We start from the raw sequence: 115343 nt of genomic DNA, 5'->3' as shown, positions 1-115343 counted from the left end.
AAGTCGATGACATTGGCCTAAACTTTCTGGCAATTGCTCAATGTGATTGTCGGTTAAAATTAACCAGCGGGTTTGTTTGGGAATCGATGCTTCTGATACGGTCCGAATTTGGTTAGCTTTAAAGCCAATCATGTCTAAATTAGAGCATTGGCCAAGTACATCAGGCAGGTGGTCAAAAAGATTATTCGACAAAAATAAGATTTTTAACTGATGTAAATCGGCAAAATTATCAGGTAACGATGTTAACTGGTTGTCAGTTAAATCGAGCACTTCGAGCGTGTCTGCTAACTCAAATAGTTTGCCGGGAAACTCTGTTAACCCTTGTGCTATTTTGACTCGTTTAGCACCCAATAGCAGGCCATCGTTTAGTTGTTGTAATGTTTGCATGACGTGACTCTTTACCAAAATTGTCGACATAGTAATAGACAGAACTAACAGAGACAAATTTAAGGCAAAAAAAAGACCACAGCCAAAAGCTGTGGTCAAGACGGATGCTAAAATACACAAATTGGGGTTGATTATTTAGCGCCACCTCAAGCCTCAAAGAGACCCGAAGTAGATTCCTACAAAATACGCTTATCTAATCCTAAGGGACTAGCCACGTAAACAACAAAAACTTAAATTAATTCAGTCAACATAGTATCTGCATAAGGCACAAGTTCGACGCCATCACGCACTTTTGCCACGTAATCAGGGTTGGCAATAAACGGGCGACCAATTGCTAACAAATCAAACTTATTATCGCTAATCGCGGCACTGCCAGTTTCAGCAGTGTAACTGCCTACGCCGACTAACGTACCCGAGTAAACACTGCGTAAGTAGGCAGAAATGCGGCCACCTAAGTAATCAAACTCCATTGAGTCGTCAAAAATACCACCATGTAAAAACGCTAAATTACGTTTAGCTAACTCAGGTAATAAATAGTCAAATACATCACGGTCGCGTGCATCGCCAGCCATGTTGAAATATGCACCTGGCGATACGCGAAGCGCTGTACGGTCTGCGCCAATGCGAGCAATAACGGCATCAACCACTTCTAACGCAAAACGTGACATGTTTTCAGGTGTTTGACCGTACTCATCTTCACGGCGGTTATTGTCGTGATGTAAAAACTGGTCTATTAGATACCCATTAGCGCCATGAATTTCTACGCCATCAAAACCTGCATCAATAGCGTTTGCAGCGGCTTGAGCATAATCAATCACCAGCTGTTTAATGTCTTCTAAGGTTGCTGCTTTTGGTGTTTGGTATACCAATTCGCGCATTCTAGGCACAGTGCCTTCAACAGCCTGTGCAGATGCAGACAATACATCCCCACCACCAAAAAAATGTGGATGAGCGACACGACCGGTGTGCCATAACTGAGCAAATATTTTGCCACCATTTTTATGCACTGCATCAGTCACTACACGCCACCCCTCTATTTGAGCTGGGGTAAATAAACCTGGGGTATTTGGATAACCTTGGCCGTCTGGACGAATGATCGTTGCTTCGCTGATGATTAATCCAGCCTCTGCGCGGCGAGCATAGTAATCAGCAATCTGCTGTGTCGGCACTAAGTCATCATCCGCCATACAACGCGTTAATGGTGCCATTAAAATCTTGTTTGATAATGTTAGGGTGTCATTGAGCTTGTAAGGTGTAAATAAACTGGCCGTCATGGGACGATCTCCTTTCTTGAATATGCATTCAAGAATATTCTTAATTGAACATACATTCAAGTATTTTTTGAATAGTCGATCAAATTTAGTTAGACTCAAGACATATGAGTTATCACGCTTTGTTATAGACCAAAAGTGGCTGAACATGAGACATGCTGAATTTGATAAAGAAAAAGTGTTACGCGCTGCGATGTGTACCTTTATGCTCAATGGATACGCTAAAACAAGCATGCAGGATCTCACCAAAGCAACTGGATTACATCCAGGGTCAATTTATTGCGCATTTGATAATAAAAAAGGTTTATTTATTGCGGCTATTGAGCAATATCAACAAGACCGCAACGAGCAGTTTCAACAACTTTTTACCAATGAGCGTTCTGCCATAGACAACCTCGGTGATTACCTAGGATTAATTGTCAAAGAGGGGCTGAGCTGTGATGCTACTCAATCGTGTTTACTGACTAAATCGTTAAGCGAAATGGGCGATCAAGATGAGCAAATTAAACAAATAACCTGTAATTTTTTAAAATCTTGGCATCAAGCTTTAGCACAAGTTTTTGATAAAGCTAAACAGCAGCAACTCATCTCGCAACATAGCGACAGTGAGTTTTTAGCGCAATATTTGGTCATGGGGATTTACGGTTTACGTACAATTGCCAACACTCAACCTTATCTAGAAGTATTACTACCTCTCGCTGACAAGCTATTACGGGATTTGGTTAACGACTAAAATGATGTTTTGAAATTGCAAATGGATTGATAGTGACAAAAAAAGACACTCTCGTGTCTTTTTTATGCTTAGGATGACTCTGTTAGATTAGCCAACTGTACGCTGCGAATACACACGTTCGCCTAATGCGTTCAATATTGTGCATTCCCCTTCTAGTACCGCAATAATTGATTTACCGCGTCTAAACGATTCAGGGATCATCACTCGACCCGTTTTGCTAACCTCGAGATCAGTTAACACAGCGTTATACATTTCAAGGCCAGCAGGTGCTTCGTAAAACAGCACGGTTACTGTTGCGCTTGATACTTGACCTGCATCTGAAGATTCAGATTTCATATTAGGACTCTCATTTCTAGCATACTTAGTAAGTGTAGAAATGATATTGATACTTGTAAAATACCAACATCAACTCAGAATAAATGGCGATGATCTCAGATGAAAAACCCATGAGCATTATCGCAGAGAAGTCCTTTCTCTTATAATATTATCTTGTAGGTAATCGATACCATGTAGTTAAATTGTATTATCGATTGGCCTCACTTGATACATAAACTTAACACATCTGATGTGTAAATAATGGTATTTCGAACAAACTCACACTCTTTGCTGCTGCCCTAATAATGATATTTATCGTATTATCAATCCTATATACCCAATCAACTTGAAGATACGTGTTTCAGAGCTTCACCGTGTTTTCAATACTAGGCGCGTTATTGCAGTAATTTAGGCACCTTATAAATTAGCGCAACAACGAAGTGGGAACACGGTGAAACTCCCAAGGGGCAAGTTTTACACGCGTTTATGCTGCGTTATTGATTTTGGAAAGGGGACAACTATTACCCCAATCAATGCCTTGCCTAAACGCGTGTAAATTCTTGCTGAAATCGAGCATCTTCAGGTTGTTTGGGTATATTATACAAAATTTAGAACCTGCACCTAAACAGCATCACATATTCCTGCTAGAATCGATGACAATTTTTAGCCTTAAACATTTATTAAAACGAGATTAAGATGGGCAGAGCATATCAAAATAAAAAAGAGTCCATGGCGAAAACCGCTGGCCAAAAGACACGAATTTACTCACGTTACGGCAAAGAGATTTACATTTGTGCTAAAGGCGGTGTTGACCCTGATGGTAACCTAGCATTACGTAGCTTGATTACCCGCGCAAAGAAAGACCAAGTACCAGCACACGTAATTGAACGCGCCATTGAAAAAGCACGCGGCGGCGGTGGTGAAGATTATGATACTGCCCGTTACGAAGGTTTTGGCCCTGGTGGCTGTATGGTAATTGTTGACTGCTTAACCGACAACGGTAACCGCACCTTTACCCAGGTTCGTCAGGCCTTTGTTAAAAACGATGCCAAATTAGGTAGCCCTGGTACTGTTGGCCATATGTTCGAGCATCAAGCTGTATTTGTGTTTGAAGGCGAAGACGATGAAGCAATTCTTGAGTTGCTTATGATGGCTGACGTAGATGTGACCGACGTTGAGCTAGAAGATGGCATTATCAGCGTATTTGCGCCAGTGTCAGAGTTTAACAATGTACGCACAGCCTTAACAGAAGCCTTTCCTGAGATTGACTTTAAGGTAGAGAACTTAGCATTTGTGCCACAAACGATGACAGAATTAACTGGCGAAGATGTTGAAAACTTTGAAAAGTTCTTAGCTGCTCTTGATGATTGTGATGACGTACAAAACGTTTACCATAATGCAGAGTTTAGCGACGAAGAATAATTCATTTAGCTGTTAAAGCGCTCTTTTAAGGGTGCTTTACAGCTTAACGCGACAACCTCGATCACCTCTACAATTTACACATCAAATACTCTCCACACATCTAAAAAACATCTCCTTTGCAGTAAAAGCTTAATATTCTCGATACGATTTTCTATATTGTGATAAGAAATTTAGCCCTTCGAATAAACGCTCTTTTCTGCCTGTACTTTAATTGTTAAACAATAAAAAACGCAGCCAGTAAGCTGCGTTTTTTGGGGAATAAACCAAGTTAATCAAAGACTAACGTAGGTCCATCTCTTGTACTTTTTCGTAAGCGATTTCAGGCGCCGTTACATCCGGCTTTTCATGTAAATCTGCTTTAAGTTGGCCTTTACGGTGTTTCAGTGCAGCATCTAATTTTTTAGCCGCGCTAGTGATGGCTGGATACATTACTGCGTTGTTACCTTTTGCAGCAATTCGAGTTCCTTCATAGTTGGTGCGAATTTCTACATCATATTCACCATGCTCTTTAGCGATGATGATATCTAGCGAAATAAGAGTTGGGAAATGGCTAGCTATTTTAGCGAATTTTTCTTCTACGTGTTGTTTGACAGTATCAGTAACATCAACATGGTGACCAGAAAGATTTATTTTCATAGATTGTCCTTAACAGAATTTTACTTGCCAAATATATCGCGTGGTACAAATGCATGCTGACATAAATAACTTCGTTGTACAAATGCATGCTTACATTATTAGACATGGGGCATGTGGGTTGAATCACAAGTGGTTAACTTGAACGTGTGACATATGCATCAACATCAATATTGTTAAAACCAACTCGCATGGGCTATATCAAATAGACCTAACCCCTACATTGATTAAACATCAGATTACTGTTTAAGTATAGACACATTTTTAGCCCTATTGGTTGCAACTTTTGTGTTGTTTATACAAATGGTGATAAACCAATCAATTTACCGCTAAAAGCAGTTAATTTATAAACAAATATAGCAATTTTATTTTTTTAGGTTTAGCTAAATTAAGCCGAATTAATCATTAATAGGAACCACAATGGCAACAAAATCACTCCAAATTGACATTATTTCAGACGTAATGTGTCCATGGTGCATTGTTGGATATCGCCGTCTTGAGCAAGCATTGAGTCAATTTGAAGACATCGATGTCTCATTGCAATGGCACCCATTTGAACTAAATCCAGCAATGGGGCCAGACGGTCAACATTTAGGCGAACATATTGCAGAAAAATACGGTTCAACACCGGAGCAAAGTGCACAAAATAGACAACGACTCACTCAAATGGGTGCTGATTTAGGTTTTGAGTTTAACTTTTCAGACTCATCGCGTATTTATAACACCCTACTGGCCCACCAGCTTTTGTATTGGGCTGCTGAGTCTGGCAAACAAACTGAGTTAAAACTGGCACTGTTTACTAGCTACTTTACCGAGCAGAAAAACCCAGATGATATTGAAGTACTCATTGAAGCTGCCATTAAGGTCGGTTTAGATGCCGTTGAAGCACGTGCAGTGCTCACGGATAAACGCTTTGAAACAGCGGTAAAAGAGGAAGAGCAATTGTGGATTAGTCGCGGTATTCAGGCCGTCCCTGCAATTGTGTTTAATCAGCAATATTTAATCTCTGGCGCGCAAGAGCCCGCAACAATTGCAGAGTTAATTACTAAGCTCACCACAGATGAAGAATAATCTAGCCAAGATAACTTAAACCGAATAAGAAGCAGAAGATTGACCGCGTTTTTTTCGATCTGCTTCATAGACTTTCACACGTAATTGGTGTTGAATCTAGCATAATAAGTTATCGTTTTACTCACCTCTACTCTGGCAGTAAACGGTACATTGAGTCGTGATAAATACCACTATAAAAGTGGTTTTGGAGTACAAAATGGGCTTTAAAACAACGGTAAATTGGCAATCGTCACCCAGCGAAGAAGGTGAGTTTAATCGCGACCATGAGGTTAAGTTTGGTACTGGGCAAACGATTCAAGCGTCATCAGCACCAGAATATAAAGGCAATGCTGATAAAGTGAATCCTGAGGAAAGCTTATTAGCGGCGTTGTCGTCGTGCCACATGCTGACTTTTTTAGCGATTGCCCATTTAAAGCGACTGCCCGTATTGAGCTATGTTGACCATGCAACTGCCGATTTAGGCAAAAATGAAGCGGGTAAAGTGGCGGTAGTAAAAATGACCCTTGAACCCACTGTGACCTTTGCAGAAGGCATTGAAGTAGACCAAGAAACCTTAGACAAAATACATGAGAAGGCGCACGCTAATTGCTTCATTGCTAATTCGATTGCTTGTGAAGTTGAGATTGTAAGCCAGTAATCTACAGTGTTATTTTGAGTTTAAGTTAGCTCGCAACCTCCATAATAACGCTATAAATTTAACCCTTTCAAATCGAATTTGAAAGGGTTAAATTTTATTGCCTGTTTATCGCTAACAATATACCTATTTGGCTTTTATATCGTTCGCTTTACCTGTTTTTGGCATAGGTAAACCTTGTAGTGGTGCAATAGGTTGCTGCACTAACTCATCCTTTAAGTAGCTGATTGCGGCCTCAAGCTGCGCATCTTTACCACTAAACGTCGCATAAGGTAGGTTATCAACTTCAATGTCTGGCTCGACCCCATGCCCTTCAACAATCCAGCGACCATCAATTGCATACTGTGGATATTCAGCCACACGAGCCATGCCATTGTCGGTGACAGAGTTTCGCCCCGATAACCACACACCCGCGCCTGCGGTTTGTTTACCGATAATTGGCGCAATATTAAGAGCACGAATACCTGCAGAGAATGTCTCACCATCTGAATACGTCATTTGGTCGACCAGTACCACTAAATGGCCTCTAAACGTTTGTTGCATGTTGGCATTGGTGCTGCCATGTGTTGGCTGCCAAAATGCCCATGCTCGGCGAAGGAGCTTCTCAATAATCCAACTGTCGATATTGCCGCCACGATTACGGCGTACATCTATGATTAAACCATCTTTATCATAGTTGGTGTAAAACTCACGGGCAAAGCTTTCTACATCGCCTGAGCCCATGGCATATAAATGTAAGTAACCAATATTGCCTTTAGAGGCTTTGGCCACTTTGGCGCCATTGTGCTCTACCCAATCAAGATAACGTAACTTGGCATCCGTCGCGCTATCGTGTGGAGTGACCACGGTATTAATCGTGGTTTTACCACGTTGTAGCCCTAATAAAACCTGCTTATTGCCTTGGTTACGCAGCAGCTGAGTAACATCGGCAATAGAAGCAATATTTTTACCATTAATGGCGCGGATCACGTCGCCTTCTTGGGCATCGACTTCAATACGAGCAAGTGGTGATGCTGATAACGGCAATTCACTGTCGGTTTGATAAATATGGCTAATTACCACACCTTTATCGGTTTGCGTTAGACGGGCGCCTAACGCTGCGGCTTTGGCAGCATCTTTATCTTGAGCAATGTCGCCACCACGCACTTGCGAGTGCAATGAGTTAAGTTCACCCATCATTTGCATAAAGATATCATTAAGCTCGTTACGGTCGGTGAGCCTGTCAACGAGTGGCTGATACTTAGCTTTTGTTGCTTGCCAATCTAGGCCGCGCATTTTCGGATCAAAAAACGAGTCGCGATGCATAAGCCAAGCATCTTCAAAAATTTGTTGCCATTCTTGTTGCGGTGAAATGCTTAACTGCCATTGATCGGTACTGACTTTAGCCTTTGACACATCAGTCGGTAACTTATCGCCTGCATCAACAATCATGATGTTTTTTGGATCAGATTTTTTACGCAGCATGAGTTTACTGCCATCTTTTGCCAATGCATATTGGCCAACGTCGTCGCTAAAGGTCTCTACTTTTGGCTGTTGCGCATCAAACTTAACCAGCTTTAGCTCGCTGTTATCTTGGTTTGCATCAAGCAAATACAGCTTGTCTTTGGTAGCCGCTAAACTGCTGTAGTTGCCAGCATCGACTGGCACTTGCCATAAACGTTGATTTAATCCATCCCAATCTACTTTAGTTTTAGCGGGACTATCTTGATCTGTTTTATCGGCTTTTTTCGCACCATTGTTAACGGTAAGTTCGGTTGGTTTAGCAAAAGGGAACGTCGCTTTAGCATCTAACGCTATAGCAAAGATTTGGGTGCGTTTGTCAAAAATAGGCCCCATATTTCGGTCGCCCCAAGGCGAACCTGGATTGGCTTTAAACTCGCGGTTAGACAAGAAATATAACCATTTCCCGTCATGGCTAAAGCTGGGTGAAAACGACTCGTATTTGTCTGTGGTTAAGGTTTGTGCTTTAGACTCATTAATAGAATACAGCACAATTTGTGGCCGTTGTTTACCGATCTCAGATTTGGTTAGTGCGATAAATTGGCTGTCGCCAGACCATTTAATGTCTTGATAAGGACCAAGGCCTTCACCATTTTCGATGATTTTTTGATTGTTGTTACGAGTTAAATCCAGTAACCACACATTACCCATGTAATCGTCGTGCACTAAATAGCGGCCATTTGGCGATAACGATAAACTAGTGCGTAAGGTGTTGCCGTCTTTAGTCAGTTGTTTTGCCCCTGCTGAACCGTCTGCTGGGTATTGCCAAATTTCTTGTTCGCCTGAAGTATCGCTAATGCCATACACCCATTTGCCGTCATCACTTAATAATGCATCACGGACGCGACTGTTTGCTGGTGAGTCAATTTGCACCAAACGGCGACCGTCGTTGCTGGCTACCGCTACATGGCTACGAGCCGTAATCACCACGTTGTCACCTTGATGCCCAAATACGGTCGAAGTCGCGTAATCCATTGGGTCATTTACCCATTGTTCACGGCGGTGAGCAAAGTCACTGGTGAGTTCGATGTTAAGCGTACTCTCGGCCATGTCGGCTAAATTAAGCAGCTTAATGTCAGCACCTTGTTGAAACACAATGCGGCCATTATCGAGTTGGGCATCTCGTACTTGCCAGTCGCTGTATTGAGTGTGTTGCTTGATGTCTTTGCCATCAATACTCATTGACCAAATATTATCGTTACCCGATTGGTCGCTGACAAAATAAACCCGTTGTTGCCATACCATTGGCTGCTTGACAGAGCCTTCATGAGCCGTGGTTAATGGTTGTGCTTCTTGCTTACTGCCTATCTTGTAACGCCAAATTTCGCCTTTTGCGCCACCACGATACACTTTGGCATTGTCGCCACTCACTTGCAGGCCAAACTGAGTAAAATACACATACTCGCCTTTGTCATCAATGGCACCTTCAACGGCATCGGCTAATGGCAAATCGGTTAACGTTAATGTTTGTGGATTAACGGTTTTAAGCACCCAAAAGTTTGCTGGACCAAAAGCATTGTCGGTAGAATATAAAACCTCGCCAGTAGCGGTCCAACCTTGCAGACGCACTCGACTGTTTTCAAAACTCACGCGTTTAGCTACGCCGCCGGCAATTGGCATCACATACACTTCGCTTGCGCCTTCATAATTTGCAGTATAAGCCACCCATTTGCCATCTTTAGAAATAGTGGCATCGAGCTCTTCTGCAGGCAAACTGGTTAAGCGACTGGCTTTGGTTTGATTAAGCTGCGTGGTCCACAAGTCGCCCTCTGCGGTAAAGACTACCGTTTGATCATGTAGCGCTGGCGCGCGGTAGTAACCTTGATTTGAGGCGTTGGCGAATATCATTGATGAACAGGCGAATGTACCTAAAGCTAACATGCAATGTGTTACAGAGCGGCGAAGTTTCATGGCGAAGTATTTCCTTTATTCTGTCTAAGGCCTTTTTAACTATCTTTTCACATTATCAGACTTAAGCCATTTATTGCAGCACAAAAATGTAACCAAAAACGGCTAAGCAATGATTGCTTAGCCGTTGGTATTTTATCGTCTTGGTATTCGGGTATTATGCTTACTGTGAAGTCAGTTGCAGTACAATCTTATGGTATTGATCATACAGTGGATGCGACGGGTCTGATAGTTCAGGGAAGCGTTGATCGACGGTGATCATATAACGCTCTGCCTGCATCATTTTATTGTCGGCCACTAACACTTTTAAGCGGTCTAAGGCGGCATCTGCAGTATCTAACTCAATGTCACCTTTTAACGACCCATTAAATGATTGTTTCACTTGTTGCACCTCTTTGGCATGGCGACTAGATTGCAGTTCTAGTGCTTTCTTTTGTGCTTGTGCTTTGATGTTAGCGGGCGCAGCACTCATTAACGTAGACGATTTGTCTGCCATTTGAGGTTCAACAGATCCATTGCTATCTGACTGATTACTATCAGACACTTCACTAATTACATCACGATTAATGCGTTCGTTATTCATTGGCGCTGAACTCATCGACAATCCCTGTACCGCAATCGATTCTGCTGCTGTAGCATCTTCAACAGGTGTCTCGAAGACTTGAGGGGAATCTGTTGTCGATTTAAGTTGCTTAAATGATGCAGGCGGTTCAGATAAGTTTTGCTCTAGATCTGTGCCAAGGTGCTTTTGCAAACTTGGAGATAATATAAATAATCCCGCCACCAGCAATACCGATGCAGCGCTTGATAACCCCCATGCATTGCGTTGCCAGATTGATTTTTTAGCTAAACTGGCAGTTTGGGTGACATACACACCTGAACGCGCTCTGGCTAGTATGGCTTCATCGAGTTCTGCGGAGGGTTGCTCTAATGGTTGTTGATGATATGTATCATTTATTTCGGTTTGTAATGCAGTGAACTCTGCATCATGATCTTGTGGCTTATTCATCATGTTGTCTCCTGCAATTGATTAGAAATACATTGCTTAATACTTTGATAAGCATAGCGAATACGACTTTTAGTTGCCTCTAAAGTCACATTAGCAATGTCGCTAATCATCGCGGCGGTCATGCCCATTTCGATATTGAGTAAAAACGCTTCTTTTTGCATTGCAGGTAACTTGGCAATGCACCCTTTCATCATATCGGCTTGTTGCTGTTGCTCAATTTGCGGTTCGGGCGAAGCTTGAGCATCTGCTTGAAGGCTGTCCATCGTTGCATCTTCGCCCAATGGGACCACCTTATCGAGGGGCTTAACAGCCCGCACATGGTCAATCAGTAAATTGTGAGCAATTTTATACAGCCAAGTTGTAAATTTAGCACTGACTTGATATTGCGATGATGCATTAATGACTTTACCCCAGGTGTCTTGATACAAATCTTCAGCTAATTGCTGGTCATGTAATTGACGAACAAAATAACGATACAAAGGGCCTTTGTGTTTGCGATATAGCACCTCAAATGCACTAATATCGCCCGCCTGGTAGTCGAGCATCAGTTGCTCATCACTACCGGCTTGAGGCACTAAAATATCATCCTTGGGCAGCGCATCTTTTGACTGTGCATCTTTTGACTGTATGAGTGTTGGCACCATTTTATCCTTAGTATGGGTTAGTTTGCTTAACTGCCAATGCAGTTTGCTCAGACAATACTTTGGCCGTTTTCAATAACTGTACAAACTCATGACGATAACCAAAATTATCTTGGCCCATTGCAGATTCGGCAAGTGCAATTAACTTAGCATAATCAGTATCGTGGACATAATGATTATGGTTAAGTAATTGGCCAAATCCGGCGACTGCGGCTGCAAAGCGCAAGTCTTCACTAGCGTGTTGTAACTGACTTAATTGTTGTTGCTTACTAATTGGATATGTTAATAATTGGCTTGCTTGGCCGCCAATGGCTTTATAACGTAACTTGAGAAAAGCCACTTCATCGCTTACCACATGCTTATTGCCATCAACCGCTGCTGATACTTGATAACGCAGTGGATCAACGAGCTTATTGTGGCTGTCGTTATAGCGTAATTCGTATAATGCTGTAACAGTGTGGCCGGCTCCAATTTCGCCAGCGTCGACAGCATCATTGTTAAAGTCACTGCGGTTAAGTAAACGGTTTTCGTAACCGATTAAACGATATTCTGATACCAATGCAGGATTAAATTCTATTTGCACTTTGACATCGTGAGCAATAGTTAACAATGTTACACTTAGCTGATCAACCAACACTTTGCGAGCTTCATTTAAGGTATCGATATAGGCATATTGACCATTGGCTTTATTCGATAACTGCTCCAGTAAATGGTCGTTATAACCGCCATTACCAGAACCTAAACCGAAACCTAGCGTCGATAACCCAATCCCATTGTTACTGTGAATCGCCACATAATCCACCAACTGTTGGTGGTCGGTCATGCCTAGATTAAAATCGCCATCGGTGGCTAAAATAACGCGATTACTGCCGTTTTTAATAAAATGTTTTTGCGCTAATTGATACGCCAGTTGTATCCCTTGGCTACCATTGGTGCCACCTTGAGCCGTTAACTGATTAAGCGCATGGCTGATGGCCGTAAAGTCATTACCGGAAACGCCATCTAACACAACGCCACTGGCACCGGCGTAAACAACAATCGAAACCTTATCTTGTGCTGACAGTTGCTGGCTTAGCATTAATAATGCTTGTTTTAATAATGGTAGTTTATCATTCGATGACATTGAGCCAGACACATCTAACAACAAAACAAGATTACTGGCACCGCGTTGTTCGGCGGCAATATCAAAACCTTTAATACCAATGCGTAATAAATGCGCATCTTGATTGTAGGGCGATGGGGCTAACTCTGTGGTGACATTAAAAGGTGCATCGGCATCGGTTGGCACGGGATAGTTGTAGCTAAAATAATTGATCAGCTCCTCTACTCTCACACTGTCTTTTGCCGGTAATTGGCCTTGATTAATCATTCTGCGGGTGGTGCTGTAACTGCCTGTATCGACATCGATTGAAAACGTTGAAACCGGTGTTTCCGCGGCAACTATATTGCCGTTTTGCATCACAGTGGCAAATTTATCATTATTAATCGTTGCAGAGCTGAGACGATTACCATTGTGCATTGGCATTGCACTGGCCATAACCTTGGCTTCACTCAATTGTTGATGCTGTTTAACCAGCCTATGAGCTTGTCCCTGTACAGAAATCATCATTTCAGCTTGTTGCGGTTTTAGCTGATAATCGCTCACTGGTAAGTCTTTTTTGGCGGTTATCGATCCAGGATCGCTCACTGTAGAGCGAGTCTGATCTTCCTTAGGTACATGGCTTGACTCTTTTGCGCAGCCGCCAATAAGGATGCCACTGATTAATAATGCCAAAATACTTCGGTTAAGTACGTGCTTATCATTCATCATCATTGTGTCCTTTTTATCATTTGTGATTAATAGTGTGAGGTGCCATTACTCACTATTAACGAGAACAAATTAAAAAAGGGTTATTGAGATGACATTTTTAGCGACTTAAATGCCACAAAACAGTTTTCGTATTTAGAAACTGAGTGTTAGCCTCAAGAAACACTGAAGTGCAGCCAATAGCGCACGGCTTATGCTATTATCTAGCCCCTTTTTTATCGCCTTAATATTGAGGTTAATCGCTCAGGTTATTTACCCAGTGAATTAACAAAATATACTAATAGAATAAGTACATTAAGGAGTTAACATGCAAGCCCTAGTTGCTGTTGTAATGGGTTCGAAAAGTGATTGGCCGACAATGGAAGCCGCCGCTGAAATAATGGATAAGCTTCAAGTGCCTTATCATGTTGAAGTTGTTTCAGCTCACCGAACACCTGACAAGCTAATGGAATTTGCAAGTTCTGCTGCAGATAAAGGCTATAAAGTCATTATTGGTGGCGCAGGCGGAGCAGCCCATTTGCCAGGCATGATCGCCTCTAAAACTCGCTTACCTGTATTGGGTGTGCCAGTGCAAAGCAAGGCGTTATCAGGCATGGACAGCTTATTGTCTATTGTTCAAATGCCCAAAGGGATTGCCGTTGGTACCTTAGCCATCGGTACAGCTGGCGCATTTAACGCAGGCTTACTTGCCAGCCAAATACTCGCTATTACCGACGCTGATTTAGCCGCGCGTTTAGACGCTTTTCGCGATGAGCAGACTCGCTCTATTCTTGATAATCCCGATCCGAGAGAAGACTAATGACATTGCCAAAAAATCTTTGGGTATTAGGCGATGGTCAATTAGGCGCTATGCTCAGCCATGCTGGGCAGCCACTGGGCATTAATGTACGTCCAGTTGATATTATGACCCCGTCTGATGTGCAATTACCGCTATTGGCTGACGACATTATTACCGCTGAACGTGAGCAGTGGCCAGAGTCACAGCTCAGCCTGCAATTAAGTCAGCATGCGCATTTTATTAATGGCCCTGTGTTTGGCCGTTTAGCTGATCGTTTTACTCAAAAAAGTCTACTAGATGAACTGTCGGTAGCAACCTCACCATGGCAATTAGTCGATGATAATACCAGTACCGAAGCACTTCACAGCGCTTATGGTGAACGAGTATTGTTAAAGCGTCGCACTGGCGGTTATGACGGTAAAGGTCAACATTGGTTAAAACAGAACGAAGCAACCACTATTCCTGATGATTGGCGCAATGAAGCCATTGCTGAGCAAGCAATTAACTTTGATGAAGAAGTGTCTTTAGTTGGCGTGCGTACCCAAGATGGCCGTTGTTTGTTTTATCCACTAACACTCAACTTACATCAAGACGGTATTTTAATGGCGTCTATTGCACCATTAAGCCGTTTAGCTACGTTGCAAGCAGAAGCTGAAACCATGTTAAGCAAGGTTATGAATGGCCTTAATTATGTTGGCGTAATGGCAATGGAGTGTTTTAGAGTTGGGGAACACTTAATGGTTAATGAGCTTGCTCCAAGAGTACACAACTCAGGCCATTGGACTCAGGCTGGTTGTCACATTAACCAGTTTGAATTACATTTGCGCGCGCTGTGTAATCTACCGCTGCATCAGCCCCAGGTAAATTTTCAATGTGTGATGGTGAACTTAATTGGCGTTGATAAAGACGACCGTTGGCTAAGCCTACCTAATGCAGAGTTATTTTGGTACAACAAAGAAGTACGAGTTGGCCGTAAAGTAGGCCACTTAAACTTATCTGTACACAATAAAACTATGTTAGAAGACAGCATTAACCAACTAAAAATCTGGATGCCACAGCAATATCAAGCACCATTAGATTGGATTTTGGCTGAGTTTGCTTAAACCATCTTGATTAACAAAAAAGGAGCCTAGGCTCCTTTTTTGTTATGACTGACTTAATCGCGCTCAAGTAGGTTGTTGGTATTACCACCACCAAGATGAATCTAAATCGTCTTTGCATTGCCCATATTGGGCAGCGTAACGCCTGGCGCGTTGGTCGACTTTGTTGGCGACAGGGATCAACCACTTTTTCGCTTTGTAAGAGCCACGTTTATAACCGCCCCAACCTTCGTGATAATTTAAATATTGATTTTTAGCATCCCATTTAGACACGCCATTAACTTTGTTGGTTTTATAGATATACCAGCCCATAAAATCCATCGCATCGTCAAAATCACTGCGACTTGACCAACTGTTGCCGGTTTCTCTTACGTAGTCATCCCAGGTCATATTTTTAGCCTGAGCATAACCATAGGCATCACTCGCTCGACCGGTTGGAATGAATCCTAAAAAGTATTCCATTGGCGGTGCTGCATTGTGTCTAAAACCACTTTCTTGATACATCATAGCGAGTGGAACATGTACTGGCACGCCCCACTTTTCTCGGGTATCAACTGCGGCATCATACCAAGAGCTGTGTTCTTTAAAGATGGAACAAATGTTGTCTGGTTCTTGCGGAGGAGAGGTGGCACAACCCGATAGTTGTAGTAATACAACTGAGCTAATAATAGCTAAAAAACGCTTCATAACACCTCTATTTGCACTTAATGAACAGCTCACGCTAGCGAAATGATATCCAAGGTAAAAATCTAAGCCTATGATCATCCTGTGACTTTTACATCAATAAATCATTAATGCAATTCGGACTAACGCTTCATTTCACACTCATGTGATTCTGTTTGCCAGACAATTGGCTGCCAATAACCTTGATTTGCACCAATATAAATTCGGTCGGTATTGAACTGAGCGGCAATGTGATAGCGTTGATCCGCACTCACATCAATGCTGAGCACTTTCACTTTGCGTGCAGCTAATGACACTTTGAGTTCTGGTGCGTTAATAAGTTCAGCCACAGTAAACTCATGTTTACCGACAGAAAGTGGGTAGTTGGGTCTGGATATTACCGGCACACCGTCGAGATGGGTAACCACTACTCGATAAAGCTGGGCACTGTTGTCAGGCGCTATGTAGCTCGACACTGTGCCGCAGGCGGCGATGTCATCTGGCGACGATGCACATCCTTGCAATATCACTATCGATAAGCATAATGCAAAGGGTGATACTAAGCGGCGCCAAGATAACGTTTTCTGCATGTTTACTTAGCCTCAAAAGTGCCCTCTGGCACCACATCTTTAAAATACTGCTTTAAAAACTCACTAAAGGTATCTTGCGGTTGCTCTTCAATGTGTTGCTGTTCAACTAACGATGCTTTGGCCTCGTCTATATAACTCTTTTCGGTCGCTTCACTTAACGGGTAATGCGTTAAAAACTCATGATAGTCTTCGGCAAGTTGCTTCACCCATACGCTGTGATCTGTGCCTTTTACTACCACTTCATTCATCACTCGGCCCGATAAAGTTTTATCTGGGTCGTCAATAGCTTCTTTCCATGTGCTCAACGCGGTTTGATAGGCATGGCTATCATCGCCATCTAGTAATACCGCTAGAGTAGATAATTGAGCAAACAATTCATGCATCCACGTCTTTAAGCCTATAGCTTGACCATTACGTTGTAACATTAGCCCTGGCTTGCGCCCTTCTAATACCACCGCTTTTAAGTTAGCTGCGATTTCTGCTTCGCCGACATCATCAGTATCTTCAGAAGGTGACAATAAACAGTATAATAAAAATAAGTCGAGGAAGCGCACTTGTGTGGCATCGATACCGACTGGACTAAACGGGTTAACATCTAGTGCGCGCACTTCGATGTATTCAACCCCTGCACGAGCCAATGCTTGCGAAGGCTTTTCGCCTTTTTTGGTCACACGTTTTGCACGAATTGGCGCATAAAATTCGTTTTCGATTTGCAAAATATTACTGTTTAGTTGACGAAACTCACCATCAACGTTAACACCAATTTGGGCAAACTTTTTCGATGGCATCTTAATCGCGGCGCCAACACCCTCGAGATATTCTGGTAAAGAGTTATAGCTGATGTTAAGCGTGTCTTGCTCTTTGTTTGTATAACCTAAATCACTCATACGCAACGAGGTTGCATATGGCAAATATAATGTCCCTTTTCCTGTTTTTTCAAACTCAAAGTCGACATCTTGATCTTTAATAAACGAACTACACAGCGCAGGCGATGAACCAAATAAATACGGCAACACCCACACCAGGCGGCGGTAATTACGGATCATTCCAAAATAAGACTCTGAAACAAAATCATCAAAAGTGATGCTTTTACTGCAACACGCGGCGCCATTACCGTTAGCAATCTTGTCGTCATACAAACGTTGCCATAAGTCATTTGATACCGAAAAGTTGAAATGCACTCCTGCAATAATTTGCATTAGTGCACCATAACGGTGAGTTAATCCTTTACGGTATAAGGTTTTCATCTTGCCGGTATTTGAAGTGCCATAACGCGCAACCGGAATAGTAGATACGTCACCGACAAAACAAGGCATGCTTACAGGCCATAATTTTTGACCATTAAGATTACGCACGCTGTATGCATGTGTTTGGGTTAAGCCTTCAAGTAAATCATCGATACTTTTGCTAACTGGAGTAATAAATTCAAGTAATGCTTCACTATAATCTGTGGTGATCCGCGAGTTGGTTAATGCCGAACCAAGCCCTTGTGGGTGTTCGTCTTGAGCTAAGTGACCGTTTTCATCAATACGCAATGCTTCACGCTCAATACCACGTAACATGCCCAATAATGCCTCTCGGCCTTGAGTGTCGCTTAAGTGTTCGACTTTTTCATTGAAAGACTTCAATTTATTACTCTCTTTTATGGATTCGCATTGCGAGTAAACAGCTAGACCTGATAATAAAGGATATTGTTACTAAATTCGCAAAAAATGTATCTCTACGTGAGCTAGGCATCGTGCTAACTACGCTAAATAAAATAAAAACGGCAACACACTGCGGTTACCGTTAATAAGGCCTAAGCCGTTCAAATTATTTAATGACCGACGTTGATGAGCTAATACGAACGATAGTTATTAGTTTGGTCAATGACATTAAAAAAAGCCAGCAAGCATAGCCACTGGCTTAATAATATGAGGTTAACACTGGCGTGTTTCAAGTGCCAGTGTTAACTCGGAGCGTATCAAGTGTGTAACTAGTCAGCAAGTGTTAGTGTTTCAACCTGATATCCCAGTGAACGTAAACTCGGCTCTACGCTGGCTTTATCGCCGACAATTAGCATAATCATATCTTCAATATTCAATAACTTACTCGCAAGTTGGTTTAACTCTTTTGTCGAGGTAGTGTTGACGATTTCATCTTGCTTTTGGGTAAAGTTTTTATCGAGCTGATAACGTTGAATCATCCGCAAAAATCCCGCTTTTTGATACGGTGTTTCGTATTCAAGTGCCTGGCTTTGTGCAATAGAGCTGCGCATAAAGTTTAACTCATCGTCAGTCATGCCATTTGCTTGATATGCTTTGATCTCGTTGACAAACTCGACTAACGCATTGGCTGTAACATCACTACGCACACTGGCATAAGCCATAAACTCACCCGAATCCTCGGCGCCATTAAACTGGGTTCTTGCGCCGTAGGTGTAGCCTTTGTCTTCACGCAAGTTCAAGTTAATCCGGCTATTAAAAGCACCACCTAATGGATAATTCATTAGGTAAGCCTTAAAGTAATCGCCTGTTGCATCGTAGATTAATGATGTTTTGCCAATGGTAATGACCGATTGTGCAGCACCTGGTTTATCGATTAAATAAATGGTGTTTTTTGGGTGCACAGGAACAGCAGGTAACGTAGCCACTTTTGTTGCATCACCTTGCCATTGTGAAAATACTGACAGTTTAGGCAATACTTGCTGTTGGTTTAAATCTGACACCACGACCATTTGCGCATTACCTGCACGATATTGCTGCTGATAATACTGCTTTACATCATCCAAAGTTATTGCCGATAACGATGTTAACGTACCGTTACTGCTAATACCCATTGGGCTTTGACGACCGTAAAGTAACGCATTAAATCCACTACTGGCAACATAGTTGGGATCTGATAACTGATGTTGTAAGCCTTGTATTGCTTGCTGCTTTACACGGTCAAAATCTGCTTGTAAAAAACCTGGGCTAAATAAACGCTCTTCAACCAATGCTAAGGTTGCATCTAGATTTTCAGTTAAGCTAGACACTTTTATGTAGCTTTGTTCACGACTCGCACCAAAGCTAATGGTTGAGCCTAGCATGTCTAATGCACCGGCAAGCTCTTCGCTGCTGCGCTTAAGGCTTGACTCATTTAACATTGAAGCGGTTAAATCTGCCACTCCAGCTTTGTCGAGCGTGGCTAAGCGATGGCCTCCGTTTAGGTAAACTAATAGCTCTACCGTTGGAGTTTCATTACTTTCGGTCCCCATCACATTAATGCCATTTTCAAGTTTGGCTTGCCAAAGTTGTGGCACGGTAAGTGAAGGCGCAGCCGAAGATGTTGGCATGTTATTGCGGTCAAAAGATGACTTAGCAAATGCGGTGTCTGTTAATCCCGTTACCGCATCTTGTGCAATCGGCAACACCGGCGGCTCAAAGTTATCAGCATGAGCAATTAATTGCGTTTGCCCTTCTGGCACTATGCTCATGACCACCATAGGTTTGTTTTTGATGTAAGTCTTAAACACTCGCATGACATCAGCTTTAGTCACATTCGCATATCGAGCCAAATCAGAGGCAACCATATCAGGTTGGCCAAAAAAAGTTTGGTTGGCAGCTAATGTCGACACTTTACCTTGCACGCTTTGCATGCCAAAAATGGTATCCGCTTCAAATTGTACTTTGACTTTTTGTAAATCGTCATCGGTAACGCCACGTTGTTCAAACTCAGCAATCGTTTGGTTAACCTTGGTTTCAATATCAGCGAGATTTCCGCCTTTAGCTGGGTTAGCAACAGCATACAAGGACAACTGGCATGCAAGCTCTTGGCAAGGATGGCTGACACCTGCTTGTACAGCAAAACCTTCTTTAACTAAATTTTTATAAATCAACGAGGTTTTACCGCCTCCTAAGATATTGGCCAACAAGTCGAGCGCGGCTTCATCTGGATGTTGGGCATACACGGTTGGAAAACCAATATAAAGTAACGGTAAATGGACTTTATCTTCCATTGAAATATAACGAGTTTTATCTAATGTCACTGACGTTTTTTCGTCTGGTTTGACTTCAGGTCCGCGCGGGATCTCACCAAAGTATTGGTTAATCCAGGCTAAGGTTTGCGCTTCATCAAAGTCACCGCCAATCGTCAATGTGGCATTGTTAGGCCCATACCAACGCTGGAAGAAATGCTTAACATCGTTTGCTGTAGCACGATCTAAATCTTCTGGCCAACCAATAACAGGCCAAGAATAGGGATGACCCGCGGGATAAAGCGCTTGGTTGAAGCGTTCATTTAAACGGCCATAAGGGCGGTTATCGATGCGTTGGGCACGTTCGTTCTTAACGGTTTCGCGTTGTACTTCAAATTTTTTGTCGGTTAATGCGGGCAATAAAAAACCCATACGGTCTGACTCTAGCCAGAGCATTTTTTCGAGTTGATTACTCGGCACAGTTTCAAAATAGTTAGTGCGGTCAGTATTGGTGGTGCCGTTAAGTGTGCCACCAGACTCAGTCACTACTTTGAAATGCTGCTCGTCTGCAACATGCTCAGAGCCTTGGAACATCATGTGTTCAAATAAATGGGCAAATCCACTGCGACCAGCAAGTTCACGGGCTGAACCTACATGATAAGTCACGTCAACATGCACTAAAGGGTCTGACTTGTCTTGATGCAAAATCACTGTTAAGCCATTCGCAAGTTGGTACTTTTTATAGGGGATACTGACTTGATTTTCTGTCTGGGTAACGGCTTCAATTAAGCTGACACCTTGAGGTAATGATAATGTTTGTTGTCCGTCATATGCGCAACCTGCAAGAGCAGCACTGATGGCACTAGCCAATAACCATTTTTTTAAATGTAATTTCAAAATCGAGTCCTTCCTTTTAGCAAAGCGTCTAACGCACAACGGACTTGTTATGCATTAGCCTATTAATTCGATAATTATATTGTCATACCGACATAAAGATGAAAACAATCACACTGTAACGTAATATTTTTCCAATAAATATCAGTAATGTTGATGCCATCAGCGGCCACTTTAACCAGCCCGCGAGAACACATAACACATCACCTATAATTGGTAACCAGGATAGTAGCAAAGCCCAAATACCGTAACGCTCAACCCACATTAAGGCGGTCTGATGAGACTTGCTATGAAGGTCTTGCGGATTTTTAGCCAATCGGCCAACACGTCCTAAGCCATAACTGGTTATGGCTCCTAAGGTATTGCCTAACGTTGCCACCACTAACAACTCTGGCCACATTACTGGCACATCATTGAGTAATGCCACCAGCAACACTTCGGAGCCGCCCGGTAATAAGGTGGCTGCTAAAAAAGCACCTGAGAACATTATCCACAAACTTGTCATGATTTATATTATTGTCTCGTACAAAGAGGTTATGAGTTAGCGAGCCATATTTTCGACCCACAAAAATCGTTTTTGTTATTCAAATAGGTTAAAAAACAGTAAAAAAATTAAAGTTATAATAACAAACCCACTTATTCTTATAAGTTATAACAAAATAACGTTGTCTGCCATGAGTTCAGTTCATACAATGCAATTAATAATTATTAACCTTATGCGGGATTACTGGACGTTTTAAAACGCCTAGCCCCTATATAACCCATCTGAATGCTAACCGTTTGGTATAACATTATGGGGTTACACTTGGAATTTACATGATACTGCAAACGCTCAATCGTATTCCTTTTTGGCAAAAAGTTATTGCTGGTTTTGTATTGGGTACCCTCACTGGTGTTGGTTTAGGTGAATCGGCGATCATCCTTAAACCACTTGGTGATTTATTTATTAGTGCCATCAAAATGTTGGTCGCACCACTGGTGTTTTGTGCCATTGTGGTCAGTATTACCTCTTTAGGTTCGCAAGGAAATTTAAAACGTTTAAGCTTTAAAACCTTAGCGATGTTTATGTTTACCGGCACAATTGCCTCGTTTATTGGCCTCACCATTGGTAGCCTAATAGATATGGGCGGTAACCTCGCACTGGCAACTTCAGAAGTGCGTGAGCGCGATATTCCTGGGTTTGCGCAAGTATTGTTAAACATGATCCCAGTTAATCCATTTGCTTCATTGGCTGACGGTAATGTATTACAAATTATTGTATTTGCCGCTTTAGTGGGTATTGCGATTAATGCTGTGGGCGAAAAAGCGGTTCCTCTTAAAAATATCATGGAAGCGGGTGCTGAAGTGATGTTCCAGTTGACTCGCATGGTACTTAAATTAACCCCTATCGGCGTATTTGGTTTGATGGCTTGGGTTGTTGGTGAATATGGCTTAAGCACGCTCTTACCATTAGGTAAGTTCATTATGGCGATTTATATTGCTGCGCTTATCCACATTATTTTTGTTTACGGTGGCCTCGTTAAGTTTGTGGCAGGGTTAAGTCCTATTCAGTTTTTCCGCAAAGCCATGCCAGCCCAAGTGGTGGCATTTAGTACAGCATCAAGTTTTGGGACTCTACCAGCTAGCACACGCTGCACTGAAGCAATGGGAGTCTCTAAACGCTATAGCGCGTTTGTACTACCACTAGGTGCAACCATGAACATGGACGGGTGTGGCGGAATTTACCCTGCAATTGCAGCGATTTTTATTGCGCAAATTTATGGCATTCCACTTGATATGACCGATTACATGCTCATTGCTGTGACTGCAACGGTTGCTTCAGTTGGTACTGCAGGGGTTCCTGGAAGCGCAATGGTGATGTTAACAGTGACATTAGGCGTAATTGGTTTACCACTTGAAGGTATTGCCTTTATCGCAGCCATTGACCGTATTATTGATATGATCCGCACTGCCACTAATGTCACGGGTGACATGATGACGGCGGTAGTTATTGGTAAAAGTGAAGGTCAGTTGGATATTGAGCAGTTTTATGCAGACGAACAACCTCAGCAGCAAGTCGCGTCATAACAATGACTGAACAATAAAGCGAAAAATGCAATAAAAAAGCGAGTATCAGTTGATACTCGCTTTTTTATTGTTAAACCAAATTAAAATTTAGCATTTGCCCAAAGCCATACTTTGTCAGTATCAACTTTGCCCGATCCATTATCGCCAGCTGAATAGACGGCGTATTTCACACCTATGGTGTAGTTTTTATCAATAGGTAGCGTAAATACTGCATCAATTTCATCACCTAAATCATCTACTGCTGTACTAGACTCATCAGCGGTAAAGTCGTGATACATCAATGCCCAGCTTCCGCCAACGACACTGCCACCGATAGACACGTAAGTATCAACTAAGCCTTGCGCAGGTGTTGCTAAAAATTGATCAGACCAACCATTAAATGCATGTAACGTGGCTAATGGTGTAGCAAAACCGTAAGCGCCGTCATCAGACCCTAGCACTTCGTAGCCTAGCTTGACGGTTAAGCCACTAAATCCGACTCCAATTTCGCCTAGCATATAATCTGCTGAATAAGATGTTGTGGCGGTATCTGCATCTTGAGTGGCATATTCTAAAGCATAAAGTAGTTTAATTTTGTCGATATCTTTAGCACCAGCAAAACGAATACCATAAGTATCAACACCATTATCTACGTTAGTGTCTTCTTCGAGTAAATAACCGTAGGCACTTAATTTACCTAAACCTAGATTATAAGAAGCATTAATAATGTGGTCTTTCGCATCGATGTCTTTGACTTCAGCAAAAATACGATTACGTTTATATAAATAGCCATAATCTAATGTTAAATCATCTACTGCATATTGCATGGTCACAGCATCAAATGTTTGGCGATCTTGACGCCAGCCAACATGACCAATGAAACGTTGATTATCAATCGCAATCACTTGACGTCCGGCTTTAGCAGTAAAACCATCATACTTATACTGTAAAAAAGCCTGATCTAACTCAGTCGTTTCAGGGTCTGCAATAACTGAGTAGTCAGCATTGTTACCAATTGCGTCATTGTAATCATTGACACCGGCAACACTGCGTGAATCTTCAAACTCAACCAACGCAGTAAATCCGTTATATTCTGCAGTAGCTAAGGTTAAACGAGTGCGTAAAGTCAGCGCATCAGCATCTTTTAATGCATTTTCTTGATCAACTGATTCGTAGCGTAAATTTAAATCAACATTCGCGCTACCTTGAGTAACCGCATCAGCGATTGACGAGACCGAAGTGTCTGCTGCCGTTGCGTTTCCCATCGCTAATAATAACGAACAGGTTAACGTCGATAAGACCATTTTTTTAGTCTTGGCAGAATTTAGGCAAAGCTTACCCGCAACTTGATTAACAAGCAGTTTTTTATTCATCTTACATCCCTTATTTTTTGAGTTATTTACACGCGTTAAAGCGTAAAAGCACGACCAGCACGTTAACTGTTGCTAAATTTAACAGCTTCGTTGCTTTCTTGTTGTGACATATCCTGCATTTTAGATGCTTGTTTATTTTGTGTTAAAGATTCAACTTTACGTTGTTTTTCATACAAAAATTTAAGTACTTCAGAACGAAGCCTGTTGTACTCTGCATCTTGAGCTAAGGCTAAACGATTTCTGGGGCGTTCAAGACCGACTTGCAAAATGTCACCTACAGTCGCTTCTGGCCCATTGGTCATCATGACAATCTTGTCTGACAACAACACAGCTTCGTCAACATCGTGGGTAATCATAATCACTGTGTTATTTAATTGGCTTTGAATTTCCATTAATGAGTCTTGCATGTGCGCGCGAGTAAGCGCATCCAGAGCACCAAAGGGTTCATCCATTAACAAGACTTCGGGTTGCATGGCCAGAGCCCGCGCAATACCGACTCGTTGTTTCATTCCACCTGAAATTTCTCCAGGACGTTTATGCATGGCGTGATCCATATGAACTAATTGCAGGTTGTGTTCAATCCACTGTTTCATTTCTGTCTTATTCATTTTGCCGGAAAATACTTGTTTTACAGCAAGCTCTACATTTTGATAGGCGCTTAACCAAGGCAGTAATGAATGATTTTGAAACACTACAGCCCTTTCAGGCCCAGGCTCCTTAACCTCGGCACTTTTCAAAATGACCCCACCAGAGCTCGCTTGATACAAACCTGCGACAATGTTTAACACAGTTGATTTACCACAACCAGAGTGGCCAATTAATGATATAAACTCGCCTTTATTAATCTTTAAATTGACATCTTTTAGGGCAGTAAATGACCCTTTAGGCGTTGGGAAAACCATATCAACGCCACTGATCTCTAAAAATGAACTCATGCTGCTACCCTCACTTATCCCAAGATACCCAATGCTGTAAAGCAAGAATGCCCCGGTCTAATAAAAAGCCAATAAAACCAATTACTACGACTGCAGCCATTATGCGAGCAAGTGAATCGGAACTGCCATTTTGAAACTCATCCCAGACAAATTTACCCAAACCTGGATTTTGCGCTAGCATTTCAGCAGCGATTAACACCATCCACGCAACCCCTAGCGATAACCGCATTCCGGTAAAAATCATGGGGATTGATGCCGGCAGCACAATTTTTTGTACATGTGTTATGGCTGATAATCGTAAAACCTTACTGACATTAATTAAGTCACTGTCGATACTCGACACCCCTATCGCGGTATTAATAATCATTGGCCAAACACTACAAAGCGTGACGGTTAACATTGAATTAATAAACGATTTTGACACTATAGGGTCCGGTGATACATACACTGCACTAACGACCATGGTGACCAACGGCAACCACGCTAAAGGTGATACCGGCTTAAATATCTGAATAATGGGATTAATGGCCGCCTGTAAACTGCGACTCAGCCCCATCCAAATCCCCAATGGAATCGCGATAATTGCTGCCAATAAAAAACCACTCATCACAGTGATCAAACTGGTTATAATTTGGTCCCAAAACGTTTCTTTTCCCGTGTAACCACGGATCTTAGCGACATAGTTAGGATCGTTGGCGGTACGCGCTGCATTACGCTCATCTTGTCGCTGATAAAAAGCTTGTGCTTTCTCACGCTCTGCCACGTGTTCTGAGTACAAATTTTCAAATTGTTCAACCACAGCCACAGGGCCAGGAAACTTACCTAGCGACGTTTCAATACTATTAGCAGTGACCGTCCACATAACTAAAAATATAGCAATACCTATAAACGGTAATAAAATCAATTTACTAAGTTCAGTTATTTTTAGCATTACGGCAGCCTTTCGACCTTGTTCAATCAGACGGTTAGAGGCAATCGATGTAAGACTATTCATCTTAGACTCCTTTTAGAGGTTACAATTTGTCGCCTTGCTTTAAGCCAATTACAAATGAATTGATATAAGCATTAGGCTGATTACCGTCATAGGTTAAATTATCGATAAAGTGAGTTTGTGGAGCCTTGAAGCCAGTTTCTTTACTGAAGTCTGGAAACGCAGTGGCAGGAATTAATTTATCGTCAATTAACGATTGTGCAGCTTTAGCATAAATATCTGGGCGGTATACTTTAGCAGCAACATCTTTGTACCATTCATCAGACTGATCTTGTTCAATTTGTCCCCAACGACGCATCTGCGTTAAGTACCAAATGGCATCTGAGTAGTATGGGTAAGTTGCATTGTGTCTAAAAAACACATTGAAATCTGGCACGGCACGTTTATCACCTTTTTCATATTCAAAGGTGCCTGTCATACTGTTAGCTATAACTTCGTAATCTGCACCAACGTAATTAGATTGCGACAATATTTTAACCGCTTCAGGTCGATTACCATTATTGTTGTCATCTAACCATTTAGCCGCACGGATGAGCGCACGAGTAAGGCGTATGGTGGTATTGGGATATTTTTCGGCAAACTCAGCTGTGATACCAAATACTTTTTCAGGGTTATCTTTCCAAATTTCATAATCGGTGACGACAGGTACACCAATACCTTTAAATACCGCTTGTTGATTCCAAGGTTCTCCAACGCAATAACCATTAATTGTGCCCGCTTCAAGTGTTGAAGGCATTTGCGGTGGAGGTGTTACCGACAGTAATGCTTGTGCATCAATCTGCCCTGAAGTATCACCTTTATGCGGTGCGTAAAATCCAGGATGGATACCACCAGCGGCTAACCAATAACGCAGTTCATAATTATGAGTCGAAACCGGAAATACCATCCCCATATTAAAAGGTTTACCTGCTGCTTTAAACTCATCTACTACCGGTTTAAGTGAGTCGGCTTTAATGGGATGAACAGGAAAACCATCTGCCTGTTTAGCAATATGTGGTTTCATTTTGGCCCAAACGTCATTTGATACCGTAATCGCATTGCCATTAAGGTCCATTGAAAAAGGAGTAATAATATGCGCTTTGGTACCGTAACCTATCGTTGCTGCAATGGGTTGTCCCGCGAGCATATGCGCACCGTCAAGACGGCCATCAATTACGCCATCAAGTAATACTTTCCAGTTCGCTTGTGCTTCAATGCTGACATACAAACCTTCTTCTTCGAAATAGCCTTTTTCGTACGCAATCGCGATGGGAGCCATATCAGTTAATTTAATAAAGCCAAATTTAAGTTCTTCTTTCTCTGGATAGCCGACTTCAGCTAAAGCAGGGGAAATGCATATGCTTGCCCCAATACTCATCCCAAGTAATAACGGTCTAATAATTTGCTGCGCTAACGTTGCTGTCCAATTCATGTTAATTCCCCATTGAATGAAAATGGCCCATAAAAAAAGCGCCTCGGATATCCATAAAGGAATATCTCGATAGCGCCTTTGCTAAAATTAAATTTAGTACACTATATATTTCAGTTAGTTAAGTACCATTTGTTAACTTAACGACTAAAAAATAGTTGATTAATAGTGTAAGAAATAATATTCATCATTCGTGCCAACTGTTTAAGTTGCTGATAAATAAGTAATTGCTATTTCCGGAGTGATAAGCGTAATGCCATAGCAGTGCAACAATACAAATCTAATGCACCAATATGTTCCAAAAGAGGTAGGAATAAAAAAGCCAGCGCAATTGCACTGGCTTGTATCTGATAAAACTGACAGTCAATGTTTAACCTAATACAGCCAATAGTACACCGGCAGCAACAGCACTACCGAGCACACCAGCAACGTTTGGTCCCATTGCATGCATGAGTAAGAAGTTTTGGTCATTAGACTCTAAGCCCACTTTATTCACAACACGAGCAGCCATTGGTACAGCAGATACGCCAGCGGCACCAATCAACGGGTTAACTTTACCACCTGACAGCTTGCACATTAACTTAGCCATTAATACGCCGGTTGCGGTTCCAATACTAAAGGCTACTGCGCCAAGAATTAAAATACCTAAGGTTTCGATACGTAAAAACTGATCGGCTGATAACTTTGACCCCACTGCAAGCCCTAAAAAAATGGTCACTATGTTAATCAATTCGTTTTGCGCCGTTTTAGACAAACGATCAACCACGCCAGATTCACGCATCAAATTACCCAAACAGAACATACCAACTAGTGGTGTCGCCGCAGGTAAAAACAGAATGGTCATCCCAAGTACCATCAATGGGAAGATAATTTTTTCCTTTTTGCTGACTTCGCGCAACTGCTCCATTTTGATTGCACGCTCTGCTTTGGTCGTCAGCAACCTCATGATAGGAGGCTGAATAAGTGGTACCAATGCCATGTAAGAGTAAGCTGCAACAGCAATAGCACCTAACAGCTCAGGAGCTAACTTCGAAGCCAAGAAAATCGCGGTAGGGCCATCAGCCCCGCCTATAATTGCTATGGCGGCAGCATCTTGCATCGTAAATGAAAAACCAGGAACGGCATTAAGTGCAATTGCGCCTAGCAGAGTGGCAAAAATACCAAACTGAGCTGCAGCGCCGAGTAACAAGGTTTTTGGATTCGCTATTAGCGCACCAAAATCTGTTAATGCCCCTACGCCCATAAAAATCAGCAGCGGAAATACTCCCGTCTCAATCCCGACATGATAAGCAAAGTACAGTAACCCGCCTTCGTCAGTAAATCCTGCATTAGGGATGTTGGCCAAAATAGCACCAAAACCGATAGGCAATAGTAAAAGCGGTTCAAAACCTTTAGCAATAGCTAAAAATAATAATAAACACCCTACTGCCATCATCAATAATTGGCCGCCAGAAAAATTGGCTACACCCGTTTCAGCCCAAAAGGCCATTAATCCTTCCATTTTGACCTCTTATGCTAATGCAAGTAATGCTGAACCGACTGTCACACTGTCACCTTGCTTTACAGCAAGGTTAGCAATTACACCGTCTTGTGGTGCACGAATTTCGGTTTCCATTTTCATGGCCTCTAAAATAATTAACACTTCGCCGGCTTTAACCGCTTGGCCAGTACTTACAAGCACTTTAAAGATATTGCCTGAGAGAGGCGCAGACATAGTGCATTTAACGTCACCAGCAGGTGCTGGGGCAGCTTGAGCGGGTGCGCTAACAGCAGGAGCCGCTGATGTTGGCGCAATATGACTAATATCACCGCCTTCGCTGACTTCAACGACAAAGCTTTGACCATCAACATTAACGGTGTAAGTTTGCGGGCCTTTATCAGCACTAACCTGTAAATCATCTGCACTGGGTACGGGTTCAAATGCATCAGGATTGCCACGATTTTTAAGAAACTTAAGACCAATTTGATTAAACAGCGCGTAAGTCATTACATCGTCATCTAACTCAGCCGCTAAACTAAAACCTTGTTCTTCTGCAGCTTGTGCAAGTTCTACACGTAATTTATCAAGTTCTGGTTCAATCAAATCTGCCGGACGGCAAGTAATCGGTTGTTCGCCTTTTAAAACACGAGCTTGTAATTTGGCATTAACTGGCGCAGGAGTAGCACCGTATTCGCCTTTTAGTACGCCTTCAGTCTCTTTAGTCATGGATTTGTAGCGCTCGCCCATCAATACATTAATCACTGATTGTGAGCCAACAATTTGCGAGGTCGGTGTCACTAATGGCAAGAAGCCTAGATCTTCACGTACCCGAGGTATCTCCTCAAGCACTGCATCCATTTTGTCTGCTGCGCCCTGCTCTTTTAATTGGTTTTCCATATTGGTTAGCATGCCGCCAGGAACTTGAGCACGTAAAATACGTGAATCAATGCCTTTTAACGCGCCTTCAAAACGCACATATTTTTTACGTACTTCACGAAAATATGCTGCAATTTCTTCTAACAGCACCATGTCGTAACCAGTGGCTCTGTCGGTGTCTTCTACCATAGCAACAAGTGTTTCTGTAGCACTGTGACCATAAGTTTGGCTCATTGAAGAGATCGCGGTATCAAGTACATCAACTCCTGCTTCAATAGCCTTTTGATAGGTTGCTGTACTTAAGCCTGTGGTCGCATGGCAATGCATTGAGATCATTAAGTCTGTTTGAGATTTTAAACGACTAATAAGCTCATAAGCCTGCATTGGCTTAAGCAAACCCGCCATATCTTTAATACATAAAGAATCTGCGCCCATGTCTTCTAAACGCTTAGCCATGTCAACCCAGGTGTCAATGGTGTGTACAGGGCTTGTGGTAAATGAAATTGTACCTTGCGCATGCCCACCAACGTTTTTAACCGCCTTAACTGCAGTTTCAAGGTTACGCACATCATTCATCGCATCAAAAATACGAAACACATCAACACCATTGGTATGAGCACGCTCTACAAAGCGCGTCACGACATCGTCGGCATAATGACGGTAACCGAGTAAGTTTTGCCCACGCAATAGCATTTGCTGCGGCGTATTAGGCATGGCTTTCTTTAATTCACGGATACGGTCCCACGGATCTTCGCCAAGATAGCGAATACAAGAGTCAAATGTGGCTCCGCCCCATGACTCAAGAGACCAAAATCCGACTTTGTCTAATAACGGTGCAATGGGCAGCATATCGTCGATACGTAACCGCGTTGCAAGTATTGATTGATGGGCGTCACGTAGGACAACATCGGTTAGTGCTAATGGCTTGCTCATATTGACTCCAAATTTATTTCGCGCGGTATTGATGTATCGCAGAGGTAATAGCGCTTACCAGCTTAGGATCTAGGGTTACCTGAGCCGATGCACTTGGTGCTATCGGTACAGGTATTGGTGTTACCACTGGCGCAGGAAATAGCTTTGCAACAATCCCGATACCCACTATCAATATACTTAAAAATATAAACACTAAGCCCATGCCCATTATCATGATGCCCAGCGCATCCGATAACTGCTCAGATATCGATGTCATGTTTCCTCGCTTATTTCTCGAACCATTAAATCTTATGTCGTGAATTGTTGAGACTGTCGATGCGCCATATCAGTGCACTATGGGCAAGTCGATTTACAGCCAATATTTTTAGCCAATGATTAACAAGTGCTAATTCAGAAAGCATAAATATTCAGTTCAATATAGATGTAATGCTGTGTTTCATTGAGTAAACATCACTATTAAAGCGACAGAAACTCAAAATCCTGTCACAAAATATAAACAATATACGTCAACATTACTATCTTTTTGTAAATTGGTCTTACCAAAAACAATGTTCCACGATAGTGCAACCTAGGAATATTCAAAATAAAGTAGCAATAAATAATGATTCTATAATTATTTAACGAATTTCGACCTATAAATAGCAAAATCGTCAATATTAACTATCAAGCAATATGCAAAAATAGTGAAACATGTTTAAGCTAGCGAATAAAATTGATGAATTTAAGCAACTAAAATGAATAAAAATGTAATTCGACAAGCAATATATCATCGAATAAAACTAAATCACTAAGTTGATAGTTCAAATGGGTAGAAGAAAGGGGTAAAGATAATTACTGTTACTGGAAATTAGGCATAAAAAAACGCTCTGTATCAATACAGAGCGTTTTTAATATGGTGCGCGTGGGAGGATTCGAACCTCCGACCGCCTGGTTCGTAGCCAGGTACTCTATCCAGCTGAGCTACACGCGCAAAATGGGTACTACATGCCACTTATTATTAATACAGCAATTATAGCCGCTAAACAATAAATGGCGGAGAAGGAGGGATTCGAACCCTCGATGGGATTTAAAGCCCATACTCCCTTAGCAGGGGAGCGCCTTCGGCCACTCGGCCACCTCTCCGCAAAAATGGTGCGCGTGGGAGGATTCGAACCTCCGACCGCCTGGTTCGTAGCCAGGTACTCTATCCAGCTGAGCTACACGCGCGAAATTTGGGTTTTATTACATCATGAATGGTGCGCGTGGGAGGATTCGAACCTCCGACCGCCTGGTTCGTAGCCAGGTACTCTATCCAGCTGAGCTACACGCGCATTCATGGTTTACAGTTAAATAGTAAATGGTGCGGATGGGAGGATTCGAACCTCCGACCGCCTGGTTCGTAGCCAGGTACTCTATCCAGCTGAGCTACATCCGCATCGATTTTACTATTTTAAGAAATGGCGGAGAAGGAGGGATTCGAACCCTCGATGGGATTTAAAGCCCATACTCCCTTAGCAGGGGAGCGCCTTCGGCCACTCGGCCACCTCTCCGTTTTCTTGGCGCACATATTACTGTTTGACGAAAATAAGTCAAACCCTTTTTAGGAATCCTATCTTCATTTGGACTGTTTTTAATCACATTGGGGATAATAGCTTCAAATAGTCATGAAAACAGTATTCATTTTTACGAATATTACTTTAAAAAATGATTTTCAAAGACTTTTTTATGCTACTCAAAAATGCTCATTTACTCAGAAAACAAAAAAGCCAGCATACTGCTGACTTAATTTTTTATCGGACAAAACAGCCGAAATTAGTAATTACCACCTTCTGGTGGCGTACCCGATTTCTCAGATTGAATACGTTGGTAGATCTCTTCACGGTGAACAGAGACTTCTTTCGGTGCATTTACACCAATACGTACCTGATTACCTTTAACACCTAAAACAGTAACGGTGACTTCATCACCAATCATTAATGTTTCGCCTACACGACGAGTCAAAATTAGCATTCGATTGCTCCTTTAGTTCAAGCTGCATAACACGCTTTGTCCGTAATATGCGTTTATTATAAGGTTTGCTTTACATAAAATCATAGTATCTATTTATAAATACGTCGGTTTATAAAGCATTATCTATTCGGAAATTTTAAAGTCTGACGAAAATATCAACTATCTATACGTAACAAGCCCAAATTCATCATATTTGTACTCACCACGGTGTTAAATAAATCTAAACAGCAAAACCAATAACAAAACGACAGGATTAAAACCATTAATGACCTTGTGCACGCGCACTTGTTACAATCACAAATTATTACCCTAGCAATCCATTTAAACGCTTTCTACTGTTAGCGAGTTACTTCACTATGCCAAATCTACTGATGGCACTCAAGTTATAAAGTTGAATATCTTAGACTTTATGTCTTAAGTGCCAATTAATGCACTATTTTGACTAAATGTTAGCTCAAACGCTCAGTAATCCAAGGTTCAACAGATGCTAATGCAGCTGCTAAATTTTCAGGTTGTGTGCCACCGGCTTGAGCCATATCAGGGCGTCCACCGCCTTTGCCACCAACTTGTTGAGCGACCATAGCGACCAACTCGCCTGCTTTAACTTGCTTAGTTAAGTCATTGCTGACACCAGCAATTAGGTTAACTTTGCCATCTTTTGCGGTGCCAAGAACAATAATGGCTGATTTAAGCTTTTGCTTTAATTCATCCTGTAAACCACGCAATGAACCAGGATCAACACCGTCCATCATCTTAACAAGTACTTTAACGCCATTAATATCTTTAGCATCGCCCGCCATATCAGCGCTTGCTGCTGCAGCTAACTTATCTTTAAGTTGCGATAACTCTTTTTCAAGTTGCTTCACTTTATCTAATTGTGCTTTAAGTTTAGCCACAACAGATGCATTGTCGGATTTTAGTAACTGCGCTGCTTCATCTAGCATCGCCTGCTGCTCTGCCACATAGCTCATAGCAGCTGTGCCTGTTACCGCTTCAATACGACGTACACCCGCCGCAATACCACCTTCTGAAGTGATTTTAAATAAACCAATATCACCAGTACGCCCTACGTGAGTTCCGCCACACAGCTCGATAGAGAAGTCGCCCATAGTCACTACGCGCACTTGGTCATCGTACTTTTCACCAAATAACGCCATAGCGCCTTTTTCTTTGGCTTCATCAATGGCCATTTCAGCCGTTTTTAGTTGATGATTACGACGAATTTGGGTATTAACCAACTCTTCAACAGCTTTTAATTCTGACGGTTTCACGGCCTCAAAATGTGAAAAGTCGAAACGTAAACGTTCTGGATTAACTAACGAACCTTTCTGTGTAACATGCGTGCCTAATACTTGACGTAATGCAGCATGCAACAAGTGAGTCACAGAGTGATTTAATTGAGTGCGGTGACGTAATTTTTTGTCTACTTGTGCAGATAACGTTTGCCCTACGACTAATTGACCTTGAGCTAATTGCCCTTGATGACCTGTCGCTGGACCAAATTTCTGAGTATCGGTAACCGTAAACTCAATACCTTGTGCAGTCAGCTGACCTTTGTCACCCACCTGCCCGCCCGATTCAGCATAAAATGGTGTATTAGCCAATACAATAATAGCGTCTTGACCAGCAACTACTTGTTCAACGGCTTTACCATCAACATATAAACCCGTAACCGTTGACTCACCCGTTAACTCGGTGTAACCACAGAAAGCAGTTTCAGCATCAATGATTAAATTACTATTGTAGTCCGCACCAAAGTTACCCGCAGCCTGAGCACGACTTCTTTGCTCTGACATTGCCACTTCAAAGCCGGCTTCATCTACGTTTATGTCACGTTCACGGCATACATCAGCAGTTAAGTCGACAGGGAAGCCGTAGGTGTCATAAAGTTTAAAGACAGTTTCACCATCTAAAGTGTCACCTTTGAGGGCATTTAACGCGCTATCTAAAATCACTAAGCCACGCTCAAGGGTACGTGCAAACTGCTCTTCTTCAGCTTTTAATGCTTTTTCAACTATCGCCTGCATGGCTTTTAAGCCATTTGCCGCCTCGCCCATAACGCTAATCAATGTCGGCACTAATTTGTAGAAAAAGGCTTCATTTGCCCCTAACTTGTTACCATGACGAACCGCGCGACGAATAATACGGCGCAGCACGTAACCACGGCCTTCATTTGATGGCATGACGCCATCTGCAACTAAAAATGCGCACGAACGAATATGGTCAGCAATAACACGTAGTGATTTATTTTCTAAATCAGATACACCAATAATCTCAGCAGCTTTAGCTATTAATTGTTTAAAGATGTCGATTTCGTAGTTTGAATGAACACCTTGCATAATGGCAGCAATACGCTCAATCCCCATCCCGGTATCAACCGAAGGTTTAGGTAATGGCAACATCTCACCGTCTGCTTGACGGTTATATTGCATAAATACAATGTTCCATATTTCGATAAAGCGATCGCCATCTTCTTCTGGTGAACCAGGACGACCACCCCAGATATGATCGCCATGATCATAGAAAATCTCGCTGCATGGACCACAAGGACCTGTATCACCCATTTGCCAGAAGTTATCTGAAGCAAAAGCTGCGCCTTTGTTGTCACCGATACGGATCATACTTTCAGCTGGTACACCAATTTTTTGCGTCCATATGTCATAAGCTTCATCGTCGGTTTCATAAATCGTGACGCACAAACGCTCTTTAGGCAGCTTTAAGGTTTCTGTTAAAAATGTCCAAGCAAAACGAATTGCCTCTTCTTTAAAGTAATCACCAAAACTAAAATTACCAAGCATCTCAAAAAAAGTGTGATGACGTGCGGTATAGCCTACGTTGTCTAAATCGTTGTGTTTACCGCCTGCACGGACACAACGTTGTGAAGATGTAGCACGTGTATAGCTGCGCTTGTCCATGCCTAGGAACACATCTTTAAACTGATTCATACCCGCATTGGTAAATAACAGTGTTGGGTCGTTTGTGGGAACGAGTGAGCTGCTATCAACAACCTGATGTCCGTTATCTTCAAAATACTTTAAAAAAGCACTTCTTAACTCTGCTGTAGTCTGAAACATGAAATGGCCCTGAAATAGAAGAATACAAAAGAAACCAGCTTGACATGCAAGCCAGTAAATGTAGGCATTATATACTGAATTTAACGCAAGAAGCGAGACGAGTGAACCGATTATCATCTGAGCAAAAAACGATGAATGAACGACACTTTTAACACCCATTCTCAACAGATGAAATGTGTATCACAATTAAGTGCTTTATTAGATTTTTTTATTTAAGCCCAAGATTAACTAAGATTAAATATAACGCTTAAGAGTGTTTAGATGAGTCACGCCAAGAGCGCGTAAAAATTTGAATGAGAAACCATTTAAATAGGATTTTAAGACACAAAGGCATTAGATAAATAAGCTTTAAATAGAGATAACGGAGCAGGTGTATATTTAACACGTTATTCATAAAAAATCGCGATGCACAATATAATGTGCATCGCGATGATGATTTAACTTGTACAAATATACAATATTACAAAGACTTAATTAAAATACTTCGCCAGTTTCTAAATCAATGTTTTCATCACCGTCGTCAGCACTTGATGCACTACCTGTACCGCTTGCAAGTAACATTGAGCGTAAAGTAGTATCAATCTCGGCAGCAATAGCTGGGTTTTCTGTTAAGAATTTACCCGCGTTTGCACGGCCTTGACCAATCTTTTCACCTTTGTAGCTATACCAAGCACCAGCTTTGTCGACTATTTTGTGAAGTACACCTAAATCAACTAATTCGCCAGTGCGGTTAATACCTTGACCATAAAGGATTTGGAATTCAGCTTGTTTAAAAGGAGCTGCAATTTTGTTTTTAACGACTTTAACGCGCGTTTCGTTACCGACAACTTCATCACCGTCTTTTACAGCACCAGTACGACGAATATCTAAAATTTCAGCTTTTGGTGTTAGTGCAGCTACCGAGTCAACAATAATTACATCAACAGCACCAGAGCGAGTTAAGGCATCACAAATCTCAAGTGCTTGTTCACCAGTATCGGGCTGAGAACACAATAAGTTATCAATATCTACGCCAAGTTTTTTAGCATAAATAGGGTCTAACGCGTGCTCTGCATCAATAAACGCACAGGTTTTACCTTGACGTTGAGCCGCTGCAATGACTTCAAGCGTTAATGTTGTTTTACCTGATGACTCAGGTCCGTAAATTTCAACGATACGGCCCATTGGTAAACCACCAGCACCCAAAGCGATATCCAATGAAAGTGAGCCGGTAGAGATAGTTTCAACATCCATTGTGCGGTCTTCGCCCAATTTCATAATTGAGCCTTTACCAAATTGCTTTTCAATCTGGCTTAAAACAGCGGCAAGTGCTTTCTCTTTGTTTGGATCAACCTTCATTATAAAACCCTCTTAAGGCATTAAATACGTTTAGTAAAATGCAATTTTTATTTAGGTGAAATGTGGTAACTCATTTCAATATGTCCATCAGTATACTGTATAGTCATACAGTATCAAGTGTTGATCGTAATTTTTTTTATTCCTGACCCAATTGCCTTTTTACATCAATATTTTATCCAGCAAGCATTTTTATTGTGAATTGATTTATACCCCGAAGATAAAAATTGCTAAGATTAGCGACATAAAGTTTCATGCCCCAAGATTGATAGAGTGAAGAGTCCAAAATGACTGTAATTGATACCAGCGATTTAGAAAAACATACCCCAATGATGCGACAATATTTGAGCTTAAAAGCCGCTCATGCCGACATGTTACTGTTCTATCGAATGGGCGATTTTTACGAGTTATTTTATGATGATGCTAAAAAGGCATCAGAACTATTAGGCATTTCATTAACCGCTCGCGGTAAAAGCGGCGGTGACCCTATTCCGATGGCGGGTATTCCTTACCATGCGGTTGAAGGCTATTTGGCAAAGCTGGTACAGATCGGCCAATCAGTGGCCATTTGTGAGCAAATTGGCGATCCTGCGACATCAAAAGGCCCGGTTGAACGCCAAGTGGTGCGGATTGTTACTCCTGGCACATTAACAGATGAAGCGCTATTACAAGAGAAACAAGACAACTTACTTGCAGCACTTTATCAAGGTAAAACCGGTTTTGGCTATGCAACTCTCGACATTTCTTCAGGACGATTTGTTGTTGCCGAATTGCCGACTCGAGAAGCATTAGAAGCAGAATTACAGCGCACTCATCCAGCCGAATTACTTTACAGCGAAGATTTTACTGACATGTTGTTAATCAATAACATGAAAGGTATTCGACGTCGTCCAGAATGGGAATTTGATTACGATACCTGTGTCAATTTATTACTCAATCAATTTGGCACTAAAGATTTACATGGTTTCGGCATTAGCGATGCACGCTTAGCATTACAAGCCGCAGGCTGCTTAATGCAATATGTCAAAGACACTCAAAAGATGGCTTTACCACATATCAATTCGATTGTTCGATTTAATCAATCAGAATCAATCATTCTAGATGCTGCGACGCGTCGTAACTTGGAATTGACACAGAATTTATCTGGCGGCCGCGATAACACACTTGCGTGGGTACTTGATAATACTGCCACGCCAATGGGCAGTCGAATGTTGCAACGTTGGATCCATGAGCCACTTCGTGACCGAACCGCCATTCAATTACGCCACGGCGCCGTAAATGAATTAATTGAACAAGACCTTTACCAAACTCTACATGAGCAACTTAAAAGCTTAGGTGATATTGAACGTATTATGGCCCGCCTTGCTTTGCGCAGTGCCAGACCACGAGATTTTTCGCGTTTAAAGCAAGCGTTAGCATTACTGCCGACCATTCAACAAACACTGTCTGTTTGTCAGCAACAGCAAATGTCTACGTTAGCGGTACAATTGGGCGAGTTTCCTGAGCAGCACGATCTGCTTGAACGCGCTATTGTCGATAATCCACCAATGTTAATTCGCGATGGTGGCGTAATTAAAAGCGGTTACCATGCTGAGTTAGACGAGTGGCGTAAGCTGAGTGAAGGCGCCAATGATTATTTGGTCGAACTAGAAGCTCGCGAAAAACAGCAAACAGGGATTAACACCCTAAAAGTGGGCTATAACCGAGTGCATGGCTATTACATTGAAGTAAGTCGCTTACAAGCAGACAAAGTGCCATTAAGCTATCAGCGTCGCCAGACATTAAAAGGCACTGAACGCTATATCACACCAGAGCTTAAAGAATACGAAGAAAAAGTACTTTCAAGCCAAGGTAAAGCATTGGCAATTGAAAAACAATTATGGGAACAACTGTTTGACTTACTGTTACCTAAATTACAAGAACTGCAAACCTTCGCCACTGCAGCTGCACAGTTAGATGTATTAAGTAACTTTGCAGAGCGAGCTGAAACCCTCAATTATCAGTGTCCACAAATGACTGACGGTATTGGGGTACATATTGATGCTGGTCGCCACCCAGTGGTTGAGCAAGTTAGTCAATCTGCCTTTATTGCCAACCCAGTTAGCTTAACTCCACAGCGCAAAATGTTAATTGTAACTGGCCCAAACATGGGCGGTAAGTCAACTTATATGCGCCAGGTAGCACTTATCACTTTAATGGCTCATATTGGTTGTTTTGTTCCTGCAGATTCAGCTCAAATTGGCGAAATCGATCGAATATTTACTCGTATTGGTGCGTCAGATGATTTAGCCTCAGGTCGCTCAACCTTTATGGTAGAAATGACCGAAACAGCGAATATTTTGCATAATGCTACAGCCAATAGTTTGGTATTAATGGACGAAATTGGCCGAGGAACCTCAACCTATGATGGTTTATCGCTAGCATGGTCTGCAGCAGAGTATCTCGCTAAACAAGTCAGTGCCCTAACCTTGTTTGCAACACATTATTTTGAGCTAACTCAACTGCCAGAATTATTGCCTGCCGTAGTTAATGTGCACTTAGATGCAATTGAACATGACGATACCATTGCATTTATGCATGCCGTTCAAGAGGGAGCCGCCAGTAAAAGTTATGGTTTGCAAGTGGCCGCATTAGCCGGTGTGCCAAATCAAGTAATTAAAGCTGCCAAACATAAGCTGCATCAACTCGAAAACCGCGATATCGCAGTATCGGAACATACACCATCACAAGTAAGCATGAATTTACTCGCGCCGATGCCAGAGCCGGAGTCTTCACCAGCTATGGATAAGCTAGCTCAAATAAATCCGGATGATTTCACGCCGAAACAAGCACTCGATTTATTGTATGAATTAAAACGTTTAGCACGTTAGAATAAAAAATGGCGATAAAAAGGACACTAAAATGTGTCCTTTTTTGTGGGTAAATGAATATTACCCTTAATATGTTGAATGTTAGTCTCTAAAAAGCGCTTCTACTGACAACCCTTGCGAGCCCAGTAAATCTTTTAAACGCTTTAACGCTTCAACCTGAATTTGACGAACTCGTTCGCGCGTTAAACCAATTTCAGCACCCACATTTTCGAGTGTTGATGGCTCATAGCCTAACAAACCAAATCGTCTTGCAAGCACTTCACGTTGTTTAGTATTGAGCTCATTCAACCAACCCACAATTGAGTTAGATAAATCTTCACTTTGTACTCGATGATCAGGTCCAACGGAATCGTCATCAGCAATCACATCTAATAATGCTTTTTCATTATCACCACCTAATGGTGAATCGACTGAAGTAATTCTTTCGTTCAGTTTCAGCATACGACTCACATCACCCGTTGAAACATCGAGTTTTTCAGCGATTTCTTCCGCTGTGGGTTCGTGATCTAGTTTTTGTGCAAGTTGTCTTGCGGTGCGAAGATAGACATTTAATTCTTTTACAACATGGATAGGAAGGCGGATCGTGCGAGTTTGATTCATAATGGCACGTTCAATGGTCTGTCTTATCCACCAAGTCGCATAAGTCGAAAAGCGGAAACCACGTTCAGGATCAAATTTCTCTACCGCTCTGATCAGGCCTAAATTACCTTCTTCAATGAGATCGAGTAGTGCTAAGCCACGATTGTTGTATCTTCTGGAAATTTTAACGACAAGACGTAAGTTACTTTCTATCATGCGGTTGCGAGATTTTTCGCAGCCTTTAAGAGCTTTACGTGAAAAATAAACTTCTTCTTCAGCTGTAAGCAAAGGAGAAAAACCAATTTCACCTAAATATAATTGAGTGGCGTCGAGATTTTTTTGTAAGTCATCTTGGACTTTGTCTTCTATTTCGAGTTGCTGCACCAAATCGCCTTTTTTGGCTGCAACCTCTTGTGGTTGTTTAGCTAGATCGACAAGTGGTTCTGCTATAGCAGTACTTTTTTTGCGGCTCATAATTGCTCTCCCAAACCTAATTTGTGATATGTAATCTACTTCACTTGCCTATCCTCCGTTATTTATGTTGCTAAACAATTACTGTTTAGGTAGATATCGTAATGGGTTAACTGACTTGCCGTGATAACGCACCTCAAAGTGAAGCATCACTTGGCTTGTCCCTGTACTGCCCATTTTTGCAACTGTTTGGCCTGCGCTAACATATTGCTTTTCTTTAACCGTAATCGTGTCTGCATGAGCATAAGCACTTAAAAAATCATCGTTATGTTTGATAATTACTAAGTTGCCATATCCCCGAAGCGCATTGCCTGCGTATACGACTCTACCATCTGCTGCGGCCTTGATAATATCTCCGCGATTACCGGCAATCTTAATACCTTGATTACCTTGTTCCGATGCCGAAAAATACCCGATTATTCGACCTCTAACTGGCCAGTGCCATTGCTGAACTTGTTGTGGCAAGTTTGCGACAGAACCGTTTGCATTTTGGTTAACTGTTTGTTGGGTAGTTGTTACAGAATACGCAGGCTTTACTTTGTGATCAAGATCTTTTTTCGTTCTGTCTGATACGACCACTGGCTGCGGCTTTGCGACAGCGACTGGATTGATTGTTTGCGGATCCGTACGATTAGAAACCGAAGAATATGGTTGAGTTATCGCTTGAGTTTGTACTGTGGAAACATAAGTTTGTGGTGCTTTAACCTCTGCAGATGTTGCACCATTAGCGCTTGCTAAATTAAGTATCTGTCCGGGATAAATAGTATAAGGCGCTTGCAGGTTATTTTCTCTGGCAAGTGCTGCAAAGTGTCGCCCAGCGCCCCATGCAATGGAGTACAAAGTATCACCCTTTTTTACGGTGTATTTATGAGTTTTGAGCGATCCTTTGTGATAACGAGGACCATGATTTTTTGATGATAAACTATCAACCGGCGCAGGACGTTCAGCTTGAAAGCTACATCCTGTCAGCATGATTGCTAAGACCAAACCATTTGGCCAACCGGTATTCATCAAACAATATCCTTAAGGAAAAAACATGAACGCACAGCGAGTAGGCGCATTTTACATGATAAAGCATATCTCTGCTCCAAACATGAAGCAGAACTCATGTTTTAGGCTAAATCACCATTAATTAATGGTACAAATTTAACCGCCTCTATTATTTCAGAATGGAACGCTGTGCCAGTGCGAGTAATTTTAAGCAGTTGTTGAGTATCTTCGCCTACAGGAATAATTAATACCCCGTTATCTGCAAGCTGCTCAAGTAATGCTTGCGGAACAGTAGCCGCCGCTGCGGTCACCATAATGCCATCAAATGGGCCTCGATTAGGCCAACCTTGCCAACCATCACCGTATTTAAATGACACATTATGCAAGTCTAAACGCTTAAGCCTTTGTCTGGCTTGAATTTGTAATGCTTTAATTCTTTCGATTGTACATAGCTCAGGAATTAGCGAAGCGAGAACGGCTGCTTGGTAACCCGAACCTGTACCAATTTCGAGCACTTTTTGTGGGTTATGCTGCAGTAAAAGTTCTGTCATGCGCGCCACTATGTAAGGTTGAGATATTGTTTGGCCTTGGCCAATGGGCAATGCTGTATTTTCATATGCTTTGTGAGCTAAAGCGCCGTCCAGGAATAACTCACGCGGAGTGGTGGCCACGGCGTGTAATACCGCAGGATGGCGGATCCCAGCATCAGACAACTTTTTTGCCAAATTCATTGCTGATGTTGTAGCTACCCTAGTCATATTTTTGTTATCCACTCAGCTAATCCGTTTAGTTGATTGTATGCAGTTAAATCCACCGTTAACGGTGTAATAGACACAAACCCGGCTGCAACAGCACCAAAATCAGTGCCTTCGCCAGCGTCTTGTTCACTGCCAACGGGCCCTAGCCAATAAATATCTTTACCAGCAGGATCTTGGGTTTTTATCATACCTTCTGCTTTGTGCCTTGCACCTAACCGAGTGACTTTAATCCCTTTAATTTGCTCAACAGGTAAGTCTGGCACATTCACATTTAAAATTTGATCGCTATTGATTGGGTGCGCTAATAACCCTTTTACAATTTTTGCAGCATAGATAGCAGCACTGTCATAGTGAGTTAGTGATTTACCCACTAACGAAATAGCTATCGCGGGTAATCCTAAAAAGCGCCCTTCCATCGCAGCCGCTACGGTGCCTGAATAGAGCGTATCATCCCCCATATTCGCACCAGCATTTATGCCTGAAACCACAATATCGGGTTCATGCTTGCATAACTGCCTAATAGCTAAATGCACACAATCAGTAGGTGTGCCATTGACTGAAATATAACCATTATCTAAGTTATTAATTCTTAATGGATTAGTCAAGGTTAATGAGTTGCTCGCCCCAGAACAATTTCGATCTGGCGCAACGGTAAGCACTTGAGCGAACCGACTCAAAGCTTGAGTTAATGCGATAATACCCGGGGCATTAACACCATCATCATTACTGACTAAAATATTAATCATTGCTTAGGACTCTTTATTAGGTTGCTGTGCATCTTGTAATAAACGTTGTGCTTGTTGCTCTGCTACCATTACCTGTCTTTGTTTTTCTTGGACATCTTGATAATCGGCAAGTTCACGTAAAACAGATGTCGCATAACTCCCTGCTGGGAGCATAAACTCTAGTGTTAATACATCTTCGTCAAACTGCCATTTCATGCCCTGCGGTTCTAGTAAAAGAGGTCGCCTTTCTTGGGATAACCCAGCATTTTCAAGGCCAGATAAATCATCGCTGTAATCACTTAACGGCGCCATTTCAAGTGTAAGCGCGTCATCTTTCGCCAAGGGAGTGCCACGCCCCCAAAGTGGAGCAGATAATTGAATATCTTTTTCAGCTAAACGGGCATTAAGTACATCATCCCACACATCTACGGTAAAATAACTCTTGCTACCCGCTAACATCACGCAGTCGCCTGCGATGGTATTGATTTGTTGTGTAGCCAAACGGTGCGAGACCACTAAGTTAAATATATTTGATCGCACTGCCGACAAATACATGCTGCGTTTATTGCGATCTTTTATATTACGGCCACCGCTTAACATCTGGCGACCCATAACTAAATTTTTGCCATCGTGACCAAAACGTTGTTCACCAAAATAGTTAGGTACGCCGACAGTGGCCATACGCTGTAGGCGAGATTCAACATCGGCTACATCGGTAATATTGCGTAAAGTGAGCACAAAACGGTTACCTAATAGTGCGCCGATTCGCAGTTTTTTACTGTGGCGGCTACTCGATAAAATAGTGAGTTTATCGCTATTGAGCTGAACCCACTCTGGGGTTTCTTTACCAGGAATACGAATACCAAACCACTGCTCAGTAACAGCGTTTTTATCTTTTTGGCCAGCATAAGTCACCTCTTTAGGGTGTACCTTAGCAAACTTAGCTAACATCTCAGCAACATAAACGGTGTTCAAGCCATTTTTTTGAATATGCAACATATGGTGCTCGCCTTCACCCGTTGGGGTAAATGGCAAAATTTCTTTCACAATAAAATCAGTATTGTGTGTGCGTAAATCAGCTTGGCTTAAAGGTTTACCTAACAGGTAGTGTAATTCGTTCATCTGGCAAACATTCTCTATATTATTAACGCGATTGATTAACCATCAGTACGACAGCTTCTACAGCAATACCTTCTTTACGTCCGGTAAAACCTAATTTTTCAGTGGTAGTGGCTTTGACATTAATGTTATTGATATCAGTCTGTAAATCAGCACTTAAACAAAGACGAATAGCTTCAATATGCGGTGCCATTTTGGGGGATTGAGCAATAACTGTGACATCAAGGTTACCAATAACAAATTGTTTTTGACGTGCTAGCTCATAACAATGCTTCAACAGTTCACGACTATCAGCTCCGGCAAAGTTAGCATCTGTGTCAGGAAAGTGTTTACCGATATCACCTAATGCCATAGCACCAAGTATCGCATCACTTACAGCATGCAAAATGACATCACCGTCAGAGTGAGCAATTAAGCCTGTCTCATAAGGCACGACTACACCACCTAAAATAAGGGGTTTGTCGCCACCAAACTTGTGTACATCAAAACCATGGCCAATACGTATATTCATGTTAATCCTTGTGATGAGGGTATCATTACAATGTGTTTATTATGATTGCGACATAAATAATGCAGCAAGTTGTAAGTCATCAGGGTGAGTCACTTTAATATTATCCACACGGCCACTCACAAGCCCAGGCATCACTCCGGCCCATTCCATTGCACTCGCTTCGTCAGTAATACTGACATTGGCAGCAAGCGCTTTAGATAAATTATGTTGCAGCGCAACTATGGGGAAAAACTGTGGGGTTAATGCATGCCAAAGTAACGCACGCTCAACCGTATTGGTGATTAAGCCATTAGCATCGCTACGTTTCATAGTGTCGCGTACTGGTGCAGCCAAAATAGCACCTTGAGGGTATTGTTTTAGTGAGCCAATCAATTTGTTAATATCTTCATGGCGTAAACAAGGTCTAGCCGCATCGTGAACTAACGCCCATGCACAAGGATTAATAGACATTGCATGATCGAGCGCAGCAAGAACTGAGTCTGCTCGCTCGCCACCGCCAATCACCTGCATGAGTTTAGGGTGCTTAGCTTGGGGAAGTTGCTTGAAATATTGATCTTGTGGATGCAGAGCAACAATAACCTGAACAATGCATTCGTGCGACAATAAAACATCAAGAGTGTGTGCCAAAATACTTTGTTGGCCGAGCATTAGATACTGTTTTGGTTTGTCAGCCCCCATCCGACTACCGATACCAGCAGCAGGAACAATGGCAATAATTGACTGAGAATTATTTTGCATAGTAAACCATTTTTAGAATTATTATAGCGAGTCTAACGCGTAAATTTCGCTGTACAACACACTATTGATTAAACGGCTGTTCACGTGATTCTGTGCTAATTACACGATAGAAGGTTTCGCCCTCTTTAACCATTCCAAGCTCATTTCGGGCGCGCTCTTCTATGGCTTCAGTGCCGCTTTGTAAATCGATAATTTCTTCTTTGAGGATTTGATTGCGAGCCACCAGCTTTTCATTACTTTGCTGTTGGGCTTCAATCTGGGTTTGCAGCACGACATATTCAGAAAAATTGTTATCGCCCTGCCATAGCCGGTATTGTAAAACCGCCAGTAAAGCAATCATTAATAATATTAGTTGTTTCATAATATCAAGTTACGTCGCATTAACCCTTAGAATGTATATTGAATATAGTACAACAAAAAAGGCCACCGAGTGGTGGCCTTTTTAAGCTAAAGCAAAAATTATGCTTGGCCTTTTACTTCTTTAAGCCCATTGTATGGTGCTTTTGAACCTAATGCTTCTTCAATACGAAGTAGTTGGTTATATTTAGCAACACGATCACTACGGCTTAATGAACCAGTTTTGATCTGGCCCGCTGCAGTACCAACAGCTAAATCAGCAATAGTTGAATCTTCCGTCTCGCCACTACGGTGAGAAATAACCACGGTGAAACCTGCATCTTTTGCCATTTTAATGGCTGCCAACGTTTCAGTTAACGAACCGATTTGGTTGAATTTAATTAAAATAGAGTTAGCGATGCCGTTGTCGATACCACGCTTAAGGATCTTAGTATTGGTAACGAATAAATCGTCGCCCACTAATTGGATTTTATCACCCATTAGTTTAGTTTGGTGAGCAAAACCATCCCAGTCAGATTCATCAAGACCATCTTCGATAGAAACGATTGGGTAACGTTGAGTAAGACCTTGCAAGAAGAAGTTAAATTCTTCAGAAGTGAATTTTTTGCCTTCACCTTTAAGATCATAGATGTTTGTTTCTTTGTCATAAAACTCAGATGCAGCACAATCCATCGCTAAGGTGATGTCTTTACCTAACTCGTAACCTGCGTTTGCAACAGCAACTTTAATTGCAGCTAGTGCAGCCTCGTTAGACTCAAGGTTTGGAGCAAAACCACCTTCATCACCCACAGCTGTTGAGTGACCATCAGCTTTAAGTACTTTAGCAAGGCTGTGGAATACTTCTGCGCCCATACGTAAACCTTCACGGAATGTCTTAGCGCCAACGGGTTGAATCATAAACTCTTGAATATCAACACTGTTGTCTGCATGCTCACCACCGTTGATGATGTTCATCATTGGAAGTGGCATTGAATAAACACCAGGAGTGCCGTTTAGATCAGCAATATGCTCGTATAAAGGTACGTGCTTAGCAGCAGCTGCAGCTTTAGCAATAGCAAGTGAAACAGCAAGAATGGCGTTAGCACCAAATTTCGCTTTGTTTTCAGTACCATCTAAGTCAATCATAATTTGGTCAAGTGCTGCTTGAGCCAATGCATCTTTACCTTTAATCGCGTCAGCAATTGGACCATTTACAGCAGCAACGGCTTTTAAAACGCCTTTGCCTAAGTAACGCGCTTTGTCGCCATCACGAAGTTCTAATGCTTCACGACTACCTGTTGATGCGCCAGATGGAGCAGCAGCCATACCCACATAACCGCCTTCTAAATGCACTTCAGCTTCAACGGTTGGGTTGCCACGCGAATCCATAATCTCGCGACCAATCACTTTAATAATGTTAGCCATAATATCCTCGTACTGTGTCAGTAAATTAAAAAATGTAATAAAAGTTAAAAGCCAATACCAATAAAACCACTAGATAACTTGATATTGCCGATTTATTGGTATGTAACTTTCAGTTTTGTAATTTTATTCTATTTAAAGCTTAGGATAAATCGAATTGGTCTCTGCTTCAACTTAGTTTTTACCGTTGCGAGACATCAAAAAGGCGATAATTTGATCTTACGCATATATCTTAGACAAAAAAGCCGCTAATGCAGAACATTAGCGGCTAATAAGTATTAGTTTATGTCGCGTTTTTGATACGCTGAAGAAGCAGCAATAAAGCCTTCAAATAATGGGTGGCCATCACGAGGGGTTGAGGTGAATTCTGGGTGGAATTGACCCGCAACAAACCAAGGGTGATTTGGTAACTCAATCATTTCAATCAACTTACGATCTGATGATAAACCACTGAACACTAAACCGGCTTTTTCAAGACGTTCAATGTAGTTGTTGTTTACTTCGTAACGATGACGGTGGCGCTCAACACACGTTGTTGAATTGTATGCAGTAGCTGCTCTGGTGCCTTCTTTTAAATGGCATAACTGAGCACCTAAACGCATAGTGCCACCTAAATCAGAAGATTCATGGCGTTTTTCAACATCACCTTCTTCATTAATCCATTCCGTAATTAACCCCACTACTGGATACGGTGTTTCTGGATTAAACTCAGTAGAATGAGCACCTTCTAAACCGGCTACATGGCGTGCAAATTCGATTAACGCGACCTGCATACCCAAACAAATACCAAAGTAAGGTAAGTTATTTTCACGAGCAAATTTAGCAGCGAAAATTTTGCCTTCTACACCACGCTCACCAAAGCCACCAGGTACTAAAATACCGTCTAAACCTTGGAGTACTTCTTCGCCTTTCGCTTCAACTGTTTGTGAATCGATATATTTGATGTTTACGCTAACACGGTTTTTTAACCCCGCGTGCTTTAATGCTTCGTTTACGGACTTATAAGCATCTGGTAATTCAATGTACTTACCTACCATACCAATAGTGACTTCACCATTTGGATTCGCTTCTTGGTAAATAACATTTTCCCATTCAGATAAATCAGCTTCGTTACAGTCTAAATGGAAGCGCTTGATCACTAAGTCATCTAGGCCTTGCGAGCGTAACAATGCAGGGATCTTATAAATACTATCAACGTCTTTTAATGAAATAACAGCACGTTCTTCCACATTACAGAATAACGAGATTTTTGCTTTTTCATTGGCTGGGATTGCACGGTCGCCACGACAAACCAATACATCTGGCGCAATACCAATAGAACGCAACTCTTTAACAGAATGCTGTGTTGGTTTGGTTTTAATTTCACCTGCTGCACCTAAGAATGGTACTAAGGTTAAATGCATAAATAAAGTGCGTTCACGTCCTAGTTCAGCACCTAATTGACGGATAGATTCAAGAAAAGGTAATGACTCGATATCGCCGACCGTGCCGCCAATCTCTACGATTGCAACATCATGACCTTCACCACCAGCAATCACTTTTTCTTTGATCGCGTTGGTGATGTGCGGAATAACCTGAATAGTTGCACCTAAATAATCACCGCGACGTTCTTTACTGATGACTTCTTCGTAAATACGGCCAGTAGTAAAGTTGTTACGGCGGTTCATTTTAGTGCGAATGAAACGCTCATAATGGCCTAAGTCGAGATCGGTTTCAGCGCCGTCTTCAGTCACGAATACTTCACCGTGCTGAGTAGGGCTCATAGTACCTGGGTCGACGTTAATGTATGGATCCAGTTTCATAATGGTTACATTAAGGCCACGCGCCTCTAAAATTGCTGCTAGCGAAGCTGCTGCAATGCCTTTACCTAGTGATGAAACAACGCCACCAGTAACGAAGATATACCTTGTAGTCATGCTGAACCTGAGAAAATGTGTTGGAAAAAAACGTGCTTGTAAGAAAGCACTAGGACGGGGCGATATCATACCAAAGCCACCTCGATTCGACAAACTTAAACGCGCTATATTTAGCTTAATTTGCCTTTTCGTGCTGCTTTACCTGATCCCAATAGCGGTCTAATTCAGTTAATGTATGCTGTTCGATAGCTTTACCACTGTCGGCTACATATTGCTCAACACCTCTAAAACGTCGCTCAAACTTAGTGTTTGCTTGGCGTAAAGCTTGTTCAGGATCAACCTTTAAATGGCGTGCTAAATTCACTACAGCAAATAATAAGTCGCCCATTTCATCTTGCACTTTCTCTTTAGAGTAATCAGCATCGGTAGGCTGCTTATTCACCTCGACGAGCACTTCATCTATTTCTTCGTGTATTTTAGCGACTACAGGTTCAAGCTCAGCCCAGTCAAAACCGACTTTAGCCACCCGATGCTGAATTTTTCGCGCTCGCGATAAGGCCGGTAACGCAGTGGGAATATCATCAAGTGCTGAATGCAGCTGCTTTTGTTGGCGCTCATTGGCTTTAAGCTTATCCCATGCTTGGCTCAAATCTTGAGTATTGGTAATTTCTTCAACGTCTAGCCCGTTTGGCGACATGAACACATGTGGATGACGGCGGGTTAATTTATCGCTGATGCGCTCTACAACGGTAGCAAAATCAAACATGCCTTGCTCTTGACCAAGTTGACAATAAAACACGACTTGAAACAACAAGTCACCTAATTCATCGGGTAGTTCCTGCCATGCTTTTCGTTCTATGGTGTCAACCACTTCATAGGCTTCTTCTAGGGTAAAAGGCACTATAGTTGCAAAGTCTTGAGCACAGTCCCACGGGCAACCCGTTTGCGGATCGCGTAATTGTTTCATAATGTCTAGTAACGATTGAATGTTTGCCACGTTGTTTGTCCTCTAAATTGAAAGGCATGTAAATTAAAGCTCATCAAAATTACAAAATCTAAATTAAAAAGGCACCTAAATTAAGGTGCCTTTATGACTCGTTTTATCTTTTATTCATGCCGGGTTTATAGTCTGCGAGATTCAATCACACCATCAACTTGCGATAATTTAGCAATAATGCGCGATAAACCGTCTAGGTTATACAACTCAAGTTCTAACTCTACCGTTGCGGTTTGAGTTTTCACATCTGATGATGAACTCATGGCCATCACATTCGACTTTTCAGCTGCAAGCACTGTGGTTAAATCGCGTAATAATCCGCTACGGTCATGAGATAATACCCGCACTCGAATGCGGTATCCGCCAGAGTAGTTTTCGCCCCAAATTACATCGACACTACGCTCAGGGTGAGCTCGCATTAATTCTTTTACTTGCTCACAATCGCTACGGTGCACAGAAATTCCTCGGCCCATGGTGATATACCCAAAAATTTCATCTCCAGGTACTGGCTGACAACAACGGGCAATGTGGCTCATTAAGTTGCCCACACCACTGACTTCAACCTGGCCTTTACCTGTCTTTTTCGGTTTATGTGAAGCTTTTTTCAGAATGTCTTCAACGAGGTCTTCATCGGTATCGGCAACTTTGCGAACTTTGGTTTCGGTAAAGTTCACCACTTGATTTAGGCGTAAATCGCCACCACCAATGGCCGCGAGCATGTCGTCCATGGTATTAAGGTTAAAACGTTCAACCGCCACAGCCGCATCTTTAATTTTTAAGCCAACACGCGATAATTCAGATTCAAGCATTTCTTTACCGGCGGCAATATTTTTGTCACGGTCTTGTTGCTTAAACCAATGTTGAATTTTAGAGCGTGAACGCGACGATTTAATATAGCCTAAATTTAGGTTTAACCAGTCGCGTTTAGGGTTAGGTGTTTTTGAGGTGATAATTTCAATACGCTCACCTGTTTCAACCTGGTAAGTAAATGGCACAATTCGACCATCAACTTTAGCACCAATACATTTATGTCCCACTTGCGAGTGAATGTAATAAGCAAAATCGAGCACAGTTGAACCAAGTGGTAAATCGACCACTTCACCGTTAGGAGTAAATACATAAACACGGTCTTCAAATACTTGGCTTCGAACCTCATCAACCAAGTTACCACTTTCGGCCACATCTTCTTGCCACTGTAAAATTTTACGCAGCCAGTTAATTTTTTCTTCGTAGCCAGTTTGCTTGGTATTGCCCGCGCCTTCTTTATATTTCCAATGCGCAGCCACACCGAGTTCAGAGTCTTGATGCATCGCTTCAGTACGGATTTGAATTTCGACGGTTTTGCCTTCAGGCCCCACTACTACGGTATGGATTGATTGGTAACCATTAGGTTTTGGGTTGGCTACATAATCGTCAAATTCACGAGGAATGTGATGCCACAAGTCATGCACAACGCCTAATGCACCATAACAGTCTTGAAGTCTCTCTGTGACGATACGCACAGCTCTTACGTCAAACAGCTCATCGAATTTAAGATCTTTACCCTTCATTTTTCGCCAAATACTGTATATGTGCTTTGGGCGTCCATATACTTTTGCGCGGATATCATCGCTGTCTAAACGCTGCTGCAATTGGGTTACAAACTTATCAATAAACACTTCGCGGTCCACGCGTTTACCATCAAGCTGTTTGGCAATATCTTTATAAACTGTTGGGTGCAGGTAGCGGAACGAAATATCTTCAAGTTCCCACTTGAGCTGACCTATGCCTAAGCGATTAGCAAGCGGTGCGTAAATATCGGCAATTTCACGGGCTAACAATACGCGAGTTTCTTCGTCAGCATTTTTAACCGCGCGCAATAAACACACACGCTCAGCCAATTTGATCACTACTGCGCGAACATCTTCGACCATCGCTAACAGCATTTTACGAATATTATCGATTTGCGGTTCGGCGTCACGCGAGTTTTCGCTGACTTTGAGTGCGCCAATGGCATTCATGGTGACAACACTGGCAACGAGTCTGGCTAAATTGTCACCATACTGTTCAGCTAATTGCTCTTCGTTTAATACACCGGCATCAAACATTAAAAACAGCACCGCGGCTTGAAGGGTTTCAATGTCCATGTTCAACGGCGCTAAGATTTCTATCATTTCGCGAGCGCGTGCAAGCAACTCAGTATGGGCCAGTTTGTTTTTGACCGGTAAGGCCTCAACTTGCTGGATCAACACTAATAAAGTTTGAGCATCGTCTTTATCGTCAATATAACGGGCGACCCACTCATCCAATTGGAATGTTTGCGTATTAAAATGTGCTTCGCGAACAGATACCATGAACCCTTCCTTAGCCGCATGACCGACTTATACGCCTACATTTGTATGATTCACATAAAAACAGGCATTAACTACCACTGAATACGCTATCTTGAAGCCCTAGGTTCTTTTGTCAATTCAAACGTGTTTAGTTGAACAAATTTATAGCATACCATTTGATATTACCTAAAAATCTTGGCTTATTTACTCAACTCAAATAATACCATGGACTCAATATGATGCGTTTGTGGAAACATATCGACTAACCCAACTTGCGCAATACGATAACCATTAGCTAATAATACACTACTGTCGCGCGCTAAACTTGCAGGATTGCACGAAACGTACACCACTTTTTTAGGTTGCATCTTCTGTAACCACTGTAAACTTTCATAAGCGCCAGCTCTGGCAGGGTCGAGCAATAACTTATCAATTTTACCTAACCAAGCTTGGTCTGATAAATCCGCACTTAAGTCAGCATGGTAAAACGTGACATTGTCTAAGTTATTATCTATCGCATTTTGCTTGGCTTGCTCAACCATTTCTGGCACACCTTCAACCCCAACCACGTGCGCTGCTTTTTTAGCTAGAGGCAGGCTGAAGTTACCTACCCCACAAAATAAATCAAGAATACGTTCACCAGGTTGAGGATCTAACCACTCAATAGCTTGATCTACCATGCCCTGGTTAATGGCACTATTTACCTGAACAAAGTTACCAGGGGTAAATGAACATCGTATGCTTTCGGCGGCCAAATGATAAAAAGGCAATGTCACAGCTTGCTCAGTCGAGGTTAGCTGAGGATAAAGCTGAGTTAATTGCCCGGCATCATCTTGCAGTAACAGATTAAGCTGATGTTTTTCAGCAAAGCCAGTTAACCAGCGAATATCGGAATTAGGTAAGTTTTTAGTCACTCGAATGACAACAAAATGGCCATTATCAGCTTGAGTTAATTCAACATGGCCGATGCTCGCTTTGGCTTTTAATTGATTTAAATTAGCGGCTAATGGTGTAATCAAATCTGATAAAGGAGCAGCTAATACCGGACAGTGATTAATTTCAACGATTTGATTACTGTTGCCGGCACGAAACCCCAGCTGTAAACGTTGGCTGCGTTTATCAAGTAAGGTGGCTAGACGCGCTCTACGTCGATAATGCCAGCCCTCACCAATAATCGCCTCTGCCGACATCTGTGCATCGATAGCCTCTGAACTTGACAACTTAGCAATTAAATCAACCAAGGCGGCTTGCTTATAGTCACGCTGAGCTTGAGTGTCCATGTGCTGTAAATCACAACCGCCACATTGGCTGTAATGCTGACAATGAGGTTTAACTCTACTGGGCGCTGGGCTGGCAATATTAATTAACTTAGCCTTGGCATAACTTTTCTTTTGCTCAACAAGCTGCACTGTCGCGCGCTCGCCGGGTAACGCCCCCGCAACAAACACCACTTTGCCTTGATGTTGAGCAATACCGGCACCTAGGTGATCTAATTGGGTTACATCTAACGTGAGCTTTGCAGATAATTGTTTAGATTTGTTCGGTTTTTCTTTGAAAAATTGTGCCATTTCGGCCTCAGATGTCGAATAAAAAACTAGTCAAGAGTGCGATGTTTCTGGCAGTCTAGACGCAATAATAGCGATTTAGCATCAGGAACACACCTAACAGCCATGAAAAGTGCCAACAATATGACCAAATACAGCCTACGCTCTTGGGTTCTGGTACTAGCGTTAGCGCCCACAATTGTCGTGGGTATTCTACTTGGAAGTTATTTCACGATAAACCGCTTTTATGAATTGGAAGACACCTTAATTATAAAAGGCAGCAATATTGTTGAACCTTTAGCCATTGCCAGTGAGTTTGGCATTATTAATCAAGACCGCGAGTCGACTAAACGCTTGCTAGCTGCATCACAAATCAATAACGCTTCGTTAATTCACTCCATTGCGGTATTTGACGCTGAAAATCAATTATTTGTGACATCTCATTATCATAAAGATTTTGAAACAATGCGCTTTAAAAAACCATTAACGGCACTGATTAGCACAGAACATGAAACCATTGGTGATACTTTAGTTATTCGAGTGCCGATTATTTCGCATACAGGACTTGAAAGCACTTTGCTTAGTAGCTTAAATCGAGTTAGCGATACTGAGCGTAGCACACAACAAAACCAACATTTTATTGAACCTATATTCAACAACCAACAAGAACAAATTTTAGGCTACATATCCGTCCTGCTTAATAAAGAAAATGCACTACTAGAACAACATAGAGCAGCCATAGCGGCATTTATTATTGTGTTAATTGGAGTGCAATTTAATCTATTTTTTACGTTTCGTTTAGTCAAACATGTTAACCACCCGATTACCGAAATGGTGCGTGTGGTGGCCAAAATTCGTGAGGGTAAACTTGACACCCGGCTTGAAGGCAACTTAATTGGTGAGCTTGATTTACTAAAGCGCGGAATTAACGCCATGGCGGGATCGTTATCTGAATATCACGACGAAATGCAGCAAAATATTGACCAAGCCACATCAGACTTACGTGAAACACTTGAGCAAATTGAAATTCAAAACGTTGAGTTAGACTTAGCCAAAAAACGCGCGTTAGAAGCCAGCCGAATTAAGTCGGAATTTTTAGCCAACATGTCACACGAATTGCGAACACCACTCAATGGCGTCATCGGTTTTGCAAGGCAATTATTAAAAACCCCGCTGCATACTAGCCAACTTGACTACATTAAAACCATTGAACGCAGTGCGAGTAACTTACTTGGTATTATTAACGATATTCTCGACTTCTCTAAACTTGAAGCAGGTAAAATGGTACTCGAAAAAATGCCATTTGCACTGCGCGAGACTCTTGCAGAAACGCGAACCATTATTGCAGGCAGCGCCCAAGAGAAGGGCCTAGAATTAGTAATTGATATTGATAGCAATGTCCCAGAGAGTGTTAGTGGTGACTCAATGCGAGTCAGTCAAATTATTACCAATTTAGTGGGTAACGCAATTAAGTTTACCGACTCTGGCAGTGTCATTCTAAAGATTCACCTAGTTGGCCATGACGAGGATAATATTACTCTTCGATGTGAAGTTATCGATACAGGCATTGGCATCGACGAAAGTCAGCAAGAATATTTATTCCAAGCATTTGGTCAGGCCGACTCTTCTATATCACGCCGATTTGGCGGCACGGGATTAGGCTTGGTGATCACCAAGCGCCTAATTAACCAGATGGGAGGCCAAATTGGCTTTACTTCGGCACCCAATAAAGGCTCAAACTTCTGGTTTATTTTACCGCTTGGTATTAGTCAATTTGAAATAGGCGAAGTCTTGCCAGTAAATGTACTGCAGCACAAATCAGTACTGCTATATGAGCCACGCGAATTGTCTCGCGACACACTTAACCGCCGCTTAGTATCCTGGCAGTTAATTCTAACCAATGTCGCAAATCCCGAAAACCTGACATCTGTACTGCAAAGTCAAAATAGTAAATTTGATTATATTATAATGAGCTGTCATGGTTTTATTGATAACGACTCATTGATTCATTTACTACAACAAGCCCGTCAGCATACCGATTGCTTAGTGTTATTGCATGATTGTGTTGATCAGGATGTGATAATTAACGTTCTCAAAGCCAATGCAGATGTACTGCTTAACACACCAATAAGTGACTTAACTTTAGCGCGTCATTTGATATACCCACCCACGCCAGCAACATTGGTTAGTTTACCTGAACTCCCCATTATCGAAGACACACAACGTATTAAAGCCTCTGTATTGGCGGTTGACGATAATATTGCTAATTTAAAACTTATTGACACCTTATTAAAAGAATTGGTTGTCAATGTTGTTACCGTAAACAACGGAAAAGATGCCATAACACAAGCCCAAGAACATACATTTGATTTAATTTTTATGGACATTCAAATGCCTGGCACTGACGGTATTACAGCTACACAGCAAATCCGCTCTGCCTCGCTTAACCGTAACACCCCTATTATTGCGGTTACGGCACACACCATTGCAGAAGAACGTGAGAAAATTCTTGCCTGTGGCATGGATGGCTTCTTACCAAAACCTATAGATGAAGTATCGTTAAAAGGGGTTATTAACCGCTGGATCATCAAGCCTAAATTTACCTATTTCGACAACACTATATTAAATTGGGATTTGTGTTTAACTCAAGCTAATCAAAAACCAGACTTAGCATTAGACATGTTAAAAATGCTGGTTAGTTCACTTCCTGAAACAGTTGAAGCTATCGACAATGCCTTGGGGAAACGTGATTCTGCAACATTATTACAAGCAGTGCACAAACTGCACGGCGCAACATGCTATTGCGGTGTACCGACGACACAAAAACTTTGTAAAGATATCGAATCAGCCTTAAAGCATAAAATTGATATCGATGATCTTGAACCTGAAATACTAGAGTTACTTGATGAGTTAACTAAGGTAGAATCAGCAGCAAATCAAGTGATAAACCAGCTATCAGTGGATACTCCTAATGACCAGTAAACCCGGATTCTTTAAACGCCTTAAGGCGCTATCTTTACCGCAAAAACAGCTTTTTGCACTTGCCTTATGTCAGCGTATGTTACCCAATTACAAGCTATTTTCTGAAGTATGCGAGTTTGGTGAGCCTCAAGTATTAAGCACTGCACTTGAGCTATTATGGCAAAGCCAATATGACAAAAAGCTAAAATTCAATATTGATGTACATTTACAACGCCTCGATGAAAACACCCCTGACCCAAGCGATTTTGAAGCTTATGGTGCCTACCCAGCAATGGATGCCGCAGTCGCTATCGCAACGTTGATGAGTGCTATTGACAGTAAAATTGAAGAAGACATTACTAATATCAGTAAGTTATCATCAAGCACAGTTGCGAACTACATTGAAGCCATTAGTGATGAATCACTCATGGATGAAGAGTTAGATGAATTTGTGTTTTCTCACCCAGTGATGGAAGAAGAAAAAGAGCTTCAGAGTATGTTATTAGATATTATCGAAGCAAACCCAGACATTAACAGTGAGTTGGTGAAAGGATTACGTAAAGATATAATTGAAGCTGGCGTGTCAAACATTGGTATTAGCGAGTAATACATGCAAGCATTAACTCGTTGCAACTAATTGATATTATGAGCTAAATGTACACGTTAATGCTTCAATAATAGCCTGGTGTTTTCAGGCTATTATTCATTATAAAACAGAGCACACTTAAATTGTGTGCATTAACAAAAATACGGCATACCATACGTTACACCTTAGTCATATTTACCATAACACACTGCGAGATTGATATTTAAAACGTCAAAGGCCCTATGAAAAAAATTTTCTATCAAGGCTTCACCTTTACCAATCCAAACGGTAAAACCGACAATTGGACACTTGTGATTGGAAATCAAGTTCGAGTAGGTTCGTTATTTGAATTAAGACGACAAGTACATTTTTTTACCGAACTGGGCATTTTACCTCCGCCAAAAATATCTAAATAATTCGCATCTGCAATGTGAATATCACGATAACTCGCCGCTAAGAGCTTCCCAAACTGCAATACTAAGCTGTAAATCTGAACTAGAATTCAATTTCGCAACGCTAAATATCCAAAAAGTATTAACATATCAAGCATAATTCAGTGCTATGTTGAAAAACTATCACCTTGAGCCTAAGTCTAATTGCATCGCAGCTATTAAAAGCAGTAAAGTGACAACATTATCATTTTGCTAAGGAATTGCGAGGGATGTCTAGTATTCTTACCCCGCTAATCGCTGTTTTCGCCATTATGCTGCTAGGCAGTTTAATCCAAAAATCTAGATTGCTTCCCGCCGATACCGATGTCGTGCTTAATCAGTTTGTCTATTATGTGGCCTTTCCTGCTATTTTATTAATTGTATTAGCAGAAACACGTATTGAAGACATTGCTCAATGGGGGTTTATTGGCGGCTTTAGTTTAGCGATGGTAATCACTTATGCATTAGTTATTTTATTGTCACTTTGGCAAGCGCCAAAGCAACAGGCTATCGCTGCAATGCGTGGATTAAACTCGACCTTTGGTAACACTGCATTTATTGGTATCCCATTGATGAGTTTAATGTTTCCTAATAACAAAATGGCCCTCGTCGCGGCGGCAATTGCCAGTTTATTATCAGTGATAATGTTCGCTTTTGCACTGGTGTCAATCGAGCTTGCTAGCCGAAACAAACAATCCTCAGAACCAGCCATTTTAATCATGGCTAATGCATTAGGTAAAAACCCTATCGTCGTTGGCAGTGCCATTGGGATTACGTTATCAGCTTGCCATGTCAATCTACCAAATAGCGTATCTTTGATGCTACATCAATTAGGCAACACCTCAAGCCCTTGCGCCCTATTTGCCATTGGCATGGTATTAGTAAAAGCATTACGCCAGCAAACTGGCAGCAAATTATTTACGACCGGCTTAATTGCCGAGCTTAATGTAATTAACCTCTTTAAATTGGTCATTCAGCCTCTCATCGCCTACGGCTTATTAAGTGTATTCGGAGTTGAACAACAATGGTTGATAATGGGGGTATTACTTGCCTCGCTTCCAACTGCAGCAAGTGTTTACTTACTTGCAGATCGTTACCAAGTTCATGCTAATGTCAGTGCGCAAGCAATACTTTATGGCACCTTAATGACTTTTATCAGCTTGCCGATAATTGAATCTTTACTGAAAACTTATACTCAGGGTTAGTTGAATTGATTATGTTTTCAATCAGCCAATTATTAAGAATGGTATAACTATTGTGCGATTGACGATGAACAAATAGGCAAAGATAATTTTCAGTCTACTACTTTACTGTATAAAAAATCAGTATATACTGTTTATCAATACAGTGGTTTGGTGGTTTCATAGACAGGAATTCATTATGCTTTGCCAACTCAGCATCAACAATTTTGCTATCGTACGTTTTTTAGAACTCGATTTTAAAGCCGGTATGACAAGCATCACCGGGGAAACCGGTGCTGGTAAATCGATTGCTATCGACGCTCTAGGTTTATGTTTAGGCAGTCGTAGTGATGCCAATACAGTTAGACCTGGCGCTAATAAAACCGAAGTCAGTGCTCGCTTTACGCTGAGCGATGTGCCATTAGCAAAACGCTGGCTTGAAGATAATGATTTAGATGCAGATGAGGAATGTATTCTTCGTCGTACCATTAATAGTGATGGTCGCTCTCGCGCCTACATCAATGGCAACCCCGTTCCAGTGACACAATTAAAGGCTATAGGCCAGTTTCTCATTGGTATTCATGGCCAACATGCCCATCATGCGATGCTCAAAAGTGAGCATCAATTAAATCTGCTCGACAGTTACGCAAACCACAAAATATTACTCGATAGTGTGAGTGCAAGCTACCTTAGATGTAAGCAAGTTGAGAATCAACTCAAACAACTTGAACAAGCACAGCATGAGCGTATCTCTCGCCAACAGTTGTTGCAATATCAGGTCGAAGAGTTAAACGAGTTTAATCTAGGTTTAGAAGAGTTTGATGATATTGAGCAAGAACATAAACGGTTGGCAAATGGCACCGATTTAATTGAGCGTTGCCAGGCTGGTTTGCATTTACTTACCGAAAGCGATGAGGGCAATATTGAATCATTGTTAAATAAAGTAGCCGCCATCGCAGACACGCTTCAAGGCTATGATGAATCCCTTGCACCTATTAGTACGATGCTTAACGATGCGCTAATCCAGGTACAAGAAAGTGCGAGCGAAATTGAGAGCTATTTAAGCCGCCTCGAGTTAGACCCTGAACATTTTGCTTATCTTGAAAAACGCTTATCAACTGCAATGCAATTAGCACGTAAGCATCATGTAAGCCCAGATAAACTGGCTTTGCATCACCAGGCGCTTATGGCCGAATTAGCAGAATTAGCGGGTGATGAAAACAAACTCGACGAAATAAGACTGCAACTGGAATCAAGTAAAAATGCCTATTTAGCTAATGCACAGAAACTTAGCCAAAGCCGCAATCGTTATGCTAAAGAATTAGATAAATTAGTGACCCGTTCGATCCATGAGCTCAATATGCCTAAAGGTAAATTTTGCATCGAAGTGAATCACGACCCAGCCAATATTTCAATGAATGGTAGTGACAGTATCGAATTTATGGTGACCACTAACCCTGGGCAGCCTTTACAACCAATTTCCAAAGTGGCTTCGGGTGGCGAGTTATCACGAATAGGATTAGGTATTCAGGTGATAACCGCTAAAAAAGTCGCAACCCCAACTTTGATATTTGATGAAGTTGATGTGGGTATTTCAGGTCCTACTGCATCAGTAGTAGGTAGAATGCTCCGCAGCCTTGGAGAATCAACTCAAGTGTTGTGTGTTACCCATTTACCTCAAGTTGCTGGTAATGGTCATCAACACATGTTTGTAAATAAGTTTAATAAGGCCGGCAGCACTGAAACCACCATGCAAGCATTAGATAAAGATCAACGCGTTAATGAACTAGCACGCTTACTCGGTGGAGACGTAATTACTGAAAACACCTTAGCCAACGCCCGTGAATTATTGCAATAAAGCTCATGGGTTATCAAAAGCCAACCTGCATGTTATCATTGTGTTAAATGGATTTGCGGATAAATAATGATGATGATGTTTCTTAAAATAATAGGCATGCTGGTTGGGTTAATCAGCAGCTTATTAGTATTTTCTGTTGTTTGCTTAGTGGCAATCAACGCTTCTGACAGAACAAAATCGCCTAATACACTATTAGTTGAAAGCTGGTTAAAGCAACAACCCGTTGTATCGAACTCAAACGGGTTTGAATATGTTAAGGCGATGCTAGGCACTACCGAAGAAAATAAGTCGAATCCACAAGAAGCAACGCTTAGCTTTAGTGATCAACAGACCAAATTAATTCGCGACTTTAAAGAAGCTTGCCACTCAGCAGATTTGAATACTTGTAATGAGTTTTTCAGCAGTAATAGTGAAACAATTAACCGTGCTATTAATGCTCATCAAACCAATATTGATAAATACAATGTATTAGTCGCTATGCCTGATTGGCAAGAAAGTGATCAGTCTTTAATCCCTCATGATAAAATTCGCTGGTCTCAACTTTTTCAGTTAAGAGAGCTAAGTTTACTTGGTACTCTTAATCGCCAGGGAACTTCCACTAACAAAATAGATGTTGATGCTGCAATAGCATTCCTAAATAAAGAAACGCACTTTTGGAATAATGTATATCACTCATCGAGATCGTTATTGTCTCATATGATTGTCAGCGGTGTACTGAAAGAGCAACTCCGCTTTGCGAGCACTTTAGCTCAAAGCAATCATGAAGGGGTTAAAAATATCAATGCTTGGCAATCACCTTTCATCTTAAGTCAAAATGACTTCGAACGTATATTTTCAGGTGAATGGCTCTTTGGCCACAATGCCATGCAGCAAATGGTAATGGAAGCTCAACAGGATACGGCACCATTTTACGAACAATGGTTAGCCAAAATGTTTATTAAACCCATTGATGATGATAATTTGCGAGCTGAATATTTCGTCAATATGGTTAAAGATCCTGTATCAACAGATGCATCGCTTATGCTTAAAAAGCCTGAATATTGCGATGACGACAATAGTTTGATGCAGTTATGGCAATTACGCTACAACCCGATCGGTAAAGTATTAAGCTGCACTTTTTATGAAACAGATCTTAAGCTGCGCGTCGTCAATATGAATAATGAAATAGAACATTTACGCAGCAATTTAATGATAACTCAATAAATTTTAGTCTCGTTGAGTTTGCAACAACAAAAATAAAATATAAAAAAGAGCACATTGTGCTCTTTTTTATATTTTATTTTTATGGCTACGTTATAAATAATAAATCGCTAGTTGCACCCCAATTAATGCAAATATGCCTGCTAAGACATCGTCTATCATAATCCCAAAACCACCGTGGACTTTGGCATCTAACCAGCGAATAGGCCAAGGCTTAATGATGTCAAAAAAGCGAAATAATACAAATCCAAGCACTAACCAGACAAAACCAGCAGGGGCGGCGATCATGGTGATCATTAACCCAACCACTTCATCCCACACAATCGCACCGTGATCATGTACCCCCATGTCTTTGGCCGCTTTACCACAAATGTAAAAACCAGCAAGCATACTCAATATAGTAATCAACAAGTAATGACCTAAGCTTAATTGTTGCATTAATAGCACTATAGGTACTGTAGCTAAAGTGCCAAAGGTTCCAGGCGCCTTTGCCGCTTTACCACTGCCAAACCCTAATGCTAAAAAGTGAATAGGATTAGTTAAAGACAGCTTATTGACGAATTTATCTTGAGTGAGAAGTCTCATAATGGATTAACTAAAATGCTCAAAACTTCGGGAAACAGGCATAAATGCTTTACCGTCATCGACAAGTTTAAGTTTATCGCCAGCACAAATTTGACCAATTTTGACAAATTTAACCCCAGCATGGATAAGCGCTGTATCAATCGCGCCTCGTTGAGATTCTGGCACCGTAAACAGTAATTCGTAATCTTCCCCGCCAGTTAACGCATAACTCAGTGCGTCTTCACGACTTAAGTTGGCTTTAAGTGAAGTTGATAACGGTATTTGACTCACATCGATAATCGCCCCCACTTTAGAGGCTTTTAAGACATGACCAATATCTGAAATTAACCCATCAGACAAATCAATCGCACTAGTGGCTAATGTTCTTAACGCTTGGCCTGCTAAAACTCTAGGGGTCGGATAATAGTGACGGTTAATCAGATATTCTTTATCTTCTGTATTCACGATTTTGGCACCGCGCAACACATCTAAACCAAGGGCCGAATCACCTAATGTGCCAGTGACATAAACCCAATCGCCATTTTTAGCGCCGGCACGGGTCAATGCTGTACCTTTAATCACTTGGCCATTGATGGTGATGCTTATACTACGTGGGCCGCGAGTGGTATCGCCACCAATTAACGCAACACCATAATATTCTGCAATTTCAAAAAGCCCTTCGCTAAAACGGGCTAACCACGGTTCATCAACACTCGGTAGCGTCAAAGCTAAAGTAAACCATGCAGGCTCTGCCCCCATAGCGGCGAGATCGGATAAATTTACCGCTAAAGACTTATAGCCTAATGCATGGGCTGGAATATCTGATAAAAAATGGACATTTTCTACGAGAGTATCGCATGAAATCGCAATCGATTTGTTGTCAGCTGGATTAACCAAAGCGCAGTCGTCGCCAATGCTAAGCTCAACGTCGCGTCGTTTTTGGCCTTTATTACGAAAGTAATGTTCGATAAGTTGGAATTCTTTCACATTCAGTTTGGTGCGGTAAACCGACCACCTTAATTTAGAAACAATTAATTGAAATGAAAAACGGTATCCGAGGATACCGTTCTGGTATTACTTTTGTTTCACAATTTTATCAAGCAAGCCGTTAACGAACTTGTGACTGTCGTCAGCACCAAACGCTTTCGCTAATTCAATACCTTCGTTAATTGCCACTTTAAACGGCACATCTTTACGAAAGGTCAACTCATAAGTTGCCAAACGCACGATAGCTTTTTCAACTGGTGAAACATCTTCGAAATCACGATCTAAATGTGGCTTTAGCAAATCATCAATCTGTGCAGTTTTTGACGCTACACCTGATAATAATTCACGAAAATAAGCAACATCTACACCGTCAGTGTTCTGCTCAGTCAAAAACTCATGTTCTACGTCAGCAACATTGTTCTTACTTAACTGCCATGAATAAATGGCTTGAACGGCTAAACGGCGGGCCTTACGGCGCTCTGAAGGTTTCATACTTTTCCTACTATTACAGCTGTTGTTCTAGTTGTTGCAGTACGTTAACCATTTCAAGTAAACCAAGTGCAGCTTCGCCGCCTTTATTACCTGCTTTAGTACCTGAACGCTCAATAGCTTGTTCAATGGTATCTGTAGTTAACACACCGAATGAAACTGGTAGGTCATATTCTAAAGCAACTTGTGCAAGACCTTTGTTACATTCACCGGCAACAAAATCAAAATGAGGGGTACCGCCACGGATCACCGCACCAAGTGCAATAATGCCGTCAAATTTGCCACTTGCAGCAACACGCTTTGCCGCTAGCGGTAATTCAACTGCGCCAGGAACACGTACAACAGTAATGTTGTCGTCACTTACCTGACCGAAACGCTTTAATGTGTCTATTGCACCGTCAAGCAGACTTTCAACTAAAAAGCTATTGAATCGCGATATTACGATCGCCACTTTGGCATTTTTCGCTTCGATATTACCTTGAACTACGTTCATTCTATCTTACCTAAATTAGCTAAAGCACCCGGCTCGGGGCAAAAAGAGGCGCTATGATATCACAGCCATTAGCCCTGAGCGCTATGCAATTAATGAAATTGTTAAATTTACCATTCGCCAACATTACTCGGCAATATAGTCAGTCACTTCTAGACCAAAGCCTGACAAAGAATGATAACGCTTTGGTGAACTTAATAGGCGCATACTCGTCACGCCTAAATTGGATAAAATTTGCGAACCAACACCAACCCGACGTGATGTACCTTGCCACATTGCTGGCGCTGGTGATTGACCATTATCTTCAGCTTCAAACGCTTTTACTTTTGCTAACAACTGACTTGAATGTTCATCGTTGCCGAGTAGCACTAAAACCCCACCATCTGTTGCGATGCGTTCCATGGCTTTTTCTAACGGCCAACTGCGTTTTTGATCGCGTTCAGAGTGCAGCAAATCATTAAAGGTATTTTGCAAATGTACACGGACCAAACAGTTTGCTTTAACCTCGTCTTTAACCAAAGCATAGTGCAATTGGTTATCGATAGTGTCTCTGAAGGTGACCATGGTAAACTCACCAAAACGGGTCGGCAATTTACACTGCGCTTCACGTACGACAGTGGTTTCATTAGTGTTACGGTATTCAATAAGATCGGCAATTGTACCAATTTTAATACCATGTTTTTCGCTAAATATTTCGAGATCTGGGCGACGCGCCATTGTACCATCGTCATTCAAAATTTCGACAATCACACCTGACGGCTCACAACCAGCTAATCGCGCTAAATCGCAACCAGCTTCAGTATGGCCAGCGCGCGTTAATACACCACCTTCTTGCGCCATCAACGGAAATATATGACCAGGTTGCACTAAGTCAGATGCTTTGGCATCTTTAGCTACAGCGGCTTGAACAGTGACTGCACGGTCATGGGCAGATATGCCGGTTGTCACTCCAGTAGCGGCCTCAATCGACACGGTAAAGTTAGTTGAAAACTGAGCATTATTGTTAGTTACCATGAGTGGTAAATTAAGCTGCTGACAACGTGCTTTGGTCATCGTTTGGCAAATAAGTCCACGGCCGTAAGTAGCCATAAAGTTGATTGCTGCTGGCGTCACTTTGTCAGCGGCCATGATCAAATCACCTTCATTTTCTCTGTCTTCATCGTCCATCAAAATAACCATTTTACCTTGACGAATATCTTCAATGATTTCTTCTATACTATGTAGCGCCATTGTCAGACCTTTATATATTAAGAGTGTGCTTCAATACTGAAGTAATGATTCTATTTTTATTTTATAAGTGAACGAGGTACAAAAGTTAATACGATTAACGTAAGAAACCAGACTTGGCCAATAACTCCATCGTCACACCCGATGACGGCTTGGCATGTTCTGTTTCTGGCTGCATTAAACGTTCTAAATAACGGGCAATTAAGTCGACTTCTATATTAACGTTATCACCTACTTTTAATTCCACTAATGTGGTTTCACCTGCAGTGTGAGGCACTATTGTTAATCTAAAACGACTTCCATCCACTTCATTAACGGTTAAGCTCACACCATCAATCGTAATCGAGCCTTTATGTGCAATATAACGACTCAGCGTTGTAGGTGCTGATAACCAAAACTCTAACGCTTTGCCTCTGTAAGCGCAGTGTTCAACTTTAGCAATACCATCAACATGGCCACTCACCATGTGACCGCCTAAACGAGTTGTAGCGGTAACGGCTTTCTCAAGGTTTACTTTCTGGCCTACTTGATAATGGCTGAAGCCTGTTAATGCCACTGTCTCAGCAGAGATATCAGCCACATAACCATCAGCTAAACGCTCAACGACAGTCAAACAAACACCATTAGTGGCAATACTGTCGCCTAATTTCACGTCTGCTAAATCTAATTTACCACTGGCAACGGTTAAGCGAATATCGTTACCTTTGCGATCAATTTTGCGTAATGTACCAAGGGCTTCAATTATCCCAGTAAACATAATGACTCACTTTTAACGTTGATACTTTGCTGTCGCTCAGATTTTTAGCCTTGGCAACAATCAATTAATAGGATTTGTTATATCTGAGGATATAACGCTGATCTTTACCAAAGTTGCGCTGATCAATGAGTTGCAACATTGGCGTTTGTTCCATGGAAGTATAATCTGGTAATTGCAACATATTGCGTCCATGGCTTCCAAGGATCTTAGGGGCTTGATAAAGTACAACATCGTCCGCTAAATTTTGTGCTACAAACGCACCCGCTAACGTTGCGCCAGCCTCTACTAGCACTGAGTTTGCAGTTTTACCTAAATACGTTAACAAGGCCGGCAATGAGATTCTACCTAACGAGTCACACTCTAGTACTAAAAAAGACACATGTGGCGGAAACAGCGCTTTGACTTGTTCAGAGTACTCACAACCCGATACCAATAAAATCGGGCTCGTTATAGAGAATAAATGTGGCGCTGCAGTTAACCTTGCACGGCTATCTAATATGACTCTTAGAGGCTGAAAAATGTCATTAGGGCTTAGACGGGTCATCAATTCACCCAATGATTCAAAGCGGACATTTAAACTGGGATCGTCAATTAGCACGGTTTCAACGCCGGTAATTAACGCACAATGACTGGCACGATACTTTTGCACATCTGCACGAGCAGCTGTACCTGTAATCCATTTTGACACGCCATTAGATAACGCCGTTTTTCCATCTAAACTAGCAGCCACCTTTACCGTTACCCAAGGTAAACCGGTTTTCATGCGTTTCATAAAACCGAGGTTAAGTGCATAAGCTTGCTCAGTGAGTAACCCAACATCCACCTGAATGCCAGCCTCTCTTAACATGGCAATACCACGACCAGACACTTCAGGGTTGGCATCGGTCACAGCAACAACAACTCTGGCAACCTTAGCATTTATCAAGCCTAGTGCACATGGCGGCGTACGTCCGTAATGACTGCAAGGCTCTAATGTTACATACGCTGTGGCACCTTGCGCGGTTAATCCACTTTCATTAACCATCTTTAGCGCGTTCACTTCTGCGTGCCCTTGGCCTGCACGTTGATGGTAACCCTCACCGATAATCTGTCCATCAGCAACAATCACGCAACCGACACACGGATTAGGCCGAGTGGTATAACGGCCCCGCTCTGCCAGCATAATGGCTCGGCTCATCATTTCAATATCGACGCTAGACCAATTAGACATGGTTATCACTCTCGTTTGATATCATGTTAAGCCCATAAAATATTATTCAAAAATCAGCGTTTACTCGGTGATTACTTTTGCAGTTTAGCGATAGCTTCGCCAAATTGAGAGACATCTTCAAAAGCACGATAAACTGAAGCAAAACGAATATAAGCCACTTTATCTAGGCTCATTAATTGCTCCATCATCAGATTACCAATCATTTCAGAATCCACTTCACGCTCACCAGTTGCGCGCAGTGTTGATTTAATCTTGGTCAGCGCTTGATCAATTTCATCAATAGATACCGGACGTTTTTCAACTGCACGCAACATGCCGCCACGCAGCTTATCTTCGTCAAACGGTTGTCTGGTGCCATCACGTTTTATCACTCTAGGCATGACTAGTTCAGCACCTTCAAATGTGGTGAAACGTTCATGACATTCGGTACATTCCCGGCGACGGCGAACTTGATGACCATCGGCCACTAATCGAGAATCTATTACTTTGGTGTCGGTCGCGCTACAAAAAGGGCAATGCATTGAACCTCCTGCAGAAAACAAAATGGCCGCTAAAATTAGCGGCCATTAAAGTTTATCCTATTTGTTGAGCAAGGTTAACCTAAACCTCAAAAGCAATAGTGATTAACCGTATACTGGGAACTTAGCACATAACGCCAACACTTGGCCTTTAACGCGCTCAATAACCGCATTGTTAGATGCGTCATCTAAAATGTCACATATCCAGGTTGTCAGCTCTTTCGCTTCAGCTTCTTTAAAGCCGCGACGCGTAATGGCTGGGGTACCGATACGAACACCTGATGTTACAAATGGTGAGCGTGGATCGTTTGGCACTGAGTTTTTGTTCACCGTAATGTTCGCGCTGCCTAACGCGGCATCCGCTTCTTTACCGGTTAAGTCACGGCCAATTAAATCAACTAGCATTAAGTGATTTTCTGTACCGCCAGAAACAATTTTGTAACCGCGCGCTAAAAACACTTCAACCATGGCTTTAGCGTTTTTAACCACTTGCTGCTGGTATACTTTAAACTCTGGCTCTAATGCTTCTTTAAATGCAACCGCTTTACCTGCGATAACATGCATTAATGGGCCACCTTGACCACCAGGGAATACCGCTGAATTTAACTTCTTATATAAATCTTCATCGTCAGCTGCAGAAATAATAATGCCGCCACGTGGACCTGCTAATGTTTTATGAGTAGTTGATGTCACAACGTGTGCGTGTGGCACTGGCGTTGGATACACACCTGCAGCGATTAAGCCTGCAACGTGCGCCATATCAACAAATAAATAAGCACCAATTTTATCAGCGATTTCACGCATTTTAGCCCAGTCAACAATGCCTGAGAACGCTGAGAAACCACCAATCATCATCTTCGGCTTATGCTCAACCGCTAAACGTTCCATTTCGTCGTAGTCAATTTTGCCAGACTCGTCGATACCGTAAGGAATGATGTTATACAGTTTGCCAGAAAAGTTCACAGGAGAACCGTGAGTTAAATGACCACCGTGAGCTAGATTCATCCCTAGAACAGTATCACCTGGCTGTAATAAAGCCATGAAAACAGCGCTATTAGCTTGTGAGCCAGAGTGTGGTTGCACGTTCGCGTAAGTGGCACCAAATAATTCTTTTGCGCGTTCAATTGCTAATGTTTCAACAACATCAACGTACTCGCACCCACCATAGTAACGCTTACCAGGATAACCTTCAGCGTACTTGTTAGTTAACTGAGAACCTTGCGCTTCCATCACACGTGGACTGGTATAGTTCTCAGACGCAATCAATTCAATGTGTTCTTCTTGACGACAAGTTTCATCTTCAATGGCTTTAAATAATTCTGGATCGTAATCCGCAATATTCATCGCTTTCTTCAACATGGTAGCTCCAACATCAATTTCTATATAGTAGGGTTGCGCGGTATTCTACTCTGCAACGATGATCATTCACAGTACAAACAACATGAAATTCACTGTGTTCTGAATACAAAACGATTCAAGTTCGTCCTCCCAGCTGACATTTGATTTCCCTGGATGCAGTGTAAAATTAATTCCACTAATCCCCTGTTGAGTTACGCAAAGAATACAGTAGAATTATCGCCATCTTTGTTGACAACTAGACAGAATAAACATGGCTCAATTTGTATACAGCATGCTTCGTGTGGGCAAGATTGTTCCACCTAAAAAGCAAATTTTAAAAGACATTTCGTTAAGCTTTTTCCCAGGCGCTAAAATTGGCGTACTTGGCTTAAACGGTTCTGGTAAATCTACTCTATTACGCATCATGGCCGGTATAGATACAGAAATTGAGGGTGAAGCACGCCCAATGCCGGGGCTTAAAATTGGTTATTTGCCGCAAGAGCCGCGCTTAAATGAGCAGCAGACCGTGCGCGAAGCCATAGAAGAAGCAGTAAGTGAAGCTAAAAATGCGTTAACCCGTTTAGATGAAGTGTATGCCGCCTATGCTGAACCTGATGCAGACTTTGATGCACTTGCAAAAGAGCAAGGTGAATTAGAAGCGATTATTCAATCACAAGATGCTCATAACCTTGACCGCATTCTTGAACGTGCAGCAAATGCATTACGCTTACCAGAATGGGATGCAAAAATTGAAGTGCTTTCTGGTGGTGAACGTCGCCGAGTGGCGATTTGCCGCTTGTTGCTTGAAAAACCAGAAATGCTATTACTTGACGAACCAACCAACCACTTAGATGCTGAGTCAGTGGCATGGTTAGAGCACTTTTTACAAGAATATAACGGCACCGTTGTGGCGATTACCCATGACCGTTACTTCTTAGATAATGCTGCTGGCTGGATTTTAGAACTTGACCGCGGTGAAGGTATTCCATGGGAAGGTAACTATTCATCATGGCTAGAGCAAAAAGATGCCCGTTTACAGCAAGAGTCATCAACTGAAAGTGCTCGCCAGAAAACCATTGCTAAAGAATTAGAATGGGTGCGCCAAGGTGCTAAAGGTCGCCAATCAAAAGGCAAAGCCCGTATGGCTCGCTTTGAAGAATTGAATACCAACGATTACCAAAAGCGTAACGAAACTAACGAACTATTTATTCCACCTGGACCTCGCTTGGGCGACAAGGTCATCGAAGTGACTAATTTAACCAAGTCATATGGTGATCGAGTGTTAATTGACGATTTGACATTTACCGTCCCTAAAGGGGCAATCGTCGGCATTATTGGTGCTAACGGTGCAGGTAAATCAACATTATTTAGAATGATATCGGGTGCAGAACAACCAGATAGCGGTTCTATCTCGGTTGGTGAGTCAGTTCAAATCGCGTCAGTTGAGCAGTTCCGTGATTCAATGAATGATAAAAATACCGTATGGCAAGAGATTTCTGGCGGTTTAGACATCATGCGGATTAACAACACTGAAATTCCAAGCCGTGCCTATGTTGGCCGTTTTAACTTCCGTGGTGGCGATCAGCAAAAAATCATTGGCACATTATCGGGTGGCGAGCGTAACCGTGTTCACTTAGCGAAGCTACTGCAAGCAGGCGGCAACGTATTGTTACTCGACGAACCGACCAACGACTTAGACGTTGAAACATTGCGCGCATTAGAAGAAGCGTTATTGGAGTTCCCAGGTTGCGCCATGGTTATTTCGCATGACCGTTGGTTCCTCGACCGTATTGCGACTCATATCCTTGATTACCGTGATGAAGGTAAAGTGAACTTCTATGAAGGTAACTATACTGAATACTCTACCTGGCTAAAAGAAACATTGGGTACTGATGTGGTTGAACCACACCGGTTAAAATACAAGCGCATAAGCAAGTAGCGTTTACATATTAAAACAGAGGCTTCGGTCTCTGTTTTGCTTTATCAGGCTGATTTACGTTTATATTTGCTTGTTTTCACTATAAACTCACCTCAACATCTAGAAGTGTCAAAATTTTGTCAATTTATTGTGAGCAATGCACCACAATCTGTTTGTAAAGCCAAAATAACTTCAGTATTATAAATTATTAACGGATTATTTTGCTCTTTGCTGATTACACTCAGCGCATTACAGAGTGTCGATGGTTCCAGCTTGTAGAGAAATATTATGGAGAGATCAGTGAGATACGGTTCAATTAGCCTTGCTTTATTGTGCTTATACGCAAGCAACTCGTTTGCGGCACTCGAAGTCATCACCAATTCAGAAAAACAGACACTTAACAAAATCGAAACCGAATATGATATCGATAGCCTGTTGATCAATGTGAATGACAAATTCTCTCAACTTAATAAGAAAGCCTACGACGTAGAAGGCCTAAAAAAGACTATTGCATCAGAACAAGAGCGTTATGATGAACTGATTAATGGTTTACCACAGGCAATTCGCACTAAAACCTCTCTGCCTGATACGTATAAGCAAATTGAAGAGTCAGTGACTCTAGTCGATGAATTAACTGTGAAAGCAGAAGAAGACAGCAAACGTCTTGAAACTGAAAAAGTTGAAATTCTGTCTGAATACGAACAAATCAACAAACAGCGGGCATCAAAAAGTCAGCAATTATTTAAACTCAAAACTGACATAACTAACCGTTTAATTGCTGACTTATCAAAATCAAGCAGTACGCTTCCGGTTAACATCAATGGCTCAACTGAATGCTCTAAGTACCAAACGATTGCAGATTGTTTAAAAGAATCACAAAGCAGTATTCTTAGCAACACGCGTAATGAATCTCCATTCTTAAACGATAAAAGTGTATTACTGTCGTATGAAGTCATTGACGCGAACATGAACATGAGAGGCGATTTAAACTACAAAGTGGCAATGAAATTTAAGCCATCTTATAACAATAAAATCGACGAAATGCTCAATGAAAAATTAGGGTTAAAGTCAGCAATGGTCACGTTAGTGAGTAACGTTCCTGCTGATTGGTTTGTTAACGGTGTTAAAATCGGTACTGGTAAAAAACTGTTCCACGAAATTCCATTAGGTAAGCACGGCATTTTAGCGTCTTACGAAAACCAAGACCAATCTAGCGTGGAAAACATTGAAGGTAATGGCGTATTTAATTACAAGTTCTCTAACGTGGCCACAGCTAAAAAATCAGTTAGTAAACCTTCTGTTGTGGTTGCAGAAGTACCAAAAGGGATACTTAAGCCTTCGGTAAAATCAGCACAGCAACCCGCAGCTCAAAAACCTAAAGCGAAATACACGCTGTTTTCAGACCAAACAAGCATTAAATTAAGTGATGATGATGCTAAGAAAACATCGAGCGATAAAGGTTATGAATACTTTATGGGCGTGACTCCGGCAACGAAAAAGCAAAACATTGAGTTTACCAACGAGCCAATCGAAAAGTAATTATGTTGTGTTAAAAAGATGATGGGATGCCCCATTTGTAAAACTGAAAGCCATATCACTCGATATGGCTTTTTTGTGGATTGCTTATAGTAAAAACTTATCTGCTGGAAATGACATCGTCGGTATATGATTATTTGCAAAAGTGCCTTGTTACAAACAAACCAAAAGCTTTACATTACTTTACGCTCATTTTTATCCAATATAATTACAATATGTTCATATGCTAATTCACAGCCTGCGGATCCCCGCGCATTGTTTATAGAGACGTCCCAAAATGATAATAAAGCATGGCTTAAATACGCTTTCCACCGCCTTGATAATTTTCACCACCAGCGTATTAAGTGTCAGTGCAACAGCTGCACCAAAACCTCAACGGGTAGAGAAAGTTGTCCCGGTAGTAACCGCAAGTGTTGAACAGCATGACTTATCTCAATCTATTACGCTTATCGGTAAATTAGCCGCAACAGATTCAGTCATGATTGCTCCTCAAGTAGGTGGCAAAATCAACACTATTACAGTGACCTCTAATCAGCACGTGAGCAAAGGCCAAGTCTTACTGAGCCTAGATGACAGCAAAGCCAAAGCCAGTGTCTTAGAAGCTCAGGCTTACCATAAAGATGAAGTCCGTAAACTCAACGAGTTTTTAAAGCTAATTAATGTTAATGCTATCACTCAAACTGAAATAGAAGCGCAAAAATCGAGTGTCGACATTGCCCTAGCCCGCTTGCAGTCAGCGCAAACAGACTTGGCTTATCACACGCTAGTGGCCCCTTTTAGTGGCAACACAGGTTTAATTAACTTTAGCCGCGGTAAAATGGTCAGCATGAATGAAGAATTATTGTCATTAGACAACTTGTCGGTACTGCAATTAGACTTACAAGTACCTGAGCATTACTTATCACTGTTAAGTACCGGTATGCCAGTCAATGCCATTAGCAGAGCATGGGCAAAAGACACATTTATCGGTAATATTATTGCCATAGACCCACGTGTTAATGAACAAACACTTAACCTGAACATTCGTAGCCAATTTGACAATCAACACGGCAAATTAAAACCAGGCATGATGATGTCTGCCACATTAACCTTCCCTAGTGTTTCAGCTCCTATCGTTCCAGTACAAGCGTTAGAATACTCAGGCACTAAACGATTTGTATATGTTATCAACCAAGATAACATCGCTAAACGCACTGAGGTGGTGTTGGGCGCACGTATAAAAGATCAAGTGCTGATTGAATCTGGGATAAATATTGGCGACAACATAGTGGTCCAAGGGTTAGTGAATATGCGCGATGGTATTAAAGTAAACGACCTTGCCCATCAAAACACAGCAAACCAAACTCACGCTAAAATAGCTCCAACACAGGAGCGTAAATAATGTGGCTTAGTGATACTGCTGTTAAGCGTCCTGTTGTAGCCATTGTGCTGAGCTTATTGCTTTGCGTATTTGGTATGGTGTCTTTTTCTAAACTTGCTGTAAGAGAAATGCCTGATGTACAAAATCCTGTTGTAACGGTTATGACAACCTACAGCGGAGCATCGGCAACCATTATGGAAAGTAAGGTCACTAAAACTCTTGAGGATGAACTCACGGGGATCAGTGGCATAGATGAGATAACCTCAACAACCCGCAATGGCATGTCGCGAATTTCAATTGAATTTGAATTAGGCTGGAATTTAACCGAAGGTGTCAGTGATGTCCGTGATGCAGTAGCCAAAGCTCAGCGCCGTTTACCAGACGAGGCTGATGACCCTATTGTATCGAAAGATAACGGCACCGGTGAACCTTCAATCTACGTCAATTTAAGCTCAGAGAACATGGACCGTACTCAATTAACGGACTATGCACAGCGCGTATTAGAAGACCGATTTAGTCTCATCACTGGGGTCAGCTCTGTCAATATTTCTGGCGGTCTTTACAAGGTCATGTATGTTCAACTAAAGCCTCAGTTAATGGCAGGCCGAAATGTCACAACCAGTGACATTATTAGTGCATTAAATACCGAAAACCTTGAAACACCTGGCGGTGAAGTGCGTAACGACACCACGGTAATGTCTGTGAGAACCAAGCGTCTCTACTTCAGCCCTGAAGATTTTAATTACTTAGTGGTACACACAGCCTCAGATGGTACGCCTATTTATCTCAAAGATGTCGCCAATGTCTTTATTGGCGCAGAGAATGAAAACTCAACCTTCAAAAGCAATGGTATTGTTAATTTAAGCTTAGGCATTGTGCCTCAGTCAGATGCCAACCCATTAGAGATTTCCAAGCTAGTTCAGCAAGAAGTCGACAAAGTACAAGGCTTTTTACCAGACGGAACTAAGCTTGTCGTCGATTATGATGCTAACGTGTTTATCGACCGCTCTATTAACGAAGTCTATAACACCTTGTTAATTACGGGCTTGTTAGTGGTACTGGTATTGTATATTTTTATAGGCCAAGTTCGCGCTACATTAATTCCAGCTGTCACGGTACCGGTATCGTTAATCGCCTCTTTTATGGCAGCTTACAGCCTAGGCTACTCAGTTAATTTACTCACTTTAATGGCATTAATTCTTGCCATTGGTTTAGTGGTTGACGATGCCATTGTGGTAGTAGAAAACATCTTTCATCATATAGAAAAAGGTGAAGAGCCATTACTTGCCGCATATAAAGGTACACGTGAGGTGGGTTTTGCGGTTATATCGACCACATTGGTATTGGTTATGGTCTTTCTTCCAATTTCCTTTATGGATGGCATGGTTGGTCTGCTTTTTACCGAGTTTTCGGTAATGCTGGCTATGTCTGTGATTTTCTCATCATTGATCGCGCTCACTCTTACCCCAGTGATGGGTAGCAAGCTTCTCAAAGCTAATGTAAAGAAAAATCGCTTTAACCTATGGATTGATAAAGGTTTTACTCGCCTAGAAACAAACTATCGCCGCATGGTAACGTGGGCATTAGCTTGGCGCATTGCCGCCCCTATTGTTATTGTAGCCTGTATAGGCGGCAGTTATTTATTGATGCTACAAGTGCCTTCACAACTTTCACCTCAAGAAGACCGTGGTGTGTTATTTGCTTTTATTAAAGGAGCTGAAGGCACAAGTTATAACCGTATGATCGCCAATATGGATATTGTAGAAAGTCGATTAATGCCGCTTTTAGGACAAGGCGTAGTGAAATCATTTAGCGTGGAAGCACCAGCTTTTGGTGGCCGTGCTGGCGATCAAACAGGCTTTGCGATTATTCAATTAGAAGATTGGGCTGACCGCGATATAGATGTAAAACAAGCATTAGGATTAATCAGTCAAACCTTAAAAGACATTCCAGATGTCATGGTACGCCCAATGCTTCCAGGCTTTAGAGGCCAGTCGAGTGAACCCGTACAGTTTGTTCTGGGCGGCTCAGATTACCCCGAATTATTTAAGTGGGCGCAAATTCTGCAACAAGAAGCTGATGCCAGCCCGATGTTAGAGGGCGCAGACTTAGATTATGCCGAAACCACACCTGAACTTGTGGTCACCGTCGATAAACAACGTGCGGCAGAATTAGGCATTAGCGTGTCTGAAATATCAACCACACTAGAAATCATGCTCGGTGGCAGAAGTGAAACCACCTTTATTGAGCGCGGTGAAGAATATGATGTTTACCTTCGTGGTGACGAAAACAGTTTTAACAGCGTAACAGACCTCAGTAAGATTTATTTCAGAAGTGACAAAGGTGAGTTAATCACCTTAGACACCGTCACTCATGTTGAAGAAGTCGCCTCGCCGCAACGCTTAAGCCACACCAATAAACAAAAGTCGATTACCATTAAAGCCAATTTGGGTGAAGGCTATACCTTAGGCGAAGCACTCGACTTTTTAGAGCAACGTGCCGTGAGCTTATTACCTACTGATATTTCGATTGCTTACACGGGTGAATCAAAAGACTTTAAAGAAAACCAATCTGGTGTGTTAGTGGTATTTGGTCTAGCACTATTGATTGCCTATTTAGTTTTAGCCGCACAGTTCGAAAGTTTTATTAACCCAGCTGTAGTTATGTTCACTGTGCCTATGGGCATTTTTGGTGGATTTATCGGCCTAGCACTCACTAATCAAGGCATGAATATTTACAGTCAAATTGGCATGATCATGCTTATCGGCATGGTGACAAAAAACGGTATTTTGATCGTCGAATTTGCCAACCAATTACGCGATAGAGGTTTACCTCTTGATACCGCTATTATCGATGCTTCTGCACGCCGTTTGCGTCCAATCTTAATGACTGCATTTACTACCTTGATTGGTGCTATCCCCTTAATCATATCTACGGGTGCGGGTAGCGAAAGCCGAATTGCGGTTGGAACTGTGATATTCTCCGGCATGGCATTTGCGACCTTCGTAACCTTATTGGTGATCCCCGCAATGTACCGTTTAATCTCAGCCTCAACTCACTCTCCAGGGTACGTTGAAGCGCAACTTAATGACGCTATTGCTGCTCAAGAAGCGCAAAAGCCTTAATCAATCAGGTGTAATAATGACTAATCTTGCGGTATTTGTAGACGTACAAAACATTTATTACACCTGTAAACAAGGCTTTAGCCGATCGTTTAATTACCGAGCATTATACCAACAACTATCAAAGCGCGGTGACATAACCCATGCCATTGCGTATGCCATTGCCCCCGCTGACGACGGTCAAATTAAATTTCAAGATGCCTTAAAACACATTGGCTTTACCGTAAAAACTAAGCCTTATATTCAGCGCAGTGATGGTTCAGCAAAAGGTGATTGGGATGTGGGTATTACCATTGATATCTTGGAGATTGCGCCAGAAGTAGATGAGGTGATTTTACTCTCGGGCGACGGTGATTTTGATTTGCTACTCAAAAAAATCAACCAAAACACACAATGCTATACCCATGTTATTAGTGTCGAACGATTAACCGCAAAATCGCTCATTGACCAATGCCAGCAATTTACCCCTATAGACAGCACATTATTGCTTTAATGATTTGATCATTAGCAGCATTTCATATACAACTTACCGACAGTTTTTTACAATATTTCATCCGGTATGGTTGTGTAGCGGCTTACACTAAGCAATACTCGCTCAATAAAAAGGTATGTCATGTTTTCCCCTTGCCATAAAATAGCCAATTACCTTTTAGGGTTATTGTTATCGTTTACACTCGTTTTAGATGCTAACGGTAAACAATATCAAATCGAGCGCCTTAATGTTGCCGATGGTCTCCCTTCAACAACAGTGACCATGATTTACCAACAGAAAAATGGGTTTATGTGGTTTGCAACTGATGCTGGCGTAAGCCGGTATGATGGCCAAGAGTTTATTAACTTTCAGTTTTCTCCCGGCACAAGAACACATATCTCTAATAATTTTGTGACCGATGTTATCGAAGACAGCCAAGGCAATATTTGGTTTGCCACCGAGGACGGTTTAAATCAACTCAACCTTGATGATGAAGTCATAAGCTTCCCGCTATCGCAACAGCACTTTAGCCAAAATACCAATTGGATAATGAAACTGTATCAAGATCCCAAGCAGAATTTATGGGTCGGTACCGGCAGTGGTTTACAATTAAAGCAGCCTAATGCGAGCCAATTTACGTCAATACCTTTATACCTAGATTCTCAAAGCACTCCCATTGAAACCTCGATTTACAGCATCATTGCTGATAAACAACAACGATTATGGCTCGGAACCGATTATGGTTTAGCCATTCTAGAGCCAGATCAAAAAAGCCTGCGTTTATTTAACCCGCAAGTCGCTTCATCGTCACAATCAACAGCAACTACTAAAGATTTATTTAATGATTATATTTTGGCAAGCGAGATTGACGCCAATGGACAACTTTGGCTTGGAACCCAGCATTTTGGACTGATCCACCTCAATCCCAACTCAGGTACATATAAGCAATATACAAAAAGCAGCAAACAAACAGATTCTGCAACTACGCCAACTGGCACGCATCACAGTCACTCTATTCCAAGTGATTATGTCACGAGTATCGCCATTGATTCTGACAGCCGTATTTGGATAAGTACCGATAAAGGCGCAGCAGTCTTATCTGCTAATACAGGCCAATTTGAAGTGATTCAAGCGCAAGCATTTAATGAACACACCCTAGCGAGTAATTTTGTCGATGATGTGTTTATTGATTCTTCTGGGCTTGTTTGGTTTGCCACTAGCCAAGGCGCTGCGTATTACAGCCCGCTGAAACAATCGAGCCGCATTTATAGACCTTTAGCCATAGATTCTGAACTTTCGGGAGCTAATACTTACGCAATCAGCATAACGTCACAAGGCGATGCCTGGATAGCCAATGATAGCGGTCTTGATAAAATAGATACCCAAAAACAAACTGTCAGCTTGTCGCCATTGATCTTAGACAACAATAAAGCGCTAACAGGTAATATTTGGAACGTTAAAGCTGACGAGAAAGACAATTTATGGATTTCACATTCTAATGGTTTGAGCTACCTAGACAATGACACTCAGCAAGTGAGCCACTTTAGTAACAAACCCGGTAATATCCATGGTTTTCCTGATACCGATTTCTATACAGTAAACCCTGATAACAAAGGCAATGTTTGGGTAACTGGTTATTTAGATGCTGGTGTGATGCTATTCAACCCTAAACAAGGCATTTTGAAACATTACTTTAACGATACCAATAACCTCTATACCTCAGGTGGTAATTTTACCTTTGATTCGTTAATCGCCAAAAATGGTGATTTGTGGCTCGCTACAACCAGTGGGATTTTTATTATTGATCCCTCAACCGATACAACCCAACATTTAAGCCTGGGCAATGAACGAGAAAACATTCGTATTGGTGGAATTTATCAAGATGAGGACAGCAATATCTGGGCAGCAACTCAAGGACTTGGTTTAGTAAAAATATCCCTAACGCCTGATGCAGTGCAACCTTACCAAATTGAATATATTACCCGTAAACAAGGGCTAACAGACAATAGAATTAAAGCAGTAACGGGTGACGATCAAGGCAATTTATGGCTAACCAGTCGCCATGCTTTAACTAAATACGTTATCAAATCAAAACAGGTTATTGACTACCCTAGCGCCATAAATGACACCAACTTGGCCTTTAACGAAGGTGCGATTGAGCTAACTAATGGCCAGCTATTATTGGGCAGTAATAAAGGCGTGATACAAGTTGATACTAAACGCATTAGTCAAAATGATTTCGTTGCTCCGGTGCATATAACCTCGGCAAAAATAGCCAATACATCTTACACCTATCGTAACACCAACAGGGTCATTGAACCGCCAAGTGTTGATTACGACAATAATATGATCCAGTTCTCCTTTGCCTCACTCGACTATACCGCACCTGAACGTAATATTTACCGTTTCATGCTTACCGGATTTGATCAAGATTGGATAACCACCCAACAACCTAATGCAATGTACACCAACCTTGCTGCGGGTGATTACGTGTTTAAAGTTCAAAGCACTAACAGCGATGGCATTTGGAGTCCACAACAAGCGGAGTTTGCTTTCACCATCAATAAAGCCTGGTGGTTTTACGCGTTAATTGCATCAGCGATACTTATTTTATTAGTCATTATTTTATTTGTTCTATCGCGCTTTAAACAAATTAAAGAACTCAGCAGCAGGGCCAACTATGACAGCCTAACAGGACTTGCTAATCGATTTAACTTCAACCAGCAATTGTCATTACTCATCAGTAATCCACAGAAAACCGCCGCAATTGTCTTTATCGATTTAGATCATTTCAAAGAAGTGAATGACTCTATGGGACACGATATTGGCGATGAGCTGATTATCCAGGTCAGTAAACGCTTACAACGCGGCTTAAAACAACAAGATGTGCTGGCACGATTAGGTGGTGATGAGTTTGCGCTAATCATTGAATACGAACCTGTTGAAGATGAAGTTAACCAAGACTTAGTCAATATCATCGAAAGAATTAGAATATCACTGAATGCAGGTTATCAAATTAATGAATACTGGCTTAACAGTTCAGCCAGTATCGGGGTGGCTTGCTATCCGAGTGATGGCGTTGATGCTAAAACATTATTAAAACACGCTGACACTGCTATGTACGCGGCCAAACAAAATGGTCGTAATGGCAGTTATTTCTTTAACGAAAAACTTTCTACCGCACTTTTAGAGAGGCTATTGATTAAGAATCAATTAAATAATGCCTTGCCAGATAATCAACTTAGCGTGTTTTACCAACCAAAATGCTGTGTTAGCACCAACAGAATTTTAGGGCTTGAAGCTTTATTACGTTGGGACCATCCAACTCACGGGATGATTTCGCCCAGTCGCTTTATTGATGAAGCAGAAGATAGCGGTTTAATTATCGACATTGGTTTGTGGGTATTAGCACAAGCGTGTGTGCAAGGTTATCAATGGCATCAACAGGGCATTTTAAACGGTAATATTTCAGTCAATATTTCACCATTACAATTGTCGCAGCCCAATATTGTGGCCGATATAGCCGCCATTTTGCAGCAAAGTCAATTCCCGGCTCATATGCTAGAACTTGAAATTACCGAGTCGTTATTAATTAAAGACATCAAAGCCGCTAAGGCGGTATTATTCCAGTTAAAGCAACTCAAAGTGCGTATTGCACTCGATGATTTTGGTAAAGGCTATTCATCATTAAACTATTTAACCCAATTCCCAATCGATACGCTAAAAATTGATAAAGCCTTTATTAACTCAATGCTTCCCAAAGAAACCAGTAATATCGTCTTAAAAAGCATCATAAAGTTAGGTCATGAACTAAAATTAGACGTGATTGCTGAGGGGGTTGAAACCCATGCCCAATTGATAAAATTAAAGCATTATCAATGTAAAATAGTACAAGGCTTTTTATTCAGTCCTGCACTTAACTCGGCGGGAACACAAAATTTATTACAGCAAAGTTGCATCATGAACGACGAGCTAGAAGTGGCGTATCCATAAGTAATACGCGGGCAGTTCACTCGCGCAGCATCGCAACGCCTTAATACTGTGCGTATCACTTTAGCGATAAAAAGTGTTATCATCCGCCCGCTAAATTAGGACCAGTCAAAAAAGGATTGTATGTTGTTCATCGGTTACTCAAAAAAACGACTTAAAGCCACTTTTACGCGGGTTTATACTCAAGTGGCGTTTTGTTTATTTGCCATTGTTTGCGCCAGTTTGACGCTAAACACTGCAATGGCTGAACCGATAAAAATAACCTTGGCAGCCGAAGACGGTTGGCCGCCGTTTGCCGACGAATTTGGTAGCGGTATATCTCATAATCTCATTCAACAAGCATTTAAACAAGTCGATGTAGAAGTATCAACCATTGTAGTCCCTTACACTCGAGGACTCATTATGGCCGAGCGTGGCACGGTTGATGGCGTATTTAACGTCACCAAAGAACAAAGCACGCAAAAACGATTTGTTTTTGGCAAAGTGCCATTATTCACTGTTAATGCATCATTTTTTTTCGCCAAAACAAACACTGTCAATGCTAAAGATAAATGGCAATTACCACTAGGTAGTATCATTGGCATTATCGACGGTTATGAATATGGCGATGAATTACTGCAACTAATTGACCAGCGTCAACTGAAGATAATTAAGGTACAAAGTCAAAGACAATTAATTAACTTGCTGCTAGTCAATCGAATAGACAGTGCCATTATGTATGATATGGTAGCCGATGTTTATATTGAACAAATGGGCGTAAAGCAAGATATCGTCGCCAAATTCACTAATCACACCAGTGAAATTTTCGTGGCATTGTCTAAACATCACCCTCAGGCATTAGAATTAAGCATACGACTTGATAAGGGCTTACAACAATTAAAGCAACAAGGTCACTATCAACAATTGCTTGTACCACTCGATTTTTAAGGCCTAAGGTCACTGCAAAATGAACCCAACTGCTCCGACACCACAATACAGTCCTATCCACACGTTTAAAGTGCAAATCTATTATGAAGATACAGATTTCTCTGGCGTGGTATATCATCCTAATTTTTTAAAGTACTTTGAACGAGCGCGGGAACACGTTATCGGCGCAGAAATACTCAGTGATTTATGGCAACAGCAACAACTTGGCTTCGCCGTATATCGAACGGACATGGTGTGTCATGATGGGGTAGAGTTTGCGGATATTGTCGAAGTACGCACCCAATTTTATTTTGAAAGTAAATTCCGTACGGTTTGGCAGCAATCTATTTGGCGCCCCAATGCAACCAAAGCGGCAGTGACAGCTAATATAGAAATGGTGTGTATGAATCAAAAACGACAGCTCGCACCCATGCCGCCCTCATTAATTTCACTTTTATCGAGCGGTATGACGAGTAATTAACGATAACAACGAAAGATAGTCTTTTAAGAAGCCCTTTAAACAGTATGAGTTAATTGCGGATAGATATGTTCAAACTCATCTGCCGTGGCGGGTTTGGCAAAATAGTCACCTTGAATAGTATCTACACCAAAAGCATGTAATGTTTCTAAAACAGACTTAGATTCGACTCCCTCTACCGTTACCTCAAACCCTAAACTTTTAGCCAGTTCAATACTGGTTTTTACGATTTGTTTTGCCGCTGTTGAAGTTTCAAATTCATCTAAAAATGCTTTATCAATTTTAACTTCGTCAACGGGTAGAAAACGTAAATACGCTAACGATGAATGCCCTGTGCCAAAGTCATCAATAGCAATCTTTACGCCTATATCACGCAATTTATTTAGGGTAATAATGGTTTGCTCTAACGACACCATCAGTGCACTTTCAGTAATCTCAATCATAATGCATTCTGCGGGCACTAAATATTGAGCCAGCTTAGTAGCCACATCGTTTGCCAAATTAGGGTTATCAAGATCGGTAGATGATAGGTTAAGGGCAACTTTAACGTAAATACCCTTTTCTCGCCATTTGGCTTGCTGCGAAACAACCGCCTCTAACACCCAAGTACTTAATATGTCAATCATGCCAGTTTGTTCAGCTAATGGGATAAACTCACTTGGTGATATTAATCCTAACCCTTCATGCTGCCAGCGAATTAACGCCTCAACTTGCTGGCACTGACCACTTTGAATATCAAGCTTAGGCTGAAAAACCATAAATAATTGATTCTGCTTTAATCCCTTTGGTAAACCATTAATGATCAACAATTCTCGATACTGAGCTTTATCATCATCTTGATCATAAAAAGCAATCGGTTGTTTTAAGGTTTTGGCTTTTTTAAGCGCTAAATCTAGGCGTCTTAACGTCAAACTTACATCGGCATGATGTTCGGCTAGAGACAACACACCTAATTGCATTTTGATGCTTATTGGCTGTTGTTCGATCTCAAATGGTAATTGTAAATCGTGCTTTAGCTGGGTTAATTGTATGAGGGTCAGCGGTTGTGGGAAAAACAACAGAAACTCATTACCGTTCATACGGGCAATAAATTGCGGTTTAGTCTCTACACTTTCTATACGTTTTGAAAATGCTTTAAGTAGCTTATCGCCAAATAAAAAGCCGAATAAATCATTCACAAACCGAAACTGCTTAATGTCCACCAGCACCAACATGCCTTCAGACACTGGCATTTTTGCTAGCATTTTACGCTTAAATCCAACGCGATTTGTTAAGCCCGTTAATTTGTCTCGTTCAGTGCTAAAAAGACTGGATTGATGTAAATCTTTAAGGACATTGATAAGCGGAGTGAGCGAAGGATGCGATGTGTCGACAATAAAGGTGTCTTGATTGAGTATTTGCCGTTGTAATGCAGCAATTAATTGCCGTATTGAGTGTTGCTGACGCCAATACATAAACCCGATAACGCCTGCGGCGATGGTAGTGATACACAGCAAAACAATCATTACATTGGTCATTTATGGCTTCATCATTGGCATGGGTTGCTCTATCGGCTTTACAATCAAACTGTCACGTTTTTTACTAAGTTATGCATACTGCTGCAACTCATATAAGTGCACGATAACAACTAAGTTAGTATTTTCATTCATGTCACTACGGCATGTGACGGACAGCATGTTACAGAAACACAAGTTACGAGCTAACTTGTCACTCACAATAATATCGGCAGAAGAGAGTTTTACCTCTGCCGATAAGTAAGCACCATACTGCTATCTATACATTACTGGTAGCTTTGTTTAATCGAATGATACATATCGATAAACTCATCACTGGCTAAATCTTCTGGCGTTACAGGCAAACCTCTTTCGGCAAAAACACCTAAACGCTCATCTAGCTCTTCACCAGCACGCAATTCACCAGTATAAAATGCCGCAGAGCGAATGAAATCCAAATAAGTGACTTTTTCTGGCATGTAGTGCAAGTCAGCCCAACGCTCAACCACTTCCATCACTTCAGGGGCAAAGTCCCACGTTTTAAGGACCGCACGACCAATTGGACCTTGCATTTTACGAACAAGGCTTCGTAACTGTTCGATTTGACTAAACAGTTCAGGATGTACTTCAGCCTCTGTGAGTACGGGTAAAGCGCCAATATTGTGGACTAAACCTGCAAGAGTTAATGTTTCGCGATCTAACTTTTTGCCAGGATTTCGCTTGTTGTATATTTCAAGCATCGCGCAAGATGATGCAGTCACCTCAATGGAGGTTTTCCACACTTCATCCATCACTTCCCATACCATTTCATTAGTTGAGATGAACAACTGCTCCATGGCCACTGACGTAGTAATAGATTTAATTTGCACTAAGCCAATACGGTTAACGGCTGCACTGATATTTTCAGCCTTATTTCCGCGAGAATACAAAGCACTATTAGCCACTTTAATAATTCGCGCTGAAATCGCAGCATCTTGGCCAATAATATCCCCAACCTGCTTGAGACTTGAATCCTTACGCGCCACTACCTCTTGTACTCTCATGGCCACTTCTGGCAATGTTGGCAACACCAATGCATCGTCTTTAAGCTTCTTTAATAATCCAACCAAGAGTTGATGTTCGGTAGACATGCGGTCTCCATAAAAAATAATATTCACTAAGGCTGAAGATTATATACCCAAACACATCCAGTTTGCGATTACTCAAAAACCACCAAGTCAATTAATTACGCTTTTTGGAATATTTGTTGATATGGATTGCCAGGATAACTATAAAAGTACAACCCACTTCACATTTCCCAAGGCTATATTTGTACCCGCTAATGTCCTTAAGTAAGCTTGCGCCCCCTGAAGATGCAAACCCTGTTGTAAGCCGAGAAAACTATGTTTAAACCTGAATTATTATCCCCTGCTGGCACGTTAAAAAACATGCGCTATGCGTTCGCTTATGGTGCCGATGCGGTGTACGCCGGCCAACCACGTTATAGCTTAAGGGTGAGAAATAATGACTTTAAAATGGAAAACCTCGCCACAGGGATTGAAGAAGCACATGCATTAGGTAAAAAACTGTACGTGGTGAGTAATATCGCGCCACACAACGCTAAACTCAAAACCTATATAAAAGACATGGAACCTGTTATTGCAATGAAACCTGACGCGGTCATCATGTCAGATCCTGGACTTATTATGATGGTACGCGAAACGTTTCCAGAGCAAGTAGTGCATTTATCTGTTCAGGCTAATGCGATTAACTGGGCTTCAGTAAAGTTTTGGCAGCAACAAGGGATTAAACGAGTTATTTTATCGCGTGAACTGTCTTTAGATGAAATAGAAGAAATACGCCAACGTTGCCCAGACATTGAGCTTGAAGTGTTTGTTCATGGTGCGCTATGCATGGCTTACTCTGGCCGTTGCTTGTTATCTGGTTATATTAACAAGCGTGACCCAAATCAAGGTACATGTACAAATGCCTGTCGCTGGAAATATGACGTACACCCTGCGCAGCAAACTGAAACAGGTGATGTAATAGCGATGCCTGCGCCAGTACAAATAGAAACGCCGACTTTAGGTGCTGGCCAACCAAGTAGTGAGATAGTGTTATTGCAAGAGGCTGGTCGGCCGGGAGAATACATGCCAGCTTTTGAAGATGAGCATGGTACCTATATTATGAATTCTAAAGATTTACGCGCTATTCAACATGTTGACCGATTAACTCGTATGGGCATCGACTCATTAAAAATTGAAGGCCGCACTAAGTCATTTTACTATGTTGCGCGGACTGCTCAATTATACCGTCAAGCCATTGAAGATGCCGCAGCAGGTAAAGATTTCGATCGAACCCTAATGAGTAACCTTGAAGGTTTAGCACATAGAGGCTACACCGAAGGTTTTTTACGCCGCCATGTGCATGATGAATATCAGAACTATCAGTACGGTCACTCTGTCAGTAATAGCCAGCAATTTGTAGGTGAATTTACTGGTAAGCGTAATGAACAAGGCCTTGCTGAAGTTGATGTAAAGAATAAGTTTTCAGTGGGCGACAGCGTTGAAGTAATGACAACCGAAGGTAATTTTGTTATCACTATTGAAACATTGGTCAATCGCAAAAACCAACCCATAGAGGCAGCTCTGGGATCGGGGCACTTTATCTTTATGCCTATTCCCATGAATATTGATATTGAAAAAGCGATGCTAATGCGTAATTTACCTGAGGGTGTTGATACCCGAAACCCTCATCAACCAGGTTAACCTTATATGGCATTAATCATTGACGATAGTTGTATTAATTGCGACATGTGTGAACCCGAATGCCCCAATGAGGCTATTACAATGGGTGAAGAGGTGTACGAAATTGATCCTGCATTGTGTACCGAATGCGTGGGGCATTATGATAAACCCACCTGCGTGTCGGTTTGCCCTATCGATTGTATTGACCCAGACCCTTTACATGTTGAATCACAAGATGAGCTGTTGGTTAAATATGCTGCCATTACAGGCAGTAAAAACTAAAAAAACACTGCCGCGTGGATTAGCATAACGGCGCCATCGGCGCCGTTTGAGTTATTCTTACATCGAATATCAATAGAATGGAATCACAAAAATAGTTAACCATTCTCTTTTGTCGAAGTTAACGTTTGTAAAAGTTGAGCCAATTTATTGACCGCTATATTCACCGGAGTTGGTAACGAATCGAGCTCAATCGACAGCAATATATTTTTCACTTCTAGCCCAAGTTCAGTGTCACCTTCGATACGTAATTTACGTTGAAAAAAAAGGGTGTCGGGATCTTCTTTTCCTGCAACGACTAACAGTAACTCAGGCACATTTGCACTAAAAATAACATTCGGGTTACTCATCGGCTGTACCAATAACCTATTATTTATCCCAACTTGAAATTGCAAATCAATATCATCAACACAAATTCCGACTGATTTATCGTTTAAAAATGCCAATTCCCCAGAATTAACTTGTTCAGCCAACACTAAATTCAGCATTTGAGTAATGAGGGCCATTTTCATTTTTACAGGAACTATCGCTATTGAGCGACGGCTCACCTGTGGCGCAAAATGTAAAATGTGTTCAGATAAACGTTGTTGAAATGCTTGAGCCATTAAGGGGTCCTACCTGCAAAGAGATCGATTTAGCAAGCTAGTTTACTGGCAATTTATCCAACGAAACCTGTTTTAAATCAATTCATGTTAACTCAATCACATTTACACTCCTGTTCTTTAAAAATAATGAGCACATCAACATGGAACTCTTATGCCCAGCAGGTAATTTAGCCTCGCTAAAAGCAGCCTTAAATGCTGGAGCCGATGCGGTGTACCTGGGACTTAAAGATGACACCAACGCGCGATCATTCGCAGGCTTAAATTTTTCAGCGCCGCAACTGGCACAAGCAACTCAACTGGCTCATAGCCAAGGTCGTAAAGTCTTTTTAACCTTAAATACCTTCCCAAAACCTGGGCATGAACAACGCTGGTATCAGGCAGTTGATTTAGCAGCGCAACTCAATATGGATGCGTTAATCGTAGCTGATTTATCATTATTAAGTTATGCCCATCAACATCATCCACATTTGCCTTTACACTTGTCAGTGCAAGCGAGTGCCACCAACTTAGGTGCGTTATCGTTTTACAAAGAAGCATTTAACATAGAGCGCGCGGTATTGCCTCGAGTGTTATCAATAAAGCAAGTCAGAGACTTAGCCAAAGTGAGCCCTGTCGAGCTAGAAGTATTTGCTTTTGGCAGTTTATGCATCATGGCCGAAGGGCGCTGTCATCTATCATCTTATGTGACAGGCCAGTCCCCAAATACTGGCGGCTCATGCTCGCCTGCTAATCATGTGCGCTGGCAAGACAGTGGCAGCGACAAATTAACCCGATTAAACGATGTATTAATAGATAAAGCAGATGCTAGCCAACAATTGGGCTATCCAGTGGTGTGTAAAGGCCGTTATGTGGCTCAATATGATCATGATGCTAAATACTTACTTGAATCCCCCACCAGCTTAAACACTCTCAGCTTATTGCCAGAACTGGCAAAAGCAGGTATCGCGTCACTCAAAATTGAAGGACGTCAAAGAAGTCCAGCTTATGTCAGTCAAGTCACTCAAGTGTGGCGTAGTGCAATTGACACTTATTTATCGTCACCGGCATCGTTTGCCGAACAACCTAAATGGTCACAAGCATTAGCCAAAGTGTCAGAAGGACAAATTACGACATTAGGCGCTTATGAGCGCCAGTGGCAATAAGGGTTACTATGAAAATATCTCTAGCACCGATAAGTTATTGCTGGTCTAAAGTAGATGTCGAGCAATTTTATCAACAAGTCGCAAACAGTAACATTGATACGGTATACCTAGGTGAAACCGTCTGCAGTCGTCGACGAGAACTAAAGTTTGCTGATTATTTGGCTTTGGCACATATGCTCAAAGATCATGGTAAAAAAGTGGTATTGTCGACGATGGCGTTAGTCGAAGCGCAATCTGAACTCAATGAACTAAAACGTGCAATCAATAATGGTGACTTTAGCATTGAAGCCAACGACATGGCTGGCGTGTATTATGCCCACCAGGCTAGCGTGCCCTTTGTTTGTGGCCCCACAATTAATAACTACAATCGAGCAAGCTTGGATTTGTTACATCAAAAAGGCATGTACCGCTTTGTAATGCCATGTGAATTATCACAAAGCTGGTTACAAGCCGTTATCGACTCAGACACTAAACCACAATATGAAATCGAAGTGCTCGGTCACGGTTATTTACCATTAGCGCATTCAGCTCGTTGTTTTACCGCAAAGCATTACCAGTTGCCGAAAGACAAATGCCAAACAATTTGCCAACGACATAGCAAAGGCCTTTTAGCTCAAACACAAGAGTCTCAACCACTGCTGAGATTGAATGGCATTCAAACTCAATCGGCGGCACAAGTGGATCTTATCAGCCAGATCCCTCAAATGATCCAAATGGGGATCGATTATTGGCGTATATCACCTAATAAATTAGCCGATGTTGCCTTAGGAAATACTTTAGCAACGTTACTAAACCACGTTCAGTTGAGTGATAATGCAACATTACAAGACGAGCTGAGACAATACGAGCTTGTAAAAACCAATGCTCACAATTGTAATGGATATTGGTTTGGGCTACCGGGTATGAAATTTACCGCCCCCCCTGCTCTGGCATAATATTCACATCACATCTAATGACACACGTTGTCATTAGATGTGATGTTTTTCTTTTATCATGAATGATTTTGCAATGTCGTGGAGTCAATATTACAACAATGGCGAATCATGGTTATAGTGACCACTATCGAAACGTTAAAACAACCAGTGACAACGACACTATCAATCATTAATTTGCCTATTAATTAGGACTAATACGTGATAATAAACACGTATATCTACCCACATTTAACTAATATCTATTCGTCTCAGTTATCATTTTACATACCACAAATAAGGGGGTAACCTTGCCTCCCTAAAAGTACAGCTGAATGGACATTCACTTATCGTCCATTAATCACAGTGGCCTTGCACAGCGAGCCACTTTAAAGCACATACGTAAGGTGTATTTAACGTGACACAAAAAAAACACAACATTAAAACAATTCTGACCTTTATTATCCCATCATTGATTGGTCTTTTACTGTTTATGACGCCTATCAGTGTTGATGGCGCGATCACCATTCCGATTGCGATTATTTCTAAAGCGCTACAAACAGAAATGGGCAGTTCGATTCAATTAATCGTTGCTGGCATTGTCGTATTAATGGCAATAGCCTCTTTACTCACACGCCTGGTGAATCCTCAATTCATTCGCAAGAATCATTTTTTACGCACCTTATTAAAGGTCAATTTATTCTGGCTAGCAACGCGTATTTTAGGTGCCATATTCATTGTAATGGTGTACTTACAAATAGGTCCTGAAATAATCACGTCTTCGGCGACTGGTGGCCTAGTACTCAATGACTTAGTACCGGTTCTATTTTCGGTGTTTATTTTTGCCGGCATGTTGCTGCCACTTTTATTAAACTTCGGTTTACTTGAGTTTTTTGGCACATTACTCACTAAAGTTATGCGGCCTATTTTTAACTTACCTGGCAGAAGCGCTATCGATTGTATGGCTTCTTGGTTAGGTGACGGCAGCGTCGGTATTTTAATGACCAACAAGCAGTATGAAACGCGTTTTTATACTGAAAGAGAAGCTGCGGTTATTGGCACTACATTCTCAGCAGTATCCATCACCTTCAGCCTAGTAGTTATTTCACAAGTTAAACTTGAGCACTTGTTTGTACCTTTTTACCTTACCGTATGTTTAGCCGGTATTGTTGCCGCCGTTATCGTGCCTAAATTGCCACCATTATCCTGGAAGAAAGACACATATATTGACAACACTCCGCGTCATGAAGATGATGAAAGCGTGCCAGAAAACCATGGGGTATTCTCTTGGGGTTTTGAGCAAGCTATGCAACGGGCATCCACTGCAGGTGGCGTAAAGCAGGTACTAGTTGAAGGGATAAAAAACGTTGTTGACATGATTTTTGGTGTCATTCCTGTGGTCATGGCAATTGGTACCGTGGCACTGGTACTTGCAGAGCACACACCGATATTTAATTACTTGGGTATGCCTTTTATTCCATTATTAGAACTACTGCAAATACCTGAAGCAACAGAAGCGTCAAAAACAATTGTTGTTGGTTTTGCAGACATGTTTATCCCTTCTATCTTGGCAAGTTCAATCGAGTCTGACTTAACCCGCTTTGTGATTGCGGCGTTATCTGTGACTCAGTTGATATACATGAGTGAAGTGGGCGCGCTCTTAATTGGCAGTAAAATACCAGTTAACTTTTTTGAGCTGTTTGTCATTTTTATCCTGCGTACATTGGTGACACTGCCAGTTATCGCGCTAATGGGTCATTTACTTATATAAAGCAAGACTTGCTATATTTGTGAGCCATCCCATAAAGGAGCGCAACGCGCTCCTTTTTTAGCTTAAAAACCCAGCGAAAAAAGTAAAATTCGAGTATGCTTAAGAGATAACAACATACTCAATGGTCGCGGGCTGTATCCCGTTATCACTAAATGCATTAAGGGTAACCCATGGACGACAGACGTAAGTTTTCTCGTATTTTATTTGCTGCTAGCGCGCATATTGAGCAAACAGAACAAACTTGGCGAACAAAAATTTTAGACTTGAGTCTTAATGGGGCTTTGGTAGAGTTACCGTCGGGTTATACTGGGCAACTCAATACCGTAGTAACCTTAGCATTTGTGCTGCCAGATTCCGATATTGAACTGCAAATGCAAGCGGCAATTGTACATAAAACCCCAGATCATCTCGGGCTCAAATGTGTTCATATCGACGTTGAGAGTATTACTCATTTACGCCGCATTATTGAATTGAATATGGGAGATGCAGAGCTACTGGATCGTGAGCTTAATTCACTCGTGACACCAACGCCATAGCAACAAATCCTGTTTTAGTATTAAAAAAAATGGCAAACCAGTCTGGTTTGCCATTTTTATTTCGATTGTTCTAGAGTCTGTTGATCTTTGCTAGTTGAATTTTTTTCGAGTTAAAAACGTCTAAATCGAGGCGAATGGATTGATGCCAAGTCATCTTAGCAACTCTTTATTTGCAAAGAATCATTCAACTAAGAGTAAAACATTTTTAGCAGAACCTTTCGGGCTACGTTTGTTGGCCATTTTTACTGCGTTATCGACTTTTTATGAAAAATAACTACACCTCAAAGTCTCTGCCGCACAGTTGTATATGTGAGTAATGGCCAGCAATTCGCAGTAAAAACAACCTTGAAAGATCAACAGGCCCTAGCGACACATACCATTAATTAATCAGTTCGAGTAACTCGTGGATCGTTTTAACTGGAGTAATTTTAGCCCCTAACCCTTCCATCGATTTATGATAATTACGAAATGGAATGAAAATCTCGGTAAAACCATGTTGTGCGGCTTCTTTCACTCTAGGCACGCCACTGTCGATAGGCCTTACATCCCCATTTAAACTCAGTTCCCCCATAATGCAGGTGGTTCGTGGGATAACAAAATCATTTAAACTGCTGAGCAACGCCGTAACCAATGCTAAGTCGATACAGGTTTCAGACTCATCGATTTTCAAACCACCAACGATATTGAAAAAAGTATCATGGAAAATTTTAGTCTTAGTGTGTTTACGCAAAATCCCAGTTAACATTTTAATCCGGTTCATATTAAGCCCCACACAGACGCGCTGTGGAAACTCGGATTCGGTCTCAGTAGTTAAACATTGAATTTCTAATAATAAATTACGATTTCCTTTACGAATACAGGTAATTGTCGATCCTGGAGATTCTGTCGTCGACCCAGATAAAAATATTTCACTCGGATTGTCTACACTGATCATACCGCGTTCGCTCATGCGAAAAATACCTACGGTATCGACGTCACCAAAACGATTTTTATTAGCTCTGAGAGTACGAATTTGACCGTCATTGGTATCGATGTGCAATAAAGAATCAACGATATGTACTAAGGTTTGCGGCCCAGCGATTTCGTTATTTTTATTAACATGAGCAATAATAAACATAGTGACGTTATTTTTTTTACAATATTGCGTAAATGCCTGAGCTGCAGTTTTAACTTGCGAAGGCGATCCTGGACTGCCATTCGCATTTTCAGTCACCACGGCTTGAATTGAGTCAATAACCGCAAACTTAATTTGCTTAGCTTCTAATTCTTCAATGATGGATTCGACACTGGTTTCAGATAATAAGTATAAATTATCTTCGTTATAATTAAGCTTTAAACGATTAACTCGATTTTTAAACTGAGACAATGATTCTTCAGCTGTACAATATAACGATGCCGTAGACTGAGACATACGCGCGACTAAATCTGACAATAAGGTCGTTTTACCTGCGCCAGGATCACCTGAAATAATATTAACAGAGCCTGTAGTGAGTCCACCACTCAACACCCTGTCTAACTCACCAATTCCAGTGAGCCTTTTTTCGGCTTCAACAGACTCAACCTCGTTCAGCTTTTTAGCACCGCCACCCGCAGCGCCAGCATAACCTAATACAGCAGGACGAGACGCCGCAGTTTTAGCGCTTGAGAGGCGGACTTCAACCAAGGTATTCCAGGCACCACAACGACATTGTCCCTGCCAACGCGGATAATCCATGCCACAATCGTCACACACAAATGCCATTTTTGGAGCTTTAGCCATGCTACTTCCTATCATTTGCTCAATAATAACACGATATCTGTGTTATCTATTTTATCTAAACTAAAAGCACTCATGTTAGCGCCATACTGGTGCTGATGAGAATTACCTTACAAGTGCTAGTGTGCTTATAGCCGATACTCAATAAACCTAAAGTTTGATGTAAGATGCTTTATTGATTCTACACAACAGGTGAACATAGACAAAAGCGAGGATGACTGGTTAAATAAGTTAATAAAATAAGGTAAATAACAACGATATTAATCTTGAACCTTGCCTATTATTACAATCTTGTTCACACTGATTGTTAATTAGAGGTAAATACACTCAGCTAATTAATTTACAGCCTAACCATATTAGCTTACCTATTATGGATTGGTAATGAATAATTATGATTAATGTCATAAAGAACAGCACTTTCTTGCCGATAAAATATCAGCCAGACTCACAATAAGCCCAATAAAACGATAATATAAAATGAGTTTAGATAATCACAGTGCATTAATTGAACAACTTAAGCCGTTATTAATGGAACCTGATTTTCAGGACATTTTTGAACAGCTAACAGTTGATGAATCGAATTCGACCCGTTTTCTATTGAAAATGGAGCTTAACCGTATTTCATCACAATGCACCAGGATTATCGATTTACGTGACAAAACAGAATTGCCCTGCGAAGAAGTCGTTATCGCTAACCAGCGACATTTCCTTGATGAACCAGCAAAAGAATCGTTAATTAATGCCCTTCCTCTGTACCGTAATAAATACACTCTTGGGGTTTACGAGCAAGTCGTCAAAGCACATAAGCTGCGTCGTTTAAAACTTCGTAATATCGAGCCTGAAGATACCTCAAGCGAAGTTAATCCTTACTTGGTTCCTGGTGTTGTACTTGGTAGCTACTTTAATCGATGTGAAGAACGGATGAATTATAGTATCCGTATCGCCGTATCCCAGCCAGGTTTAAGTGAGGTTAATGGCGTCACCCTTGATCTATCCGTCGGCGGCGCCAGAATTAAATTGCCTTTAAAGCATCATTTAGATCAAGACAAACCGGTCAAACTCAAATTACTTGAACTGAGTGAAGAGTTCTTTGTTGACGAACTTCAGCATGGTGTTGAATATCAAATTGTCGATATCCAGAATAAAGACGGTAATGCCATTTTAAGGCTTAAACGCCTCGGTGGTGGGGAAGCACTAGACAAAGTGTTAACCAAAGTTATTCGGAGCTATAAGTTCCGCTATAAAGTAGATGTAAACGATGTAATTGTGACAGCAACAGGTTTAGGTTATGAACGTCATTACTTACCATTGTTAACGCATTTACCTTTATATGTCAGCAAGAAGGGTGATGAACCAGTCATTACTTATGAGTTGCTTGGCCGTGGTAATCAGCCTGTACAACATTACTTCCAAGATGAAAATGAAGTTAGCCAATTACCCAGCTTTATCAATACTCGACGCCTGACTCAGATACTTAAAAATAGCAATGACACAGATCATAATCTGCTGTTTAGCTTTACCCATAACGCACAAGGTAAGCTGCATTATTATTCGGCATCGTTAGCCGAATTAAAGGCCACAAAAAATCTTAATGTATTTCTTGGGTTTGCTTCCACAAAAGCCAGCTGGCGAGTATTTAAAGTAATAGCCCAGCCCATTGACCATAATAAAAACTATAAAACGTCAACACTACCAGGTGATGATGCACGTTATAGCGCATTAACTGAGCAACAATTAGCACAGTTTAGTCATACCATACAGTTAATTGACCTAACCAATGAGGACGTACGTCGTGATTACCAAACTTGGTTTAACAAAGAAGATGTAAATGGACTAAAGATTTTTGCTCAAGCTAAGGTTAAAAATCACAGTATCAAAAAAGTGTCGATGCCATTCAGTGAACGCCGACATGAAGCTCGATTCGCTTTTAAAACCTCTGTAATAATCCAGCAAGGTGACAAAAAGGCTACAGGAATTACTCACGATATCTCTAGTCGTGGCTTGCAACTGATACTAGAAGACGCAATCGATTTTGCAGAACCCGCTCAAGTCACATTATCTTTTCCAAGACTTCAGGCTGCTGCTGGTAAAACCAACTTATCAAATTTACCTTATCAACTTATTCGTAGCCGCATGAATGGATTAACGTTGCATTTAAGTGCATTGATTGGACATTCACCACATGAAGGGGTCGAGTTTTTAAATAAGTTAATTGCGCATAACAAACAAAAACTAGAAAAATTATCCGACAACGAAGGTCAACTTAAAGAACTGGCCGATGGGTTAAAAAACTTATTTATGCGCCAACTACCTGGCGTACCATATTTTATTGAGAAGACGGTAAAGTCTGCTCAAATGGCTTATATTGGCATCGGCACTACCACAGATGAAATCAGCCATTTATTTGCTCAAGACACAGATCAAGTTCTTCATTATAATTTACTGCCATTACTGGATAATAATGTCTTAAAGCAGCAAATAATTGATCCGATTAAAGCAATGAAAGCCAGCCATGATATGGACTTTTTTGAAGTGTTTATGCAGCTAGTGCGTCAACCAAGAGGGTCTGTGCAAATAAAATGCATACTCAAATCGGAATTGGGCGGCAGAGACAATCAAATACAATTTATTCAACAAAGTAAAAAAGTCGGTAGATTTATGGCCTTACGAGTTTATCGTGGCGCTACCGATAAACCCGATATGAGTTATATTCGTCGCGAGTTAGAGTACATCAACATACATGCAAACCACCGTGCAAAACAGCTTGAAGAACAACTGTGGAAAGTCATTGGTTCTGGTGAACTACTTGATATAACAGCGGAAGTAGAAATACGTTATCCCAGCCTCATGACAAGTAAAGCCTAAGTGTTTACGTACTTATAAAGCTAAATACCACTGCTTAATCGTAACAAAATGATCTTGTTCAGCTTGTTTATTTGTTAACATTCCAGCATGGTCATAATCAAATAGATTTCCTTGTGCTTTAGACAACAAAGTATATTTAACCTGTTTAAAGCCACACTCAGTAATCATATCGCGCACATCAGATGGATTACCTAACACTCGATCGTTTTTACCCGCGATAAACCAACTTGTTGGCCAATTAGTTTTCATTGCCGCGCGAGCATAATCAAAGCTATCATCATGATCGACCCAGTCGCCTCTGACCCAATCAATGGTTTGCAATAATGAAGCTCGGCTTTCGTTATCCATGCCGACTCGTAGACGATTTGCATCTAAATAGCCTGTTCTGGCGACCAAAAAAGGCGCTAAGCGATTCCAAAAAAAATCGACCATAAGCCATTTTCTTAGGGATTTAACTTTGATCGTGCGTTTAGAACCAAATGTTAATAGCGATGCGACACTCGTCTGTAAATCAGTAAACCGTGCCAAACTACTCGCCATTAAAACTCCACCCCAGGAATGAGCACACCAATGCACCTGAGTGACTAAAGGATGGCGTTGTAATATAAACTGGTGCACTAACGGGAGTTGTTCACGAATAACCTCACCTTGACCCAATGCAAAATCACGTTGAATTTTAGGTAAACTTAATCCGCGCCCTGCAGTGTCCATCACATAAACATCAAAGCCCGCTTTAGCTAAAAAACATGCAAGTCCACGGCCTGTATCACTATAGAACACACGGCCGTTAGACATAGCACCATGTAGCATTAAAATCGGAATTGTCGCCCCATGAGGAGAATGAGGGCAAATATGCCTAACATGAAGCTGACCTTCACGGTATGGAATAAAAAGAGAGTGTTGTTGGATATCAATATTCAAAATAGGCAGAAATGAAAGTAACCATAAGGTTAAGCTATCATTACTGCCAGTAAATACAAACAAAGTAGAGTAAAAACTTTATGTTTGTCCATCTTCAAATCATCAGTTCACTTTATTAAAACAATACGATTACGATAAACAATGAGGTTAAGCTTGTAAGCAAAATACTAGAGCACGTAAATCAAGACGCTGAATAGCGGCATCGGCTGCGGCAACGAGTTTAGGTTTTGCATGAAAAGCTAATCCTAGATCAGCTGCCTGGATCATAGGTATATCATTGGCACCATCACCAATTGCCACGCATTGTCCTGATGCTATGGACCATCGTTCAGCACTTTTTGCTATCACATTAGCTTTGTATTGTGCATCAACCACTTCACCTGTTACTTCACCAACAAGTTTACCATTTTGAATGACTAACTCATTGGCATAAGCTGCGTCTAATCCTAGCAAATTTTTTAAATGTCCCACAAAAGGCGTAAATCCGCCGGAAGCCACGACCAATTTCCATTGATGCGATTTAAGCTCCGTAATCATCGACTCTATACCCGGCATTAAAGGCAATGTGTCACATAATTTTTCTATAATATTGGCATCTGCACCCGCTAATTTAGCGACACGTTGTCTTAAAGACTGTTCAAAATCTAATTCTCCGCGCATCGCACTGGCAGTCACAGCTGCAACTTCATCACCAACACCCGCCATTGCAGCTAGCTCATCAATACATTCAATTTGAATCGCTGTTGAGTCCATGTCCATCACTAACAAACCACAAAGATTCAACCGTGCTAACGGTTGTTGTACAAGGACGATTTCTGCGGCAATCTCTTGTGGAAATGAGCTAATCAATTCATCTATTGGTGTTTGAGTCGAGAGCTCAAAACCAACTAGATCATTTTGGCGGTCAAGTTTAGCAATATGCGCATCAACCGAAATTAAGGCTAGCCATGCTTCAATATGCGCAGAATATGCTGATTCAAATATCACCCGACAGCGGTATGGCAAATCCGCTTGCAAGCTTACCGGATAATCTGTCTCTTGATAACGGTATAATACACAACCGAGATGTTGATATGTCTCACAAGTGTCTGAAAATAACCAATTTAGTAAAACATTATCACGTTGTTGTAGCATCAATACGGCCTCTTAGTATGTTACGACTATCTACTGGCTATTTTTTCGATTAGTATAGCTTTTTGATGATTCTCTGCAATTGGATTACCGCTGAGTATTGCATTGTGCAACAACCAACCCAAATCAGCCTCCAATTAAATAGAAAAAACACTGAGGATTAAAGTGATTTTTGTTAAAGGTCTTAAGAAAAGACAAAAATTCAGTAGGATAATACAAATAGTTATCGCTATATCACTGATTTTTGGTCTTATACATTTATGGCAAGCAAGTCTTCGTAATGGCCAAAACTTGCTTAATTCGCAAACAAAGGTGATGGCACGTTTATTAGCGCAACAAGCCGCTAATGGCGCTGCACCAGCCATGTATTTACAAAATGATGAACAACTTCAATGGTTAGCCTCGGCATTAGCCGCTGATCCTAAAGTCATGTCAGTAAATATCTACAACTCGCAAGGTGTCAGGCTAGCTTTTGCTCAGAGTGTGTCATTTGAACATTTAGAGGCAGACTCAGAAGCATTGAAAGGGTTATTGAAACCTTACCCGCCATTAATTGAAAACGTGATCCAAGACGATAACAATCTTGGCTACGTTGAAGTGCGTTTAAATCTCGATATCTTTTTTGATGAGATCAAAATTTTGCATGAACAAAACATGGAATTACAGCAAATGATGTTAATTGTTGCTGGTTTTATTGGTTTGTTATTGTCCCGAGCACTGTCATTTAAACGTGCAGATTTTGATCGACGTAAATCGCGGGCTAAATTACGCAAAAAACCAAAGAGAGTGGCGTTAATTTCAGATGCTGAAAACCTGGCGCTAAATGAAGAAGATAGAGATAAAGATAAAGATAAAGATAAATCTTAATTCGATTATGTAAAAGAAAAAGGGGCACTCATTGAGTGCCCCTTGTTGATTATTACAAGATTGATTACAGTGTTAAAGCAGCATCTAATGTCATAACAATCATGTCATTGAACGTAGTTTGACGCTCGTCTGATGTTGTTTTCTCACCAGTACGGATATGGTCAGAGACTGTTACAACACATAACGCTTTAGCGCCTAACTCATGTGCTACACCATATAAACCAGCCGCTTCCATTTCGACACCGAGTACACCCATTTTTTCCATTACGTCAAACATTTGAGGATCTGGAGTGTAGAAAAGGTCAGCAGAGAATACGTTACCAACACGGATGTTAGTACCATGCGCTTTTGCAGAGTCAACCACTGCGCTTAATAAGCTATAATCAGCAATTGCAGCAAAATCGTTATCTTTAAAACGTAAACGGTTCACTTTAGAGTCTGTACATGCACCCAAACCAATAATCACGTCACGTACTTTTACGTCAGTGCTAATTGCGCCACAAGTACCAACACGGATTAAGTTTTTAACGCCGTAGTCTTTGATAAGTTCATGGGCGTAGATTGAACAAGATGGGATGCCCATACCTGAACCCATAACAGAAATACGCTTACCTTTATATGTGCCCGTAAAACCTAGCATGTTACGTACGTCAGTCACTTGCTCAACATTTTCTAAAAATGTTTCTGCAATGTATTTAGCACGTAATGGATCGCCTGGGAAAAGTACTGTTTCAGCAAAAGCACCTTCTACAGCATTAATATGTGGTGTAGCCATGTTATAACCCCTATGTTTCTATTTTATTTGGTGTTGCTTAATAATGTATATAGTTTAGCAAAGGCATTAAACTATATATAGAACCGTCGTTTGAAAATGTGACTAATTAATAAAAGATTCACCATAATTCATCGGTTCTAGCTTAAAATAGCTTGCTATAGACTGGCCAATGTCAGCAAAAGACTGACGACGACCTAATGATCCTGCCGGTAAACCAGCACCATAAGCTAATACAGGTACACGTTCACGAGTATGCTCAGTACCTACCCATGTTGGATCACAGCCATGATCAGCAGTAAATACCACAAGGTCATCTGGTTGTAAGATGGCAAATAACTCAGGCAAACGAGAGTCAAAATACTCTAGCGCTTTTGCATAGCCAGCAGTATCACGGCGATGACCATAATGAGAGTCAAAATCGACAAAGTTAGTAAACACAATAGTATTGTTACCCGCACGCTTAATTTGCGTTAGCGTTTCATCAAATAACTCTTCAAGACCTGTCGCTTTAAATTGTTGGGTAATACCACTATGAGCATAAATATCAGCAATTTTACCAATACTCACAACTTCGCCACCGGCATCTTTCATTTTATCAAGCACGGTTGGCGCTGGTGGTAATACAGCATAATCATGACGGTTGCCCGTGCGTGCAAAATCAGCAGGACCAGAGCCAATAAAAGGACGGGCAATAACACGGCCAATGTTATAAGGCTCAAGCTCTTCGCGCGCAATTTTGCATAATTTGTAAAGATTTTCTACGCCAAATGTTTCTTCATGACAAGCAACTTGGAATACCGAATCTGCCGAAGTATAGAAAATAGGCTTACCTGTTTTCATATGCTCTTCACCCAATTCTTCAAGAATTTGAGTGCCAGATGCATGACAGTTACCTAAAAATCCGTCTAGACCAGCACGTTTAAGAATTTTATCAGTCAGCTCTTTCGGGAAAGAGTTGGTTAAATCGCTAAAGTAACCCCATTCATAAAGAACAGGAACACCCGCCATTTCCCAGTGACCACTAGGGGTATCTTTACCCGAGCTTAATTCATCTGCATGTCCATAAGCGCCGATTACTTCAACATCAGCATTAAAACCGTCAGCAAACTTACCCGTGCTTTCAAAGCCAGCATGACCTAAACCTAATTTAGCTAAATTAGGCAGTTTTAGAGTCCCTTGACGACCAACATCAGCCTTACCTTCTGCACAAGCCTGAGCAATGTGGCCAAAAGTATCAGAACCGACATCACCAAATTTTTCAGCATCAGTCGCAGCACCAAGACCAAATGAGTCTAGCATTAAGATAAAAGTACGTTTCATTGTGTTTTCCTTTATAAATCTGAAGCACGGATATAGCGATATATCTCTGGCGTCTTCTCAGGCGCACTATCACTAACCACAATCGCCTTTTGAACTGCAGCTGCAGCTTCGGCGAAAGCATCTTCAGATTGAGCATGGATCATGGCTAACGGAACATCTTTGTTAACTTCTTGACCCAACGCGCAAACTTGAGTTAATCCGACGCTGTAATCGAGTGCATCACCAGGTTTACGGCGACCACCACCTAAAGTCACTACAGCTAAGCCAAGCTCACGTGTATCCATTTGGTAAGCAAAACCGGAAGTATTGGCATAAACAGGGCGAATAATTTTTGCATGAGGTAAATACTTATCATATGCCTCAACAAAATCAGCAGGACCGCCTAAACCAGAAACCATTTTAGCAAATGCCTCTGCTGCTTTACCATTATCTAATACAGTATTTAACTTATTACGTGCATCGGCTTCATTCTGTGCAATACCGCCCAAAACAAGCATTTCAGCACATAAACCCATTGTTACAGCATAAAGACGCGGGTTACGGTATTGACCGGTTAAAAATTGAATAGCCTCACGAACTTCAACAGCATTACCCGCACAAGAAGCTAATACTTGGTTCATGTCTGTCAGTATTGCAGTGGTTTTAGTACCCGCGCCATTAGCCACAGCGGTAATGCTGCGGGCTAACTCTTCTGATGCTTCATAAGTCGGCATAAATGCGCCGCTACCTACTTTGACATCCATAGCCAGTGCATCAAGACCTGCAGCCAGTTTTTTCGATAAAATAGAGGCAGTAATAAGCGGGATAGACTCAACAGTAGCAGTGTTATCACGAATAGAATAAAAGCGTTTATCAGCAGGAACTAAATCGCCTGTTTGACCGATAATAGCTACACCAGCCTCTTTGACGACTTTGCGAAATAACTCACTAGAAGGTTCAGTTTGGTAACCAGGAATGGCATCAAATTTGTCGAGAGTACCACCGGTATGGCCTAAACCACGTCCAGAAATCATTGGTACATAACCACCACAAGCTGCCGCCATAGGGCCAAGCATTAGGCTAATAACATCGCCTACGCCACCGGTACTGTGCTTATCAATAATAGGACCATCTACACGTAATGCATCCCAATTTAATACGGTGCCAGAGTCACGCATAGCACTGGTGAGTGCGATACGTTCATCCATATTCATGTCCTGAAAATATACCGCCATACCAAATGCCGCTATCTGACCTTCAGATACGGTATTGTGAGTAATGCCATTAACAAAGAATTGGATTTCGGCTGTGCTTAGCGCTTCGCCATTGCGTTTTTTACGAATAATCTCTTGAGCAAGAAACATAATACGTCCCCCGATAGGCAATCCAACACCTTTAGGATCGCCATTAATATAAGAATACTATCGTATGATAGTATCTTTAGATGACGTATTAATACGTCACCTAAAGTGAAGATAGAGCCTAACAGCGTAGCGTTAGGCAACTGCCATTAGTAACCAGAAGTAGCTTTAGGCGCTTCGGTCAATTCAAGCGTATGCAATAAACTGTTTAACAAGCTTGATGCACCAAAACGGAATGTTTGTGGTGTCACCCAATCGTCACCTAAAATACGCGCAGCTAAATCTAAAAACTCAGCGGTTTGAGCTGCATCGCGGACACCGCCAGCAGGCTTAAAGCCGATGTTACGGTTTTTTTCACTGATGACAGTCAACATAATTTCAGCAGCTTCTAACGTTGCATTAACAGGTACTTTACCTGTTGACGTTTTGATAAAATCGGCACCCGCATCAATTGAAATTTCAGACGCTTTACGGATTAGTGCTGGATCTTTTAACTCACCAGATTCGATAATCACTTTTAAAATTGCGTCTTCACCGCACTCTTCTTTACAGGCTTTCACGAGTTCGAAACCAACGGTCTCATTACCTTCCATTAATGCACGGTATGGAAATACCACATCCACTTCATCAGCACCGTAAGCAACAGCTGCACGGGTTTCTAATACTGCGATAGCAATATCGTCATTACCATGTGGGAAGTTGGTTACTGTGGCGATTTTTATGTCTTCACAATCAAGTTCATTTAATGTTTTACGTGCAATAGGAATAAAACGAGGATAAATACAGATTGCGGCAGTATTACCCGCAGCAGATTTAGCTTTGTGGCATAACTCAATCACTTTTTGGTCGGTATCATCATCATTTAACGTCGTTAAATCCATTAATGAAATGCCAAGTTGCGCCGCTTTTTTTAAATCAGTCATAATTGCTCTCCGAAACGAAAAATCAAAGTCGATAAATTTTGTTCAGGCAACACTATAGCTGGCTATATGATTATAATTATGGCCGGACCTTCAGTATTGCCAGTAAATACAGGTGCTATTTACTAACCTAAGTATTCAATCTGATAACGAGTACCACGACTTGAATCCTTGAAGACCGGAAAAGATAAAACAAAGATGTTGTTTCAACCATTCCGCGAAAAATCCATTTTAGCGCGCGAAAATAAAACTTTGTAGAGTACAAACCTTTATATAAAACTACGATACTTAGACAATAATTTTAGATAAAGATTTCAGTAATTGTGCTGGTTTTCTTTTTTATTTTTATTTTTATTTTTAAAATTTGGAGCCGCAATCTGCGGCTCCAATCAAACTAACTCGCTAGCAACTAGATTTTGTAAGTTGCAGTTAGGTAGTGAGTCCAACCAGTAGTATCTAAACCACTCCAAAACTCATTTTTAAACGCAGCGTCGTTCAAACCATATGAATGGTAGAAGTACTTGCCGCCATAACCTAGCGCGAAACGATCTGTATGGTAGTAAAGACCGAAGAATATAGCACCACCGTGTTCAGTGTTGTTATACTTACCATCTAGGTTCATGCCAGAATATTCTTCATCCATATCGAACTGGTAATCAACATAACCCTGGAAAGAAAGGAAGCTTTTGTCTTCGAAGAAAACAAATGGCTTGAACCAGTTAGCAGAGAATTGGTAACCATTCCAGTCTTTACGGTTGATATCGTAAGTAGCAAAAAGGTTCATGCCAGTTTTACCTAACCAAGGTACGTTAACGTCAGCGCCCACACCCCAGAAAGACATGTTTACATCACCGCTACCATCACCGTCAGTGCTGATGGCTCCGCCACCCCAGTTAAATAGAGTTGAGAAGTAAACTTCTTGTACTGGGCCGAAAGATAAATCAGTACCAGTGATTGCATCGATAGAGAAGCGCGGAGCTAACTTCATAAACATTTTGCTAGCGCCGTTATTCTTGTCGCCAGAATCGCCGTTAGCTAGGTTGAATACGTCTACGTAACCATATAGGTCAACAAAACCTGAACGACCACCAAACTCCATTTCCATGTAGTTATGAGTCGCTTCGTTTTCGTCTGCAATTGGATGCTCATCAATCGCATACATAATGTTAAACTGCATCCACTTATAGTCAGCAGCGTGAATGTCGCCAGTTTGTTCAGCAGCTGAAGCAGTAAATGCAGTACCAGCTAAAGCTAGAGTACCTGCTAATGCTAAAGTATTTAATTTTTTCATCATCAACCCCATGTATATTATTTAACTATCTTCTTGGATAGCACTTCTTTTTAATTCACTCGTATTTTACCGTTAATGATACAAATCTCAACATTAAATCGATAAAAAACGAATACAAAATTCTTTTTTGTGAACAATGTCGCGACTTTATGTCTACATATTGCTAACAAATTAACATATTGAATCACTGACTAGTGGCTTTAACATATCCTCTTTCGCAGTATTCAATAAGCCTATAACTTCGCATCGGAAATGGTGGATTAACACAAAAATCAATAACAACGTCTTACAAACTGGGCCTTTAACATTGACTCACTAAAGACCCAGTGATTGAGGTTTTACCCTCTAGATTAACTCTTAACTTAGATAGCTAAGAATAGACCGGCTAATGTCGCGCTCATTAAGTTAGCTAATGAACCAGCGATAACAGCACGGATACCTAATTTTGCAAGGTCATGGCGACGTGAAGGAGCCATAGCACCTAAACCACCAAGTAAGATTGCAATAGAAGATAAGTTAGCGAATCCACACAATGCGAAAGAGATAATCGCTTTCGTACGGTCTGTCATCACAGCTTGAGTTGCTTCAACCAAGATACCGCCATCAGCAACATCTTTTAAGTAAGGAGCAAAGTTCAAGTATGCAACGAATTCGTTTACAACAATCTTTTGACCGATGAAAGAACCAGCAACTAATGCTTCGTTCCAAGGCACACCGATTAAGAATGCTAAAGGCATGAAGATATAACCAAGGATAAGCTCTAGAGTAATACCCTCTAAACCGAACCAACCTGTTACACCACCGATGATACCGTTGATCATAGCGATTAAGCCTACGAATGCGATCAACATTGCACCAACGTTAATAGCTAGACTCATACCTGATGAAGCACCACCTGCTGCAGCGTCAAGGACGTTAGCTGGCTTATCTGGGTCTTCAGGTAGGTTTTCCATTTCGTTAATAGCAGTTTCTGTTTCAGGGTGCATCAGTTTAGCCATTAATAGGCCACCTGGTGCTGCCATGAATGACGCTGCAACTAAGTATTCAATTGGAACACCCATTTGCGCATAACCCGCTAATACAGAACCTGCAATAGAAGCAAGACCACCCACCATAATGGCGAATAGTTCAGATTGAGTCATTGTCGCAATAAATGGACGAACAACTAAAGGTGCTTCAGTTTGACCAACGAAGATGTTAGCCGTTGCAGACATAGATTCAGTACGACTTGTACCTAATGCTTTTTGTAAAGCACCACCGATAATACGGATAATCCACTGCATGATGCCTAGGTAGTAAAGCACTGCAATTAAAGAAGAGAAGAATACAATGACTGGTAATACGTTAATGGCGAAAATAAAACCAACTTTAAAGTTAGCTAAATCACCAAATAAGAAGCTAATACCACTTTGTGCATAACTAATCACACTTGATACCGCGTCAGAAACACCTTTCAGAATATCTTTACCGATTGGAACATATAATACGAAACCAGCGAAGAATGCTTGAATAGCTAAAGCACCACCAACAGTACGTACATTAATTGCTTTTTTATTATTTGATAGTAAAAAACCTATCGCAAGTAAGGTGACCACCCCTACTAAACTCATTAAAATATCCATTAATCATCACCCTTTTGTTAACAGTTTTTTTGAATGTTGTTAACTCACCTAATTTCCGTTGATGATTATAACTGAGCGTGAAACGAAAAGCGTCGTTTTGATCAACTTTTTAGAGTTTAATTTCAATCTCTTAGGTGATTAAATAGATTTTTTACGATTTCGTTTTAAAAAAAACGATTAAAGCTCAAATAGTTGCACTGCATTTTTATTCAACTGTTCTAATATACAAACAGTTTCATTTTTCTTTAAAAATGAGATTTCGGACACAATTCTGTTTAATACAAGCGGGGTATTACGCGTTTTGGGCTGATCAAAAGGGCTCATACTGGGTGAATCAGTTTCTAATAGAAAGTGTTCCAAAGATAATTCCGTCACTGTTTGCCGAAGCTTTCTAGCACTGGGGTTGAGCAATAATCCACCAACACCAATTTTAAAGCCCAAAGCAATATATCGTTCAGCAATTTGACTGTTTCCGTAAAAGCCATGAACCACACCGCCACGACTCGGTCGTATCCGAGCTAATAGAGTCAACAACTCTTGATGAGCTTTAACTGAATGTAAAATAACTGGCAATTGATAAGTTTGAGCCAACAATAATTGTTTTTCGAGTAACAACAGTTGCTTATCTGACCAATGATGTAATTTATCTAAACCACACTCACCCACAGCCACCAAACGCTTATTTTCTCTACATTCCTGTAGCTTTGTTTCAAGTAAATAAATTGCACTGTCAATATCATCCGGGACATGCCAAGGATGGATCCCGAGCGCAAAATACCATTGGTATTTATCAGCCAATTCCAGTTGTTTTTGCCATTTATCAACAGAAACACCAGGAATGATAACGGACGAGATCCCCTGTTTAGTCATCTCAGAAACAAGTTCGTCTCGGTCATTATCAAACTCAGGCATATCAAGATGCGCATGGGTATCGATCATATATAATCTACAATTATTATGGTTGACGATAAAATTAGCATAAAAATCAACCATACGTTAAGCGTTGAATTGAATTACCTATAATGAAATATCATTGATAAAAAATGCTATGAATAATAGGTAATCGCAAACGGGAAAATCCAGGATCACACAAAAATGATAATTACTGTGATAACTCGTATAAAAACACAATAAAAAAGGTGGCCAAGCCACCTTTTTAACATTAAACCAACAAAATACTTAACAATTAGTGTTCGCGGGTCTTAGCAAACTCAATGTCAGGATAACGCTCCATCGAAAGATTCAAGTTAACCATAGTAGGTGCAATATAAGTTAGGTTATCACCACCATCTAGTGCCAAATTAGGACTGCACTTACGACGAAACTCTTCGAGTTTACGCTCGTCTTTACAATAAACCCAGCGGGCAGTACTGACGCTAATGCCTTCGTAAATCGCTTCAACGTTGTATTCACTTTTTAAGCGACCAACCACCACTTCAAACTGCAACACACCGACCGCACCAACAATCAAATCATTGGAATCAATAGGTCTAAACACCTGCACAGCACCTTCTTCAGACAACTGCACTAAGCCTTTAAGTAACTGCTTTTGTTTTAATGGATCTTTTAAGCGAATTCGGCGGAACATTTCTGGGGCGAAGTTTGGCACACCAGTAAAACGAATTTTTTCGCCTTGAGTAAAGGTATCACCAATGCGCATAGTGCCATGGTTATGTAAACCAATAATATCACCAGGGTATGCCGCTTCAGCACGATTACGATCACCGGCCATAAAGGTTAAGGCGTCACTCACGTTGACATCCTTACCAATACGCACATGATGCATTTTCATACCTTGCTCATACTTACCAGAACAAACACGCATAAAAGCCACACGGTCGCGGTGCTTAGGATCCATGTTCGCCTGGATTTTGAAGATAAAACCAGAGAATTTATCTTCACTTGGTAATACATCACGAGCATCCGTTTCACGCGGTAATGGCTTAGGAGCCCACTCAACGATACCATCAAGGATATGATCTACACCAAAGTTACCTAAGGCTGTACCGAAATATACAGGCGTTAACTCACCTTTCAAAAATGCTTCTTGATCAAATTCATGTGAAGCGCCAGCAACTAACTCCATCTCATCGCGGATTTCTGATGCGTATGAACCAAGCACTTTATCTAATTCAGGATTATTCAACCCTTTGATGATGCGCTCTTCTTGGATAGTATGTCCCAAACCACTTTGGTAGAGAATAACTTCGTCACGCAAAATATGATAAACACCTTTGAACTCTTTACCAGAACCAATAGGCCAAGTAATTGGTGCACAAGCTATCTTTAAAATATCTTCAACTTCATCCATCAACTCGATTGGATCACGAATATCACGGTCACATTTATTCATGAACGTTACAATAGGTGTATCGCGTAAACGAGTGACTTCCATTAGCTTGATAGTTCGATCTTCTACACCTTTGGCTGAATCGATAACCATCAAACAAGAGTCTACGGCGGTTAGTGTACGGTAAGTGTCTTCTGAGAAGTCTTCGTGACCAGGCGTATCAAGTAAGTTGATAAGCGCGCCACCGTAAGGAAATTGCATCACAGAAGTCGTGATAGAAATACCACGATCTTTTTCCATCTCCATCCAGTCAGACTTAGCATGCTGTCCTGACTTTTTACCTTTTACCGTACCGGCTTTTTGTAAAGCCTGTCCGAATAAAAGTACCTTTTCGGTGATGGTTGTTTTACCCGCATCGGGGTGCGAAATGATGGCGAAGGTACGACGCTTGTCGACCTCAACTTTGTTGCCTGACATGTTAACCTTGCACTAGCCGCTAAAAAAGGCGCAAATTATAGCGCCTATCGGCAGAATTGGCTAGGCAAACTGATGTTTAGCCTTTGTTAGATAATTCAGCAGCCTGTTGAATAACATTTTTAATCTTTGCCAATTCAATTCTGGCATAACGATGTTCAACAAAATCATAAATATTTGTCGCTAGCGTTAAACGATAAAAGTTAGCGGCTTGTTGATATTGACCATTGGCAGCAGCTTGTTTAGCTAGGTAAAAATAAGCTTCGCATAAGCGTTCTGCGTACTCTTTAGGTTGCGACAACCCCACTTTTGCAGCGGCAAATACTTGCTCTTGAGTTATCTTACCTAAATAGAAATCGACTAATACACTCGCCCAATCTTCATTTTTTAACTGTTGGCGTTGTAGCATTAAATCAGCTAAAGCTTGATTTTTATCTACAGCGGAAGACATTAAATACAGCCACAAAACACGATAACCGTCACTCGGGTCGCGAGCTAGGAAAGCTTGCATATCTTCAACAGCTAATTGATAGCGTTCTCCGTAATATAGTGCAATACCACGATTAAGGTAGGCATAATCATAGCCAGGAGAAAGCTCTAACACACCATCAAACGCTTCATAAGCACTATCGAACTCACCCTCTTGGGTGTAATAAATGCCTAAGAAATTATAAGCATCTGCCAAATCTGGTTGTAGTTTAATAGCTTGATGAAAATCAATTCGACCTAATAAACGTAAACCGACACTGTCGTAGATTACCCCTCGGTCGTAATGAAAACGAGCACGTTGTTCGTCTGTCAGTTCCATTGTTGCTAAAATTTCATTTAACTTAGCTAATGTCACTTCCATTTTATAATCTGGCATAACCGGTGCAACAATCATTTGCCCTGTGACATTCTCACTTGAGCTTTGCGTAGCAGCACAGCCTGACAACAACATACTTGCACCGACAACAACGGCAATAACTGTGGTGCGTAGTTTACATTCCATCCGCTTGACCTTATCAGGATTTATTAATATTCAATATCATAGCAATCTGGCCATCTAAGAGCTATGGAGGAGTAAAGATTATTTCAATAAACATAAAAAAAGGAGATCATATGATCTCCTTTTTAATCGCTTAACACACTAAATTATATTACTCAGCGGTTTCTTTCGTTTGTGCTTCTTTGATTGACAATCTTACGCGGCCTTGACGATCCACTTCCATTACTTTAACAGCAACTTCTTGGTTCATTTCAAGGTGATCAGATACATTAGCTACACGCTCATCACTGATTTGTGAAATGTGAACTAAACCATCTTTACCTGGAAGAATGTTAATAAATGCACCGAAATCAACGATACGGATTACTTTACCGTTGTAGATACGACCCACTTCCACTTCAGCAGTGATTTCTTCGATACGACGGATAGCTTCTTTGGTTGCTTCACCGTTTGAAGAAGCAATTTTCACAGTACCGTCGTCATCAAGTTCAATCGTAGTACCGGTTTCTTCAGTAAGTGCACGAATAACCGCGCCACCTTTACCAATAACATCACGGATTTTTTCTGGATTGATTTTGATAGTTGTAATACGTGGAGCATGTGCAGAGATATCGCCACGATGTGAACCAATTGCTTGATCCATTACATTTAGAATATGAACGCGAGCGCCATATGCTTGCTGTAATGCAATATCCATAATCTCTTTAGTGATACCTTCAATCTTGATATCCATCTGAAGAGCAGTAATACCATCACGAGTACCAGCAACTTTAAAGTCCATGTCACCTAAGTGATCTTCATCACCTAAAATGTCAGAAAGTACAACGAAATCGTCACCTTCTTTAACTAGACCCATTGCAATACCTGCAACAGAAGTTTTAATAGGTACACCAGCATCCATTAATGCTAATGAAGTACCACATACTGAAGCCATTGAGCTCGAACCGTTTGATTCAGTAATTTCTGAAACAACACGGATGCTGTACGGAAATTCTTCAGCAGTTGGCATAACGGCATTCATACCACGCCAAGCCAACTTACCGTGACCGATTTCGCGGCGCTTAGGTGAACCCACCATGCCAGTTTCACCAACTGAATATGGAGGGAAGTTATAATGAAGCATGAAACGGTTAGTACGTTCGCCCATGATGCTATCAATTTTTTGAGCATCACGTTCAGTACCTAGTGTACACGTCACTAAAGCCTGAGTTTCTCCACGAGTAAACAATGAACTACCGTGAGTACGTGGAAGTACACCAGCAAGTACGTTTAGTGCGCGGATCATATCTGGTTCACGACCGTCGATACGTGGCTTGCCACTGATAATACGACCACGAACCACTTTCTTCTCAAGGCTACCAAGTAAGTTGTCTACTTCACGAGTATCAACATCTGGGTTTTCAGCAACTAAAGCCGCTTTTGCAGCCGCTTTAACAATACCGACTTGAACATAACGGTCTTGCTTAACTTCAATTTGGTAAGCTTCAGTCATGCCTGCTTCAGCAAGATCTTTAATCTTAGCAACCAACGCTTCATCTTGAACTGGTGCAGTCCAATCCCAAGTAGGTTTGCCAGCTTCAGCTTTGAATTCGCTAATCGCGTCAACAACAACTTGTTGTTGGTCGTGACCATAAGTTACGGCACCTAACATGATTTCTTCTGCAAGCGCCTTCGCTTCAGATTCAACCATAAGTACAGCAGCTTTAGTACCTGCTACTACTAGGTTAAGTGAGCTAGTTGCAAGCTGATCTACTGTTGGGTTAAGTACATATTCGTTATTAATATAACCAACACGCGCTGCACCAAGAGGACCGCTAAAAGGAATACCAGAAATAGCTAACGCAGCAGAAGTACCAATCATCGAAACAATATCTGGCTCGATTTGTGGATCAACAGATACCACAGTGATGATAACTTGAACTTCGTTTTTAAAACCGTTAGGAAATAAAGGACGGATAGGACGGTCGATAAGACGGGCAATTAGCGTTTCATCTTCAGAAGGACGACCTTCGCGCTTGAAGAAACCGCCTGGGATTTTGCCCGCTGCATAGGTTTTTTCTTGATAGTTAACAGTTAGCGGGAAAAAGTCACGGCTTAAATCCGCTACTTTCTTTCCAACTACAGTAACTAATACTGTGGTATCACCCATGCTTGCTAAAACTGCAGCATCTGCTTGACGTGCAATAACACCTGTTTCTAAGGTGACTGTATGTTGACCATACTCAAAACTCTTTACAATTGGATTCACGTGACCCATTCCTTAATTTAATGACCTTTAATTACGCGCACAAGTATACTGCAATTAGCTTGAATAGTTAAATAGACGCGATATCGAGAATGAAAAAAAAGTAAAATAATCATTTTCCTATAACAGAAACCCATATTAATCACGCTTTTGTTATAAATGATTCAATTTTTGTTACAAATAAGCCATTATAGGTCAAAGTTCAATCGGATAGCTAATGACAACAGCAGTCAATTTGACTAAAGTTAAACAGTGATATCAAACAATAAAATGGATGATATAGGCCACTAGCGGCCTTAAAATATATTATTATAAAACAATAAATTATTTGCGCTCATAGCTTGTAGAGCTGTGTAAATCAAACAAAAATAGTCACTTACGCGACACGGAAAATGAAATGACCGCCAGCTTTAAGTCTTTAACATGGAAGCAGACGAACTTAGTGGTTTTCACCGCTTTGTTTTTTGCTATTGCTATTTTTATCGTCGAAATAGCCATTCAAGTCATCTCAACTAAAAATCAGCTCAGTGATGCACAA

The 115343-nt window shown here is 41.4% G+C and carries 92 protein-coding genes and 6 tRNA genes (2 of these 98 running past the window's edge); 31 read left to right on the top strand and 67 right to left on the bottom strand.

Translation table 11 applies throughout. The features are described from left to right. Together IEY40_RS06275 and IEY40_RS06270 are read right to left on the bottom strand one after the other, a co-directional pair. On the bottom strand, positions 1-387 hold the beginning of the coding sequence (locus IEY40_RS06275) for a leucine-rich repeat-containing protein kinase family protein (protein ID WP_188954370.1). The gene continues 957 nt to the left of window position 1, outside the view; the window shows 387 of its 1344 coding nt (coding positions 1-387); its start codon is at positions 385-387; the stop codon falls past the left edge of the window. A gap of 230 nt (positions 388-617) precedes the next feature. Beyond that, a complete protein-coding gene (locus tag IEY40_RS06270; protein ID WP_188954368.1) occupies positions 618-1661 on the bottom strand; it encodes an alkene reductase in 1044 nt (347 codons plus the stop codon). Between the two features lie 145 nt (positions 1662-1806). Here IEY40_RS06270 and IEY40_RS06265 point away from each other — a divergent pair, with 145 nt between their 5' ends. Next, positions 1807-2391, top strand: coding sequence for a TetR/AcrR family transcriptional regulator (locus IEY40_RS06265; RefSeq protein WP_188954365.1), 585 nt, complete (start codon positions 1807-1809; stop codon positions 2389-2391). An 87-nt stretch (positions 2392-2478) separates the two neighbouring features. Here the strand turns inward: IEY40_RS06265 and IEY40_RS06260 are convergent, their stop codons facing one another. Continuing rightward, positions 2479-2727, bottom strand: coding sequence for a TIGR02922 family protein (locus IEY40_RS06260; protein ID WP_188954363.1), 249 nt, complete (start codon positions 2725-2727; stop codon positions 2479-2481). Positions 2728-3402: 675 nt separating this feature from the next. Here IEY40_RS06260 and IEY40_RS06255 point away from each other — a divergent pair. Next, entirely contained in the window at positions 3403-4128 is a 726-nt protein-coding gene (locus IEY40_RS06255) for a YebC/PmpR family DNA-binding transcriptional regulator (protein ID WP_188954361.1), read from the top strand. 279 nt (positions 4129-4407) lie between these two features. Here IEY40_RS06255 and hpf read toward each other — a convergent pair whose 3' ends face one another. Next, the gene (gene hpf / locus IEY40_RS06250; RefSeq protein ID WP_188923838.1) at positions 4408-4764 is read right to left on the bottom strand and encodes a ribosome hibernation-promoting factor, HPF/YfiA family; all 357 of its coding nucleotides are present in this window, start codon (positions 4762-4764) and stop codon (positions 4408-4410) included. 417 nt (positions 4765-5181) lie between these two features. On the opposite strand from hpf, the gene IEY40_RS06245 reads away from it, so the two are divergent. Together IEY40_RS06245 and IEY40_RS06240 are read left to right on the top strand one after the other, a co-directional pair. Continuing rightward, complete coding sequence (locus IEY40_RS06245; RefSeq protein ID WP_188954359.1) at positions 5182-5832, top strand: DsbA family oxidoreductase; 651 nt, start codon at positions 5182-5184, stop codon at positions 5830-5832. Positions 5833-6028: 196 nt separating this feature from the next. Beyond that, complete coding sequence (locus IEY40_RS06240) at positions 6029-6469, top strand: OsmC family protein (protein ID WP_188954357.1); 441 nt, start codon at positions 6029-6031, stop codon at positions 6467-6469. Positions 6470-6592: 123 nt separating this feature from the next. On the opposite strand, the gene IEY40_RS06235 is transcribed toward IEY40_RS06240, so the two are convergent. The 4 genes from IEY40_RS06235 to IEY40_RS06220 form a co-directional block, all read right to left on the bottom strand. Next, complete coding sequence (locus IEY40_RS06235) at positions 6593-9877, bottom strand: S41 family peptidase (RefSeq protein WP_188954355.1); 3285 nt, start codon at positions 9875-9877, stop codon at positions 6593-6595. Between the two features lie 160 nt (positions 9878-10037). Beyond that, positions 10038-10886, bottom strand: coding sequence for a hypothetical protein (locus tag IEY40_RS06230; protein ID WP_188954353.1), 849 nt, complete (start codon positions 10884-10886; stop codon positions 10038-10040). Further along, positions 10883-11428 carry a sigma-70 family RNA polymerase sigma factor gene (locus IEY40_RS06225; RefSeq protein WP_188954599.1) on the bottom strand — a complete coding sequence of 182 codons (546 nt, stop codon included), beginning with the start codon at positions 11426-11428 and terminating at the stop codon, positions 10883-10885. Before IEY40_RS06225 ends, IEY40_RS06230 begins: the two co-directional genes overlap by 4 nt. Before the next feature lie 106 nt (positions 11429-11534). Then, entirely contained in the window at positions 11535-13334 is a 1800-nt protein-coding gene (locus tag IEY40_RS06220; protein WP_428848140.1) for a vWA domain-containing protein, read from the bottom strand. A 304-nt stretch (positions 13335-13638) separates the two neighbouring features. Here IEY40_RS06220 and purE point away from each other — a divergent pair, with 304 nt between their 5' ends. Then, positions 13639-14130, top strand: coding sequence for a 5-(carboxyamino)imidazole ribonucleotide mutase (gene purE / locus IEY40_RS06215; protein ID WP_188954351.1), 492 nt, complete (start codon positions 13639-13641; stop codon positions 14128-14130). Then, a complete protein-coding gene (gene purK, locus IEY40_RS06210; protein ID WP_188954349.1) occupies positions 14130-15212 on the top strand; it encodes a 5-(carboxyamino)imidazole ribonucleotide synthase in 1083 nt (360 codons plus the stop codon). Before purE ends, purK begins: the two co-directional genes overlap by 1 nt. A gap of 81 nt (positions 15213-15293) precedes the next feature. On the opposite strand, the gene IEY40_RS06205 is transcribed toward purK, so the two are convergent. From IEY40_RS06205 to IEY40_RS06185, 5 genes are all read right to left on the bottom strand, one after another. Further along, the gene (locus tag IEY40_RS06205) at positions 15294-15896 is read right to left on the bottom strand and encodes a transglycosylase SLT domain-containing protein (RefSeq protein WP_160053709.1); all 603 of its coding nucleotides are present in this window, start codon (positions 15894-15896) and stop codon (positions 15294-15296) included. Positions 15897-16015: 119 nt separating this feature from the next. Then, positions 16016-16462, bottom strand: coding sequence for a hypothetical protein (locus IEY40_RS06200; protein WP_188954347.1), 447 nt, complete (start codon positions 16460-16462; stop codon positions 16016-16018). A 2-nt stretch (positions 16463-16464) separates the two neighbouring features. Next, positions 16465-18090 carry a glutamate--cysteine ligase gene (gene gshA / locus IEY40_RS06195; protein WP_188954345.1) on the bottom strand — a complete coding sequence of 542 codons (1626 nt, stop codon included), beginning with the start codon at positions 18088-18090 and terminating at the stop codon, positions 16465-16467. A 347-nt stretch (positions 18091-18437) separates the two neighbouring features. Next, positions 18438-21293 carry a M16 family metallopeptidase gene (locus IEY40_RS06190; protein WP_283107955.1) on the bottom strand — a complete coding sequence of 952 codons (2856 nt, stop codon included), beginning with the start codon at positions 21291-21293 and terminating at the stop codon, positions 18438-18440. Positions 21294-21375: 82 nt separating this feature from the next. Beyond that, complete coding sequence (locus IEY40_RS06185) at positions 21376-21795, bottom strand: YqaA family protein (RefSeq protein WP_188954343.1); 420 nt, start codon at positions 21793-21795, stop codon at positions 21376-21378. A gap of 311 nt (positions 21796-22106) precedes the next feature. Here IEY40_RS06185 and IEY40_RS06180 point away from each other — a divergent pair, with 311 nt between their 5' ends. Beyond that, a complete protein-coding gene (locus tag IEY40_RS06180) occupies positions 22107-23357 on the top strand; it encodes a dicarboxylate/amino acid:cation symporter (RefSeq protein WP_188954341.1) in 1251 nt (416 codons plus the stop codon). Positions 23358-23437: 80 nt separating this feature from the next. Here the strand turns inward: IEY40_RS06180 and IEY40_RS06175 are convergent, their stop codons facing one another. The 16 genes from IEY40_RS06175 to IEY40_RS06100 all read right to left on the bottom strand — a co-directional run bounded on the left by IEY40_RS06175 (position 23438) and on the right by IEY40_RS06100 (position 37733). Continuing rightward, complete coding sequence (locus IEY40_RS06175) at positions 23438-24601, bottom strand: alginate export family protein (RefSeq protein WP_428848146.1); 1164 nt, start codon at positions 24599-24601, stop codon at positions 23438-23440. Positions 24602-24771: 170 nt separating this feature from the next. After that, positions 24772-25644 carry an ABC transporter ATP-binding protein gene (locus IEY40_RS06170; RefSeq protein ID WP_188954337.1) on the bottom strand — a complete coding sequence of 291 codons (873 nt, stop codon included), beginning with the start codon at positions 25642-25644 and terminating at the stop codon, positions 24772-24774. Positions 25645-25654: 10 nt separating this feature from the next. Beyond that, on the bottom strand, positions 25655-26575 hold the full coding sequence (locus IEY40_RS06165; RefSeq protein ID WP_229777037.1) for an ABC transporter permease: 921 nt from the start codon (positions 26573-26575) through the stop codon (positions 25655-25657). Positions 26576-26657: 82 nt separating this feature from the next. Further along, positions 26658-27992: a CmpA/NrtA family ABC transporter substrate-binding protein gene (locus IEY40_RS06160; RefSeq protein ID WP_229777036.1), complete on the bottom strand. Its 1335-nt coding sequence runs from the start codon at positions 27990-27992 to the stop codon at positions 26658-26660. A 421-nt stretch (positions 27993-28413) separates the two neighbouring features. Next, entirely contained in the window at positions 28414-29544 is a 1131-nt protein-coding gene (locus IEY40_RS06155) for a sodium ion-translocating decarboxylase subunit beta (protein ID WP_188954331.1), read from the bottom strand. Positions 29545-29553: 9 nt separating this feature from the next. Beyond that, positions 29554-31332, bottom strand: coding sequence for a sodium-extruding oxaloacetate decarboxylase subunit alpha (gene oadA / locus IEY40_RS06150; RefSeq protein WP_188954329.1), 1779 nt, complete (start codon positions 31330-31332; stop codon positions 29554-29556). A 13-nt stretch (positions 31333-31345) separates the two neighbouring features. After that, positions 31346-31588 carry an OadG family transporter subunit gene (locus tag IEY40_RS06145; RefSeq protein ID WP_188954327.1) on the bottom strand — a complete coding sequence of 81 codons (243 nt, stop codon included), beginning with the start codon at positions 31586-31588 and terminating at the stop codon, positions 31346-31348. 637 nt (positions 31589-32225) lie between these two features. Then, positions 32226-32302: transfer RNA gene (locus tag IEY40_RS06140), tRNA-Arg, on the bottom strand. 60 nt (positions 32303-32362) lie between these two features. Continuing rightward, a tRNA-Ser gene (locus IEY40_RS06135) sits at positions 32363-32454 on the bottom strand. 7 nt (positions 32455-32461) lie between these two features. Further along, positions 32462-32538: transfer RNA gene (locus tag IEY40_RS06130), tRNA-Arg, on the bottom strand. 27 nt (positions 32539-32565) lie between these two features. Further along, positions 32566-32642 (bottom strand) — tRNA-Arg (locus tag IEY40_RS06125). A 27-nt stretch (positions 32643-32669) separates the two neighbouring features. Beyond that, positions 32670-32746 (bottom strand) — tRNA-Arg (locus IEY40_RS06120). 23 nt (positions 32747-32769) lie between these two features. Further along, a tRNA-Ser gene (locus IEY40_RS06115) sits at positions 32770-32861 on the bottom strand. 262 nt (positions 32862-33123) lie between these two features. After that, positions 33124-33321 (bottom strand): carbon storage regulator CsrA, encoded by a 198-nt coding sequence (csrA, locus tag IEY40_RS06110; RefSeq protein ID WP_160053698.1) that lies wholly within the window; start codon positions 33319-33321, stop codon positions 33124-33126. Positions 33322-33770: 449 nt separating this feature from the next. Next, complete coding sequence (gene alaS, locus IEY40_RS06105) at positions 33771-36395, bottom strand: alanine--tRNA ligase (protein WP_188954326.1); 2625 nt, start codon at positions 36393-36395, stop codon at positions 33771-33773. A 474-nt stretch (positions 36396-36869) separates the two neighbouring features. Continuing rightward, on the bottom strand, positions 36870-37733 hold the full coding sequence (locus tag IEY40_RS06100) for a recombinase RecA (protein WP_188954324.1): 864 nt from the start codon (positions 37731-37733) through the stop codon (positions 36870-36872). A 284-nt stretch (positions 37734-38017) separates the two neighbouring features. On the opposite strand from IEY40_RS06100, the gene mutS reads away from it, so the two are divergent. Next, the gene (gene mutS, locus IEY40_RS06095) at positions 38018-40600 is read left to right on the top strand and encodes a DNA mismatch repair protein MutS (RefSeq protein ID WP_188954322.1); all 2583 of its coding nucleotides are present in this window, start codon (positions 38018-38020) and stop codon (positions 40598-40600) included. Between the two features lie 81 nt (positions 40601-40681). On the opposite strand, the gene rpoS is transcribed toward mutS, so the two are convergent. The 13 genes from rpoS to rlmD form a co-directional block, all read right to left on the bottom strand. Further along, positions 40682-41653: an RNA polymerase sigma factor RpoS gene (rpoS, locus tag IEY40_RS06090; protein WP_188954320.1), complete on the bottom strand. Its 972-nt coding sequence runs from the start codon at positions 41651-41653 to the stop codon at positions 40682-40684. A gap of 78 nt (positions 41654-41731) precedes the next feature. After that, positions 41732-42664 (bottom strand): peptidoglycan DD-metalloendopeptidase family protein, encoded by a 933-nt coding sequence (locus IEY40_RS06085; protein ID WP_428848139.1) that lies wholly within the window; start codon positions 42662-42664, stop codon positions 41732-41734. Positions 42665-42762: 98 nt separating this feature from the next. Further along, the gene (locus tag IEY40_RS06080) at positions 42763-43398 is read right to left on the bottom strand and encodes a protein-L-isoaspartate(D-aspartate) O-methyltransferase (RefSeq protein ID WP_188954316.1); all 636 of its coding nucleotides are present in this window, start codon (positions 43396-43398) and stop codon (positions 42763-42765) included. Then, a complete protein-coding gene (gene surE / locus IEY40_RS06075; protein WP_188954314.1) occupies positions 43395-44144 on the bottom strand; it encodes a 5'/3'-nucleotidase SurE in 750 nt (249 codons plus the stop codon). The genes IEY40_RS06080 and surE overlap by 4 nt, the downstream gene beginning before the upstream one ends. Positions 44145-44147: 3 nt before the next feature. Continuing rightward, positions 44148-45245 carry a tRNA pseudouridine(13) synthase TruD gene (gene truD, locus IEY40_RS06070; RefSeq protein WP_188954312.1) on the bottom strand — a complete coding sequence of 366 codons (1098 nt, stop codon included), beginning with the start codon at positions 45243-45245 and terminating at the stop codon, positions 44148-44150. Between the two features lie 22 nt (positions 45246-45267). Then, on the bottom strand, positions 45268-45753 hold the full coding sequence (gene ispF, locus IEY40_RS06065; protein ID WP_188954310.1) for a 2-C-methyl-D-erythritol 2,4-cyclodiphosphate synthase: 486 nt from the start codon (positions 45751-45753) through the stop codon (positions 45268-45270). 39 nt (positions 45754-45792) lie between these two features. Then, on the bottom strand, positions 45793-46491 hold the full coding sequence (gene ispD / locus IEY40_RS06060) for a 2-C-methyl-D-erythritol 4-phosphate cytidylyltransferase (RefSeq protein WP_188954308.1): 699 nt from the start codon (positions 46489-46491) through the stop codon (positions 45793-45795). Positions 46492-46552: 61 nt separating this feature from the next. Continuing rightward, positions 46553-46852 carry a cell division protein FtsB gene (gene ftsB, locus IEY40_RS06055; RefSeq protein ID WP_188954306.1) on the bottom strand — a complete coding sequence of 100 codons (300 nt, stop codon included), beginning with the start codon at positions 46850-46852 and terminating at the stop codon, positions 46553-46555. Positions 46853-46950: 98 nt separating this feature from the next. After that, complete coding sequence (eno, locus tag IEY40_RS06050) at positions 46951-48252, bottom strand: phosphopyruvate hydratase (RefSeq protein WP_188954304.1); 1302 nt, start codon at positions 48250-48252, stop codon at positions 46951-46953. Positions 48253-48527: 275 nt separating this feature from the next. After that, positions 48528-50165, bottom strand: a complete 1638-nt coding sequence (gene pyrG / locus IEY40_RS06045; protein WP_188954302.1) for a CTP synthase — start codon at positions 50163-50165, stop codon at positions 48528-48530. A 115-nt stretch (positions 50166-50280) separates the two neighbouring features. Next, entirely contained in the window at positions 50281-51102 is an 822-nt protein-coding gene (gene mazG, locus IEY40_RS06040; protein ID WP_188954300.1) for a nucleoside triphosphate pyrophosphohydrolase, read from the bottom strand. A gap of 125 nt (positions 51103-51227) precedes the next feature. Then, a complete protein-coding gene (relA, locus tag IEY40_RS06035; RefSeq protein WP_188954298.1) occupies positions 51228-53435 on the bottom strand; it encodes a GTP diphosphokinase in 2208 nt (735 codons plus the stop codon). A gap of 179 nt (positions 53436-53614) precedes the next feature. After that, positions 53615-54982 carry a 23S rRNA (uracil(1939)-C(5))-methyltransferase RlmD gene (gene rlmD, locus IEY40_RS06030; RefSeq protein ID WP_188954296.1) on the bottom strand — a complete coding sequence of 456 codons (1368 nt, stop codon included), beginning with the start codon at positions 54980-54982 and terminating at the stop codon, positions 53615-53617. A 120-nt stretch (positions 54983-55102) separates the two neighbouring features. Between rlmD and barA the strand changes: the two genes are divergently transcribed. From barA to IEY40_RS06000, 6 genes are all read left to right on the top strand, one after another. Beyond that, positions 55103-57940 (top strand): two-component sensor histidine kinase BarA, encoded by a 2838-nt coding sequence (barA, locus tag IEY40_RS06025; RefSeq protein WP_438811075.1) that lies wholly within the window; start codon positions 55103-55105, stop codon positions 57938-57940. After that, positions 57930-58526 (top strand): YjaG family protein, encoded by a 597-nt coding sequence (locus IEY40_RS06020; RefSeq protein ID WP_188954292.1) that lies wholly within the window; start codon positions 57930-57932, stop codon positions 58524-58526. Before barA ends, IEY40_RS06020 begins: the two co-directional genes overlap by 11 nt. Positions 58527-58747: 221 nt before the next feature. Next, positions 58748-58921 (top strand): DUF3319 domain-containing protein, encoded by a 174-nt coding sequence (locus IEY40_RS06015; protein WP_188954290.1) that lies wholly within the window; start codon positions 58748-58750, stop codon positions 58919-58921. A gap of 245 nt (positions 58922-59166) precedes the next feature. Further along, positions 59167-60141 carry an AEC family transporter gene (locus IEY40_RS06010; RefSeq protein WP_188954288.1) on the top strand — a complete coding sequence of 325 codons (975 nt, stop codon included), beginning with the start codon at positions 59167-59169 and terminating at the stop codon, positions 60139-60141. A 175-nt stretch (positions 60142-60316) separates the two neighbouring features. Continuing rightward, the gene (recN, locus tag IEY40_RS06005; protein ID WP_188954286.1) at positions 60317-61975 is read left to right on the top strand and encodes a DNA repair protein RecN; all 1659 of its coding nucleotides are present in this window, start codon (positions 60317-60319) and stop codon (positions 61973-61975) included. Between the two features lie 66 nt (positions 61976-62041). Then, positions 62042-63178 carry a hypothetical protein gene (locus tag IEY40_RS06000; protein WP_188954284.1) on the top strand — a complete coding sequence of 379 codons (1137 nt, stop codon included), beginning with the start codon at positions 62042-62044 and terminating at the stop codon, positions 63176-63178. Between the two features lie 90 nt (positions 63179-63268). On the opposite strand, the gene IEY40_RS05995 is transcribed toward IEY40_RS06000, so the two are convergent. From IEY40_RS05995 to glyA, 9 genes are all read right to left on the bottom strand, one after another. Beyond that, entirely contained in the window at positions 63269-63760 is a 492-nt protein-coding gene (locus IEY40_RS05995) for a phosphatidylglycerophosphatase A family protein (protein ID WP_188954282.1), read from the bottom strand. A gap of 6 nt (positions 63761-63766) precedes the next feature. After that, on the bottom strand, positions 63767-64726 hold the full coding sequence (gene thiL / locus IEY40_RS05990) for a thiamine-phosphate kinase (protein WP_188954279.1): 960 nt from the start codon (positions 64724-64726) through the stop codon (positions 63767-63769). 87 nt (positions 64727-64813) lie between these two features. After that, entirely contained in the window at positions 64814-65218 is a 405-nt protein-coding gene (gene nusB / locus IEY40_RS05985) for a transcription antitermination factor NusB (protein WP_160053673.1), read from the bottom strand. 13 nt (positions 65219-65231) lie between these two features. Then, on the bottom strand, positions 65232-65708 hold the full coding sequence (ribH, locus tag IEY40_RS05980) for a 6,7-dimethyl-8-ribityllumazine synthase (protein WP_160053672.1): 477 nt from the start codon (positions 65706-65708) through the stop codon (positions 65232-65234). Positions 65709-65831: 123 nt separating this feature from the next. After that, positions 65832-66935: a bifunctional 3,4-dihydroxy-2-butanone-4-phosphate synthase/GTP cyclohydrolase II gene (ribBA, locus tag IEY40_RS05975; RefSeq protein WP_188954277.1), complete on the bottom strand. Its 1104-nt coding sequence runs from the start codon at positions 66933-66935 to the stop codon at positions 65832-65834. A 94-nt stretch (positions 66936-67029) separates the two neighbouring features. Beyond that, entirely contained in the window at positions 67030-67689 is a 660-nt protein-coding gene (locus IEY40_RS05970) for a riboflavin synthase (protein ID WP_188954275.1), read from the bottom strand. A gap of 64 nt (positions 67690-67753) precedes the next feature. Further along, positions 67754-68899 (bottom strand): bifunctional diaminohydroxyphosphoribosylaminopyrimidine deaminase/5-amino-6-(5-phosphoribosylamino)uracil reductase RibD, encoded by a 1146-nt coding sequence (ribD, locus tag IEY40_RS05965; protein WP_188954273.1) that lies wholly within the window; start codon positions 68897-68899, stop codon positions 67754-67756. 71 nt (positions 68900-68970) lie between these two features. Then, positions 68971-69420 carry a transcriptional regulator NrdR gene (gene nrdR / locus IEY40_RS05960; RefSeq protein WP_188954271.1) on the bottom strand — a complete coding sequence of 150 codons (450 nt, stop codon included), beginning with the start codon at positions 69418-69420 and terminating at the stop codon, positions 68971-68973. Positions 69421-69522: 102 nt separating this feature from the next. Next, positions 69523-70776: a serine hydroxymethyltransferase gene (gene glyA / locus IEY40_RS05955; protein WP_188954269.1), complete on the bottom strand. Its 1254-nt coding sequence runs from the start codon at positions 70774-70776 to the stop codon at positions 69523-69525. A 250-nt stretch (positions 70777-71026) separates the two neighbouring features. Here glyA and ettA point away from each other — a divergent pair, with 250 nt between their 5' ends. The 8 genes from ettA to IEY40_RS05915 all read left to right on the top strand — a co-directional run bounded on the left by ettA (position 71027) and on the right by IEY40_RS05915 (position 84540). After that, entirely contained in the window at positions 71027-72694 is a 1668-nt protein-coding gene (ettA, locus tag IEY40_RS05950; protein WP_160053666.1) for an energy-dependent translational throttle protein EttA, read from the top strand. A gap of 279 nt (positions 72695-72973) precedes the next feature. After that, positions 72974-74212, top strand: coding sequence for a hypothetical protein (locus tag IEY40_RS05945; protein WP_188954268.1), 1239 nt, complete (start codon positions 72974-72976; stop codon positions 74210-74212). Positions 74213-74486: 274 nt separating this feature from the next. Continuing rightward, positions 74487-75590 (top strand): efflux RND transporter periplasmic adaptor subunit, encoded by a 1104-nt coding sequence (locus IEY40_RS05940; RefSeq protein WP_188954266.1) that lies wholly within the window; start codon positions 74487-74489, stop codon positions 75588-75590. Continuing rightward, positions 75590-78694: a multidrug efflux RND transporter permease subunit gene (locus IEY40_RS05935; RefSeq protein WP_188954264.1), complete on the top strand. Its 3105-nt coding sequence runs from the start codon at positions 75590-75592 to the stop codon at positions 78692-78694. The genes IEY40_RS05940 and IEY40_RS05935 overlap by 1 nt, the downstream gene beginning before the upstream one ends. 16 nt (positions 78695-78710) lie before the next feature. Next, a complete protein-coding gene (locus IEY40_RS05930) occupies positions 78711-79184 on the top strand; it encodes a LabA-like NYN domain-containing protein (RefSeq protein WP_188954262.1) in 474 nt (157 codons plus the stop codon). A gap of 120 nt (positions 79185-79304) precedes the next feature. Then, positions 79305-83156, top strand: a complete 3852-nt coding sequence (locus IEY40_RS05925) for an EAL domain-containing protein (RefSeq protein ID WP_188954260.1) — start codon at positions 79305-79307, stop codon at positions 83154-83156. 120 nt (positions 83157-83276) lie between these two features. Beyond that, on the top strand, positions 83277-84080 hold the full coding sequence (locus tag IEY40_RS05920; RefSeq protein WP_188954258.1) for a substrate-binding periplasmic protein: 804 nt from the start codon (positions 83277-83279) through the stop codon (positions 84078-84080). Positions 84081-84099: 19 nt separating this feature from the next. Next, positions 84100-84540 (top strand): thioesterase family protein, encoded by a 441-nt coding sequence (locus IEY40_RS05915; protein WP_188954256.1) that lies wholly within the window; start codon positions 84100-84102, stop codon positions 84538-84540. Between the two features lie 35 nt (positions 84541-84575). Here the strand turns inward: IEY40_RS05915 and IEY40_RS05910 are convergent, their stop codons facing one another. After that, positions 84576-86054, bottom strand: coding sequence for a putative bifunctional diguanylate cyclase/phosphodiesterase (locus IEY40_RS05910; RefSeq protein WP_188954254.1), 1479 nt, complete (start codon positions 86052-86054; stop codon positions 84576-84578). Positions 86055-86317: 263 nt separating this feature from the next. Beyond that, positions 86318-87160 (bottom strand): HDOD domain-containing protein, encoded by an 843-nt coding sequence (locus IEY40_RS05905; RefSeq protein ID WP_188954252.1) that lies wholly within the window; start codon positions 87158-87160, stop codon positions 86318-86320. A 252-nt stretch (positions 87161-87412) separates the two neighbouring features. Between IEY40_RS05905 and trhP the strand changes: the two genes are divergently transcribed. Next, positions 87413-88777: a prephenate-dependent tRNA uridine(34) hydroxylase TrhP gene (gene trhP, locus IEY40_RS05900; protein WP_188954250.1), complete on the top strand. Its 1365-nt coding sequence runs from the start codon at positions 87413-87415 to the stop codon at positions 88775-88777. Between the two features lie 6 nt (positions 88778-88783). Continuing rightward, complete coding sequence (locus IEY40_RS05895) at positions 88784-89038, top strand: YfhL family 4Fe-4S dicluster ferredoxin (RefSeq protein WP_188954248.1); 255 nt, start codon at positions 88784-88786, stop codon at positions 89036-89038. 95 nt (positions 89039-89133) lie between these two features. On the opposite strand, the gene ubiT is transcribed toward IEY40_RS05895, so the two are convergent. Beyond that, the gene (gene ubiT, locus IEY40_RS05890) at positions 89134-89640 is read right to left on the bottom strand and encodes a ubiquinone anaerobic biosynthesis accessory factor UbiT (protein ID WP_188954246.1); all 507 of its coding nucleotides are present in this window, start codon (positions 89638-89640) and stop codon (positions 89134-89136) included. A gap of 140 nt (positions 89641-89780) precedes the next feature. On the opposite strand from ubiT, the gene ubiU reads away from it, so the two are divergent. The 4 genes from ubiU to IEY40_RS05870 all read left to right on the top strand — a co-directional run bounded on the left by ubiU (position 89781) and on the right by IEY40_RS05870 (position 94000). After that, positions 89781-90782, top strand: coding sequence for a ubiquinone anaerobic biosynthesis protein UbiU (ubiU, locus tag IEY40_RS05885; RefSeq protein WP_188954244.1), 1002 nt, complete (start codon positions 89781-89783; stop codon positions 90780-90782). Positions 90783-90790: 8 nt separating this feature from the next. Further along, positions 90791-91717 (top strand): U32 family peptidase, encoded by a 927-nt coding sequence (locus IEY40_RS05880; RefSeq protein ID WP_188954242.1) that lies wholly within the window; start codon positions 90791-90793, stop codon positions 91715-91717. Between the two features lie 394 nt (positions 91718-92111). After that, on the top strand, positions 92112-93464 hold the full coding sequence (locus IEY40_RS05875; RefSeq protein ID WP_188954240.1) for a YjiH family protein: 1353 nt from the start codon (positions 92112-92114) through the stop codon (positions 93462-93464). Positions 93465-93634: 170 nt separating this feature from the next. Next, a complete protein-coding gene (locus tag IEY40_RS05870) occupies positions 93635-94000 on the top strand; it encodes a PilZ domain-containing protein (protein WP_188954238.1) in 366 nt (121 codons plus the stop codon). A gap of 379 nt (positions 94001-94379) precedes the next feature. Here IEY40_RS05870 and radA read toward each other — a convergent pair whose 3' ends face one another. Further along, positions 94380-95759: a DNA repair protein RadA gene (gene radA, locus IEY40_RS05865; protein ID WP_188954235.1), complete on the bottom strand. Its 1380-nt coding sequence runs from the start codon at positions 95757-95759 to the stop codon at positions 94380-94382. Positions 95760-96233: 474 nt separating this feature from the next. On the opposite strand from radA, the gene IEY40_RS05860 reads away from it, so the two are divergent. Further along, entirely contained in the window at positions 96234-98621 is a 2388-nt protein-coding gene (locus tag IEY40_RS05860) for a PilZ domain-containing protein (protein WP_188954233.1), read from the top strand. Positions 98622-98633: 12 nt separating this feature from the next. On the opposite strand, the gene IEY40_RS05855 is transcribed toward IEY40_RS05860, so the two are convergent. Both IEY40_RS05855 and serB read right to left on the bottom strand, forming a co-directional pair. Further along, complete coding sequence (locus IEY40_RS05855) at positions 98634-99542, bottom strand: alpha/beta fold hydrolase (RefSeq protein ID WP_188954593.1); 909 nt, start codon at positions 99540-99542, stop codon at positions 98634-98636. Positions 99543-99689: 147 nt separating this feature from the next. Beyond that, entirely contained in the window at positions 99690-100676 is a 987-nt protein-coding gene (gene serB, locus IEY40_RS05850; RefSeq protein WP_188954231.1) for a phosphoserine phosphatase SerB, read from the bottom strand. Positions 100677-100838: 162 nt separating this feature from the next. On the opposite strand from serB, the gene IEY40_RS05845 reads away from it, so the two are divergent. Next, on the top strand, positions 100839-101540 hold the full coding sequence (locus tag IEY40_RS05845; protein WP_188954229.1) for an AhpA/YtjB family protein: 702 nt from the start codon (positions 100839-100841) through the stop codon (positions 101538-101540). A 64-nt stretch (positions 101541-101604) separates the two neighbouring features. Here the strand turns inward: IEY40_RS05845 and deoD are convergent, their stop codons facing one another. From deoD to pnp, 10 genes are all read right to left on the bottom strand, one after another. Continuing rightward, complete coding sequence (gene deoD, locus IEY40_RS05840) at positions 101605-102315, bottom strand: purine-nucleoside phosphorylase (RefSeq protein WP_188954227.1); 711 nt, start codon at positions 102313-102315, stop codon at positions 101605-101607. Between the two features lie 102 nt (positions 102316-102417). Then, positions 102418-103635 (bottom strand): phosphopentomutase, encoded by a 1218-nt coding sequence (locus IEY40_RS05835; RefSeq protein WP_188954225.1) that lies wholly within the window; start codon positions 103633-103635, stop codon positions 102418-102420. Positions 103636-103646: 11 nt separating this feature from the next. Continuing rightward, complete coding sequence (gene deoA / locus IEY40_RS05830) at positions 103647-104978, bottom strand: thymidine phosphorylase (protein ID WP_188954223.1); 1332 nt, start codon at positions 104976-104978, stop codon at positions 103647-103649. 146 nt (positions 104979-105124) lie between these two features. Next, entirely contained in the window at positions 105125-105898 is a 774-nt protein-coding gene (gene deoC, locus IEY40_RS05825; protein ID WP_188954221.1) for a deoxyribose-phosphate aldolase, read from the bottom strand. A 406-nt stretch (positions 105899-106304) separates the two neighbouring features. Continuing rightward, positions 106305-107186 carry a nucleoside-specific channel-forming Tsx family protein gene (locus IEY40_RS05820; RefSeq protein WP_188954219.1) on the bottom strand — a complete coding sequence of 294 codons (882 nt, stop codon included), beginning with the start codon at positions 107184-107186 and terminating at the stop codon, positions 106305-106307. 362 nt (positions 107187-107548) lie between these two features. Beyond that, positions 107549-108808 carry a NupC/NupG family nucleoside CNT transporter gene (locus tag IEY40_RS05815; RefSeq protein ID WP_188954217.1) on the bottom strand — a complete coding sequence of 420 codons (1260 nt, stop codon included), beginning with the start codon at positions 108806-108808 and terminating at the stop codon, positions 107549-107551. A 177-nt stretch (positions 108809-108985) separates the two neighbouring features. Beyond that, positions 108986-109747 (bottom strand): TatD family hydrolase, encoded by a 762-nt coding sequence (locus IEY40_RS05810; protein ID WP_188954591.1) that lies wholly within the window; start codon positions 109745-109747, stop codon positions 108986-108988. Positions 109748-109994: 247 nt separating this feature from the next. Beyond that, on the bottom strand, positions 109995-111575 hold the full coding sequence (prfC, locus tag IEY40_RS05805; protein ID WP_188954215.1) for a peptide chain release factor 3: 1581 nt from the start codon (positions 111573-111575) through the stop codon (positions 109995-109997). Between the two features lie 76 nt (positions 111576-111651). Next, the gene (gene nlpI / locus IEY40_RS05800; RefSeq protein ID WP_188954213.1) at positions 111652-112563 is read right to left on the bottom strand and encodes a lipoprotein NlpI; all 912 of its coding nucleotides are present in this window, start codon (positions 112561-112563) and stop codon (positions 111652-111654) included. 148 nt (positions 112564-112711) lie between these two features. After that, on the bottom strand, positions 112712-114808 hold the full coding sequence (gene pnp / locus IEY40_RS05795) for a polyribonucleotide nucleotidyltransferase (RefSeq protein ID WP_188954211.1): 2097 nt from the start codon (positions 114806-114808) through the stop codon (positions 112712-112714). Between the two features lie 394 nt (positions 114809-115202). On the opposite strand from pnp, the gene IEY40_RS05790 reads away from it, so the two are divergent. Beyond that, positions 115203-115343, top strand: the start of a protein-coding gene (locus IEY40_RS05790) for a putative bifunctional diguanylate cyclase/phosphodiesterase (protein ID WP_188954209.1). It continues 1896 nt past the right edge of the window; 141 of the gene's 2037 nt are visible here — the first part of the coding sequence; its start codon is at positions 115203-115205; its stop codon lies beyond the right edge, outside the window.

The organism is Shewanella ulleungensis (genome assembly GCF_014648315.1).
Classification (GTDB): domain Bacteria; phylum Pseudomonadota; class Gammaproteobacteria; order Enterobacterales; family Shewanellaceae; genus Shewanella; species Shewanella ulleungensis.
Note: the sequence above shows the minus strand (reverse complement) of the source record. Positions and strands in the feature narration are given on the sequence as shown.

Bases quoted from the DNA above. Each gene is read 5' to 3' on its own strand.
- IEY40_RS05910 (WP_188954254.1), bottom strand. From the start codon at position 86,054: ATGACCAATGTAATGATTGTTTTGCTGTGTATCACTACCATCGCCGCA.
- recN (WP_188954286.1), top strand. From the start codon at position 60,317: ATGCTTTGCCAACTCAGCATCAACAATTTTGCTATCGTACGTTTTTTA.
- IEY40_RS06220 (WP_428848140.1), bottom strand. From the start codon at position 13,334: ATGATGAATGATAAGCACGTACTTAACCGAAGTATTTTGGCATTATTA.
- ispF (WP_188954310.1), bottom strand. From the start codon at position 45,753: ATGAATATACGTATTGGCCATGGTTTTGATGTACACAAGTTTGGTGGC.
- IEY40_RS05940 (WP_188954266.1), top strand. From the start codon at position 74,487: ATGATAATAAAGCATGGCTTAAATACGCTTTCCACCGCCTTGATAATT.
- IEY40_RS05820 (WP_188954219.1), bottom strand. From the start codon at position 107,186: ATGAAAAAATTAAATACTTTAGCATTAGCAGGTACTCTAGCTTTAGCT.
- IEY40_RS06255 (WP_188954361.1), top strand. From the start codon at position 3,403: ATGGGCAGAGCATATCAAAATAAAAAAGAGTCCATGGCGAAAACCGCT.
- ribBA (WP_188954277.1), bottom strand. From the start codon at position 66,935: ATGGCGCTACATAGTATAGAAGAAATCATTGAAGATATTCGTCAAGGT.
- IEY40_RS05810 (WP_188954591.1), bottom strand. From the start codon at position 109,747: ATGATCGATACCCATGCGCATCTTGATATGCCTGAGTTTGATAATGAC.
- IEY40_RS06180 (WP_188954341.1), top strand. From the start codon at position 22,107: ATGATACTGCAAACGCTCAATCGTATTCCTTTTTGGCAAAAAGTTATT.
- surE (WP_188954314.1), bottom strand. From the start codon at position 44,144: ATGATTAATATTTTAGTCAGTAATGATGATGGTGTTAATGCCCCGGGT.
- rlmD (WP_188954296.1), bottom strand. From the start codon at position 54,982: ATGGCACAATTTTTCAAAGAAAAACCGAACAAATCTAAACAATTATCT.
- IEY40_RS06225 (WP_188954599.1), bottom strand. From the start codon at position 11,428: ATGCTCGACTACCAGGCGGGCGATATTAGTGCATTTGAGGTGCTATAT.
- IEY40_RS06165 (WP_229777037.1), bottom strand. From the start codon at position 26,575: ATGCTAAAAATAACTGAACTTAGTAAATTGATTTTATTACCGTTTATA.
- IEY40_RS06245 (WP_188954359.1), top strand. From the start codon at position 5,182: ATGGCAACAAAATCACTCCAAATTGACATTATTTCAGACGTAATGTGT.
- ubiT (WP_188954246.1), bottom strand. From the start codon at position 89,640: ATGGCTCAAGCATTTCAACAACGTTTATCTGAACACATTTTACATTTT.
- ftsB (WP_188954306.1), bottom strand. From the start codon at position 46,852: ATGAAACAACTAATATTATTAATGATTGCTTTACTGGCGGTTTTACAA.
- hpf (WP_188923838.1), bottom strand. From the start codon at position 4,764: ATGAAAATAAATCTTTCTGGTCACCATGTTGATGTTACTGATACTGTC.
- csrA (WP_160053698.1), bottom strand. From the start codon at position 33,321: ATGCTAATTTTGACTCGTCGTGTAGGCGAAACATTAATGATTGGTGAT.
- eno (WP_188954304.1), bottom strand. From the start codon at position 48,252: ATGGCTAACATTATTAAAGTGATTGGTCGCGAGATTATGGATTCGCGT.
- IEY40_RS06015 (WP_188954290.1), top strand. From the start codon at position 58,748: ATGAAAAAAATTTTCTATCAAGGCTTCACCTTTACCAATCCAAACGGT.
- IEY40_RS05880 (WP_188954242.1), top strand. From the start codon at position 90,791: ATGAAAATATCTCTAGCACCGATAAGTTATTGCTGGTCTAAAGTAGAT.
- prfC (WP_188954215.1), bottom strand. From the start codon at position 111,575: ATGTCAGGCAACAAAGTTGAGGTCGACAAGCGTCGTACCTTCGCCATC.
- IEY40_RS06080 (WP_188954316.1), bottom strand. From the start codon at position 43,398: ATGACTAGGGTAGCTACAACATCAGCAATGAATTTGGCAAAAAAGTTG.
- IEY40_RS06100 (WP_188954324.1), bottom strand. From the start codon at position 37,733: ATGAAGGTTGATCCAAACAAAGAGAAAGCACTTGCCGCTGTTTTAAGC.
- IEY40_RS05895 (WP_188954248.1), top strand. From the start codon at position 88,784: ATGGCATTAATCATTGACGATAGTTGTATTAATTGCGACATGTGTGAA.
- IEY40_RS05860 (WP_188954233.1), top strand. From the start codon at position 96,234: ATGAGTTTAGATAATCACAGTGCATTAATTGAACAACTTAAGCCGTTA.
- IEY40_RS06230 (WP_188954353.1), bottom strand. From the start codon at position 10,886: ATGATGAATAAGCCACAAGATCATGATGCAGAGTTCACTGCATTACAA.
- ettA (WP_160053666.1), top strand. From the start codon at position 71,027: ATGGCTCAATTTGTATACAGCATGCTTCGTGTGGGCAAGATTGTTCCA.
- IEY40_RS05930 (WP_188954262.1), top strand. From the start codon at position 78,711: ATGACTAATCTTGCGGTATTTGTAGACGTACAAAACATTTATTACACC.
- IEY40_RS06185 (WP_188954343.1), bottom strand. From the start codon at position 21,795: ATGACAAGTTTGTGGATAATGTTCTCAGGTGCTTTTTTAGCAGCCACC.
- deoA (WP_188954223.1), bottom strand. From the start codon at position 104,978: ATGTTTCTTGCTCAAGAGATTATTCGTAAAAAACGCAATGGCGAAGCG.
- IEY40_RS06170 (WP_188954337.1), bottom strand. From the start codon at position 25,644: ATGAGTTCATTTTTAGAGATCAGTGGCGTTGATATGGTTTTCCCAACG.
- ribD (WP_188954273.1), bottom strand. From the start codon at position 68,899: ATGTCTAATTGGTCTAGCGTCGATATTGAAATGATGAGCCGAGCCATT.
- purE (WP_188954351.1), top strand. From the start codon at position 13,639: ATGCAAGCCCTAGTTGCTGTTGTAATGGGTTCGAAAAGTGATTGGCCG.
- IEY40_RS06175 (WP_428848146.1), bottom strand. From the start codon at position 24,601: ATGGGAAACGCAACGGCAGCAGACACTTCGGTCTCGTCAATCGCTGAT.
- IEY40_RS05870 (WP_188954238.1), top strand. From the start codon at position 93,635: ATGGACGACAGACGTAAGTTTTCTCGTATTTTATTTGCTGCTAGCGCG.
- rpoS (WP_188954320.1), bottom strand. From the start codon at position 41,653: ATGAGCCGCAAAAAAAGTACTGCTATAGCAGAACCACTTGTCGATCTA.
- IEY40_RS05915 (WP_188954256.1), top strand. From the start codon at position 84,100: ATGAACCCAACTGCTCCGACACCACAATACAGTCCTATCCACACGTTT.
- oadA (WP_188954329.1), bottom strand. From the start codon at position 31,332: ATGAGCAAGCCATTAGCACTAACCGATGTTGTCCTACGTGACGCCCAT.
- radA (WP_188954235.1), bottom strand. From the start codon at position 95,759: ATGGCTAAAGCTCCAAAAATGGCATTTGTGTGTGACGATTGTGGCATG.
- pyrG (WP_188954302.1), bottom strand. From the start codon at position 50,165: ATGACTACAAGGTATATCTTCGTTACTGGTGGCGTTGTTTCATCACTA.
- glyA (WP_188954269.1), bottom strand. From the start codon at position 70,776: ATGTTGAAGAAAGCGATGAATATTGCGGATTACGATCCAGAATTATTT.
- deoD (WP_188954227.1), bottom strand. From the start codon at position 102,315: ATGGCTACACCACATATTAATGCTGTAGAAGGTGCTTTTGCTGAAACA.
- truD (WP_188954312.1), bottom strand. From the start codon at position 45,245: ATGAACGAATTACACTACCTGTTAGGTAAACCTTTAAGCCAAGCTGAT.
- IEY40_RS06020 (WP_188954292.1), top strand. From the start codon at position 57,930: ATGACCAGTAAACCCGGATTCTTTAAACGCCTTAAGGCGCTATCTTTA.
- IEY40_RS06270 (WP_188954368.1), bottom strand. From the start codon at position 1,661: ATGACGGCCAGTTTATTTACACCTTACAAGCTCAATGACACCCTAACA.
- IEY40_RS06235 (WP_188954355.1), bottom strand. From the start codon at position 9,877: ATGAAACTTCGCCGCTCTGTAACACATTGCATGTTAGCTTTAGGTACA.
- IEY40_RS06000 (WP_188954284.1), top strand. From the start codon at position 62,042: ATGATGATGATGTTTCTTAAAATAATAGGCATGCTGGTTGGGTTAATC.
- IEY40_RS06205 (WP_160053709.1), bottom strand. From the start codon at position 15,896: ATGAAGCGTTTTTTAGCTATTATTAGCTCAGTTGTATTACTACAACTA.
- IEY40_RS06010 (WP_188954288.1), top strand. From the start codon at position 59,167: ATGTCTAGTATTCTTACCCCGCTAATCGCTGTTTTCGCCATTATGCTG.
- IEY40_RS05835 (WP_188954225.1), bottom strand. From the start codon at position 103,635: ATGAAACGTACTTTTATCTTAATGCTAGACTCATTTGGTCTTGGTGCT.
- ispD (WP_188954308.1), bottom strand. From the start codon at position 46,491: ATGCAAAATAATTCTCAGTCAATTATTGCCATTGTTCCTGCTGCTGGT.
- relA (WP_188954298.1), bottom strand. From the start codon at position 53,435: ATGGTATCTGTTCGCGAAGCACATTTTAATACGCAAACATTCCAATTG.
- IEY40_RS06200 (WP_188954347.1), bottom strand. From the start codon at position 16,462: ATGCAGAAAACGTTATCTTGGCGCCGCTTAGTATCACCCTTTGCATTA.
- IEY40_RS05925 (WP_188954260.1), top strand. From the start codon at position 79,305: ATGTTTTCCCCTTGCCATAAAATAGCCAATTACCTTTTAGGGTTATTG.
- IEY40_RS05815 (WP_188954217.1), bottom strand. From the start codon at position 108,808: ATGGATATTTTAATGAGTTTAGTAGGGGTGGTCACCTTACTTGCGATA.
- mutS (WP_188954322.1), top strand. From the start codon at position 38,018: ATGACTGTAATTGATACCAGCGATTTAGAAAAACATACCCCAATGATG.
- IEY40_RS06260 (WP_188954363.1), bottom strand. From the start codon at position 2,727: ATGAAATCTGAATCTTCAGATGCAGGTCAAGTATCAAGCGCAACAGTA.
- barA (WP_438811075.1), top strand. From the start codon at position 55,103: ATGACCAAATACAGCCTACGCTCTTGGGTTCTGGTACTAGCGTTAGCG.
- IEY40_RS05995 (WP_188954282.1), bottom strand. From the start codon at position 63,760: ATGAGACTTCTCACTCAAGATAAATTCGTCAATAAGCTGTCTTTAACT.
- purK (WP_188954349.1), top strand. From the start codon at position 14,130: ATGACATTGCCAAAAAATCTTTGGGTATTAGGCGATGGTCAATTAGGC.
- IEY40_RS06155 (WP_188954331.1), bottom strand. From the start codon at position 29,544: ATGGAAGGATTAATGGCCTTTTGGGCTGAAACGGGTGTAGCCAATTTT.
- nlpI (WP_188954213.1), bottom strand. From the start codon at position 112,563: ATGGAATGTAAACTACGCACCACAGTTATTGCCGTTGTTGTCGGTGCA.
- IEY40_RS06240 (WP_188954357.1), top strand. From the start codon at position 6,029: ATGGGCTTTAAAACAACGGTAAATTGGCAATCGTCACCCAGCGAAGAA.
- ubiU (WP_188954244.1), top strand. From the start codon at position 89,781: ATGGAACTCTTATGCCCAGCAGGTAATTTAGCCTCGCTAAAAGCAGCC.
- IEY40_RS06145 (WP_188954327.1), bottom strand. From the start codon at position 31,588: ATGACATCGATATCTGAGCAGTTATCGGATGCGCTGGGCATCATGATA.
- IEY40_RS06265 (WP_188954365.1), top strand. From the start codon at position 1,807: ATGAGACATGCTGAATTTGATAAAGAAAAAGTGTTACGCGCTGCGATG.
- IEY40_RS06160 (WP_229777036.1), bottom strand. From the start codon at position 27,992: ATGAGTATTGGGGCAAGCATATGCATTTCCCCTGCTTTAGCTGAAGTC.
- serB (WP_188954231.1), bottom strand. From the start codon at position 100,676: ATGCTACAACAACGTGATAATGTTTTACTAAATTGGTTATTTTCAGAC.
- deoC (WP_188954221.1), bottom strand. From the start codon at position 105,898: ATGACTGATTTAAAAAAAGCGGCGCAACTTGGCATTTCATTAATGGAT.
- trhP (WP_188954250.1), top strand. From the start codon at position 87,413: ATGTTTAAACCTGAATTATTATCCCCTGCTGGCACGTTAAAAAACATG.
- nrdR (WP_188954271.1), bottom strand. From the start codon at position 69,420: ATGCATTGCCCTTTTTGTAGCGCGACCGACACCAAAGTAATAGATTCT.
- alaS (WP_188954326.1), bottom strand. From the start codon at position 36,395: ATGTTTCAGACTACAGCAGAGTTAAGAAGTGCTTTTTTAAAGTATTTT.
- nusB (WP_160053673.1), bottom strand. From the start codon at position 65,218: ATGAAACCTTCAGAGCGCCGTAAGGCCCGCCGTTTAGCCGTTCAAGCC.
- IEY40_RS05905 (WP_188954252.1), bottom strand. From the start codon at position 87,160: ATGTCTACCGAACATCAACTCTTGGTTGGATTATTAAAGAAGCTTAAA.
- IEY40_RS05920 (WP_188954258.1), top strand. From the start codon at position 83,277: ATGTTGTTCATCGGTTACTCAAAAAAACGACTTAAAGCCACTTTTACG.
- IEY40_RS05970 (WP_188954275.1), bottom strand. From the start codon at position 67,689: ATGTTTACTGGGATAATTGAAGCCCTTGGTACATTACGCAAAATTGAT.
- ribH (WP_160053672.1), bottom strand. From the start codon at position 65,708: ATGAACGTAGTTCAAGGTAATATCGAAGCGAAAAATGCCAAAGTGGCG.
- IEY40_RS05935 (WP_188954264.1), top strand. From the start codon at position 75,590: ATGTGGCTTAGTGATACTGCTGTTAAGCGTCCTGTTGTAGCCATTGTG.